The organism is Streptococcus sp. HF-100 (assembly GCF_015594635.1).
In the GTDB taxonomy this organism is placed as follows: Bacteria; Bacillota; Bacilli; order Lactobacillales; family Streptococcaceae; genus Streptococcus; species Streptococcus vaginalis.
This window is the reverse complement of record NZ_JADNQV010000003.1, coordinates 57,672-173,014: the sequence shown is the minus strand read 5'-3', so window position 1 is coordinate 173,014 and position 115,343 is coordinate 57,672. Positions and strand designations below refer to the sequence as shown.

Here is a 115,343-nt window from a genome sequence, read left to right as displayed (position 1 = left end):
CATTTCCTGTTGCTAATACGACAGCGTCAATTCCGTTGAAAATGCCTTTATTGTGGGTGCTGGCACGATAAGGGTCTTGCTTGGCAAATTGGCTTGCCAGCACGATTTTTTTAGCAATGTCAATGGCTTCTGATTTATTTCGACTGAGAAAACGAATATCAATTTCACAGGTGGCAGTTACCAAGGCTTCTGTTGCATAATTTGATAGAATTGCCATCAGGCTTTTACCGTCAGTCAACTTTTCTAATGGTGTTTTTAACGCTTCTAGCATGGTATTGAGAATATTGGCGCCCATAGCTTCTTGAGTGTCAACTGTTAGATAAACGACTAAAAATTCAGCTTCGTCATTTAGCCATTCTACACGTAAATCACGCGCACCACCTCCGCGGTTGACAATCGACGGGTGTGCTTGATTGGCCAGCTCTAGCAATTCTTGCTTGTGGTTTTGGATATTTTTTATAGCTACTTCGATATTTGCTACTTGATAGAGAGCAACTTGTCCAATCATTTGACGCCTGTGAATAGTCGTTTTGAAGCCCCCAGAGCGTTTAATAATTTTTGCTGCAAAGCTAGCAGCTGCAACGACAGAGGGCTCTTCTGTTACGAAAGGTACCTGATAAACTTCCTCGTCTACCACAACATCAGGAACGAAAGAGTAGGGCAGAGCAAATGTCGCCAGAACATTTTCGCTCATTTGGTCGGCTGTTGAGAGAGGGAGCATGTGATTATGTTCAAGGTTTGTTTGATTATCCTCGTTTAGTAAGTGATAGTCTTTTAAAATTTGCAAACGTTCTTGCAATGATTTTTTGGAAAAACCCGTCCAACTTATCTTCATATTATTTTTCCACCTTGATATATGTACGTTGGTGTTCTACGATTTCTGCTAAGGCAAAGTCTTGATTTTCATAGCCTGTGAAGTTAGCAGAGCCATTTTCATCTAGTTTTGCTTCTTCAAAAAATACCTTCTCATAATCTGGAATGCTTAAAGGCGTGCGCTTATTGAGTATTTCCATACGATTGGCTTTGAGTTGTTGGTTAAAACCTGCTACGAGTTGACCACTAAAGATTTCTGATACAGCTCCGCTTCCATAGCTAAAGAGCGCAATCCGATCGCCTGCTTTAAGAGTCGTGCTATTTTCAAGCAGGGAAAGGAGACCCAAAAAGAGGGAGCCTGTGTAGATATTCCCCACCTTTTGGCTGTAAAGAATGGATTGATCGAAATTCACTTGTAGTTGCTCTTGCTGCTCAATTGGCAAACTCTTATCCATAATCTTTTTCATACCTTTTAAAGCTAATTTAGGATAAGGCAAATGGAAGCAAACTGCTGCAAAATCTTTCAAAGAGACTTGATTGCGTCTTAGGTACTCCGCCCAAGTCGTTTTTAAGCTATCCAAATACTGCTGAGTGGAATACATGCCATTGACGAAGGGTGTTGTGGAATAATTCGGACGCCAGAAGTCCATGATGTCTCGTGTTTGAGCGACATTGTCCTCATTGAAGGCTAGAATTCGTGGATGACTAGTGATGAGCATAGCTATCGAACCGGCGCCTTGTGTTGGTTCGCCCGGTGTTCCAATCCCGTATTTGGCAATATCACTAGCGATGACCAAGACCTTTGAGTCTGGATGTTTTTCAACGTGTAGTTTTGCATAATCCAGTGCGGCAGTAGCACTATAGCATGCTTCTTTCATTTCAAAACTACGCGCAAATGGCTGAATTCCAAGCAAACCATGAATAAAAACAGCAGAAGCCTTGCTTTGGTCAATTCCAGATTCACTGGCCACAATCACCATGTCAATAGCCTGTTTATCTTCTTCGGTTAAAATAGATGCTGCTGCACTCGCTCCCATGGTTACAATATCTTCTGTGACTGGGGCGACACTGATTTCTTTTAGTAAAAGTCCCTTGCTTAGTTTTTCCGGGTCAATGTTACGCGCTTCTGCCAAATTTTCTAATTTTAATACGTAATTGGCTGTCGCAAAGCCAATTTTATCAATTCCAATGTTCATCATTACCTCTATATATTTTTCGGTTTGATATCAAACTTATTCTATTCTATTTTATCATAATTCAAGTGGAAACTGAGAAAAAAGCCATCTTAAGATAAGAAGGGCTTTAGACAGTTTAGTTGTTCTTGTTGAATTACGAAGAACGGTGTTTTTGCAGATAATGGTAGAGTCTGAGCACCACCGTGCCACTTGCCATTCCAATTGAAATGACCAAGGCTAAAATCACTACCAAGGTAGCATTAACCATAGCATGACTATAATCTCCAGTGACAAAAAAGGCGGTTGTACGATAGGAAAGGTAGCCCGGAACCAGAGGAGCCAAAATAGCCAAGATAAAGACGACCGCAGGCGTTTTGTAGAGAATGCTCAACACTTGACTAATGCAAGACCCGATAATGGCTGCGATGAATGTAGCAATGATGACATTTGTCGGACCTTTTAGCACATAATACAAAAGCCAGATAAACATTCCAAGAACTCCTCCTGGAATGAGCATGCTTTTTTGAACATTTAAAACGATTAAGAACATTACAATTGCAAGAAAACTTGCTGCAGCTTGTAGTAAGACAGTCAATGAATTCACCTTTTATTTCATTAGGACGAGAGCTACGGAAGTGCCAGCTCCGAGTGCCAAAGTGATCAACAGCGTTTCAAAGATTTTGCTCATTCCGGAGTTGAGATGATTGGTCATCAAATCACGCACGGCATTGGTCAGAGCAATACCGGGAACAAAAGGCATGACAGCACCAGCGATGATTAAGTCCGCACTGGAAGGAAAGCCAGAATAGCGCGCCCAGATCTGTGCCAGCAGACCAAAAATAAAAGCTCCTGCAAAAGCTGTGACAAAAGGAATGCGCACGTATTTATTGACCGAAAGAGAAAAGGCAAAGCCAAAGAAGGTCGCAAGAGCAGCGCCGAGCGCATCATAGAGATTGCCACCAAACATTATAGAGAAAAAAGGGGCACTAATAGTAGCAGCTAGCGTTAGCTGTTTATTTGTATAAGGCGCTTTTTTCTTTTTTAGCTGAGTTAATTTCTCAAAAGCATCTTCAAGACTGATGTCCCCGCTAACCAGTTCACGCGATACTTGATTGACATCGCACACTTTTTCGATATTGTAATTTGAATGAGTGATGCGTTTCATACGCGAAATATTGGTGTTTTCAATTGAAAAGAAAATGGCAACTGGCATTGCGAGTGCATTACAATCCATAATTCCTTGAGAATGAGCAATCCGAATCATGGTATCTTCAACCCGATAAATTTCAGAACCACTTTGAAGCAGAAGCGTACCTGCTAACATCAGGACATCAACAGTTAGATTAAATTTGTCTTCCCTTTCTACATCTCTTTTCTCCACCATTTTTACACCCTTTTCTTTTAACTAACAATACCTCTATTATAGCATAAAAAAGAAGAAAACCAGCTGGAATTTCCAACTGGTTTTTGAGAATAGAATTGAATTAGCTAAGGGCATCATCCATTGAAAGCACTTCGTGGAAGACACGTTGAGTCAATTCAGTTTTTTGTTCTTTAGTAAGGTATTTGGTATTGACACAGTAACCTGAGATACGAACGATAACATCTTCACCATTCATAATCTTATCATAGACATCTTTAAGATCCATAACGTTCAAGTTGACGTGTTGTCCTCCATTTTCAAAGTAACCGTCAAGAATTGTGACCAAGTTATCCACTTGTTCTTCACGAGTCTTACCAAGAGCACGAGGTGAAACTTGTGTAGTGAGAGAGATACCATCTGCTGCATAGCCAAAGTCAAGGCTGGCTAGTGAGTTGAGGTTTTGCAACCAACCACCACGAGCTTTGTTAGATGGGTTCGCACCTGGTGAGAAGAATTCCAATTTAGATAAGTTCACTGAACCATCTTCGTTGAGGTATACCCCTTTGTGGACCGGTGAGTTACCAGTTTGTTTAGAGTAGGCAACGTTAGAAGTGATTGTAAGAAGTGATACAGTTGCTTCAGCGTTCTTGTAGAGTTTGTGGCTGCGCAGACGAGTTGTGTAGGCTTCAATCAACCATTCGGCCAATTCGTTTGAGCGAGGATCGTCTTCACCCCAACGTGGATATTCGCCAGTAGTTTCGTAGTCGTAGATATAACCATTTTCGTCACGGATTGGTTTGACTGTCGCATACTTAATAGCTGACAATGTATCAACTGTATTGGCAAATCCACAGATACCAAATCCCATATTAGCACGTTGATGGGTTGGCAAGAAGGCCATTTGAACAGCTTCGTAGTTGTACTTGTCTGTCATGTAGTGAATGATGTTCAAAGCATCTACATAAGTGTCTGTCAACCAATCAAGTGATTTTTCAAAGTTTGCCTTAACAGTATCAAAGTCAAGGACTTCATCACGAATAGGTTCGATGTCAAATACTTTGTAATCTTTGTGAACATCATCGTAACCACCGTTCAAACCAGTCAAGAGAGCTTTAAGGACGTTTACACGAGCACCGAAGTATTGGATGTTGTGGCGCTGTTCTTCATTTTCTGGGTCAAGTGGTGACACACAGCAAGAGATACAGCTCATTTCGCCATAGCCGTCTTTTGCCATTGTCGTTACACCTTCGTATTGGATAGAAGAGTGTTTGTGGCTCATGTGCATGCAGTAATGACGGAATGAGTAAGGAAGTTTGTCAGTCCAGAGAACTGTCAAGTTTGGCTCTGGTGAGTTACCGATATTGTCAAGTGTATTCAAGAAACGGTAGTCCATTTTTGTCACACGGTGACGACCATCATTTCCCATACCTGCCATAGATGTTGTGATGAAGGTTGGGTCACCTGAGTAGAGTTGATCGTATGCTTTTGTACGAGCAAATTTTACAGTACGAAGTTTCAAGACGAAATCATCAACAAATTCTTGGATTTCTGATTCTGTGAAAGTACCACGGGCCAAGTCACGCTCTGCATAAATGTCAAGAACGATTGGAACACGTCCAAGTGAAGTAGCGGCACCATTTACGACACGGCAGACAGCCATGAAAGCGATATTCACCCATTGAATAGCTTCTTTTACGTTCATAGCAGGTCTACGAACATCAAGTCCGTAAAGGTCACCCAGGCGGACAACTTCTTTCAATGATTGGTATTGAAGGTTGACTTCTTCGCGAAGACGAATAGTTTCTTCATCAATGTCTGTCAAAGCATTCCAATCTTCGACTTTTTCTGCCATCAAGTAATCTGCACCGTAAAGAGCAAGACGTGCGTAAACACCAATGATACGTCCACGTGAATAAGCATCTGGCAAACCTGTTACAGTGTGTGCGTGACGTGCACGACGGATATTTGTTGTGTAGGCACGGAAAATACCGTCATTTACAGTTGTTACGTATTTTGTGAAGATTTCATGCATCTTAGGATCTGGTTCATATCCATGTTCCTTCAAAGCAGTTTCCGCCATACGGATACCACCTTTTGGCATGAAGTTTAATTTGAACAATTCATCATTTTGGATACCATAAATCAATTCATTATCTTTGTCAATATATCCAGCTGGAATATCAGCGATTGAAGTAGCACGTGTATCCATTGGGAAACGTGTTTCTTCATAATGTGCTTTTGTATCTTCGATAATTTTTTTAATGTGAAGAGAGCGTTCAGTTGGACCAGCTAAGAAACTTTCATCTCCGTCATAAGGAGTGTAGTTTGCCTGTACAAAACGAGATACGCTAGCTTTTTCGCGCCAATCTTCCCCTTTGAAGCCTTCCCAGGCTTTGTCAAAAATATCCTGTGCTTCGACAACAGTTTTAACAACCATGTTTTTTTCCTCTTGTATCTTTCTAGTAACACAAATCTGTTACATTTATAAAATAAGTATATCATATAGTAATCGTTTCCACAAATGGAATCTGGTCATAAAAGTACTTTCTTTTATAATACAGATTAAAAAATCAGCGTAAATTGTATTATATTTTTGAAAAAATCAGCATATTTTCAAATATTTTGGAAAAAATGATAAAAATTGTATAATGGAGGAAAGAAAAGAGTCAAGAAAGGAGCTGTATTGATGTTAATTTTTCCCTTAATCAATGATACGTCTCGGAAAATCATTCACATTGATATGGATGCCTTTTTTGCCTCCGTAGAAGAAAGAGACAATCCAGCACTAAAAGGCAAGTCGGTTATCATCGGAGCTGACCCTCGCTTGACAGGCGGACGAGGCGTTGTTTCGACTTGCAATTATGAGGCACGAAAGTTTGGTGTTCACTCAGCCATGAGCTCCAAAGAAGCTTATGAGCGTTGTCCACAGGCGATTTTCATTTCGGGAAATTATGAGAAATATCAGGCAGTCAGTCAGCAAATTCGAGCCATTTTTAAACGATATACAGATGTGATTGAGCCAATCAGTATTGATGAAGCCTATCTGGATGTGACCAAAAATAAGTTAGGTATGAAATCTGCTGTCAAGATAGCCAAGCTAATCCAGCATGAGATATGGACAGAGCTTCATTTGACCAGTTCTGCTGGTGTGTCCTACAATAAATTTTTGGCAAAAATAGCTAGTGACTATGAAAAACCTCACGGTTTGACGGTTATTTTGCCAGAAGAAGCAGAAGCCTTTCTCTCTCAAATGGATGTGGCAAAGTTTTACGGTGTTGGAAAAAAGACGGTGGAAAAGCTGCATGATATGGGCGTTTACACAGGAGCAGATTTATTAGAAATTCCTGAGATGACCTTGATTGACTTGTTTGGTCGATTTGGATTTGACCTTTACCGCAAGGCAAGAGGCATCAGCAATTCACCAGTAAAAGTCAACCGTATTCGTAAGTCTATCGGCAAGGAAAGAACTTATGGGAAATTGCTCCATAACGAAGACGACATAAAAAAGGAGCTGACCCTTTTATCACAAAAGGTAGCTCGTAGTTTAAAAAAGCATGGAAAATCTGGTAGGACGATTGTTCTGAAGATTCGCTATGCGGATTTTTCAACATTGACAAAAAGGCATAGCTTAGCGACAAGAACGCAAGATGCGGAGCAGATTGAGCGCATTGCACATGAGATTTATGATAGCTTGGACGAGCAGACAAAAGGTGTGCGTCTTTTAGGAGTGACAGTAACAGGATTTGGGATGTAAAAAAGTTTGGGATGGGGAGTTCCAAACTTTTTTGGCTCTATAATTTCTGTAGTGGGTAACACCACTGCAGAGATTATGGAGTTATTTTTCTACCATTTGTCAAGCAATTCAATGTTTTTCAGTCAAAGAATTGATGATTGATTTGATTTTAATAGTTTATCCTAGCCCTTTTTGGCTCTTTTGATTGGAAAAAGAGTACACAAAATCAACACCATACCTAGCGAAATTTTTTGTAAGGTGTTACAATGATAGAGCATAGACGGCTTTAATGATTTTGGGTTAAAGTGTAATCGTAAAGTTTGTTATGCGTAATGAGGTAATACATTGTCTGTATGAGGCGATGCATTGAGGCAATCGTATGAGGCTTAGTTGAAGTCGTCTGCGATTGTCTTTTTCGTTTCTCATAAAAGTCCGCAATATGATAGGGCTTGGTATGACTGACCGAAGCAATGTTGTGAATGGTCTTGAAGAGAATCTTTCTGGCATGAGGATTGCCCCGTTTGGTGATGTGTTCTTAAGCCAGAAAGTTTCCAGATTCGTAGTGTCTGAGATCAATTCCAATAAAGGCGTTGATTTGATTGGCAGACTGAAAACGGCGAATATCTCCTAATTCGCCTATGATAGAGGTGGCTGTTGTTTCAGCGATACCAGGGATGGAGAGGAGAATCTCGTACTCTGGTAGGGGCTGGGTCGATTTCACCATCTCATCCAGCACAGCTTGTCTACGTTCAGAAAGTCTAACCAATTCCTGAGCATAGTAACGAACCTCTTCGATCATTGGAGAGGTTTTCTTGGTAGCACAATAAGACTGTTTGGCTAACCCAATCAGTTTATCAACGAGATACTCCACTCGTTTATCAGAAATCCGCTTTGAAGTGGATTGGTGGATGATTTCAGCTAAGTCTTTCTCAGACAAGTCTAAGACGAAAGCTTTACTTGGGAATGCCCTCACCAGCTACCAGTATTGTTCACCTGTTGGCGCTGATAAAATAGACTCTATTTCTGGGAAGGTCACTTGCAGTACTTTGTGAAGGCGGTTCTTAGTACGAACGGTATCCTCTGTCAGATTTTGATAGAAGCGACTCAAATCTCGCAAGTCTTGATAAACCTCCTCTTGAACATGGGTTGGCTTACGATTGAGCACAAATTGAGATTGTGCTAGTTTTTCAGCGCCAATCTTATCCGTTTTACGAACTCGCAGGCTATCCAATTGCTTCTTAGCTTCCAGAGGATTGAGCCGTGTATAAGCATAGTTATTCTCCTCCAGAAATGCCTGAAGGCGCCGTGAATAGACCCCAGTCGCCTCAAAGATGATTTCAGGGTGTTGAACGGTTTTTAAATCGCTCAAGAGACGTGCAAATCCAATGGTATCGTTGGACATGGTGTAGCCATGAACTTTCTCCCCATTCACTAAAATCGCTACCTCTGAGCTTGCCTTGCTCACATCAATCCCGAAAACAACTCTCATGAAATTACCTCTTTGTCTTGAATGACTCCTTGTTTTAGTGATGTTATTTTCAATACTCGACGTTGAACGTCCCACATACTTTGATAACATTCTTCCTAAAACAGGTGTCTTGCCAGTTTTGTGTACGACGTCTAGCGTCAAAAAGACCCTCGACTTAACAAGACACCTCTACTTTAACATAAAGAAAAAGCAGTGAGTACTCTCTCCCGTCGGAGATTTCTTCACTACTAATCTTAGTATGTTTTGTTTTGTGAATATTGGTCATTTAGCATTTTAGTTGATTGTATTTTGTGATATAATGATTCAAATTATCAGTAAGGGAGGAGATTAGATGATAAAGAAAGTAGGAATTGTCAGTTTATCAAGCGGAATCATTGGAGAAAATTTCGTTAGGCATGAGGTTGAGCTGGGATTGAAGCGCTTGAAAGACTTGGGACTTGAAGTGATGTTTTCAGAGAACGCACAAAGAGGAATGGATTATCTGAAAGACCATCCTGAATCGAGAGCGCAAGATTTGATTCAAGTTTTTGAAGATCCTTCAATTGATATGATTTTATGTGCTATTGGTGGAGATGATACGTATCGATTGCTACCCTATTTGTTTGAAGATAACCAATTAAAAAAGGTTGTGAATCAGAAAGTATTTTTAGGCTTTTCAGACACTACTATGAATCACCTCATGCTCCATAAGTTGGGGGTCAAGACTTTTTATGGTCAGTCATTTCTTGCTGATGTTTGTGAGTTAGAGGAAGAAATGCTGCCTTATACGCTTTCATATTTTAAGGAACTGATTGGAACAGGGACTATCTCAGAAATCAGACCGAGCAATGTCTGGTATGATGAGAGGACGGATTTTAGTGAAAAAGCCTTAGGAACGAAACGGATTCGTCATGAAAATCAGGGATTTGAATTGCTGAAAGGAAAAGCAACATTTGAAGGGGAAATTTTAGGAGGATGTTTGGAGTCGCTTTATCAGATATTTGATAATACAAGACATGAGGATACGATTGAACTGTGTGCTCACTATCAGCTATTTCCCAGTCTTTCAGAGTGGGAAGGAAAAATTCTTTTGTTGGAAACCAGTGAGGAAAAACCAGAACCAATTTTATATCGAAAAATGCTAGAAGCCTTAAAGGCGACAGGGATTTTTTCTGTTTTAAATGGGATTCTTGTCGGAAAACCAATGGATGAAACTTATTATGGAGAATATAAACAAATCCTGCTTGATGTCATTGATACAGATATTCCTATTTTATATAACTTAAGTGTTGGACATGCTACCCCAAGAGCAATTGTTCCTTTTGGAGTGAAAGCTGAGGTGGATGCCAACGAGCAAGTCATTCGATTTTTGAATGAACTGAAATAACTTCAAAAGTGCAGGTTGAAGAATGACCTGCATTTTGCGTGTTGTTTACGAATTTAGTATAATAGGGGAAGCAAATGTAGAAAAGAGAAAAATATGCGAATTCGTGGTTTTGAGCTTGTTTCAAGCTTTAAAAATAAAAATTTACTGCCAAAGCGTGAGACGGCTCATGCGGCTGGTTATGACTTAAAAGTGGCAGAGCGTACAGTGATTGCGCCAAAAGAGATTAAGTTGGTGCCGACAGGTGTCAAGGCCTATATGCAGGCTGGTGAGGTGCTTTATCTTTATGATCGTTCCTCTAATCCACGTAAAAAAGGATTAGTTTTGATTAACTCTGTGGGCGTTATTGACGGGGATTACTATGGCAATTCGGGAAATGAAGGGCACATTTTTGCGCAAATGCAGAACATTACAGATCAAGAAGTGGTTTTAGAAGAAGAAGATCGTATCGTTCAAGCTGTCTTTGCACCATTTTTGCTTACTGATAATGATGAAGCAGACGGTGTACGGACAGGTGGTTTTGGAAGTACTGGGCATTAAGAAAGAGGAATCTATCATAGCCAAGAAAAAAACGACATTTGTTTGTCAAAATTGTGAATACCATTCGCCCAAGTATCTGGGGCGTTGTCCGAATTGTGGTGCTTGGTCTTCTTTTGTCGAAGAGGTTGAAGTTACAGAGGTTAAGAATGCGCGTGTTTCGCTGACGGGTGAAAAAAGTCGACCGATGAAGTTAGCGGAGGTGACTTCTATCAATGTCAACCGTACCAAGACAGATATGGATGAGTTTAACCGCGTCTTGGGTGGCGGCGTGGTGCCAGGAAGTTTAGTTCTAATCGGAGGAGATCCCGGTATTGGGAAATCTACCCTTTTATTGCAGGTTTCGACCCAACTATCTCACAAGGGAACGGTATTGTATGTCAGTGGGGAAGAGTCTGCTGAGCAGATTAAGTTGCGTGCGGAGCGATTAGGCGATATTGACAGTGAGTTTTATCTTTATGCCGAGACCAATATGCATCAGATTCGTGCTGAGATTGAAAAAATTAAGCCAGATTTCTTGATTATAGACTCTATTCAGACGATTATTTCGCCAGAAATTTCCAGCGTGCAAGGGTCGGTTTCACAAGTCCGAGAAGTGACAGCGGAGCTGATGCAGTTGGCAAAAACCAACAATATTGCCACCTTTATCGTGGGCCATATGACCAAGGAAGGAACGCTGGCTGGACCTAGAACCTTGGAACACATGGTGGATACGGTACTTTATTTTGAAGGTGAGCGACAGCATACTTTTCGTATTTTGCGGGCGGTCAAAAATCGTTTCGGTTCGACCAACGAAATCGGCATTTTTGAGATGCAGTCAGGTGGTCTGGTTGAAGTGCTCAATCCTAGTCAGGTTTTCTTAGAGGAGCGTTTAGATGGGGCAACAGGCTCTTCTATCGTGGTGACTATGGAGGGGACGCGTCCAATCCTTGCGGAAGTACAGGCTTTGGTGACACCGACCATGTTTGGCAATGCCAAGCGGACAACGACAGGATTGGATTTCAATCGTGCTAGTCTGATTATGGCTGTTTTGGAAAAGCGAGCAGGGTTATTATTGCAAAATCAAGATGCCTACCTCAAGTCAGCAGGCGGTGTCAAATTAGATGAGCCAGCTATTGACTTAGCTGTTGCCGTTGCAATTGCTTCGAGTTATAAAGATTTGCCAACGAATCCACAAGAATGTTTTATTGGTGAAATCGGTCTGACGGGCGAAATCCGCCGTGTCAATCGCATTGAGCAGCGTATCAATGAAGCTGCTAAGCTGGGCTTCACCAAAGTTTACGCTCCTAAAAACTCTCTGAACGGATTGAACATTCCCGAAACTATTGAAGTTATTGATGTAACAACGATTGGTGAAGTGTTGAAGAAGGTGTTTGGGTAAGTCAGTGTAACTGAGCAGTGAATTGATAGGTGAGACAGACGGTGGCTTCTACATTGCTAAGGAAATTCTGTAAATGATTGGAAGAATAATAAAGTTTCATCGTTTCTGTTATTTCTTTTCGACAACTATGTGGTATAATAGTAACGTTTGAAATAAAAACAGGTTTTTCCTGTTGAAAATATAAGATAAAAATTAGGAGACATACAATTGGCGAATCAAATTCGTGTGCGTTATGCACCAAGTCCAACGGGACTGTTACACATTGGGAATGCGCGGACTGCGCTCTTTAATTATCTTTACGCTCGTCACTACGGCGGAACTTTTATCATTCGGATTGAAGATACTGACCGTAAACGTCATGTGGAAGACGGGGAGCGTTCGCAGTTGGAAAATCTGCGTTGGTTAGGAATTGATTGGGATGAAAGCCCAGAAACGCATGAAAAATATCGCCAATCTGAACGCTTGGACATTTACCAAGGTTATATCAATGAGTTACTTGAAAAAGGCTTGGCTTACAAATCATATGTGACGGAGGAAGAGTTGGCAGCAGAGCGTGAGCGTCAGGAAGCTGCTGGAGAAACACCTCGTTACATCAATGAATATCTGGGAATGTCTGAAGATGAAAAAGCAGCTTATATCGCAGAGCGTGAAGCGGCAGGCATTATTCCAACAGTCCGTCTTGCAGTCAATGAATCTGGGATTTACAAGTGGAATGATCTTGTCAAAGGTGAGATTGAATTTGAAGGTGGCAACATCGGTGGTGACTGGGTTATCCAGAAAAAAGACGGCTATCCAACTTATAATTTTGCGGTTGTGGTGGATGACCATCTGATGAAAATTTCCCATGTTATTCGTGGAGATGACCACATTGCCAATACCCCTAAGCAGCTCATGGTGTACGAAGCGCTCGGTTGGGAAGCACCACAATTTGGTCACATGACCTTGATTATTAACTCCGAAACGGGTAAGAAATTGTCCAAACGTGATACAAACACCCTTCAATTTATAGAAGATTACCGTAAGAAAGGCTACCTGCCTGAAGCTGTTTTTAACTTTATTGCCCTCCTTGGCTGGAATCCTGGCGGTGAAAATGAAATCTTCTCTCGCGAAGAATTGATCCAACTCTTTGATGAACATCGTCTCAGCAAATCTCCAGCAGCTTTTGACCAAAAGAAATTAGACTGGATGAGCAATGAATACATTAAAAATGCGGATTTTGAAACCATTTTTGATATGGCGAAACCTTACTTGGAAGCGGCTGGTCGTTTGACTAACAAAGCTGAAAAGTTGGTTGAACTCTATAAGCCACAAATGAAATCTGTAGATGAAATTGTACCGCTCACAGACCTTTTCTTTGAAGATTTTCCAGAGCTAACGGCAGAAGAAAAAGAGTTTATGGCAGGCGAAACGGTACCAACGGTTTTGAAAGCCTTTAAAGAAAAATTGGAAGCTATGAGTGATGAAGACTTCAAGTCAGAAAATATCTTCCCGCAAATCAAGGCAGTACAAAAAGAAACGGGTATCAAGGGAAAGAACCTCTTTATGCCAATTCGTATTGCTGTTTCAGGCGAGATGCACGGTCCAGAATTACCAGACACTATCTACCTGCTTGGACGTGAAAAATCCATTGAGCACATCGAAAATATGTTGAAGAACATCCAATAAATTTAACGAAAGAAGCTGAGACCAAAGTGCCCAGCTTCCTTTGTTTTATATAGTTAGAATTATAAGACGCAGTGGTTGAGTGGACTCTAATACGTTGATAAATCAACTTTTACAGCCCTACTCAACCGTGCGGAGATGGGACAGAAATCAAGTTTCTACGAAACTACTGATTTCTGTCCCACCCTCTTTTGCTTTCATATTATGAAATGCTTGATTTTATGTTATAATAACCCTTAATACTAAATCAAAGTGAGGAATGCTTATGCCAGCTACTAAAATGACCGCACAGGAAATTATTCAGTTTATAGCGGATGCTAAGAAAAAGACAAATGTAAAAGTGACTTTTGAAGGAAAACTAGCGGGCGAAGTGCCGAATTCTGTTGTCAAATTGAGCAATGTTCTATTTGGTGACTGGGAAGAAATTAAACCTCTTTTGGTTAATCTAGAAGAGAATAAAACCTATGTGGTGGAGCAGGATGCCCGAAACTCTGCCGTGCCGCTGTTAGACAAGCGTGAGGTCAATGCTCGGATTGAGCCAGGCGCTATTATCCGCGACCAGGTGGAAATCGGTGATAATGCTGTGATTATGATGGGAGCTGTTATCAATATCGGAGCTGAAATTGGTGCTGGAACGATGATTGATATGGGAGCCGTTTTGGGTGGTCGAGCTATTGTTGGAAAAAACAGCCACGTGGGTGCTGGGACTGTTCTTGCCGGTGTCATTGAGCCTGCCAGCGCAGATCCTGTCCGAGTGGGGGACGATGTCTTGATAGGGGCCAATGCTGTCGTTATTGAAGGAGTGCAGATTGGCAATGGTTCTGTCGTCGCTGCAGGGGCTATTGTGACGAAAGATGTGCCAGAAAATGTTGTTGTAGCCGGTGTGCCTGCGCGTGTGATTAAGAAAATTGATGAACAAACCCAGCAGAAAACAGCATTGGAAGACGCTCTTCGGACGCTTTAAAGAGGGAAATGTATGATTGATTATCAAAAAATTCGCCGAGACTTGCATCAAATTCCGGAAATTGGGCTGGAAGAGTATAAGACTCATGCCTATCTGATGAGAATAATTGATGAGTTGACTGCTGGCTTGGATTTCGTTGAGATTCGGACCTGGCGTACGGGAATTTTAGTCTTTATCAAAGGGAGTACACCTACTAAGACGATTGGCTGGCGGACAGATATTGACGGTTTGCCGATTGTTGAGGAGACAGGGTTTGCCTTTGCTAGTCAACATGAGGGACGTATGCATGCCTGTGGGCATGATATGCACATGACAATCGCTCTGGGTTTGTTGGAGAAATTAACTACTGAGCAGCCTAAGAATAATCTACTTTTTCTTTTCCAGCCAGCTGAGGAAAATGAAGCTGGGGGTATGCTGATGTATGAAGATGGAGCCTTTGGCGATTGGTTGCCAGATGAATTTTATGGGCTTCATGTGCGACCTGACCTCAAGGTAGGAGATATTGCTACGAATACTAGTACACTTTTTGCAGGGACTTGTGAAGTTAAATTAACTTTTAAGGGCAAGGGTGGTCATGCTGCATTTCCACATAATGCTAATGACGCTTTGGTAGCAGCTAGCTATTTTATCACTCAGGTTCAGACTATTGTGAGTCGCAATGTAGATCCGATTGAAGGAGCTGTCGTCACCTTTGGTGAATTCCATGCTGGAACAACGAATAATGTGATTGCTGAAACTGCCTTTCTGCACGGAACCATTCGAACATTGACGCAGGAGATGAATTTGCTCACTCAAAAACGCCTGCGGGAAATCGCTGAAGGAGTAGCCCAGTCTTTTGGTGTAGAGCTTGATTTGGAGCTGAAACAAGGTGGTTATCTTCCTGTGGAAAACGATTCTGAACTGGCTGCTGAATGTATGAATTTTTTCCAAAAAGAGAATGGTGTGCACATGATTGATATTTTACCTGCAATGACCGGTGAGGACTTTGGTTATCTGCTCAGTAAAGTCAAGGGTGTGATGTTCTGGCTGGGGATTGATAGTCCTTATGCACTTCATCATCCTAAAATGGCGCCAGATGAAGCAGCCTTGCCTTTTGCTATTGAAAAATTTGGGAAGTTTTTAAGTTCAAAAGTTAATGAATGATGGGCTGGGAATGTTGATAATGTTTCTGATTGAGGAGAAGATAAATGAAGGCAGATTTGCGCAAAACTATAGTCAGAAAAATGAAAGAGCAGGAATTGATAGTAAAACAGCAGAGAGATGCTTTGCTCACTCAGTACTTGCTGGAATCTTCTACTTATCAACAAGCTAGAACAGTTGCGGTTTATTTATCTTTGCCACACGAGTTTGACACAAGTCTTTTCATCAGGCAGGCTCAAGCAGATGGCAAGCGGGTTTTGGTCCCTAAGACTTATCCCGAAGGGCGCATGACTTTTGTAGATTATAATCCAAATGACTTGGAATTGACTGTTTTTGGTATCTGGGAACCAAGAAGTGAACGAGCGGTGGAAAAATCTCATATTGATTTGATTCATGTTCCAGGTGTTGCTTTTAACAAAAAAGGCTATCGTATTGGCTATGGAGGTGGCTATTATGACCGCTATTTGGCTGATTTTAAAGGGATGACAGTAAGTACAATTTATCCTTACCAGTTAGTTGATTTTCAACCAGATGATTGTGATATTCCCGTTCAGGAGGTATTGATTTGTGAATAAAATTTATGATAAACGTTATCCAGTAACGAGCTTATTGTTGCTTATCACGACAGGAGTTTTCCTAGCAATGTTTCTGTTGCGTGGCTTTAATTATGCTAGTACCCAAACGATTTATGAATTTGGGGCAATGAATGGTCGAACGATTCAATATTTTCCAAGTCAGATTTGGCGCTTGGTATCGGCGATTTTTGTTCATATCGGCTTGGAGCATTTTGTGATGAATATGATTACGCTGTATTTTATCGGACGACAAGCTGAGGATATTTTTGGCTCGTGGAATTTTCTGTTTCTGTACTTGATGTCTGGTATTTTAGGAAATGTCTTTGTCTTTTTTTTCACTCCAAGTGCTGTGGCAGCAGGCGCCTCTACATCTTTGTTTGGGATTTTTGGTGCTATTATTACTTTGCGCTACGCGGTGCGAAATCCTTACATTCAGCAACTCGGCCAGTCATACTTAGTTCTTCTAGTTATGAATTTGGTATTGAGTTTGACACCGGGAATTAGTCTGGCAGGTCACTTAGGTGGTGCAGTCGGAGGCGCTCTCTGTGCTGTTATTTTCCCAGTCCGCGGGGAAAGAAGAGCTTATCAAGTGGGACAACGGTTATTGGCGTTGATTGCTTATATTGTTTTAGCTTTGGGAATGATTTGGTTAGCTTTTAATCGAGGCGTATAAAAAGAGGTTGAATAGACTGCTGTATCTCGCAGCAATCTGTTTTCACCTCTTTTTGCTTTATTTCTGTTGACCAACTAAAATCTTTGCAGCAATCGTGATGCCAGTTAATGGTGACCAATCTATTTTATCAATGTCAATATTAAAAAGAAGCGGTGTCATGTGAAGAAGTGCCGCTTTCTCGTTTTCTCTCAAGCTGAAAGTGGCTGCAACGTCATAAGAATTCGTAATGGTAAAGGCTTCTTCAAAATGCTCAATGATTTTGTGGTTGGAATAATTTGTGTTGGTTAATTGCTCGGCAACGATACCACGAATTTCTTGCAAGTGTTGGCTGCTAGGAATCACCTTAATGAGCAAGCCGTTTTTCTGCAAGACGCGCTGAAATTCTTGGTAATTGGCAGGAGAGAAGATGTCTAAAATCATATCCATGCTAGCATCTTGAATAGGGATGTGCGCCAGATCTCCAACAAACCAATTTACCGTCAGGCTGTGGTCGCTTTTGGCTGCTAGTTGAATAGACTCTTTTGACAAATCGAATGCATAGATATGTTTATCTGGTAATTGTGCTTGCAAATTTCGAGCATAATAGCCTTCTCCGCAACCAATGTCCAGCAGATTACCATGTTGTGGTAAAGATGATAAAATTTCTAGTAATTTCTTCAAAATTGGCTGGTAAAATCCTGCTTCGAGAATCAATTGTCGATTTTGAAAGTTGGATTTATCGTAGTCTTTTGATTGCTTCACCTGTGGAGCCAAGTTGACATAGCCAAACTTTGCCAAGTCGAAGGAATGCTTATTTTTGCATTTGAGACTATTTTCTGATAAAAACAAGGCTTGCTGACAAAAAGGGCAAGAAAAAAGCTTAGCCGTTTCAAAGCGTTTAAGTTTGGGTTTCATGCGTTTTCTCTTTCATCAATTTCTGTGTCTAGTGTAACATGTGAGAAATGCTTTGACAAGTAGATAAAGAAAGGAAATTTTAAAATGAACCACACTTTTAAAGCGGTTGGAGCTAAAGCAAGCACTATGGTAATATGCTTTTTGCTAGTGAGAATGAAAAGAAGCTGGAGCGAAAAGGCTCTAGCTTCAAAGTATATAGCGCAATAAACCAACGATGTAGTAGTTGATTGCTCTTTTTCCTATTTAGTAAGTCAAAACAAAATATTTTTTCTTACCACGACGAATAACGGTCAGTTCGTTTTCCAATTTGTCAGCGTCAGTTAATGTATAGTCAAGGTCTTGAATGCGATCGCCATTGACATAAATAGCGCCGTTTTGGACATCTTCACGCGCTTGGCGTTTAGAGTTGACAACGCCAGCCGTTACCAAAAGTTCTACGATATTGAGATTATCATCTGCGTTCACTTGATAATTTGGTACGCCGCGAAGTCCTTGTTTCAGCTCTTTGACAGAAAGATTTTTGATATTTCCGGCAAAAAGCTGCTCGGTGATATTGAGTGCTTCTTTGTAGGCTTTTTCACCGTGCACGAGTGTAACGACTTCTCGCGCTAAGATTTTTTGTGCCAAACGTTCATGTGGAGCTGCTTCAAATTGTTTCCCGATTTCTTCGATTTCATCAAGCGGAAGAAGAGTGAAAATTTTAAGGAAACGAACGGCATCAGCGTCCATGACATTCATCCAGAATTGGTACATTTCGTAAGGACTGGTCTTATCAGCATTGAGCCATACAGCGTTGCCTTCTGACTTACCAAATTTCTTACCGGTTGCGTCTGTGATAAGGGGCACTGTAATAACGTGAGCTGTTTTGTCTGCCTTCCGACGAAGCAATTCAGTACCAGCAGTCATATTGCCCCATTGGTCAGAACCACCGATTTGTAAAGTGACACCGTATTGGCGATTTAGCTCAAAAAAGTCATAGCCTTGCATGATTTGGTAAGCAAACTCGGTATAAGAAATCCCTGTTTCAATTCGTTTTTTTACGGATTCTTTACTCATCATGTAGTTGACGGTGAAATATTTTCCGACATCGCGCAGAAAGTCAATAAAGCTAATATCAGAGAACCAGTCGTAGTTGTTGACCATTTCAGCCTTGTTATCACCATTGTCAAAATCAAGAAAACGCGATACTTGCGCTTGAATGCTCCGTACCCAGCCCTCAACTGTGTCTTTTGTTTGTAAACTCCGCTCTGTATCTTTAAATGATGGATCGCCAATTAAGCCAGTTGCACCGCCGACGAGAGCGTAGGGTTTGTGACCTGCCAACTGTAAATGTTTCATGACAAGGATTGGTACAAGATGACCGAGGTGCAGGCTGTCAGCTGTTGGATCATAGCCAGAATAAAAACTAACATTTCCTTCCGCTAAGGCTTTGCGCAACGCTTCTTCGTCAGTTGTTTGAAAAACCAAACCACGTTCTTTTAGCTCATCAAAAATGTGCATGTCTGTCTCTCCTTTATAAAATTTCTAGTTATTGTAACATTGTATCACAAACAGCCATTAGAATGTAGTAAAATTGCAAAAATAATTTTAAAAAAACAATGATTCTAGCCAAGGATTGCCTTTCCTGTTGTCAGAAGTTTCATAAATTTGCTATAATAGGCAGAGAACGTTCAAGGAGAAAGAATGAGTAAACAAGTTTTTGAAAAGATCAAACGATTGTTTGAGAATTTTTTTCAAACAGATCGTCCTAGCAAAAATGAAAAAGAAAGCTGGACACTTTGGAGTGTTGGCGAGACTGTCCTTCGTACTCTGAAATTATTATCAAATGTCTTTTTTGTATTTGTTTTTTTAGGTTGCTTGTTTGGTGGAGGCATTGCATTAGGATATGGTGCACGAATCTTTGACAAGGTTGAAACTCCTAAAAAAGAAGAGCTCATCAAAAAAATTCAAGATATTTCAACTATTTCTGAATTAAAATATGCTGATGGCAGCTCCATTTCAGCCATTGATAGTGATTTGTTGCGAGTGCCAATTAAGAGTAAAGATATTTCTGACAATGTGAAAAAAGCAGTCATTGCGACAGAAGATGAGAATTTTCGGAAGCACAATGGGGTTGTCACAAAAGCTGTTTTGCGGGCGACGCTAGGCTCTGTTGCAGGGATTGGTTCCTCAAGTGGAGGTTCTACCTTAACTCAACAGTTAATCAAGCAACAAGTTGTTGGCGATGCTCCGACCTTTAGTCGTAAAGCATCAGAAATCATTGATGCGCTGGCTTTAGAACGCTACATGAGCAAAGACGATATTTTAACGACTTATTTGAATGTGGCACCGTTTGGGAGAAATAACAAAGGGCAAAATATTGCTGGTGTGGAAGAAGCTGCACAAGGAATTTTTGGAGTTCCTGCCAGCAAATTGACAATTCCTCAAGCAGCTTTTATTGCCGGTTTACCACAAAGTCCGATTGTTTACTCTCCTTATGCAGCTGACGGTAGCCTGAAAAGTGCTAAAGATATGACTTTTGGTCTCAATCGTGCGAAAAATGTTATTTACAATATGTACCGAACAGGTGCGATTAGTAAAAACGAGTACCAATTGTATAAAGATTATGATTTAAAACGAGACTTTTTACCAAGTGATACGACTTCGGCAAGAACACATGACTATCTATATTACGTTGCTATGAAAGAAGCTCAAAAAGCAATGTATGATTACTTAATCAAACGTGACAATGTTTCACAGCAAGAGTTGAAAAATGATGCAACAGTGAAAGCTTACAGAGAACTAGCTGCGAAAGAGTTGAGTGAAGGCGGCTACACTGTCACCACAACTATTAATAAGAATGTGCATAATGCAATGCAAAATGCAGTAGCTAATTTTGGTAGTGTCTTAGATGATGGAACAGGTGCAGTCGAAGCTGGAAATGTCCTCATGGATAATCGTACAGGAGCTATTTTGGGGTTTGTGGGAGGACGTGATTATGCTTCTAACCAGAACAACCATGCATTTGATACAGAGCGCTCACCAGGCTCAACCATTAAGCCGATTTTAGCCTATGGTATTGCTATAGACCAAGGGCTTATGGGAAGTGCCAGCATGCTGTCTAACTACCCTGCAAATTTCTCTAGCGGTGAGCCAATTATGCACGTAGATAGCCGTGGTACAGCCATGATGGATTTGCAGGAAGCTTTGAATACTTCTTGGAACATTCCAGCTTATTGGACTTATAAATTGCTTCGTGACAAAGGAGTTAATGTCCAAGGGTACATGGAGAAAATGGGCTATCAAATTGAAAATTATGATATTGAAAGTCTGCCAATGGGAGGAGGTATTGAAGTATCTGTCGCCCAACACACCAATGGTTTCCAAACTTTAGCCAATAATGGGGCATACCAAGAGCGCTATATGATTGAAAAGATTACGACAAAAAACGGGAAAGTTGTCTATGAACACAAAGCAAAACCTGTTCAGGTTTACTCTAAGGCAACGGCGACGATTATGCAAAGTCTTATGCGTGGGGTATTGAGTTCGGGTGCTACGACGACCTTCAAATCTCGTTTAACGCAGATTAATAGCGGTTTAGCTAGTGCTGATTGGATTGGTAAAACGGGTACGACTAACAGTAATGGTGACATGTGGCTCATGGTATCCACTCCTAAATTAACGTTAGGTGGTTGGATTGGTCATGACAATAATGCTTCAATGGCAGCTTTGACTGGTTACAACAACAATGCGCAGTATATGGCTCAACTAGTAAATGCAATTTATCAAGCCGACCCAAGTCTCTGGGGAGTTGGTGACAAGTTCAATCTAGATTCTAGTGTCATTAAGTCCAATGTTCTTAAAGCAACGGGTGAACGAGCTGGCGCAGTAACAGTCAATGGTCGCAGTATGAACCTGACCGGACAGACAGTTACTAGCTATTGGGCAAAAAACGGTGCTCCGATGACCACCTATAAATTTGGAATCGGTGGTACAGATAGTGATTATCAAAAAGCTTGGGCAGCACTTTTAGGCGGACGCTAAATAAAGGTAAATAAAAACACTTTCATAAGTAAAAAACTTGAAAAGCAGAGTTAAATAAGGTATAATATTACTAATAATTTGTCGTCTGCTTTATTTGAAATATTGTCCATATAAAGCTTACAGCAGTTAAATCATACTTTTAGAGTCAGATTTAGCTGCTCTTTTTGTGCCTATTTTTAGGATTTTTGTGGTTTGTTATCAAAACTTAAAGATTCTGAAAATTACTTACAAAGGACAAATGAAAATTGCTACTCTATCATGTAATAGAGAATGTAGAAAGAAGAAGGAGTAAAAAACTTGGCAGGACATGAAGTTCAATACGGGAAACACCGTACTCGTCGTAGTTTTTCAAGAATCAAGGAAGTTCTTGATTTACCAAATTTGATTGAAATCCAGACAGATTCATTCAAAGATTTTCTTGACCATGGTTTGAAAGAAGTATTTGAAGATGTACTTCCTATCTCAAACTTTACAGATACAATGGAGCTAGAGTTTGTTGGTTATGAAATTAAAGAATCTAAATACACTTTAGAAGAAGCACGTATCCATGATGCCAGCTATTCTGCACCTATTTTTGTGACTTTCCGTTTGATTAATAAAGAAACTGGTGAAATCAAGACCCAAGAAGTGTTCTTTGGCGATTTCCCAATCATGACAGAAATGGGAACGTTTATCATCAACGGTGGTGAGCGGATTATCGTATCACAGCTCGTTCGTTCTCCAGGTGTTTACTTCAACGATAAAGTAGACAAAAATGGTAAAGTTGGTTATGGTTCAACTGTCATTCCTAACCGTGGAGCTTGGTTAGAGCTGGAAACAGACTCAAAAGATATTGCTTATACTCGGATTGACCGTACTCGTAAGATTCCGTTTACGACACTTGTTCGTGCGCTTGGTTTTTCTGGCGATGATGAAATCTTTGACATTTTCGGCGACAGCGATCTCGTTCGCAACACGATTGAAAAGGATATTCATAAAAATCCAATGGATTCACGTACCGATGAAGCGCTTAAAGAAATCTATGAACGTCTTCGTCCAGGTGAGCCTAAAACAGCTGATAGTTCACGTAGTCTATTGGTCGCTCGTTTCTTTGATCCACATCGTTACGACTTGGCGGCAGTTGGTCGTTATAAAATCAATAAAAAATTAAACATTAAAACACGTTTGTTAAATCAAACGATTGCAGAACCTTTGGTAGATCCAGAAACAGGTGAAATCTTGGTTGAAGCTGGAACTGTTATGACACGTAGTGTCATTGATAGCATTGCAGAATACTTGGACGGTGATTTGAATAAAATTACTTATATTCCAAATGATGCAGCTGTATTGACGGATCCAGTCGTTCTTCAAAAATTCAAAGTGGTGGCGCCAACTGATCCAGATCGTGTGGTGACTATTATTGGTAATGCCAACCCAGGAGATCGAGTTCATACGATTACGCCAGCAGATATTTTGGCTGAGATGAATTACTTCTTGAACCTCGCTGAAGGACTTGGTCGTGTGGATGATATTGACCACTTGGGAAATCGTCGGATTCGTGCCGTTGGTGAATTGCTTGCTAACCAAGTACGTCTTGGATTGTCTCGTATGGAGCGTAATGTTCGCGAGCGCATGAGTGTGCAAGATAATGAAGTGTTGACACCGCAACAAATCATCAATATCCGCCCAGTCACAGCAGCTATCAAAGAATTCTTTGGTTCATCTCAATTGTCTCAATTTATGGACCAACATAATCCACTGTCTGAATTGTCTCACAAACGCCGTTTGTCAGCCTTGGGACCTGGTGGTTTGACTCGTGACCGTGCTGGATATGAAGTGCGTGACGTGCACTACACCCACTATGGACGTATGTGTCCAATTGAAACACCTGAAGGACCAAACATTGGTTTGATCAATAACTTGTCTTCTTATGGGCACTTGAATAAATATGGCTTTATCCAAACGCCGTATCGTAAAGTGGATCGTGAAACAGGTCTGGTCACCAATGAAATCGTTTGGCTGACAGCGGACGAAGAAGATGAATTTATCGTAGCGCAAGCAAATTCTAAATTAACAGAAGATGGTCGTTTTGCAGAAGCGATTGTCATGGGGCGTCACCAAGGGAACAACCAAGAATTTCCTTCAGATCAAGTGGATTTCATGGATGTATCACCTAAGCAGGTAGTTGCGGTTGCGACAGCATGTATTCCGTTCCTTGAAAATGACGACTCTAACCGTGCCCTCATGGGTGCCAACATGCAACGTCAAGCCGTACCGTTGATTGATCCGCATGCACCATATGTTGGTACTGGTATGGAATACCAAGCAGCTCATGACTCTGGTGCGGCGATTATTGCACAGCACGACGGTAAAGTTGTATATTCTGATGCAGCCAAAGTTGAAGTTCGTCGTGAAGATGGCTCACTTGATGTCTATCATATTACGAAATTCCGCCGTTCAAACTCTGGTACTTCTTACAACCAACGTACGCTGGTAAAAGTTGGCGATACAGTTGAAAAAGGTGACTTTATCGCAGACGGACCTTCTATGGAAAAAGGTGAAATGGCACTTGGACAAAATCCAATCGTTGCTTATATGACATGGGAAGGTTACAACTTTGAAGATGCCGTTATCATGAGTGAGCGTTTAGTGAAAGACGATGTTTACACATCTGTTCACTTGGAGGAATTTGAATCAGAAACACGTGATACAAAGCTTGGACCTGAAGAAATTACGCGCGAAATTCCAAACGTCGGTGAAGATGCTTTGAGAGACCTTGACGAAATGGGAATTATCCGCATTGGTGCTGAGGTAAAAGAAGGCGACATTCTTGTCGGTAAAGTAACGCCGAAAGGTGAAAAAGACTTATCTGCTGAAGAACGCCTGCTTCATGCAATTTTCGGTGATAAATCTCGTGAAGTACGTGATACTTCCCTTCGTGTACCACATGGTGGTGCAGGGGTTGTCCGTGATGTGAAAATCTTTACTCGTGCGAACGGTGATGAATTGCAATCTGGTGTCAACATGTTGGTGCGTGTTTACATTGCTCAAAAACGAAAGATCCGCGTTGGAGATAAGATGGCCGGACGCCACGGAAATAAAGGGGTTGTTTCCCGTATCGTTCCAGTTGAGGATATGCCGTATCTTCCAGACGGAACACCAGTTGATATCATGTTGAATCCTCTTGGGGTGCCGTCACGTATGAATATCGGACAAGTTATGGAACTGCACCTCGGTATGGCTGCTCGTAACCTTGGTATCCACATTGCAACGCCAGTCTTTGACGGGGCTAGCTCAGATGATCTTTGGGAAACCGTTCGTGAAGCAGGTATGGATAGCGATGCTAAGACAATCCTTTATGATGGACGTACTGGCGAACCGTTTGATAACCGTGTGTCCGTTGGTGTCATGTACATGATCAAACTCCACCACATGGTTGATGATAAGCTCCATGCCCGTTCTGTTGGTCCTTATTCAACCGTTACGCAACAACCTCTTGGTGGTAAAGCGCAGTTTGGTGGACAACGTTTTGGAGAAATGGAAGTTTGGGCTCTTGAAGCCTACGGTGCTTCTAACGTCCTTCAAGAAATCTTGACTTACAAGTCAGATGACATCAATGGTCGTTTGAGAGCTTATGAAGCCATTACCAAAGGTAAGCCAATTCCAAAACCAGGTGTTCCAGAATCCTTCCGTGTCCTTGTAAAAGAATTGCAATCACTTGGTCTTGACATGCGTGTCCTTGATGAAGACGACAATGAAGTCGAACTTCGTGACTTGGATGAAGGCATGGATGATGATGTGATTCATGTAGACGATCTTGAAAAAGCACGTGAAAAAGCAGCACAAGAAGCAAAAGCCGCTTTTGATGCTGAAGGGAAAGAATAAGAACTGATTCAATAGATAATAAAGAAAGGTAAGAAATAGTGGTTGATGTAAATCGTTTTCAAAGTATGCAAATCACCCTAGCTTCTCCTAGTAAAGTCCGCTCTTGGTCTTATGGAGAAGTGAAGAAACCTGAAACAATTAACTACCGCACACTAAAACCAGAACGCGAAGGGCTTTTTGATGAAGTCATCTTTGGTCCTACAAAAGACTGGGAATGTGCGTGTGGAAAATATAAACGGATTCGTTATAAAGGAATCATTTGTGACCGTTGTGGTGTTGAAGTAACTCGTACTAAAGTTCGTCGTGAACGTATGGGACATATTGAGTTGAAAGCACCTGTCTCTCATATTTGGTATTTTAAAGGAATCCCAAGCCGAATGGGCTTGACCTTGGATATGAGTCCTCGTGCTCTTGAAGAAGTCATCTATTTTGCAGCTTATGTGGTGATTGATCCAAAAGATACGCCACTTGAGCATAAATCCATTATGACAGAGCGGGAATATCGTGAACGCTTACGAGAATATGGTCAAGGTTCCTTTGTTGCAAAAATGGGTGCTGAAGCAATTCAAGATCTCTTGAAACAAGTAGATTTGGAAAAAGAAATTGCAGAGCTCAAAGATGAATTAAAAACGGCAACTGGACAAAAACGTGTCAAGGCTATTCGTCGTTTGGATGTTTTAGATGCCTTCCAAAAATCTGGTAACAAGCCAGAATGGATGGTCTTAAACATCTTGCCAGTTATTCCGCCAGACTTACGTCCAATGCTTCAGTTGGACGGTGGACGTTTTGCCTCTTCTGACCTGAACGACCTTTACCGTCGTGTTATCAATCGGAATAATCGTTTAGCACGTCTTTTGGAACTAAATGCTCCTGGAATCATCGTGCAAAATGAAAAGCGGATGTTGCAAGAAGCGGTTGATGCTCTGATTGACAATGGTCGTCGTGGTCGTCCTATTACTGGACCAGGAAGCCGCCCGCTCAAATCATTGAGTCACATGCTCAAAGGGAAACAAGGACGTTTCCGTCAAAACTTGCTGGGTAAACGGGTTGACTTCTCAGGACGTTCGGTTATTGCAGTTGGTCCGACACTCAAGATGTACCAATGTGGTGTGCCACGTGAAATGGCTATTGAACTCTTCAAACCATTTGTCATGCGTGAAATTGTCGCGCGTGATATTGTGCAAAATGTCAAAGCTGCTAAGCGCTTGGTAGAACGGAATGATGAACGCATCTGGGATATTTTAGAAGATGTGATTAAAGAACACCCAGTGCTCCTTAACCGCGCACCGACGCTTCACAGATTAGGAATTCAAGCATTTGAGCCAGTCTTGATTGACGGGAAGGCTCTTCGTTTGCACCCACTTGTGTGTGAGGCTTATAATGCCGACTTTGACGGAGACCAAATGGCTATCCACGTGCCCTTGTCAGAAGAAGCTCAAGCAGAAGCACGGATTCTCATGCTGGCAGCCGAACACATCCTCAATCCAAAAGACGGTAAGCCAGTAGTAACCCCTTCACAGGATATGGTCTTGGGGAACTACTACCTGACTATGGAAGAAGCTGGTCGTGAAGGAGAAGGAATGGTCTTTAAAGACCGTGATGAAGCTGTAATGGCTCTCCGTAATGGCTATGTTCACTTACATACGCGTGTTGGGATTGCGACGGATAGTTTAAACAAACCATGGACAGAAAATCAAAAACACAAGATCCTCTTGACAACAGTGGGTAAGATTCTTTTCAATGATATCATGCCAGATGAATTGCCATATTTGCAAGAGCCAAATGCTTCAAACATGGCAGAAGGTGTGCCAGCTAAGTATTTCTTAGAATCTGGTCAAGATGTCAAAGAAGCTATCAGTAAGCTAGAATTAAATGTACCATTCAAGAAGAAAAATCTTGGAAATATCATTGCTGAAATCTTCAAACGTTTCCGTACAACTGAAACATCTGCTTTCCTTGACCGTCTGAAGGATCTCGGCTATCATCATTCAACGTTAGCAGGCTTGACAGTAGGGATTGCTGATATTCCGGTCGTTGAAGATAAGGCAGAAATTATCGAAGAGTCTCACAAACGTGTGGAACAAATCACCAAACAATTCCGCCGTGGTATGATTACAGACGATGAACGCTACAATGCAGTTACTGCTGAATGGCGTGCAGCTCGTGAAAAATTGGAAAAACGTTTGGTTGCCAACCAAGATTCTAAGAACCCAATCGTTATGATGATGGACTCTGGAGCCCGTGGTAACATTTCTAACTTCTCACAACTTGCTGGTATGCGTGGTTTGATGGCCGCTCCTAATGGCCGCATCATGGAATTGCCTATTCTATCTAACTTCCGTGAAGGTTTGTCTGTTTTGGAAATGTTCTTCTCTACTCACGGTGCTCGTAAAGGGATGACTGATACAGCCCTTAAAACAGCTGACTCAGGTTATCTGACTCGCCGTTTGGTTGATGTGGCGCAAGATGTGATTATCCGTGAAGACGACTGTGGAACCGATCGTGGTCTTGTTATCCGCTCAATTACTGATGGTAAAGAAATGATTGAGCCATTAGAAGAACGCTTGATTGGTCGTTATACGAAGAAATCTGTTAAACATCCTGAAACAGGCGAAGTCATCGTTGGTCCAGACGTATTGATTACAGAAGATATGGCGCATGAGATTGTTAGCGCTGGTGTCGAAGAAGTCACTATTCGCTCTGTCTTTACATGTAATACACGTCATGGAGTTTGCCGTCGTTGTTACGGTATCAACTTGGCAACGGGTGATGCGGTTGAAGTCGGTGAGGCAGTCGGAACGATTGCTGCCCAATCTATCGGTGAACCTGGTACACAGCTTACAATGCGTACTTTCCACACGGGTGGTGTTGCCTCTAATACCGATATCACACAAGGTCTTCCTCGTGTCCAAGAAATCTTTGAAGCCCGCAATCCGAAAGGGGAAGCAGTTATTACTGAAGTTAAAGGCGAAGTGACTGCAATTGAAGAAGATGCTTCTACTCGGACTAAGAAAGTCTTTGTTAAGGGTGCAACTGGTGAAGGAGAATACGTTGTACCATTTACAGCTCGCATGAAAGTGGCTGTAGGAGATAAAATCTCTCGTGGTGCTGCTTTGACAGAAGGGTCTATTCAGCCTAAGCACTTGCTGGCTGTTCGTGATGTCTTGTCTGTTGAAACTTACTTGCTTGCTGAAGTACAAAAGGTTTACCGTAGCCAAGGGGTAGAAATCGGTGACAAACACATTGAGGTAATGGTTCGCCAGATGATTCGCAAAGTGCGTGTCATGGATCCAGGAGATACAGACCTTCTCATGGGTACACTCATGGATATCACAGACTTTACCGATGCTAACCGTGATGTGGTTATCTCTGGAGGAGTTCCTGCGACTGCTCGCCCAGTCCTCATGGGAATTACTAAAGCATCTCTTGAAACAAATAGTTTCTTGTCAGCTGCTTCCTTCCAAGAAACCACTCGTGTCCTCACAGACGCGGCTATCCGTGGTAAGAAAGACCACTTGCTTGGTCTCAAGGAAAATGTTATCATTGGTAAAATCATCCCAGCTGGTACAGGTATGGCTCGTTACCGTAACCTTGAACCGCAAGCTGTCAATGAAGTCGAAATTATCGAAGATACAACCGTAACAGAACCTGTGGAAGAAACTACTCCAGTAGAATAATAAAGAGTCGAGCCTTCTCGGCTCTTTCGTATTTAGATTTCATATTTTAGTCAAATTATTTTGTGAAAACTTTCTTTATATCAAGAAAACTTTTAGAAAATATGATATAATAGTTTCGTATAAAATAGAAAAAGGAGTTTTTGTAACATGGCAAAACTTACTGTTAAAGACGTTGAATTGAAAGGCAAAAAAGTCCTTGTTCGCGTTGATTTCAATGTGCCGCTTAAAGACGGAGTTATCACAAACGACAACCGTATCTCAGCTGCTCTTCCAACAATCAAGTATATCCTTGAACATGGTGGACGTGCTATTCTTTTCTCTCACCTTGGACGTGTGAAAGAAGAAGCTGATAAAGAAGGAAAATCTCTTGCACCAGTTGCGGCTGATTTAGCTAAAAAATTAGGTCAAGATGTTGCTTTCCTTCCAGGAGTAACTCGTGGAGCAGAGCTTGAAGCAGCTATCAATGCCCTTAAAGACGGTGAAGTTCTTCTTGTTGAAAACACTCGTTTTGAAGATGTTGACGGCAAGAAAGAATCTAAAAACGATCCAGAACTTGGTAAATATTGGGCAAGCCTTGGAGACGGTATCTTTGTAAATGATGCATTTGGTACAGCTCACCGTGCTCATGCATCTAACGTAGGTATCTCAGCAAACGTTGAGAAAGCAGTTGCAGGTTTTCTTCTTGAAAACGAAATTGCTTATATCAAAGAAGCTGTTGAAAATCCAGTTCGTCCATTCCTAGCAATCCTAGGTGGTTCTAAAGTATCAGATAAGATTGGTGTTATCGAAAATCTTCTTGAAAAAGCTGATAAAGTGCTTATCGGTGGTGGTATGACTTATACTTTCTACAAAGCACAAGGTATCGAAATCGGTAACTCACTTGTAGAAGAAGATAAATTAGACATTGCAAAAGCTCTCCTTGAAAAGTCAAACGGTAAACTCATTTTGCCAGTTGACTCTAAAGAAGCAAATGCTTTTGCGGACTACACTGAAGTGAAAGATACTGACGGTGAAGCGGTAGACCCTGGTTTCCTTGGACTTGATATCGGTCCTAAATCAATCGCTAAGTTTGACCAAGAATTGACTGGTGCGAAAACAGTTGTTTGGAATGGTCCAATGGGTGTCTTTGAAAACCCTGACTTCCAAGCTGGTACAATCGGTGTGATGGACGCTATTGTGAAACAACCAGGCGTTAAATCAATCATTGGCGGCGGTGACTCAGCTGCTGCAGCTATCAACCTTGGTCGTGCAGACAAGTTTTCATGGATTTCTACAGGTGGAGGCGCAAGCATGGAGCTTCTTGAAGGTAAAGAGTTGCCAGGACTTGCAGCACTTACTGAAAAATAATTTTAACAGAAGGCGGTTTTTCCGCCTTTTTTATATTATGTGACTTTAGTCTGTCTCGCTCCGTAGGTGCGAGACAAATAACCCACCCGCTATGCGTGTGCGTATTGAATGTTATACAAAAAATCTCCAAACGCGATACAATAAAGGTGTTCAAGCCTATTGTAAAGCGAAAGGAGCAAAAGCTGGCACAAAAGGCACATAGTTTATCACATACAAAGTGGCTATGTAAATATCACCTTGTGTTCACCCCTAAGTATAGACGAAAAATCATCTATAATCAATATCGAAGTAGTTTAGGCGAGCTATTCCAACGATTATGCAGTTATAAAGGTGTCGAAATCATTGAGGGACATCTCATGCCGGATCATGTTCATATGTTGGTTAGTATTCCCCAAAAAATCAGTGTTTCAAGTTTCATGGGTTACTTAAAAGGTAAGAGCGCACTCATGATGTTTGATAAACACGCCAATCTCAAATACAAATTTGGGAATCGGCATTTTTGGGCAGAGGGGTATTATGTGAGTACAATTGGACTCAATGAAGCTACCATTAAGAAATATATACAAAAACAGGAAAAACATGATATAGCTCTCGATAAATTGAGTGTGAAAAAGTATGAAGATCCCTTTAGGGATAATGGCAAGTAATACGAATGCCTCTTTAAGAGGCTAGTGACGAGTCAAAAGCAGTGAGGCTTGAACAAAGTGAAAGCCAGCGTCTTTAGGCGCTGGCTGGTGATGTGGGCTTATAGCCCTTGTTCAAACCACCCGTTTGACGGGTGGTTATGATTTATGTAAATTAACTAGCTCGTTTCTGTATTTCAATTTGCTGTATTCACAATTTTCATGAAGTAAAAGAATTGAAAAAATGTGCTACATACTTGTAAATGTTTTAAAAAGTTGCTAAAATATAATAAGTGTCGAATTTAAAGTAATTTGAACAATCTAATAATTTGAAAAAAGGAAGAAAAATGCAAAAGAGAGAAGTATTTGGTTTTCGTAAAAGTAAAATTAGCAAAACGCTTTGCGGTGCTGTTCTAGGGACCGTAGCAGCAGTCTCTATGGCAGGACAACATGTTTTTGCTGATGAAACGACAACAACGACAAGCAAAGTAGACACCACAGCTGTTGCTGGTACCCAAACGGGCAATCCAGCGACCAATTTGCCAGAGGCTCAAGGGAGTGCGAGTAAGGAAGCTGAACAAAGTCAAAACCAAGCTGGAGAGACAAATGGTTCAATACCAGTTGAAGTACCTAAAACTGATCTTGATCAAGCAGCAAAAGATGCTAAGTCTGCTGGTGTCAATGTTGTCCAAGATGCCGATGTTAATAAAGGAACTGTTAAAACAGCTGAAGAAGCAGTCCAAAAAGAAACTGAAATTAAAGAAGATTACACAAAACAGGCTGAGGATATTAAGAAGACAACAGATCAATATAAATCGGATGTAGCTGCTCATGAGGCAGAAGTTGCTAAAATCAAAGCTAAAAATCAGGCAACTAAAGAACAGTATGAAAAAGATATGGCAGCTCATAAAGCCGAGGTTGAACGCATTAATGCTGCAAATGCTGCCAGTAAAACAGCTTATGAAGCTAAATTGGCTCAATATCAAGCAGATTTAGCAGCCGTTCAAAAAACCAATGCTGCCAATCAAGCAGCCTATCAAAAAGCCCTTTCTGCTTATCAGGCTGAACTGAAACGTGTTCAGGAAGCTAATGCAGCCGCCAAAGCCGTTTATGATACTGCTGTAGCAGCAAATAATGCTAAAAATACAGAAATTGCCGCTGCCAATGAAGAAATTAGAAAACGCAATGCAACGGCCAAAGCTGAATATGAGACTAAGTTAGCTCAATATCAAGCTGAACTAAAGCGTGTTCAGGAAGCTAATGCCGCAAACGAAGCAGCCTATCAAGCTAAATTGACCGCCTATCAAACAGAGCTTGCTCGCGTTCAAAAAGCCAATGCGGATGCTAAAGCGACCTATGAAGCAGCTGTAGCAGCAAATAATGCCAAAAATGCGGCACTCACAGCTGAAAATACTGCAATTAAGCAACGCAATGAGAATGCTAAGGCGACTTATGAAGCTGCACTCAAGCAATATGAGGCCGATTTGGCAGCGGTGAAAAAAGCTAATGCTGCAAACGAAGCAGCCTATCAAGCTAAATTGACCGCCTATCAAACAGAGCTCGCTCGCGTTCAAAAAGCCAATGCGGATGCTAAAGCGGCCTATGAAGCAGCTGTAGCAGCAAATAATGCCGCAAATGCAGCGCTCACAGCTGAAAATACTGCAATTAAGAAGCGCAATGCGGATGCTAAAGCTGATTACGAAGCAAAACTTGCTAAGTATCAAGCAGATCTTGCCAAATATCAAAAAGATTTAGCAGACTATCCAGTTAAGTTAAAGGCATACGAAGATGAACAAGCTTCTATTAAAGCTGCACTGGCAGAGCTTGAAAAACATAAAAATGAAGACGGAAACTTAACAGAACCATCTGCTCAAAATTTGGTCTATGATCTTGAGCCAAATGCGAACTTATCTTTGACAACAGATGGGAAGTTCCTTAAGGCTTCTGCTGTGGATGATGCTTTTAGCAAAAGCACTTCAAAAGCAAAATATGACCAAAAAATTCTTCAATTAGATGATCTAGATATCACTAACTTAGAACAATCTAATGATGTTGCTTCTTCTATGGAGCTTTATGGGAATTTTGGTGATAAAGCTGGCTGGTCAACAACAGTAAGCAATAACTCACAGGTTAAATGGGGATCGGTACTTTTAGAGCGCGGTCAAAGCGCAACAGCTACATACACTAATCTGCAGAATTCTTATTACAATGGTAAAAAGATTTCTAAAATTGTCTATAAGTATACAGTGGATCCTAAGTCCAAGTTTCAAGGTCAAAAGGTTTGGTTAGGTATTTTTACCGATCCAACTTTAGGTGTTTTTGCTTCCGCTTATACAGGTCAAGTTGAAAAAAACACTTCTATTTTTATTAAAAATGAATTCACTTTCTATGACGAAGATGGAAAACCAATTAATTTTGATAATGCCCTTCTCTCAGTAGCTTCTCTTAACCGTGAACATAACTCTATTGAGATGGCTAAAGATTATAGTGGTAAATTTGTCAAAATCTCTGGTTCATCTATTGGTGAAAAGAATGGTATGATTTATGCTACAGATACTCTTAACTTTAAACAGGGTGAAGGCGGCTCTCGCTGGACTATGTATAAAAATAGTCAAGCTGGTTCAGGATGGGATAGTTCAGATGCGCTGAATTCTTGGTATGGAGCAGGGGCTATTAAAATGTCTGGTCCGAATAACCATGTTACTGTAGGAGCAACTTCTGCAACAAATGTGATGCCAGTTTCTGACATGCCTGTTGTTCCTGGTAAGGACAATACTGATGGCAAAAAACCAAATATTTGGTATTCTTTAAATGGTAAAATCCGTGCGGTTAATGTTCCTAAAGTTACCAAGGAAAAACCCACACCGCCGGTTAAACCAACGGCTCCAACTAAACCAACTTATGAAACAGAAAAGCCATTAAAACCGGCACCAGTAGCTCCAAATTATGAAAAGGAGCCAACGCCGCCGACAAGGACACCGGATCAAGCAGAGCCAAATAAACCCACACCGCCGACCTATGAAACAGAAAAGCCGTTGGAGCCAGCACCTGTTGAGCCAAACTATGAAGCAGAGCCAACGCCGCCGACAAGGACACCGGATCAAGCAGAGCCAAATAAACCCACACCGCCGACCTATGAAACAGAAAAGCCGTTGGAGCCAGCACCTGTTGAGCCAAACTATGAAGCAGAGCCAACGCCGCCGACACCAACACCAGATCAACCAGAACCAAACAAACCTGTTGAGCCAACTTATGAGGTTATTCCAACACCGCCGACTGATCCTGTTTATAAGAAGACGCCTCCGGCTCCGGCTGTACCGACTGTTCACTACCATTACTTTAAGTTAGCCGTACAGCCACAAGTCAATAAAGAAATCAAAAATAATAATGATGTAGATATTGATAAAACCTTAGTGGCGAAACAATCGACTGTTAAATTCCAATTGAAGACGGCTGATCTACCTGCTGGACGGGATAAGACGACTTCCTTTGTTTTGGTCGATCCATTACCCTCTGGCTATCAATTGAATCTTGAGGCAACGAAAGTAGCTAGTGCTGGCTTCGATGTTAGCTATGATTCAGCAACGAATACAGTAACCTTTAAAGCAACTGCACAAACTTTAGCTGCTTTTAATGCGGATCTGACCAAGTCAGTAGCAACGGTTTATCCGACCGTAGTGGGACAAGTCCTTAATGATGGTGCAACTTATAAGAATAACTTCACGCTGACAGTCAATGACGCTTATGGTATTAAGTCCAATATCGTTCGGGTGACAACACCGGGTAAACCAAATGATCCGGATAATCCAAGTAACAACTACATCAAACCAAGCAAGGTAAACAAGAACAAAGACGGTGTGGTGATTGATGGGAAGACTGTTCTTGCAGGATCAACCAACTATTATGAGCTGACTTGGGATTTGGATCAATACAAAGGAGATAAATCGTCAGCGGATACCATTCAAAAAGGGTTCTATTATGTTGATGATTATCCAGAAGAAGCACTGGATTTACGTCAGGATTTAGTGACGATGAAAGATGCTAATGGAAATCCTGTAACAGGTGTCAGCGTCGCTCATTATAAGAGTGTGGAGACTGCACCTCAAGCAGTTAAAGATATGCTTACCAAAGCCCGTATTCATCCTAAAGGTGCTTTCCAAGTCTTTACGGCAGATGATCCACAAGCGTTTTATGATACTTATGTTAAAACGGGCATCAATTTGACGCTTGTCTCTCCGATGGTGGTAAAAGCACAAATGGGTCAAACAGGTGGCAGCTATGAAAACCGAGCCTACCAAATTGACTTTGGCAATGGTTATGAATCCAATATTGTCACGAATAATGTTCCTAAAATTGATCCTAAAAAGGATGTCACTTTAACATTGGATCCCGCAGACACCAACAATGTGGATGGTCAAACACTTCCGTTAAATACAGTCTTTAATTACCGTTTAATCGGAGGTATCATTCCTTCTAATCATTCAGAAGAGCTCTTTGAATATAGTTTCTCTGATGATTATGATCAAACAGGCGATCAATATACTGGTCAGTATAAGGTCTTTGCCAAGGTTGATATGACTCTTAAAGATGGAACAGTTATCAAATCAGGTGATGATTTAACGAAGTATACGGAAGCAGAAGTTGATTCAGTTAAAGGGATCATTACGATTAAATTCAAGGAAGATTTCTTGCGTTCTGTTTCAGTTGATTCAGCCTTCCAAGCCGAAAGCTATGTCCAAATGAAACGGATTGCAGTTGGTACTTTTGAAAATACCTATGTAAATACAGTTAATGGTGTGACTTACGCATCTAATACAGTTCGTACAACGACACCAAAACCGAAAACTCCAACCCCATCAACCCCATCAACTCCAGCTAAACCGAAGCAGGCACTTCATGCTTTAGCTGTTCCAAGCCTTCCAAGAACAGGAACGAGTGTGAGCTATATGCCTTACTTGGGAGTAGCTGCATTGTTAAGTGTTTTAGGCTTAGGACAGTTAAAACGAAAAACAAAGGAGAATGACTAAGTTTTGGTCGGATTGACTTGAAATTTTCCGTTAATTTATGACTATTTTGATAAGGCTAAAAGATAGATTTTAAGTTTCTGTCTTTTAACCTTATTTTTTTGTAATTATTTTAAAATATAGGATTAAAATCTATGCAATAATTAGATAGTAATATAGAGTAGGAAATAGAAAAAGGAGAACGTTATGAAAGTCAGTCAATTATCTAAGCATCCCCATTTAGGCAAGTTCACAGTTGGGCTATCAGCAGCTGTTCTATTGTTGATGGTGAGTTAAAATACAACTAAAGCAGATACCTATACAGTTCAATATGGTGATTCATTTTATACTATTGCGACAAAATTTGGAATGAGTCCCTATGATTTAGCGGCAAAAAATGGAAAAACAATTTACGATACTATCCTTCCTGAAGATACGTTACAAGTAAATGGCCCAACGGCTACTACTGTTAATCAGACAAATGTAGTAGCACAACCAACTGCTACAAATGCAGGTCCAAGTTCTGATACAGAGGATGTGGTACTAAATACGCCTACAGCAACAGGAAACTCTTATCCAGTTGGTCAATGCACTTGGGGTGTAAAAATATTGGCACCTTGGGCTAGTAATTGGTGGGGAAATGCAAAAGATTGGGCTGCCAATGCTGATACTCAGGCTTTCGTATAGGAACAACTCCTCAAGTTGGAGCCATTGCTGTTTGGGATGGCGGTCAATTTGGACATGTAGCCTATGTAACAGCTGTGGCAAATAATCGCGCAATTCAAGTGCTGGAGTCAAATTACAAAGGTCAAAAACAAGTTAACAATTACCGTGGTTGGTTTGACCCTACAACATTTTATGGAAAGGTAACGTATATTTACCCTTATTGATAAACTTTTCCTATACATAGAAATCATTAAATAATGAAAGTGGACTAGTTAGTTGTTCCACTTTTTTTATTGGAAAAAGATAATTCCATAAGAAAGTTCATTATCTTTTCTCTAAAATATGTTAGAATAAAGGTAAAAGGAAATGCATGAATGGGTTATTTTAAGAAGTATAAGTTTGATAAGTCGAAATTTAAATTAGGAATGCGAACCTTTAAAACGGGGGTCGCGGTTTTTATTGTTCTTCTTATCTTTGGGCTTTTTGGTTGGAAAGGATTGCAGATCGGTGCTCTGACAGCTGTTTTCAGTTTGCGTGAAGATTTTGATAAGAGCGTCCATTTTGGAACCTCTCGTATTTTAGGAAATAGCATTGGTGGTTTGTATGCCTTGCTCTTCTTTCTCATCAATAACCTGTTTCATGAGCAGTTTTGGGTGACCTTACTGGTCGTTCCTATTTGTACGATGTTAACGATTATGACAAATGTTGCTATGAACAACAAAGCGGGAGTGATTGGTGGTGTCTCTGCCATGCTGATTATTACTTTATCTATTCCAACAGGAGAGACAGTTTTGTATGTATTTGCACGTGTCTTTGAGACTTTCATGGGGGTTTTCGTTGCCATGCTGGTCAATTCTGATGTGGATCGCTTGCGGAAAGTATTGAAATTAAAAAACGAAGAATAATGTTAGAAAATATAACATGGGTTCTTGACATAGAAATTTTTTCAGATTATAATAGAGCATGAGAAAGGAATTTGCAATGAAGGAAAAAGAATTTCGTCGCAATATGGCTGTTTTTCCCATTGGTAGCGTTATGAAATTGACGGATTTGACAGCACGTCAGATTCGTTATTATGAAGATCAAGAATTGATCAAGCCTGATCGAAATGAAGGAAATCGCCGCATGTATTCATTAAATGATATGGATCGCTTGTTGGAGATTAAAGATTACATTTCAGAAGGTTACAATATTGCTGCGATTAAGCGAAAATATGCCGAGCGCGAAGCGAAATACAAGAAGCCGGTGAGTGAGAAAGACGTTCGTCGAGCCCTTCATAAAGACATTTTACAACAAGGTCGCTTTGCTTCTTCCCTTCCACCATTTGGTCGTATGCATTGACCAATATCAATTTTTTAAATTTCATAAGGAGATACTCATGCCAATTACAGTAGCTGACATTCGTCGCGAAGTGAAAGAAAAAAATGTTACCTTTATCCGTTTGATGTTTTCGGATGTTTTAGGAACGATGAAAAACGTTGAAATTCCAGCGACTGATGAACAGCTGAATAAAGTTTTATCCAACAAAGTGATGTTCGATGGTTCTTCTATCGAAGGTTTTGTGCGTATCAATGAGTCAGATATGTACCTTTATCCTGACTTGGATACATGGACGGTTTTCCCTTGGGGAGACGAAAACGGAAGTGTCGCAGGACTGATTTGCGATGTCTATACGACGGAAGGAACGCCTTTTAAAGGGGATCCGCGTGGAAATTTGAAACGCGCTTTACGTCACATGGAAGAATTAGGATTCGAATCCTTTAATTTAGGTCCTGAGCCAGAATTTTTCTTATTTAAACTTGATGAGAATGGTGATCCAACTCTTGAGGTAAATGATAAGGGTGGCTATTTTGACCTTGCTCCGACTGACCTGGCTGACAATACTCGCCGTGAAATCGTTAATGTCCTTACAACAATGGGATTTGAAGTAGAAGCCAGTCACCATGAGGTAGCTATCGGTCAGCACGAAATTGACTTTAAATACGATGAAGTTCTCCGTGCCTGTGATAAGATTCAGTTGTTTAAGCTGGTTGTTAAGACAATTGCCCGCAAGCATGGTTTGTACGCTACTTTTATGGCAAAACCAAAATTTGGTATTGCTGGTTCAGGTATGCACTGTAACATGTCGCTCTTTAATCAAGACGGTCAGAATGCTTTCTTTGATCCAGAAGATCCAAATGGCATGCAATTATCAAAAACTGCCTATTATTTCCTTGGTGGTCTGATTAAACATGCTTACAATTATACAGCTATCATGAATCCGACTGTCAATTCTTACAAACGTTTGGTTCCTGGCTATGAAGCTCCTGTGTATATTGCTTGGGCAGGACGGAACCGTTCTCCGCTTGTTCGTGTGCCAGCTTCACGCGGTATGGGAACACGTTTGGAATTGCGCTCTGTTGACCCAATGGCTAATCCTTATATTGCTATGGCTGTTCTTCTTGAAGTTGGACTTCATGGGATTGAAAATAAAATTGAAGCACCTGCTCCGATTGAAGAAAATATCTATGTCATGACAGCAGAAGAGCGCAAAGAAGCGGGTATTACAGACCTTCCTTCTACTCTACATAATGCGGTGAAAGCACTGACAGAAGATGAAGTTGTAAAAGCTGCACTTGGGAACCATATTTATACAAGTTTTGTAGAAGCAAAACGCATCGAATGGGCAAGCTATGCCACTTTTGTTTCCCAATGGGAAGTAGACAACTATCTTGATTTGTATTAATAAATTGGGAGCGAGGCTTAGAAAAAGTCTCGTTTTCTTATCTGATGAATGAAAAAGTACTAATCAAAATAATGCCACTTTTTCTACATTTTTGAGCAAATGGCGAAAAACTTGTATAATAGAGCATATCTGTTTAAAAAATTTAGCATTTCCGATATAATAAACAGAACAAAGGGAGGTGAAGCAGGTGTATTGTGTGATTGAAATGTATGGCAAAGATGAGCCGTGGTGGTTTTTCGACGGCTGGGAAGCTAATATCGTATCAGTACAGCATTTTGATAACTATTATGCTGCTTTAAAATATTATAAACGCCAATGGCTGAAGTTGGTAGCTGCTTTTCCTTTCTATAAAAGTCGAAGTGATTTAATGTCCATTTTTTGGGATACAGAAGATTTGCGCTGGTGTGAAGAATGTAGTGATTCTGTCCAGCAATACCATTCTCTCGCTTTATTGGAAAATGATGGTGTCATTCCTAAAGAGAAATGGAGACCGGGCTATAATAAACAAAATAGTGAAGAAGAACATCGTGCCTGCTCTCTAACATTTAAATAATTTGCAAAATGGTGATTTTTTCACCATTTTTTATTTTCTTCTGCGAATAGTATAAAGTGAGGAGGAGATATGGTTCAAAACATTGCACAGGATATTATTTGCCGAGCTAAAAAAGAGCAGGCTCAGGACATTTATTTTGTTCCAAGGGAAAATATGTATGAGCTATACATGCGAATTGGCGATGAACGGCGCTTTATCCAACAGTATGCATTTGAAAAGATGGCAGCAGTAATTAGTCATTTCAAGTTTACCGCTGGGATGAATGTCGGCGAAAAACGTAGAAGCCAGCTAGGATCTTGTGATTATCAATATGGTGATAAGAAAACGTCATTACGACTGTCAACAGTGGGGGATTATCGCGGATATGAAAGTCTAGTGATTCGTCTATTGCATGATGAAGAAGCAGAGTTGAAGTTTTGGTATACTCAGATTCCAGAGCTGAAAGAACGTTTCAAACAGCGAGGACTTTACCTTTTTTCAGGACCGGTAGGAAGTGGTAAAACTACTCTCATGCACCAGTTGGCTCAAGAGCGTTTTGCCGATCAGCAAATCATGTCCATTGAAGACCCTGTTGAAATCAAGCAGTCTGGCATGTTACAGCTGCAACTGAACGAAGCGATTGGTTTAACTTATGAAAGTTTGATTAAACTTTCTCTTCGGCATCGACCAGATTTATTGATTATCGGAGAGATTCGTGATGCGGAGACAGCACGGGCAGTTGTTCGAGCTAGCTTGACAGGAGTGACTGTCTTTTCAACCATTCATGCAAAAAGCGTACGAGGTGTTTATGAACGGTTGCTAGAATTGGGAGTGACAGAAGCAGAGCTGAAAATTGTTTTGCAAGGAATTTGCTACCAACGGTTAATTGCAAAAGGAGGAATAGTGGATTTTGTCAGTGAAAGGTATCAAGAACACGAGCCAATCGATTGGAATAGGCAGATTGATCAGCTTCATGCAGCAGGACATATCAATCTTGAACAAGCAGAATCGGAAAAAATTATCCACGGTTAAGCAGAAAAAGGTCGTAGAGTTGCTGAATAATCTTTTTTCTAGCGGCTTTCATTTAGCAGAAATTATCGACTTTTTGAAGCGAAGTTCCTTGTTAGAAGAAGTCTATGTGGACAGGATGAAAGAGGGTTTAGCAACAGGAAAACCTTTTTCAGAAATTATGGCTAGTTTAGGATTTTCAGATAATGTGGTAACACAACTTTCGCTGGCAGAATTACACGGAAATCTCTCACTCAGTCTGAGTAAGATTGAGGAATACTTGGAAAATGTCTCAAAAATTAAGAAAAAGTTGGTTGAAGTGGCGACTTATCCCTTTATTTTGTTTGTTTTTTTGATATTCATTATGCTGGGATTACGTAATTATTTACTCCCGCAACTCGATCGTCAAAATGTAGCAACGCAGATTATCAGTAATTTGCCGCAACTTTTTCTGGGTTCATTAGGGGTAGTCTTTGTTTTGTTAGCGATAGGTTTTTATTGGTTTCAAAAAAGCTCAAAAATAACAACATTTGGTTTGTTGGCTCGACTTCCTTTTTTTGGCACTTTTATTCAAACCTATTTGACAGCTTATTATGCGAGAGAATGGGGAAATATGATTGGTCAAGGTTTAGAACTCAGTCATATTTTTCAGATGATGCAAGGGCAACGCTCTGCTATGTTTCAAGAAATTGGAAAAGATTTAGAAGTTGCGCTGCAAAATGGCCAGGAATTTTCACAAGTAGTGAAATATTATCCATTTTTTAAAAAGGAATTAGGCTTGATAATTGAATACGGTGAAGTGAAATCCAAATTGGGACGTGAATTAGAAGTTTATGCTCAAAAAACATGGGAGACATTTTTTAAACGTGTTCATCAGGCGATGAATGTTATTCAGCCACTAGTGTTTGTCTTTGTGGCCTTGATGATTGTATTATTATATGCAGCCATGTTGCTGCCAATTTATCAAAATATGGAGGTTCAATTATGAAAAAAATAAAAAGTTTGAAGGTTAAAGCTTTTACTTTAGTAGAAATGAAAGATAGTAAAATTGTTAAATTTTCCATTTGATAACAATGTCCTCAGACGTTACACGAACCTTGGTAATTAAGGCTCTGACTATTACTTTTTGCTGTTCGTAGTCCATGCTGAGAATATCTTCAGTATCCAATGTCTCTCTCATACTTTCTTTTCGCTCTTGCCGCTTTAATACAGGGTCATTTTCTAGCTCAGCCTCTAGCATTGCTCTCATAAGTGTAAATTCAGCAGACCTTTTTTGTAGTTCCTCTAGCGTGATACGGTCGTCTATATAGAGGTCATTCAATCTACTTAATTTTTTAGTTAGCTCATCTATTTGCTTTTGGTAGTTGTCACGATCTATGTTTGTTTCCTCATTGTCAGAAAACAACTCATCAAGGTAGCTAGTGTCATTTTGCAATTTGCTGAGTTGGTGGAGCACGTTTTCCTCGACGTCTGCTTTTTCATAAAAACGTGAGTCACATTTTTTGTTATCGTTGTAGATTGTCACGCCTTTTGTTGTCCTAGGAAACCTATTTTTACACTGATAGCGGATGTTACGGCTACCGTCTTTACGTTTAGTTCCTAGTGTAATTTGTAGTGGTGCTCCACAGTAGCCACATTGAGCTATACCTGACAACATATATTTGGCTCGAAAAGGTCTAGGGTTGTTCGAGAACTCAGCAGCAGCTATCTGCCTTATTTTGAGCTCTTCCTGAGTTTTGTTATAAATTTCCTCGGAGATAATAGGCTCGTGGTTGCCAGGGTAGATTCGCCCTTTGTACTGATTGTAGCCACAGTAGACAGGATTTGCTAGTATACCTCTAATAATTCTATAGTGCCAAGCAGGTTCTTTAGGATATTTTTCATTGATTCTGTCTCTTAATTTTGTGATTGACATCCCTTCAAGATATGAGTTAAAGATGTATCTTATAACGATTGCCTCAAACTCATTGATAGTCATCGTCCCTGTCTTTTTATGATAATCATATCCGTAGGAGGTTCTAGCCCACATCATGGACTTACCAGACTTAGCACGACCGATTTTTCCAAGCATTAAGCGTTCTTTAATTTGTTCTCTTTCTAATTGAGCAAACACACTCAAAATCCCAATCATTGCCTTTCCAAATGGTGTAGAAGTATCAAAGTTCTCTAGTAGGCTGACAAAGTCTATTTTATTTTCTAAAAAGATGTCCTCAATCAAGTACAAGGTATCTTTTTGACTACGGCTTAGCCTATCTAGCTTATAAACCAACACGGTGTCAAAGAGCTGTTTTTTAGCGTCTTTGATAAGCTGTTCCAGTGCAGGGCGGTGAATGTTTGAGCCGGTAAAGCCACCGTCTGTATAGATATTGTAGACGCTCCAGTCTTTAATTTTGCAATAACTAGAGAGTTTGTCTTTTTGCTCATCGATTGAATATCCTTCCTCAACTTGGTTTGTTGTCGACACTCTAACGTATATTGCCACCTTATTTGTTGTAATCATTGTTTTTGTACCTCTTTTCTGGTAAAATAGGTACAAGAAAAGACTTCATGAGAGAATAACTCCATGAAAATATTTTCTTGCATTCTTGCCCTACACTCTGAGTCGCCAAACTTTGAGAGTGTAGGGTTTTTTGTTTATTAAATAATCTTTTCAAACACCATAGTAGCTTGAATGCGATCGCCACCACCTAATCCTTTGCTACCACCGTTAGCAGTTGAAATGGTATGAAGACGATAGCCTTTAGCCACTTGCTTGTTAATGACATCTTCTAGTTCGGTTAGATTTCCTGAACCAGTGCCAAAGAATTTTTCCTTTAGTGTAACTTGGAGAACTACGTAATTCAACCCTTTTATTCCAGAAGCGTTCGAGAATGAACCTTCTTGCTTCATATTGTCAAACAATCCCATATTATTTCCTTTTCTTTCTTGTTCATTATTTACAACATTATTCAAAACTGTTTTTACGGAGCGCTCTTCAATTTCAGCTGCCAATTTGGGATTATTTTTGGACTGAAGATACTCTCCGATATTTTTTGATTTTATAAACCCTTTAACTCCCATTTTTATTTTTCCTTTCTAATCTTCCCTATAAAAATTAACCACTTCACCAATAATCCGAAAATCGCTGTCGGCGTCTATTGGTATGTCATCATAATCGCTATTGAAACTGTGCAGAAACGCCCCGTCTTCGTTGATGATTAACTGCTTAATATAAGCGTCTCCGTAGTACTCAAATACTCCAATATCGCCATCTGACAAGTCTACGGATAGTCTGATAAAAACATAATCTCCTGAATGATATTCGGGTTCCATAGAGTCACCATAAATGGGGATTACAAAGTCTGCTTTAACATCAATAGGGAGCTGAACTTGTTCAACTTTTACATCATTTAGATATTGCCCAGTGCCTGCAGAGGCAGGTTGGTCGTAGTAGTCGTATGAATATAATTTAGGGAGTTGAGCAATATCACTTTGTTTTTTATTTTTTTCTTGTTTTTGCTCGTCTAACTGCGTTTTAGCTGTGTCTAGTACAATTACCCTGCGGGGTTCTTCAAGCTTCTCTACAGTCTCAGAAATAGCTCTGGCAGTGTCTGAGACTGGTGGAGATATAGTAGAGATTGACAAAGCTTTGTCGAATAATTGCTGAGGCTCTACATCTAGAGCTTTCGCATATTTTCTAATATCTGTTTCATCTAATTGTCTATTTCCATTCTCATGATTGGAAATAGTGTTCTGCTTGAAACCTGTTAACTCAGCCAATTGATTTTGCGTCATTTTTTTGGACTTTCGTATTTCTTTTATAGAATTACCCAAAATATTCATATCGCGACTCCTTCCTTTTTTTGTTTCTACATATAATATACCACAACGAGATAAAAAAATAAATAAAAAAATCTCAAAAAGTGATAAAAAAACGTTGACAAATATCTCAATATGAGATATAATATAATCAAGGTCAAAGAAATGACCAATTAAAAACAGGAGGTATATAGATGAGCGATTTGGACTCATGGCTTGCAAGAACAAGCGTAGCCGTTGGGCTGGCAGTAGCCATCTCAAAAGAAGCCCGCTCTTGGTACGTAGTACACAAAGAGCAAAATAAAAAAGCGAAAAACGCCCGAAAATACCCAACACGGAAACGTTAATCGCTAGCTAGTCAGAGAGGGCGTAAGCCTTCTCTAAGGACTAGTATAAACCAAAAAGGAGGAAAATGCAATGTTTAAATTGGTCTTTGCAGTTGTTGTCACAGCGCTAATCGTTCTCTATGCTGGAGATAAACGGAAAAAGTAGAAACGAGGTGAGGTACATGAAGCAGGAAGTATCAAGAGAAGAATTCCTAGAATCGTTGATTGAGATTTATGAACATATTGTTTCAGAACAGGCAAAATTAAATAGGCAGCTTATTGATTATTTAAAACAGCAAAAAGAGTCTATTGTGGTAACAATAGACTCTAAAGAATTAGCTAATCAGCTGAATTCTGTTGACCAAAAGAATATTTCCCAAGTGAAACACCAAGAATCTGGTCAATAAACAAACAGACAAAAGGCATTTTGAATTTTTGATGAGATGTTGTAATGAGAGTTACATCTACCAAAAAAATAGCTCTTGGATTATTTTCGTCAGGAATTGACTTTCGGATTTTTTTGAAATTTTCAAAAAAAGGCTCTAGATATTCATACTCTTTATCTTTTTCTCCAGAATAGAAATTTCCAAAGTAGTTACCGACTGGTGTTACAACGACTAATTCATGGTTGGTTAGTTTTGCAGTAGCATCCATGAAACTTAACATATCATATTTATAAAGATTATCAGACATGAGTTTTATCTCCTTTCATTTAGATTTGAATAAAAGAGTGTAAAGGTTTTATTCATAAAATGATTATATCAAAATATAAAACAAAACGCAATATATAGTAATAACAATATATCGAAATACAATATATTGTGGAGAAAGAGGGATAAACATGTGGAAAAAATTAAAGCATTTGTTAGTTGAAAAAGGAATGACTCAAAAGCAATTGGCAGAAAAAGCGAATATCAGCCCGAATACGATTCAGAACATAAGAAACGAGAGGATTTCTTTTAAAAACATGCAAAAAATAGCTAACGCATTAGATGTCAGCTTAGATGAATTTAGATAAGGATGTGAAGAGTGTGACGAAAAAACAGCGTTTAAAAAAGCAATTTTTAGAACCAAAAAAGCGACTACGTGCTGAGCGGTTAAAGCGCGAATATACAGAAACGTATATGGCAGATTTAATCGGTTTAAAAAATCGTAAAGGTTATTCTGAAAAAGAAGACGGATTGCAGCCATTTAAGGATTATGAAATGGCTATAATTTCTCGAAAATTTGGCATTTCTGAAGCAGAATTATTTTTTTAAAGCGAAATATCTCATTTTGAGATTGTATAAATTTAAAGAAAGCAAAAGCCCCTCAGGAGCAGCAACTCCATTGAGGGACTAAGTAAAAATACTTATGAGGTAATTATATCATGGTTAAAGAAGTAAAGAAATGGGAGCCACGCATAGTAAACATTATGGCAGATGGTTCTCAAGTTGATGACCTAACAGGCTATGTTATCCCAGCGGGTCATGCCTACTACAACATTATCAGAGGCTTTTACAAACACAATCTACGGAGGGAATAACATGCAAAATTACGAACAAATGCGCTTGATAATGAACTGGGAGCGCGATAATTGGAAGCTAGGTAACTGCTACAAGAATGCGCTGGCTAAAAAATCAATCAGTGCAGTGCGAAATGAACTGGCTGAGCTGAAAAAATCAGCTAAAGGAGTATCGTTTTCGGTCGCACCAAAAGGCGGGAAACGGATTGGCGGTGACAAAATTGTGACTTTTAAGAAAGGATGAAAAGATGAGTCTTAAAAATCTCAAAGAACTAACTTTTTTTCAAACTGTAGTTATCATTTTGCTAATTGCTGCAGGAGTGCAGGTTGTTGATAAGCAGAACCAGCAAATTAAGGAGTTGCAAGAACAGGTCCAGAACAATCTTGACAGCATTAGAGTGCAGTCAAGCACGAATCAACGTCAAGATGTGATGATTAACAAGTTTAATCAGATGTACTACGAATACCAGCATAAAAAAATAACAGGGAGAGATGATTTCCCGGGAGGATAGAAAATGAAAATTGAGATGATGTTAGGAATAGCTCTGTTAATCAGCATTGGTATTTTAATAACGAGCATAACAATCAATGCAGCGATTATCAACCGTTTGAGAGAAAAAAATCGTTATTATCGCAGCGCGAAGTATCGTCACAAAATGTTTGAACAAGAATTGATTTTGCGTAATAAAATTGAAAAATGAGGTGACAAAGTAAATGACTAAGAATAAACTTTCAGACCTAAACGACCATCTCTTCATGACCTTGGAGCGATTAGGTGACGAAGATCTAAGTAACGAAGAACTTGAAAAATAAATCGAGCGTAGCAAAGCTATTTCTACTGTAGCAGGTAAAATCATAGATAATGCGCGTCTGGTCCTAGATGCGCAAAAAACTGCCGCTGAATATAACGGAAAGCGAACCGTAAATTTGGAGTTGCTTAATGGCTAAATTACTCACAACTGAACAGCATAACTATCTTGTTGCTATTCAAAAAGGGAAGACGGCTAAGGAAATTGTTAGGCTAATGAATACTAAGTTTGGCTTGTCATTGATTGCTAAGCAAATTAAAACATACAGACAAAACCATGGTTTGCATTCAGGATTAACGGGACGCTTTCCAAAAGGGCACGTTCCGTATAATAAGGGCAAGAAATTACCTGGTATGCGAAATAGCGGCCAATTTCAGAAAGGACATTCTCCGAAGAATTGGACGCCTGTTGGATCAATCAGATATACAACCGACGGCTACCCAAAAATCAAGGTTGCTGAACCAAATGTTTGGGAATCGCTCCACAGAAAGACTTGGGCTGACCACCATGGACCAATTCCTAAAGGTCATTCAGTAGTCTTCTTGGATGGCGACAAGACAAATTATGATATTTCAAATCTGGCTTGCTTATCCCGAAACGAGATTGCTAGAATGAATCAAAATCACTTGTTTTCGTCCGATGCTGAATTGACTAAAACAGGAATCGGACTCACAAAACTAACAAACAAAATCAGAGAGGTAGAAAAACAATGAGTACATTGTACGAATTAACCGGTCAATATCTAGCTATTTATGAAATGGATATTGACGACGAAACCAAGCAAGATACACTAGCCAGTATGGATTGGGAAGATGACTTTGTCAATAAGGCGGAGGGTTATGCTAAGGTTATCAAAAACCTAGAAGCTGACTTGCCTGGATTAGACGAAGAAATCAAGCGTCTACAAAATCGCAAAAGTGCATTAAAAAACAAAATTGATACCTTAAAAACAAACTTACAAACGGCTATGGAAGTGACAGGAAATGAACGTATCAAAACAAGTTTATTTTCAATCGCAGTCCAGAACTCCAGAGCGAGCGTTATTGTGGACGAAGAAAAGTTACCTAAAAAATACCTCGTCAAAAAAGTTACCGTATCGCCTGACAAAAAAAGCTTATACGAGTTGCTAAACGAAGGTAAGAAAATCAAGGGTGCAGCTTTGCAAGAAAATAGAAGTTTGAGGATTCGATAATGGGATTAGTAAATAAAACAAGGATTACGGATAATCTAGCGGTTATTATTGGCAATCAGCATATTGACGTGATCGCAACGGAAGACTTCCCGTTTGATGTGCAAATCCGCTTTATCAAGACAGATGATGCCCAGCTTGATGATGGTTCAGGCAAGAAAGTGTTTACTCCTGAATATCAAATGGCATTTGCGGCTGCATATAAGGGCAAGAGTGCATTTTTTAGCAACACAGAAGATATTAAATCTTTTACGAAGCAGCTAAAAGAAATCAAGGAATTGTTTGAATTTGCAACGCTGAACAAGCAAACTTGGTTTGATACCGCTTCGTTTGACGGCGTGCTGTCGCAAAAGGTAGGCTCGCTATGAGGATCTTGTCAATTGATCCAAGCTCTAATCGAATTGAAACCAGTACGACAGGAATTGTCTTGTTAGATAATGCAAAACTAGTCGACTATTGGGTAGTGCCGTTTGGCGCTAAGAATTTCAAACGATGGTTTGATGAGACTGGAAAACTGGTCGATTTTGACCAGGTTGTTGTCGAAAAATACGAAGCTAGGGACAATGATTATTCAAGAGATAACTCTGTCTTAGAGACTATAGCTGCTATTGAATTGTGTTATCCGAATTTAATTCTGCAACGCAATGCAGGTTATCAATCGGATATTCCAAACGAATTATTAAAAGCTTTAAACTTGTGGAAGTTTGAAAAGAGTCACCACAATGACGTAAGGGCCGCAGCAAGACTAGGCTTATTCTATGCTATGAGAAATGACATTGAGGAGGTGATTAAGGACATTGGCAGAATTGCAACTAAGGAAATGGCAAGCTGAAGCTGTCAGACGAAGTGATAAAATCACAAACGGCATTTTCCTTGAGGCGTTGGGAGGCAGGGGCAAAACTATTTGTGCTTTAGCGATTGCCAAACACAAGAAAGCCAAGAAAGTGATTATCACGAATAACCGATTGGCAATCCTGAATGGCTGGGTAGAATCTATCGAAAAAATAGGATTGAAAGATATTGAATTTGACATTGTGACAGATCGAACGCTGCAGAATCGAGTTAAAAAAGGTGAGAAGCTTGATTGCGATGTGCTTATCATTGACGAGTGGCAGAACATGTCGAGTGATGCCAACTATAAGATGTACAAAAAAATCAAGCGCAGTTATACAATCGGACTATCGGCCACACCTATCAGAAAAAAGGGTCAGAATTTCTATCCTTTGGAAAAAACGGTATTTGGCTGGGCTACGCCAAATAATAAATTTGATTGGCAAAAAGCTCACGGAGAAATGGAATACGACCGTTTTTCCTACTCAAAAGAGAAGTGGAAGGACTTCCGAAGCTATGAGCGGTATGTCTCTAATCTACCAAATTTCTTCCGCTGGGAAGAGATTGAGGAGATTGAAGAAGCAGAAGAAAACAATGGCTTTGAGGTCATCTTTGAGCCTGTCTGGTGCTTGACTGCTAATCCGGAAGAATTGGAACAGTTTAGAAAGCTGAACATTGTCGGAAAAGATGGCAAGTACGCCATGGCCAAACAGACATTTGGCCGAAAGACTTTTGAACGATATTTAATCCAGACAGGTTTTGAGGTTGACTTTCCAAAATTGAAAGCAGTTAATGCAGACACTCCAATGCTACTGCAATTGGATCTTCTGCTGGCTAGTAAGACAGAAATGTTGATAGTCAGCAAATCCAAGCAGATTGTAGAGGTTATTCGAGAACGTCATCCAGAAATTGGTATTTGGACAGGAGATAGGAAGGACTCTCTTGAACAGACAAACGTTGTAGCTACGAGCCAGGTGTTGGGTGTGGGTGTGGATGGTCTACAACATAAATTTAAGACTATTGTAATTTTAGATCCTGTCAGTCCGTCTGACGGAGATTATGACGATTATCGCCAGCTTTTATGGCGAGTAACAGGCAGCCGTCAACAGCATGATGTGCGTGTCATTGAATTTTATTTCTAAGGAGAAACGAATGCGAATTAAAAAAATTATCAGTCAATACCGAAGAGATTTCACAGCAGAATATGAGTGTGAACATTGTGGCTTCATGAAAATTGATAGCGGATATGATGACGCAAACTATCATAATAACGTGGTCCCAAATATGGAATGCGAGAAATGTGGAAAGAAAGCAGAATCTAACTACAGACCTCTTGCTCCAAAATACCCAGAAGGTTATCAAATTTAAGGAGAATCAAAATGAAAATGAATCAAGAATTTATTGTATTGCGTAGAAAAGAAACAGGGTCTTTCTTAAAATTGTTTAAGGATCGCGGAACATTAGCCTACCAAGCAGATTACACGGATAATCTTGCCAACGCTTTGTTCATGTCTCTCGAAAAATACGAAGAAGACAAAATGCAATTCAAAAGCATGGCTAAAATGTTTGGTTGTGAAGTTGTCAAAGTTAAAGCTGAGTATGAATTAACTTATCCAAACGGTAGCGAAGTTCGAGAGATTGAAAAGCAGCCTGATAAGCTTACTCGTGATTTTTTGAGAGGGTTGTTTGACTAAAAGGAGTTAACATGGGAAAAATATTTGGAGTATTGCAGTCAATCCAAAGTGAGTTGGTTGCTCCAAAGGGTCAATATAACTCTTTCGGAAAATACAATTATCGAAGTGCAGAGGATATCCTAGAAGCTCTAAAACCGATTTTAAAAAAGCATAAGGCGGCAATCACTATGAGTGATGATATCGTCTATATCGAGGGGCGCCATTATGTTGAGGCTTCTGTCACACTCTACGCTGAAGGTGAGGCTATCGGATCTAAAGCATTAGCGCGTGAAGAAGAAACAAAAAAAAAGATGGACGGCAGCCAAATAACAGGTACAGCATCCAGCTATGCGCGTAAGTACGCTTTGAATGGTTTATTTGCTATTGATGACAACAAGGATCCTGACACAGATGAATACGCTGAACAGACAGATCAAAAATCTACAAACAAAGCGGCAAGTAAGTCAGCGGCTAAATCAAATGAAAGTGCTAAAAAGCCAACTAATGATAAGAAATTCATCACAGGCGCTCAGGCTAAGAAGTTGCGTGAGGATATCAAATATATTGCAGAATCAACTAATGCACCAGTTATTACCATTGGAAAATGGTTCGTTGGTCTGATGGGAGTTGAGAAAATTGAACAGATACCAGTTGGTCAGTTGAAGACCGCTCAACAGTTGATTGAAGAAACGAAAAAAGTGAAAGGAATTGAATAAATGATAAATAACGTTGTACTTGTGGGTCGGATGACCCGAGATGCCGAACTTCGCTATACGCCGCAAAATCAAGCGGTCGCAACTTTTACTCTTGCTGTTAATCGCAACTTTAAAAATCAAAGTGGCGAGAGAGAAGCAGACTTTATTAATGTTGTAATTTGGCGCCAACAGGCAGAAAATCTTGCAAATTGGGCTAAAAAAGGAGCTCTTATCGGAATTACCGGTCGTATTCAGACGCGTAACTACGAAAATCAGCAAGGTCAACGTGTCTATGTGACAGAAGTCGTAGCGGAAAACTTCCAAATTTTGGAAAGTCGCAATCAACAAAATAACAATAGCAATCCGATGGATATATCGGATGATGATCTGCCATTCTAACGGGAGGTACTAGATGGGAATGAAAGAACATGCCTTAGCTTATCAGAAAAAGGGATTTTCGGTTATTCCTATTAGTCCAACTAGCAAGAAACCGATGATTGCTTTTGCAGATAAGCCGGCCATGACTGCGCAGGAAATAGAGGATTTTTGGTCGCAGTATCCTGATGCTAATATTGCAGTTCGGACAGATAAGTTTTTTGTCATCGACATTGATTTACACGGTAAACATAATGGCTTTGAATCTTTAAAGAATTGGGAACATCTGAACTTGATAACGCCAACGCTGCAAGCTCGAACTGCTAGCGGGGGTAAACACATCTTCTATTTCAAACATCCGGATGTTTCCATGAGCCAAATGATTGGCTTTCTACCTGGTGTTGATGTCAAAGCTCATCCTAATAACTATGTATTAGTCGCTCCATCGAAAACAAAAAAAGGGAAATATGAGTGGGACGTTGATAAATCAAAAGAGGGCGGCACGATGGTCACGGCCAGCAGGGCGCTGGTCATGGCTATCAAATCGGAATACTTAAAAAAGAACAAGGTCAATGATCTGGATCAGTTACGCTATCAAAATTATTCAAACAGAAAACGCAATAGAACAACAGAGCTATTTGAAATGATTGCGATTGGATTTGGTGGTGAGGGAACCAGAAACGATACCTTGGCCAAATTCACGGGCGGTTTGCTGTCTAGGCATGTAGAAGCAGAGTTTGTTCTGCAGTTGGCTCAGATAGCAAACAATAACAGTCTGGATCCGCTACCTGATAAAGAACTTGAGCGGACGGTGATGAGTATGATTAATAAAGACATGAGGAGGTGAGTATCATTGGTGAGATTTTAAAAATGTCCATGGCTCAATTTAAGCGGACGAAGAAAAAGATTGTCAATGACCAGGGCGAGAAAGAAGAAATTGATGTAATCGTCTCAGACAGTCCGCGAAATGTGCTGCTAGCTCTCAAGAGTGACACGCGCCTCAATGACTTTTTAAGGCATAATTCCTTTTCTCAAGAACACGAGATTGTGGCCGACATCAAGCTTGATAATGTCGAACTTCCAAAAGGTGAATTACCTGGGAATTTTGAAGCGGTGCTTAGTGTTTATCTTGAGAATCATTTTGGGGTTGTCTTTAAACGTCAAGCCTTATCAGACGGGATTGCAACATTCTTTGCAGAAAAATCCTATAATCCAGTTTCTGAATACATGGAACGTGCTTATCAGCAGTGGGACCACAAGGAGCGATTGAACCAGGTTTTTCAAACTTGGCTAGGTGCAGAAGACGATATTAATGTTTCAAGGATCGCAACGATGTTCTTTGTCGGCGCGGTGGCCAAAGTTTTCACTCCTGGCGTTAAATTTGACTACGTACTAGACTTGGTCGGTGGCCAAGGAACAGGAAAGACAACTTTTCTGCAAAAGATAGGAATGGACTGGTACACAGATTCTGTTAAAGATTTCTTTGATAAGGATAATTATGAGATTATGCTTAAGTCCTTAATCGTTAATGACGACGAGATGATTGCATCAAGAAAGACCACCTTTGCAGAATTAAAGGCCTTTGTCACGAAAACGGATTTGCGTTTTCGGAAAGCATACGGCCGGAGATCGGAGAAATTTCCTAAGAACTTCGTGATTGCTAGGACCAGCAACGAGGTTGAATATCTAAGGGACAAAACCGGTGAACGTCGATTCCTGCCAGTATTGGTTCATGCAGATAATCAATTTATGCGGCCATTTGATATGACGGAAGAAGATGTTCTTCAACTTTGGGGCGAGGCTGTGGCTCTATACAAAAAAGGCTTTAGTCTGACTTTCGATGAAGAGGTTGAGCAGGAGCTGAAAGCCTATAAAGAGCAGTTTGCTTACAAGGACGAGGAAGAAGAGCAAATCTATGAATATCTGGATATGTTGGTTCCGTCCAACTGGTCGGATATGTCTATGGTGCAGCGGCATCAATTTACCTACTCTTATTTCAATAATCAAATCTATCGTGATGAGGTCGGTAATCCAGTACACGGAGTGGTGCTGCAGGAAGCAGTCTCTACTAGGGACATTTTAAAGAATGTCTTTGATGTAGATACGGCACGAGGAAGTAAGTTGGCCAAGAAAATCAAGTTGATGATGGATAATGATGGTGATTGGGAATATGCGAATCGTCGTTTAAGTGGTAAAACACAACGTGGATATTTTCGTAAAAATATGCAATAAAGTAAATGTTGCATCTCTTGCTTGTAATGTTGCAAAATAGGGCTACTGCAACATTACGCAACATTACCGCAACATTATTAATGTTGCACCCATTGAGGTCAAGTGTATCAAGGCTTAAGGTGGAGTTTTTTACGAATTTCAAAAAAATGAAATGTTGCACCCTCTAGCCCTTGATATAACTGGTCTTATAGATGATTAAATAGTTAATGCAACATTAATATTAAATAAAAAGAGTATATAAAAATAAGAATAGCTACAAAGCCTATTATAGAGCCATTCTTGTTTTATATAAAATAAAAGTTTTGAAAGTAAATGTTGCAGTGTCACGCTATGATTTTATGCAAAAAATATGAATAAAAGGAATTTAAGATGAATAAAAGAGAATTGATTGGACAATATAGTGCTTTATTAAATGTCGGTGTTACTAAAATCGAAACTGAAATTGTTATTGATGATCTGAAACTATTAGATGACCCGCTTGAGAGCATGCAGAAGAAACAACGGTATGTAGTCACAGATGGCAAACATTTATATTTTCAAAAATTTCAAGAAGACGTGGAAATTGTCATACTTGCTGACGAAATGCCGGGGATTATGAATTATGTCAAGAAATTTGATACCAAGGAAGAAGCGCAGAAAGTTGCTGATGTACTTGGCTGGGAAGTAGAGGAAGTACAGGAATGAAACCTAAACGTAGACCTTATAGCGGGAAAATAAAGATTGTCAGAAAAGAAATGCCTAGATTTATAAAATTTGGCAGCATAGCTTTAAAACGTGAATTGATTAAACATATCTCAACCATTAAAGCTGTTGATTCAAGACGAACAATGATCTTCCTGAAAATACCAAGATTGTTTTCGTATGAGGAAAAAAACGTTACTCTTCCGATTGAATATAGTGAAGTCGTAGAAATTTTAAATCAGTATTAAAAAAAGTCAGCGCCTGGCTGACTCCTTGTAACAACTATACTTATATTATATCACAAAGGAGTTAAAAGTGAAGGCAAAGGCTATTTTAAAAGATTTGAGAAACCTAGATTTATACATTGCAAGCTTGATTAGACGTAGAGATAAAATCGAAGCCTCACTTTTATCTAGTACAAGATTCTCTGCAGATAAAGTGTCCGGAGGTATCAAGCGCAAGCAGGATGATATCTATGTTGAGTTGCTGACTGCTAAGGAAGAGCTTGAGCAGAATACAGCCGAAGCAATCAGAAAACAGAGAGAACTGCAGGGATTAATTGATTCCCTGGAGAATACGGATAGTCAAGCGATACTAAGCTTGGTCTACATCGATAAGATGACACGTTGGCAGGTTATGGATGAGTTGAATTGCAGTGAGAGTACCTATTTTCGATTGCTGCGCGTGGCTACTGGAGAACTTGATGCCGTGATAGTAAATGACAGTAAAAAACAGTAATGACAGTGATTGACAGCGCATGACAGTTTCAACGTGCTATTATAGTATTATCAAGAATTGAGGGTGAGGTGCTATTAAGTACCCTGCCCTTTTATTTTTAAAGAGGAGTTCTTATGGTAAATCTAAGAGCTGATAAGAGCGGACCGCATAGAGTTGCGTTTGAGAAGAATAAAAAGCGACTGCTGAAGTCAAGCACACACTGTGGAATCTGTGGTCAATTAGTTAACAAGAAGTTAAAGTATCCTGACCCGATGAGTCCTGTGATAGACCATATCATCCCGATAGCAAAAGGTGGTCATCCATCAGCTATAGAGAATCTACAGTTGGCGCATTGGCAATGCAATCGGCAGAAGTCAGATAAACTGTATGCAAACCAAACCGAAGCTAGCGTAGGGAAAACGATTGGAAATCGCAATCTTCCACAAACGCAAGACTGGTCGAAGTACAGAGGGGGGTAACCCCCTACCCTTGGAAGGCGCCGCCCTTCACGCCGTCACTGTACATTTTTTCTCGCGCCAAAATCGAAAGGAGAAACAAATTTGAGTTTAAGAGGTATGGGATATCTTAGAAAAAAGCTGGTTAATTATAAATCAAGAGTGGATATGAGATATAAGCAATATGCAATGAAGTATCATGATACATCTATCGGAATTACGATTCCTCCTGCTGTCCGTATGAATTATAGGGCTGTTCTTGGGTGGACCGCTAAAGGTGTTGATAGTCTTGCGGACAGATTGGTTTTTCGAGAGTTTACAAATGATGATTTTGAAGTGAATGAAATTTTTAGACAAAATAATCCTGATGTTTTCTTTGATAGCGTGGTTTTGTCAGCTTTGATTGGTTCTTGTTGTTTTGTTTATATTTCTAAGGGTGAAGAAGATACGCCTCGATTACAAGTTATTGAGGCAAGTAATGCGACTGGTATTTTAGATCCTATTACGGGATTGTTGACGGAAGGTTATGCGGTGTTACAGCGGGATGAATATGGCAATCCACTTCTTGAAGCATATTTCACGCCAGATATAACTTGGTATTATCCCAAAGAAGGAAAGCCTTATAGTATTCACAATCCTGCGGGTGTTCCTCTTTTAGTGCCGGTCATTCACCGACCGGATGCAGTAAGAACGTTTGGACGTAGTCGTATTACAAGGGCAGGTATGTATTATCAGAAATATGCCAAGAGAACACTTGAACGTGCAGATGTTACGGCTGAGTTTTATTCGTATCCTCAAAAATATGTTTTAGGATTAAGTCAAGATGCTGAACCAATGGATAACTGGAAAGCCACTATCACAAGCATGTTGACATTTACTAAAGATGATGATGGTGAAAAACCAGTTGTAGGACAGTTTACGACTTCAAGCATGACACCATTTACGGAACAACTCAGAACGGCAGCTGCTGGATTTGCTGGTGAAATGGGATTGACACTGGATGACCTTGGTTTTGTGTCCGATAATCCGTCGTCTGTTGAAGCTATTAAGGCCAGTCATGAAAATCTTCGGTTAGCTGGTCGTAAGGCGCAGCGCAGTCTTGGTTCTGGTTTGTTGAATGTAGCTTATGTGGCTGTTTGTTTGAGAGATGAGTTTCTTTATTTACGTAGTGAGTTTGTAAATACGATTGTTAAATGGGAGCCACTATTTGAAGCGGATGCAAATACTTTAACTTTGATTGGAGATGGTGCTATTAAATTAAACCAAGCAATTCCTGGTTATATTGACGGTGAAACAATTCGGGATTTGACGGGGATCAAAGGAACCGATAATATCGCTCCTGCTCTTTTACAAGAGAAAGAGGAAATAGATGAGTAAGGATGTTCTTCCGGAATTGCTCCAAGCTGTGCAGAGTGACTTTGAAAGCTCTTATGGTAAGAACGAGGTAGTAAGAAAAGCTTTTGAGGCTTTGAAGGCTAAAAAAGCGACCTACTTAACGGTCAATGATTTCGCGATTGAAATCGGGGAAATTCTTTCTAAGGCTCTAAAAAGCTCTGTAAGCGCCGATAAACTACCAAACGGTAAAATGTATTACAATATTGCAAAAAGGCTCTTAGAGGAGACGCTAGGACGAAATTATGAGCTTGTGAGTCAATATGCTAGTGATGTTCAAGGACAATTGAACAAAAAAGCAAATATCCATCTTAAAACTCAAGTACCTGGACTAAATCAAGATAGGATTGATGGTATTGTCAATCGGATTTCATCTGAACAAGCTTTTGACGATGTTCAATGGATTCTGCAAGAGCCGATTGTTAATTTTACGCAGTCTATTGTAGACGACTTTATTGAGAAAAATGCGGAATTTCATCGTAGTGTAGGGTTGGAACCGACTATTGAGCGCCGCTCTACTGGGCACTGTTGCGACTGGTGCCAGTCTTTGGTAGGGTTCTATCTGTATGGGAAGGAACCTGCTAATTTTTACCGTCGTCATCAACGTTGTCGTTGTACAATTGACTACGATCCAAAAAACGGAAAGAAACAAAATTCTTGGTCAAAGAAATGGCATCGGTCTCCGAGATCTAAACGTGAAGATTTGAAACAACAGAGACTAGATGTCAAGGATAATTTTAGGGCTGATGATAAACGTGAATTCAAACGTGTCAAAGCTGCTCTTGGTCGTGAAAATGGTCCAATTTCATTAGCGAAATTTCAGGAAATGAAGTATAATGATAGTGAAAAATATGAGCATTTGATGGACAAGGTATTCATCAAAGAGAAGTTTCAGTCTGGTGTGTGGTTGGACAAGGTTAATCCTGAAAAGCAGGCAAGGCATGTTCAGTCAACTGTGCTGAAAGGTAAGAGCTATTTCTATGATGATGTTGACGTTCAAGCTTTGTATGATAAATACAAGATGTCTGGGCGTTTGAGAAAAAATCGAGATGGTTCACGAACTTTCAAGGAAAATATCGATTTACCTGCTGGACGACATTTAGGAATTGATATTTATACTGGGAAAGAAATTAATGGTATGACAATTCATTACAGTAAGACGGGCGTTCACATTGTCCCAATCTATTACAAGGAGAAATAATCATGAATTTATTGCAATACAATAATCAAAGGGTACTTTTAGTGGATATAGATGGAAAATCTTGGTCTGGCATGGCTCATTACTGTGATGCAGATACTAATGAAACTGAAGAGGATGTTTTAACTGTCAAGGTTGGTTCTGATTACATTGAATTTCTTGAGTCTGATATCCAGTCGGTAAAAATCAATTAACAAGGCACTTAATTTTATTAGGTGCTTTTCTTATGCTTAAAGAAAGGAGAAGCTATGTTAGAAAAAGCAAAACAATTGGCATCACAAGAATTTTCACGTTTGTCAGATCGTGAAATTAAAGCAGAGGAATGCTTTGTTGTCTGGTTTAGTAAAACCTTGCAAAATTGGAAAGCCCTTGTAAGCACTAATGCGATCTCGTCAAGCGATAAGTGTGGTGATTATGCAGAAGTTACCCACAATGGCGATAAGGAAGAAACTTATGTAGATGTGTACGCTAAAGTTTCCAATCGCGTTATCAAAGATTAGGAGGTGATCCAATATCTCCCAGCGATAGGGTTATCATGCAATGACGATTGAAAGGAAAGGTTATGGCTAGGACTAAGAAAAAGCTTGGCAATCAGAATCCTACCCAATCGGTAATTATTCCATATACTAAGAAGAAATCATTAGCTAAAGAGGCTATTGAGATTTATGAGCGAACCGGACTTTCTAGCTATCCGTGGCAACAAAATTTATTACAGTCTATTATGGCTGTTGATAAGAATGGGCTGTGGGTACATCAGAAGTTCGGTTATTCTATTCCTCGACGGAATGGTAAGAGTGAAATTCTTTATATTCTTGAATTGTGGGGACTTGAACGTGGGTTGAACATGCTTCATACTGCCCATAGAATTAGTACGTCTCATTCTTCATTTGAAAAAGTGAAGCGATATTTGGAAAAAATGGGTTATGTGGACGGCGAGGATTTTAATTCTATTCGTGCTAAAGGTCAGGAACGTATTGAACTTTATAAAACTGGTGGAGTCGTCCAATTCCGTACTAGGACGTCAAATGGCGGTCTTGGTGAAGGTTTTGACTTGCTTATCATTGATGAAGCGCAGGAGTATACAACGGAACAAGAATCAGCACTTAAGTACACGGTGACTGATAGTGATAATCCGATGACTATCATGTGTGGTACTCCTCCGACACCAGTTTCAAGCGGTACGGTATTTACGAAATATCGCGATGCTTGTCTGTTTGGGAAAGGGAAATACTCTGGCTGGGCTGAATGGTCCGTGGATGAAGAAAAAGAGATTGATGACGTTGATGCTTGGTACAATTCCAATCCCTCAATGGGTTTCCACTTAAATGAGAGGAAAATTGAAGCTGAACTTGGTGAGGATAAACTGGATCACAACGTTCAGCGGTTGGGATTCTGGCCAACATATAATCAAAAATCTGCTATTTCTGAAACGGAATGGAATGCACTCAAAGTTGATAAAATGCCGAAGCTATCAGGACGTTTATTTATTGGTATTAAGTACGGTCAAGATGGTACGAATGTATCTATGAGTATTGCTGTACGGACTACAGATAAACGAATTTTTATTGAGACAATAGATTGTCAATCTGTAAGAAATGGTAATCATTGGTTAGTTGCTTTTCTGAAAAAAGCGGATGTGGCACAAATTGTAGTTGATGGCGCCAGTGGACAAAAAGTTTTAGATGATGAGTTGAAAGATTATAAGATTAAGAATGTAATCTTACCAACTGTCAGAGAAATCATCACTGCTAACTCTCTGTGGGAACAAGGGATTTATCAGAATACTATCTGTCACAATGGGCAACCATCACTTAGTAGAGTTGCGACAAATTGCGATAAGCGAAACATTGGTTCAAATGGTGGTTTTGGCTATCGGTCTCATTTTAATGATATGGATATTAGTCTTATGGATAGTGCTTTGCTTGCGCACTGGGCTTGTGCGACTACTAAGCCTAAGAAAAAGCAAAAAATTAGTTATTAAGAGAGCTGCTGTAGAGCGGCTTTTTTAGTGCTCAAAAATTACCGAACTGCCGGGAAAGCAGGAGAAAGGAGACAGTGATATGTCTGAATTTAAAACAATTGAAACACAAGATGAGTTAGACCGTATTATCGGTGAGCGTTTGGCACGCCAAAAAGAGAAGTACGGTGATTATGATGAGCTTAAGCAAAAAGCTGCAGATTATGAAAAACTTGAAACTCGTGTGACGGAATTGGAAACAGAAAACGGTGCGTTAAAATCAGCTGCTGAAACAAGTAAGGCTAGCGCTGCAGATTACGACAAGCAAATTGAAGGCTTGAAGAAGCAAGTAGCTGGTTATAAGACGGCAAGCTTACGAACTCGCATTGCTTTGAAAAATGGCTTGCCAATTGACCTTGCTGATCGATTGGTTGGTGATAATGAGGAAGCAATCAAAGCAGATGCAGAGCGTCTAGCAGGCTTTATGGAACGAACTGAACCAATAGCACCGATGAAATCAAATGAACCTACTCTTCCAACAGATGAAGATGATAAGCGAGCAATTTATCGTGATATGGTTCAGAACTTAACTATTGAAAACTGAAAGGAAAATAAAATATGGCAACAGAATTATCAAAGGGAACATTATTTGATCCGCAACTAGTAACTGAAGTAATTAGCAAAGTAAAAGGACACTCGTCGCTTGCAAAATTATCACCACAAAAACCAATTCCGTTTAATGGTCAAAAAGAATTTACGTTTGATTTTGATTCAGATATTGATATTGTGGCTGAAAACGGAAAGAAAACTCATGGTGGTGTTTCTCTTGAACCAGTCACAATCGTACCTTTGAAAGTTGAATACGGTTCTCGTGTGTCTGATGAATTTTTGTACGCTTCAGAAGAAGCGAAAATTGATATGCTTAGTGACTTTGTAGACGGATTTGCTAAAAAATTAGCTCGTGGTCTTGACATCATGGCTTTCCATGGTATTAACCCACGCACAAAACAAGAATCATCTATTATTGGAAATAACTGTTTTGATAAAAAAGTTACTCAAACAGTTGAATTTACTGCTGCTGACCCTGATGCAAATATGGAGGATGCTGTTGGTTTAATTGACGGAGCAGAACGTGATATTACAGGGGCAGTACTAGACCCAATTTTCACAACAGCACTTTCTAAAGTTAAAAATGCACAAGGTGGTAAATTGTATCCAGATTTGGCTTGGGGTAGTGTGCCAGACACTATTAACGGTTTGAAAGTTGATAAAAACCGGACGACTTCTTATAGTCAAACCGATCCTAAAAATACGGCTATCGTTGGTGATTTTGAAACGATGTTTAAGTGGGGTTATGCTAAACAAGTTCCAATGGAAATCATTCAATATGGTGATCCAGACAACAGTGGACGTGACCTCAAAGGATACAACCAAGTATACATCCGTTGTGAAGCATATATTGGTTGGAGCATCATGGATGCTGCGAGCTTTGCTCGTATTATTAAAACTGGAGGGTAATTATGGAGTACATCAATAAAAAAACAGGTGCCGTTATTGAAACAAACGGCACTATTTCCGGTGGAGATTGGGTGCCAAGTAATGAATATAATCCAGTTGAAAACTTAACTAATGCTGCTCTTATGCAGATTTTAGATGAAAACGGCGTTGAATACAACAAGAAGGCTAAAAAGGCAGAATTGGTAGAATTGGTTGAGAAGCTTAGCACTTCTGAAGTTACTAAATAACTTTTTGAAAGGTGGTGCACGGTGGAAGACTTTGCAACAGTAGATGAGCTGCAGAAATTGTGGCGCAATTTAAAGCCTGATGAACAGGAGCGAGCCAAAGCACTGTTGAAAATTGTCTCTGCTTCTCTGAGAGTGGAAGCCAGAAAGGTTGATAAAGATTTGGATAAGCTGGTTGAAGCGGATTCAGATTATGCCAACGTTGTGAAATCTGTAACGGTTGACGTAGTCGCTCGAACTTTGATGACGGCTACAGACCAAGAGCCAATGACTCAAATTTCTGAGAGTGCTCTAGGCTATTCTTGGAGTGGGTCTTATTTGGTTCCTGGAGGTGGTCTATTTATCAAAGATAGCGAATTGAGGCGACTGGGGTTAAAAAAACAAAGATATGGGGTGATAAATTTCTATGAGTAACATAAAAGGTATCACTATCATTTTGATTGATAAGGTAAAAACGAGTACCGATCCATTCGGTGCTCCTGTTTTTGAAAATAAAGAAATTAAAGTAGAAAATGTCTTAGTTAGTCCTACACAATCAGAGGATATTGTTAATCAACTGAACTTAACCGGAAAAAAAGCTGTTTATACTCTTGGAATTCCAAAAGATGATATACACGAGTGGGAAGACAAAGAGGTTCACTTTTTTGGTAAAAAGTGGCGTGTATTTGGTCCTATCATTGAGGGAATCGAGGAGTTGATTCCGCTTGAGTGGAATAAGAAAGTGATGGTAGAACATTATGAGTAATATAAAATTTAAGCTTAATCGTGCAGGAGTGGCAGAGTTGATGAAATCATCTGCTATGCAGACAGTTTTGACAAAACATGCAAGCAATATCAAGAATCGCTGCGGTGATGGCTACGAGCAGGACATTCATATTGGACGCAATCGTGCAAATGCAATGGTGAGTGCTAAAACTCGCAAAGCTAAGAAAGATAATCTCAAAAACAATACACTTTTAAAGGCGGTGCGTTAAATGATTGAAGTTATCATCAAGAAATACTTTGACGGTCATTTAACTGTGCCGTCTTTTTTTGAACATCAGGCGAAAATGACTGATAAATATGTCGTGATAGAAAAGACGGGTAGTAGCAAGAGAAATCAGTTGAAGTCGTCAACTTTTGCTTTTCAGAGTTACGCTAAGTCTATGCACGATGCTGCGCTATTAAACGAAGAAGTCAAAGATGTTGTTGAAGGCTTGATAGAGCTAGATGATATTAGTGGTGTCTCGTTAAATAGCGATTATAACTATACTGATACCGAAACGAAATCTTACCGGTATCAAGCAGTATTTGATATTAACCATTATTAAAATCGAAAAGGAGAATAAGATGTCAAATTCATCACATGTAACAACCGCAAAACCTAAAGTCGGTGGGGCAATTTACTCTGCGCCATTAGGTACTGAACTTCCAACAGATGCAACTACAGCTCTTAATACAGCGTTTAAATCATTGGGTTACATCTCAGAGGACGGACTTACTAACACGAATAGCCCAGAATCGGAAGACATTAAGGCGTGGGGCGGCGATGTGGTCAACTCTTCTCAAACTGAGAAAAAGGATACATTTGGTTTCACACTAATCGAAGCGCTAAACTTGGCAGTGCTTAAAGAAATTTATGGAGACACTAACGTAACGGGAGAACTAGCGACAGGTATCACTGTTAAAGCAAATTCTACTGAATTAAAAGAACATTGTCTTGTTGTGGAGGTTATCCTTAAAGGTGGTGTACTCAAACGGATTGTTATTCCACAAGGAAAAGTAACCGAAATCGGAGAAGTAGCCTATAAAGACGGTGAAACGGTAGGTTATGAGACAACTGTTACTGCGTTTCCTGATAAAGAAGGGAACACGCACTATGAATATATTAAAGGAGCTTAATAGATGTCAAAATCAATTAAAGGTACGACTACATCAGGTTTTTCGTTTGAAATTTCAAGTGAACGTTTAAGCAACTATGAACTAGTAGAAGCAATCGCAGAAGTGGATACGAATCCTCTTATGTTGCCTAAATTGCTAAAACTTTTACTAGGCGATCAAGCAGATGCTTTGAAAGAGCATGTGCGTGATGAAAAAGGTCTTGTGCCAATGGACAAAATGGGAGAAGCTATTAAAGAAATCTTTGAAGCTCAAAACAAGGTAAAAAAATTGCCCTCCTCGCCAAAATGATACAAGCAGATGAAGACGCATTGATTTGCGACCTTGCTGAGGTGTATAACATATACGATTATAGACGGTTGCCTGCTTATCAGGTGGCTGTTTTTTCTTATGGCCTCAGAGAAGATTCTCGTATTAAGTTAGTGATGTCTGGACAAAGAGTGTCATTTGATACTCTTCTACAAGCCAGCATTGTAGACAGGCTCTCTTTGCTTACATGGTTTAAAACGAAAGATGGGCAAAAAGGGAACAATAGACCTGTTTCTATTACAGAGAAATTAACCGCAGTAGAAAAAGAAAGCAATGAAATGGTCTTTATTTCTGGCGAGGAATTTGAAAAAGCGAGAGCAAAAATTTTAGACAAGACTGGAGGTGAGAACTAGTGGCAACAGAATTAGGACAAGCTTATGTGCAGATTATGCCATCTGCTAAAGGTATCAGTGGAGCGATTCAAAACGCTATTTCACCGGAAGCTAGTGCAGCAGGTAAAAGCGCTGGGTCAACCCTTGGATCTACTCTTGTAAAGGCCGTAACGGGTGTTATTGCCGCAGCTGGCATCGGTAAGGCTTTTACTTCCGCCTTATCAGAAGGGGCAGCTCTTCAACAATCGCTTGGAGGAATCGAAACTCTCTTCAAGGGTTCGGCTGATAAGGTCAAAGCCTATGCAAATGAGGCTTATCGCACTACCGGACTGTCCGCTAATGCTTACATGGAAAATGTAACTGGCTTCTCTGCTAGTCTCTTGCAGTCTTTGGGTGGAGATACCGAAAAAGCTGCAGATGTGGCTAATATGGCCATGGTTGATATGTCTGATAATGCCAACAAAATGGGTACATCTATGGATCGTATTCAAGATGCCTATCAAGGATTTGCTAAGCAAAACTATACCATGTTAGACAATCTCAAGTTGGGGTATGGTGGTACGAAAACCGAGATGGAGCGGCTGCTTGCAGACGCTGAAAAATTGACGGGTGTCAAATATGACATCAACAACTTATCCGATGTTTATCAAGCTATTCATGCTATCCAAGGGAAGCTAGATATTACGGGGACGACTGCTAAAGAGGCAGCATCTACTTTCAGTGGATCATTTGCCGCCATGAAAGCTGCTGCTCAAAATGTTATGGGTAAATTATCCTTAGGCGAAAGCATCGGCCCCTCTCTAAGAGCTTTGTATGACACAACAAAGGTCTTCTTTTTTAACAACTTTATCCCGATGATTGGAAATATCCTAAAAGGAATACCTCAAATTATTGGTTTTGCTTTAGAAGAAGCTTTAGGAGCGATTTTTGGAGATAGTATAGCTCAAGCGGTGATGGAAGAAGTTTATGACTTAGCTGTGAAAATAGGTGGAGTTTTTAGTACGTTTTACGACATGATTTTTGGGTCAATGGGGAAAAAGAAAAATATTGACTTTTTAAAAATGATTGGCTTTGATGAAACGACAGCGACACAAATTGTCAATATTGCTGAGAACATCCGTGTAACCTTTGAAAATATCGGAGCGACTGTCGGTAATATAACTGGTATTGTCGGAAGTTTTGTCGGAGATTTATTAGGTATTGCTGGTAGCGAAAAAAGCGTAAATAGTGTTGGTGCAGCGTTTGAATCTGTAACAGGATTTATTCGTGCAGCATCGGAAAAAATTAAAGAATTTACTAGCTTTTTAAAAAATAGCCCTGTGGCTTTAGATGCACTAAAAGCCGCAGTCGTTGGAATAACAACGGCTTTGACAGCTTACAAGGTTGTTACTAGCGTTATTAAAGGAATTGAAGCAGCAAGAAATGGTATTTTAGCAATACAAAATGCTTATACACTTGTTCAATTTGTACGCACAGGAGCATTAACTTCAGCAACAGCTGCGAATGCCGCAGCAACCATGGGAGCTAGTGGAGCTTTTAAAATATTTAATGCTGTCTTATCCGCAAATCCAATTGGACTTGTGGTAACAGCTATTGCAGCGCTTGTAGCTGGATTAGTTTGGTTCTTCACTCAAACTAAAACTGGACGCAAAATTTGGGCAGCTTTTGTTGAGTGGATAAAGCAAGCTTGGCAAGGAATTGCTGACTTTTTTGTTGGTCTTTGGTCTGGTATTACGCAAGGAGCCAGTAACGTATGGAACGGTGTAACGGCTATTTGGAACGCTGCTGTTGAAACTATCAAGAATACTTGGAATGGCATTGTTGACTTCTTTACAAATTTGTGGAATGGTATTCAAACTGCTGCAATCACAGCATGGACAGTTGTCACACAAACAATCATGGCAATCGTCCAGCCTTTCGTTGACGGCTTTATGAATATTTGGAATGGTATGAAAGACGGCCTTACTCAAATGTGGGAAGGTGTAAAAATGGTCTTTCAAGGTGCTTGGGAATTTATCAAGTCAATTGTTCTGGGTGCAGTCTTAGTGATCATTGATTTAGTGACTGGAAACTTTACTCAATTACAAGCAGATTTAGGGCTTATATGGGACGGTATTAAAAATGCTGTTAGTCTTGTTTGGGAAGGTATTAAAACCTATTTTATAGGCGTAGTAACTGCCATTATTGGCTATGGTATAGCTATGTTTGAAAACTTGTCAAATGCTCTGTCTGCTATTTGGGAATTTATCAAGAGTGCAACTTCTTCTGCTTGGACGTGGATTAAAACTACGGTTACAAACTTAATCAACAGTTTAGTCCAGGGAGCACAAAACACATGGAATAATTTCATGAACTTCTTATCTAGCCTGTGGAATACAATTACATCTACAGCAGTTGGAGCTTGGAATGGTTTAAAAGCGTCTATCCAAGGTATCATCAATGGGATTGTCCAAGGTGCACAAAATGCTTGGAATAGCATGGTTCAAAGTGTCTCTAACTTGGTTTCTCAAGTAACGGGTATTTTTAACGGATTGCGAAATATCAATCTGTGGGATGCTGGTAGAGCTATTTTAGACGGCTTTCTCGGCGGTTTAAAATCGGCTTGGCAAGGTGTAACGGATTTTGTTGGCGGAATAGCTGGTTGGATTCGTGACCACAAAGGACCTATTGAGTATGATAAACGTCTCTTGATTCCAGCTGGTAAAGCTATCATGAATGGTTTGAACGAAGGACTTAAAAATCAATTCAAGAGTGTTCAATCGACGGTCAGTGGCATGGCTGGTGATATTTATGATAGCTTTGGAACAGTAACATTTGATACTAACTTTTCTGACATTGATAAGGCAAGCGCTCAACTAACTTTATCAAATAATCGACTGGATTCTCAATTAAATACAGATTCTAGTCAAGATTATGATTACAAAGACGTAATGGATATTCTAGCTAAATTGGCTAATCGACCTACTGTAGTATCGGTTCAAGCCGACAAGCAAGAAATTGCTAAAATCTACGCTGAACCAGTTGCAGAAGAACAGGCAAAACGACAAGCAATTCTAAATGCTGTCGATGGATTGGGGTGGTAAATTGGTAAAAGTAACTTTTAATGGTGTAGAGCTAACAAAATGGATTACTGTTTTGGACGGCTTTACGCTTCTTGACGGCGCAGACTATGAACCGATATTCCGAGATTACGAAACAATAGACGGTTCTGAATATGTTTACTCTCGCAAGAAAAGCAAAAAGATTCCTGTACCTTTTTATGTCAAGTACGAGTCTATGGACAACCACGATGACCTGCAGAAAGTTCTCAACGTAAATGAACCTAAAGAATTGACATTTAGTATTACACCTGATCGTGTATTTTATGCCATTCCAACAGGCAACTTAGACTTTAAAGAAATCAAATTAAATGGCAAAGGTACTATTACTTTTGTTATTTCGGACGGTCTAGCCCATGCTAAGAATCCGAAGTATTTTGAGTTTAAAAAGAACGCGCAAGGTGTGCTAGAAGCTGAAATTGATAATCAGGGTAGCGCAGAAATACCAGTCAACTACCGAATCAAGCTCAAACATGAATCGGGTTATGTTGGCATTGTCAGCCAATATGGAGCTATGCAATTCGGAAAGATTGAAGAAACGGATCTGGTAGAAGAAAAGAAAAATGTCCTCTTGGCCGCAAACGGCAAAGGGGACTTTAACAACTGGACAGACGGCTCTATTTTTCACGAAAATCAAAATAAGAGGGTGGTTACAAAAATGTCTGCTGATTCCAACTTAGGTGGCCGTTTGGGAGTTTTACCAGCTAACTTTACAAATACGGTCAATGGGGCGTATTTTGGAGCGGTTAAAGAATTGGAATTATCTGATCAGGCGAAAGACTGGTACATCTGGGCTCGTGCTTGGTTTGAGACTGGCTATGTTAGTCAGACGGGGGCATGGTGTTTGTCAGTCGTAGATAGTGATAATCACTTTATCGCTGGAATGGCGATTGAAAAAAGTGAGCGGGCACGAAATAAGGCACTCGTTCTTTTTCTCATGGGTGATGGTGCTGGCGGTAGTCGGGTTGTCAAATCTATCGAGTTCTCGCCGACCCTTTGGGTAAAGGATAACCCATATAGCTTAGAGGGTAAAGACCAAAACCGAAACATGTTTGACTTACGCAAACAAGGGGATAAAGTCACCTACTTTTGGTATGGCGGATATCATTCTTTTATCGAATCAAGAATCAAGGATAAGCAAGCTGCTAAGGTGCAGTTTTTTGTCGGTCAATATAAAGGTGGCAACTCAACTATCAATCAGTTAGTTACGCACCATTATTTGAATGACTTCTCCTTTTACAAATTGAACGTGCCGTTTTGGCGCGATGTCCCCAATCGTTATCCAACGGGGGCAGAACTGTTTATTGACGCAACAGGAGAAGTAAACCCAGAAGAAAAGGGGCGCTTGTATGTCAATAACTTGTTAGCGCCTGATGACGAAATATTGGGAACGGACTACTTTAAAGTGCCACCCGGCAAAACAAAAGTACAGTTGCTTGTGTCGAGCTTTGCGGAAGTAGAAAGTGCACAAGCAGAAATTGAGGAGGCATGGATTTGAGTAAAAGAAATGTACGGATTGCCATTCGTGATACAACCGACAGCCATAATGTCGGTTTTTTTGATAATAAGAGTGGTATCAAATATAACTCCGCCAATCTAACGCAGTTTTTAAAAGGCGCTTGTAGTGTCCTTGTGCTGACTTATCACTCAAAGAAAATGGTTGCTCAAAGCGGACAAAAGCTAGCTTTTCGGTTTAAGGACAAGGATTTTTGGCTGAACATTAACAGCGTCAAAAAGACGGGCTATAAGATTGAGCTAACGGCTTATTCATTGAGCTTGGAAGCCAACAAAGAAAAGCGTGGCCCGCATAAGCCAGCCAACGCAATGACCATTAAGCAGTACATCGATTATTACGATCCTGAACACTCATTCGAGATTGGAATCAACGAAGTAGCTGATAAGTCAATCAAGTTAGAATGGAGCGGGACAGACACGATTCTAGCTCGGCTCTATTCGGTTGCTAATAGCTTTGGCGCAGAGCTGGAATTTGTCACAGAGCTAAACAATGACTACTCGCTGAAACGTCATGTGGTTAATATTTACCGCGAGGGAAATCTTGGAAAAGACAAGACGGGTATGCCAGTTCGTGTGGGTGAAAAGCTGAAAGTCATCAATTACTCGGACAACATGGATGACTTTTATACCGGGATTCGTCGTACTGGTAAAGACGGTCTGACGATTGCTGGGCTAAATAAAAAAATCTATGACGACAAAGGGAACTTACTCTTTTACAGTAGCGGTGATACACTCTACGCACCGCAGGCAAGAGATAAATACCCGTCTATCGCTCGAAAGACGAATGACGGGTATATCGTCAACGAAGATAGCGAGACTGAACACGCAAGCAAAGAAGCGCTGTTTGGTTATATGCTGTCTGAACTCAAAAAGCACTGTGAGTTGAAAGTGGATTACGAAGTGGAAGGTGCGGTTGACGGTAACATCGGTGACAGAAAGACACTGATTGACGGACGGCACTTTGACCCTCCGCTTTACGTACAAGCACGCATTAGCGAACAGACAGAAGCTCTACTAGAGACAAGCGATGTCAAGACCACCTTATCAAACTACGTTCGCAAGTCGAGCCAGATTGCCAATGAGTTATTGCAACGAGTTGAGCAGTTGACGCTTGAAGCAACGCCCTACACGATTAAATTGGCGACCAATAACGGGATTGTTTTTAAGAACAATCAAGGACAATCAACAATCTATCCGAGCTTAAAGAGAGGGCAGAAGCCGGTTGAGTGTACGTGGAAATGGTTAGTTGATAATCAAGGATTTGGCACGTCTCCAACTTTTGAGGTTAAGGCGACTGGCATGTCCAGCAAATTAGTGTTGACCGCTATTGCTTTAGTTGATAATAAGGAGGTTGCTAGAGAGCAAGTTACTTTTACCAACGTCAATGATGGTGCGAAAGGTTCTGACGGAAAATCTATCACGGTCGCTAAAGCTGAAAAGCAAGCGGACGGGGTTAAGGTGACATTCTCTGACGAAAAGAGCATTGTTGTACCGAAGGGCGACAAAGGCGATAAAGGTGACCCGGCAGACCCAGCTCCTCTCAATGCTCTAGAACAAGAGATGAAACAGACCAAGCAAGGGTTAAACGATGTTAAGGCAGACCTGCTCAAAGAAAAGGCGGAAAGCTCCGCTAATATTGAGCAGGTAAAAAAAGAAGTCGGTGCTATCAGCTCCCAACAAACCGCTTACGAGAAATCCAATGAACAAAACCTCGCTCGGATAACCCAGCAAATGGGCGACAAAGCCAGCAAAACAGAGGTCAAACAGACTGCAGACGGGATTCGAGAGGAGATAAGCCAAATTAGTGTTGGCGGGCGTAATTTGTTGAGAGGTTCGAAAGGAGAGTTTAAACCCGACAATAAGCCAACGGACTTTGATAATCAAACCTTGTATGTGCAATCAACCTCCATTGATTTGGTCAAAGGAGAGCAATATCTAATATCTGCTAAAACTGATGGAGCCTTTAGTAATAACCATAGTAATACAGAAAGCGATAATGTTGTCCTCTGGTTGATGGATAAAACTGTTACAAATTATCAAATTGTGTCCGATAGCAATACAGGGACGACAGGAACAGTCTTTACTTGGAATAAACCGACAGGTACTTATCATTTGCGAGTGAATACTTATCATAAAGACGCTCGAAAAAAAGTTTGGGAAGTCAAAGTCGAGCAAGGCACTATAAAGACTGATTGGAGCCCAGCGCCAGAAGATATTGACGAACAAATCACTGTCGCTAAGACCGCGTTTGAAAGAACTGCAGAAGGTCTGAAAACAGATATGGTAGCCGTCAAGTCCTATGTGGCGAATGACGGTAAGCGCAAGGAGGAGCTAGAAAAATATAGCAGAGAAGAGACAGCTAAGCAGATTGCAGCGGAACGAATTAAAACAGCTGAAAAATACGTGGGCAAAAGCCAGTATACCGAAGACGTTAAAGGCGTAAATCGACGTTTTGAGGAGTTGCGGACAGGAACTAGTAACTTACTCTTAAATACAGAGTTTAAGACGCTTGCAGACGTTAATAATATAAATGGTGCTACGTTAAAACTCAATCAAAATGACTATAACAGTCATAACTCAATTGAGGTCACTGTGACTGGTCAAAACAAAGACGTATGGAAGGGTATTACCTTAAATGCGCTAACGCTTGCATTTAAGAAAGGCGACACAATCGCTGTCAGAATGCCAATTTACATTTTTTCTGACGTTTCTATAAATGCAGGCTTAATGCTTGTATTAAAAAACCACTCTAGAAATATAGTTTATGTTTTTAAAGACTTGGGAGACTTACCTCGAAACAAATGGCACATCGTTGAATTTCTGCACACATTTGACAATGACGCCAATTTTGAAGGCGCGGATTTTTTTTATTTATATACAACGCAAAACGGACACTACAAGATAGCAGAGCCATTGCTCACATTATCAAATATAATCCCGTCAAGCTGGGCGCCAGCAGTCGAGGATAGCAAGAATTATACCGACACCAAGCTCGCCGAGTACAAGCAAGGCGTGGACGGACAACTTGCGGCAGTTAAGCAAGAGGTTGGCAGTAAAGTCTCACAGACTACGTTTGACCAACGAGCAAACCAAATCACGCAGTCAGTACAAGAGTTAAGCAATAACACCGTCAAGAAGAACCAACTCAAAATTGACGAGAATGGCTTGGTTTCAAGTTCTGAAAAAACAGTCAACGGTCAGGTGCTAGCCAGCATGATTTCTCAGAATCCCGAATGGGTGGAAATCATTGCTAAATTACTTAGAATTAAAGCCGACATGATTGTCAATGGTGCAATCACAGCTGACAAGCTGAATGTTAAAGAGTTGAGTGCTTTAGCTTCTAATTTGGGTAAGGTTAAAGCTGGTGAAATTATCAACGAATACCGAACTGCTGGAACTTATGGAGAGATTAAGATTGGTGAGAATATCAAAATCACTAATCATAATACTGCAGGAGCTCGCTCGCACATCCCAAAAGAAGAAATCATGATGCTCCCAAACGGCTTCCTGATGAACGCTTATGATGCAGCAGACCGATTGACTTATACAATGCGTATTTCTCCTGAAGTGATAGAATTTCAAAAGATTAACAACACCCAAGCACAAGGTGGAACAGGTTCGTGGAGTTTGGGTTATTCCAACTCTTACTCATTACTCAGTATTGATACCGTCTTACAAAAGACGAGGTTACAAGCAACTTCTAGCTTGATGTGGGGAATTGGTGCGACATTTGTTCGCATTGGCAATCTTGTGACAATTTCTGTGACGCGGGTTATCAAGAACATTGCAGATGTAGCCGAAAATGCACGAGCGCGAGAAAGAATTCCTGATGGTTTCAAGCCAATCTCGCAAGTACACTTGACGTTAACTGGTAATTTTAATACGACAATTGATGCAACTTGTATTGTGCACTTAGAACCTGACGGGACGATTAACTACACTAATAACAGGTCAGGCAACCGTGTCTGGACAGGAACGGTTACATATACGACTGTTGACGACTTCCCGATTGTCGGAAATGTACCAAATGGAAAATTGATTTAAAAATAAAAGGAGAATAATCATGACATTAGAAATCACTAAAACAATTAAGTTGGTAGGAAATATCAAAATTGACAATACTGTCGTTAAGACAATCACAGCAGACATTGATAGTCAAGGTGTCTCTACCATCAATGAATGGATTGGCAATACAGAATTGTATGCAAGTAATCGTCGCGAAATGCGCAAGCAAGAAGCTGAGTTTCAAAATAAAATCTACGAAGTAGAGGACGCTATTATTCAAGAGTTAGAATCTGGAAAAAAAGAGAAATAGGAGCGATAGAATGTGGATTTACTAGCATTTGTAGATAAGTTGACACCAGTTTTAGTCGTCATTATTCCCAGCTATTTTAGTTTCCGTGGAACTCAAAATAGCAAAGAAACAGATAAAAAGATACAAGTTTTATCTGAGGAAATCGGCGACTTAAAAGAAGCAGTGGTCGGTGTGCAGAATATCGGAGACAAAAACAACCAAGATTTGAGTCTCATTCAAAAGGGACTTCAACGTCTGCAGCGTTTTCGATTGCAGGAAAATTTAAAAAAAGCACTAAGACGGGGCTGGACAACCCAGCACGAGCTTGAAGAGCTCACCCGTCTTTTTGAGAGTTACGTTGAGCTTGGCGGCAATGGAGCTATCAAGATACTATTCGAGAAATTCTCAGATTTGGAAATTAGAGAGGAAAAATAATATGCAACAAATTCAAGAAATCATAGTCGGCGGATCACTGAGCATCTGTACAATTTTAGCAGGAATCATTGTTCATGCAGTTAAAAGTTGGCTTGTTACAAAAGGCGGGACAAATGCGGTTAAAATCGTTGAAATTTTAGCTAAAAACGCAGTTAATGCGGTTGAGCAAATCAACAAAGAGACAGGTCTTAAAGGCGAGGACAAGTTAAACCAAGCTAAAAAGTATATCGTGCAAGAACTCGAAAAATACAATGTTTATATGTCTGATAAAGATTTAGACTTATTTGTAGAAGCAGCAGTTAAGCAAATGAATGATAATTGGAAAGGAAAATAATATGGCAACAACACAAGATGTTTTAAACTTTGCAATAAATTTGGCTAATCAAGGTATTGGTGTTGACCAAGACGGATCATTTGGCACACAATGCGTAGATTTACCTAACGCCATCTCTAGTCAGATTTTTGGTAAAACTCTTTGGGGCAATGCCATTGACCTCTTAAACAGTGCCGCATCTCTTGGCTATGAAGTGGAATATAATGAGGTAGGCAATGTCAATAGCAAGCCACGAGCAAGTGCCGTATTTGTTATGGACACAACTTATATTTACGGTCATGAGTATGGTCATACTGGAGTTGTCATTGAAGATAGTGACGGTTACACCATGCGGACGATTGAACAAAATATCGATGGAAACGCCGACAGCCTATATATTGGCGGGCCTGCTCGATATAACACCCGTAATTTTGATGGTGTCGTGGGTTGGTTCTACTTCCCAACGGATGACACAGGCTATCAACCTACTCCATCAACTCCTAGCGGAGATGGTTCAATCCACGAAGAGACTGGGACATTTACTGTCGAAGTGTCAGCACTCAATGTACGCGCAAGTGCTGGATTGTCCGCTGAAATCGTGGCAGTTTACACGGCAGGACAAGAAATCAATTATGATGGCTGGTGTGACAAAGACGGCTATATTTGGGTCACATACATCGGCGGCTCTGGCAATCGTCGCTATGTCGCTGTTGGGCAATCAGAGAATGGGGAACGTGTGACGGGTTTTGGTCTTTTTAGGTAATAAACAACCATTTTTGTGAGATTATTAAAATAGCAGACAGTATCTTCACTAAGAGTGAGGATACTTTTTTATTTTTTAGTATATTTTTTTGTTGTTTTTTAAAATATAAAAGTTTATAATATAAAATGAATAAAAAAATATATTAAGGATGAAGAGATGGTTCTACGAGGAATAAAAAAATTACCTGTTTTGTTGGATGATAGGCAAGCATTAATGCTTTATAAAAGGTTAGCTAATGTCAATAGAGTATTAGGGAAGCTTGATGCGGTATTAGAATCTTCCATCGTTAATACTTCTATTTTAAGTTTGTTATCTTATAATGAATCTGTACAGTCGACTCGGATTGAAGGGACGCAAGTTACTTTTCATGAAATTATGGAAAATGTCAAAAATGGTGCGAAAAATTGGCAGCAAAAAGAAGTACTAAATTATAAGCAAGCAATTGATTTGGGAGTTGATAAACTAAAAAAAGGAGAAGTAATCTCGACACGTTTCCTGAAGGAGTTACATAAAATTTTGATGTCGGACGAAGCTAGGGGGACTACTTCTAATGGGGGTGAATTTAGAAAAATTCAAAACTTTATTGGCCCTGATAAGAACATAGAAAACGCCTCTTATATCCCGATTGAGGCGAATAAAATTGGAGATTATATGACTAATCTTGAATTTTTTATCAACGGAGAATTTCATTCTAGCCTAGCAATTGATGATAGTAAGGAATTCATTACATATAATAGCGATACCTTGCTCCGTATTGCAGTTGCGCATGCTCAGTTTGAATCCATTCATCCTTTTTTGGATGGCAACGGTCGTTTGGGACGTATTTTAATTGCTTTGATGTCTGTTCAAGAAGGATTGTTGAACTATCCGATTTTTTTTGTGAGTGAGGAATTGGAAAAAGAGAGGATTCGATATTATAATGCATTGAATGCGACTAGAGGTGATGAACCTGATTGGCTTCCGTGGCTTACCCTTTTCTTGAATGCTAGTGAACAGATGGCGAAAAACATTTTAAAAAAAATATACAATGCAGATGAGCACGCTAGAAAAGGTTTGGCTATTTGTCAAACAGAAACACAAAAGAAGATCTGGTTGAGCACTTTCCATTCTCCGATTGCGACAGCTTCTCATTTATCTGAGATGACTGGATATCATTCTGCCACAGTTAAGAAAGCACTAGATTTTTTAGTAAGTAAGTCTTTGCTAGATAAAGACAATACTGTAAAAAGAAATATCCCTTATTACAATTATGATTTGATTCGCGTCATTCAAAATAATTGATTTTTCCCCACTAGCATAGCTGGTGGGGCTTTTTTGCTTGATTTTCGCTTGAAAGTATTTTGTTGACATCAACAAAATTGATAGTATCAAGGGTTTGGACGGTGGACTTGCGCTTGATTTTCATTTTTAAATCATATAATAGTATCTTTTTTCTTGTGTTTTTAATCTTTATGTCGTATAATAGTATTACATGAGTTTCAACCAATCTTTTAAATAACTTGGTGAAGATAGGTTGACACCTTGCCAAGGTTGCATGCGTGAATCTCGTCTCGTTTGATATGGGATACTGTATCAGGATAAGAGATCATCAATTAGGTGACTGAGAGATGTTGCGATATGAGAGAGTAGCAAGAGTGCATGCAACGTGGAGATTATACGTACCTAGACCAACATCAAACGGTGGCGGCGATAATAGACGCTCTCAGTGAGAGAATAATCTAGCGAGGCCTTGCGTAGCAGCAAGAACTGACCTAGAATAGCTAAAATAAGCCGTTATGCGCTACAGTAGGCTATCAGCTTATGATGACACTAAAGATGTGTACAAGTAGCCCAAATGCGCAGATAAAATCAGACCAATATGCTAAATTGATTATCTGAATGTCGGGTGAAAGTTGGAGGTAACCAGTCCTGCCTAGCCATCAAAACGCTAAAGAAGTTAGTGGGTAGCTCCTGCTGGCTCAGACTTTAGTCGGCTATCGGTTAATAAGTTGCGTATGTTTGAAGCAGAGCGAAGGTTCGTTTAGAAGATTGATTGAAATTCATGATTGCTCGGATAAAACCGAGCTTTTTATTTTATTTAAAGCTTAAAAATCTCCTCAAAAGTTTATTACATATAATTATTTTTTCATTTCTTATCAGCAATTACGAATAGAAAAGGTGGAGGTAAAAAAATGAAAATTTTAAAAATTGAATTAGTACAAGTTGAACATACAGAACTGGGTTTTGAGCATTGGGTGGATGTCACTTATCAAGCTCCGATTTTAAGGGATAGTTACACAGTCAAATTGCTGCTTTTAATGGACCTTGAAATCAAAGACAAAGAGGTAGTTGATTATCTGGTAACAGAATTTAGATACCGTGATTTGGTTAGGCACTCGGTGTTAATGTATGATATAGAAAACCAAGAATTTTAGTGTCTTTGATTGAAATGTTAGTCGTGCTTCTTATCATCAGTGTTTTGATGCTCTTGTTCGTGCCGAATTTGACCAAGCAAAAAGAAGCTGTAACGGAAAAAGGAAATGCAGCGGTGGTAAAAGTTGTGGAAAGCCAGGCGGAGCTATTTGAGGTCAATCACACCAATGAAAAAGCGACACTCTCAAAATTAGTCAACGATGGCACGATTACAGACAAGCAGGCAGCGTCCTATAAGGCTTACTATGCAAAACATACAAAAGAAGCTCGTTCTGTTGCGGATTAAGGGATTTACGCTTTTGGAAAGTTTGCTGACATTATTTATAACGAGTTTCTTATTGCTTGCGGTGTCGGGCTCTGTTCGTTCTTCTTTTGAACAGGTGGAAGAGCAGATTTTCTTTCTGGAGTTTGAGCATTTTTATCGGGAAAGTCAGAAGTTGAGTAGCTCGGCTCAAAGTCAGATGGACATGAGTTTTTCTCGCGAGAGGATTTCCAATGGTTATACTCAGCTAGCGGTTCCTCGTTCGATTCAAGCTCCAGATGAGTTGACACTTCATTTTGATAAGGCTGGTGGCAATTCATCGCTCGGAAAGATTGTCTTTCAGACGAAAAAGCAGACAATTACGTATCAATTATATCTAGGAAATGGGAAATTTAAGAAAACAACACGTTAAAGGAACGATTTTATTAGAGGCGCTGCTGGCTTTGGCTGTTTTTGCGACAATTGTGACCCTGTTGTTGGGACAAATTCACCAGTCTCGAAAAGCAGAAAATGACTTGCTTAGAGAAGAAGAAGTTTTAAGGGTAGCTAAAATGGCTTTGCAAACAAAGCAAAGTCATCTGACAGTGAATGGTATTAAAGTGCGTGTTGAAACAAGTCAACAAGGTATTCAGATTTATCATGGAAGGGAACTAATTCTTGATGTTCAAGGCGAATAAATTGAAAGCTTTTACCCTTTTAGAGGCTCTGGTTGCCCTCTTTGTCATTAGTGGAAGTGTGTTGCTGTTTCAATCTATGACGCGCCTTCTAGCTTCTGAAGTCCAAGCTCGTCAACACAGTGAACAACGAGAATGGCTTTTGTTTGCAGATCAACTAGAAGCAGAGTTGGCTCGTTCTTCATTTGAAAAGGTGGAGAACAATCGTTTATATATGAAACAGGACGGCAAGGTGATTGCATTTGGAAAGTCAAGTGGACAGGATTTCAGAAAAACTAATGCGAATGGGAAAGGTTACCAGCCGATGGTTTATGATGTGGAAAAAGCAGAAATCTCACAGAAAAATGAGCTGATTCATATCAGAATGACATTTAAGCGAGGATTGGAAAGGGAGTTCGTCTATTGTGTGGAAACAAAGAGTTAAAGCAGGTATTATGCTCTATGCCCTTTTTATAACAGCTGTCTTTAGCTTGCTTTTGCAATTTTACCTTCATCGGCAAACTGCTAATCACAGGAATTTTGCTTTGAACAAAGAAGGAACACAGGCTTATACAATGGCTCTTCTAGCAAATAAAAATTCTAAGCAAAGAGAATTTGATAAAGGGCATGTCCAAGACCAAAAGAGTGAGAAAGAACTCATCCTGACCGTAACAATGAAGACTGGTCGCCGTTATCAATTTTCTTTTCCGCTTGAGAAGACCGGCCAAAACAATGACAAACTAGACAAATAAGCGAGAATAGAACTGTATGTAAGTAACTGAGGATTCGCTCGCAAAAAGAGCTGAATTTTGGTATGATAGGGAGCGGAGGATACTATGAATTTTGAAAAAATTGAACAGACCTATATGCTCTTGTTAGAAAATGTCCAAGAAATCCAAAATGATCTTTTAACGAGCTTTTATGATGCTTTGATAGAGCAAAATGGCAGCTATCTGGACGGGGATATTGAACTAGATAGTGTTCGGCAGAACAATGAAAAACTGAAAGCGTTGAAATTAAGTAAAGAGGAATGGCGCCGAGCCTACCAATTTTTGCTGATGAAAGCAGCTCAAACAGAGCCTTTGCAAGCCAATCATCAATTTACTCCAGATTCTATCGGGTTTATCTTAACTTTTCTCATTGACCAATTGAGTAAAAAAGAACACATTGATATTTTGGAAATTGGTAGCGGAATGGGGAATTTAGCAGAGACGATTCTCAATAATACACAAAAAAATATGGATTATCTAGGACTGGAATTGGACGATCTGCTAATTGATATATCAGCCAGTATCGCAGATGTGATGGACGCAAAAGCTAGTTTTGTGCAAGGTGATGCAGTACGCCCGCAAGTATTGAAAGAAAGCGATGTGATTATCAGTGATTTACCAGTTGGCTTTTATCCTGATGATAGCATTGCGGCGCGCTATGAAGTGGCTAGTAGACAGGAGCATACTTATGCTCATCATTTGTTAATGGAACAATCGCTCAAGTATCTCAAATCGGATGGTTATGCTATTTTCCTTGCACCGAATGATTTATTGACTAGTTCGCAAAGTGATTTATTGAAGAAATGGCTACAAAAGCATGCACAAATAGTTGCAATGATTGCGTTACCAGAGTCTCTTTTTGGAAATGCAGCATACGCTAAAACAATTTTTGTACTGAAAAAGCAAGATGAACAAGCTGTCCAACCATTTGTTTATGCTTTATCTGATTTGCAGAATCAAGCGGATTTATTGACATTTAGCGAAAAGTTTCAAAATTGGAGCCAAGAAAGTGAAATTTAAACAAGTTTTTGATATAATAAATGAAAACGCTTAAAAGAGGTAATTTATGTCAAAAACAATTTCAATCAATGCTGGAAGTTCAAGTCTAAAATGGCAATTATACGAAATGCCAGCTGAAAAGGTTATTGCCAAAGGGCTGATTGAACGGATTGGTCTCAAGGACTCCATTTCAACAGTAAAATTTGATGGTCGTGCAGAAAAGCAAATTTTAGATATTGATGATCATACGCAAGCTGTAAAAATTTTGTTAGATGACTTGATGCGCTTTGGTATTATCAAATCCTATGAAGAAATCACAGGTGTCGGTCATCGTGTTGTTGCAGGTGGTGAATACTTTAAAGAATCTGCACTTGTTGATAGCGAAGAAGTGATTCAAAAAGTAGAAGAATTAGCGCTTCTTGCACCACTTCATAACAAAGCAAATGCAGCAGGAATTCGTGCCTTTAAAGAATTGTTGCCAGACATTATAAGTGTCGTTGTGTTTGATACATCTTTCCATACAACAATGCCAGAAAAAGCCTATCGTTATCCATTACCGACTAAGTACTATACGGAGAACAAGGTTCGCAAATATGGCGCTCATGGTACAAGTCATCAGTATGTTGCCAAGGAAGCCGCCAAAACGCTTGGTAAGCCACTTGAAGAGTTGAAGCTAATTACTTGTCATATTGGGAATGGCGCTTCTATTACAGCGGTTGATAAAGGAATTTCTGTAGACACTTCAATGGGCTTTACTCCGCTAGGTGGCGTGATGATGGGAACTCGCACAGGGGATATTGACCCGGCTATCATTCCTTATTTGATAGAGCATACAGAAGATTTTAATACACCAGAAGACATCAATTATATTTTAAACAAACAGTCTGGGCTTCTAGGAGTATCTGAAACATCAAGTGATATGCGCGACATTATTGCAGGAATGCATGAAGGCAATCATAATTGTAAACTGGCTTTTGACATTTTTGTTGATCGCATTCAAAAACATATCGGTCAATATTTTGCTGTTTTAAATGGTGCGGATGCGATTATTTTCACAGCTGGCATCGGAGAAAATTCTGATGAGGTGCGCGAAGCTGTTATTTCAGGTCTATCTTGGTTTGGTTGTGATATTTTACCGGAAAAAAATGTACGTGGAGCTGAAGGGATCATCTCAAGTGATGCTGCTAAGGTGAAAGTGCTTGTCATTCCTACAGATGAAGAATTAGTTATTGCACGTGATGTTGAGCGATTCAAAAACCAAAAATAAAACTTGGAATTTACAAGTCATAATATTTAAGAAGAGAAGCTGAGACAGACAGCCATGAGTGCGCAGCAATCATGGCTGTCTGTCTCACTCTCTTTCATTTTTAGTTTGAAAAAAGATTGTTGAAGTGATTACCTAATGCTCCTAGAACATAAAATGTGAATAAAAATGTCTGAATCAACCGTACAGGTAGGAGAATGAGCTGTTTAAAAGTCTTTTGATTTCCTCTATACTTTCTTTTTGAACTATACCAATTTTCTTGTTGACAAATTCACAATAAAATTATATACTGATTTCGCTTGTTTTGGATAGCTGTGATTAGACTATACCAATTTATAAAACGAAGGAGGAGATAGCAGACTTCTGAAAGTTGTTTGCTATAAATAATAGTATGTGTGGAATCGTTGGAGTTGTTGGAAATCGAAATGCAACAGATATTTTAATGCAAGGTCTAGAAAAATTAGAATACCGGGGTTATGATTCGGCTGGGATTTTTGTGACCAATGGGAAAACATCTAGTTTGGTGAAATCAGTTGGTCGCATAGCTGATCTTCGTGCAAAAATCGGAATTGACGTGGCTGGAACTGCTGGTATTGGGCATACACGCTGGGCAACGCATGGAAAGCCAAGCGAAAGCAATGCGCATCCACATACTTCTCAAACTGGACGCTTTGTTTTGGTGCATAATGGTGTGATTGAAAATTACCTAGACATCAAGAACACTTATCTTGCTAGACATGATTTGAAAGGTCAAACGGATACAGAAATTGCGGTTCACTTGATTGGAAAATTCGTTGAGGAAGAGAATTTATCAGTTCTTGAAGCATTCAAAAAAGCTCTTCATATTATTGAAGGCTCTTATGCCTTTGCTTTGATGGATGCAAAAGATGCAGATACAGTTTATGTTGCCAAAAATAAATCCCCTCTTTTGGTTGGCTTAGGAGAAGGCTACAATATGGTCTGCTCGGATGCTATGGCAATGATCCGTGAAACAAGTGAATTTATGGAAATTCACGACAAAGAATTGGTTATTGTGACAAAAGACGGTGTCCAAGTGCAAGATTATGATGGCAATCCTGTTGAGCGTGAAAGTTACACAGCAGAGCTTGATTTGTCTGACATTGGTAAAGGCACTTATCCTTACTACATGTTGAAGGAAATTGATGAGCAGCCAACTGTGATGCGCAAACTCATTCAAGCTTACACCGATGAAAATGATCAAGTTTCAGTAGATCCAGCCATTATCAAAGCTGTTCAAGAAGCGGACCGTTTGTATATTCTTGCGGCTGGGACATCTTACCATGCTGGTTTTGCGACCAAGCGCATGCTAGAAGAATTGACAGAGACGCCGGTTGAATTGGGGATTTCTTCTGAATGGGGCTACAGATGGCCATTGCTTAGCAAGAAACCAATGTTTATCTTGATCAGCCAATCTGGCGAAACAGCCGACAGCCGTCAGGTTTTGGTCAAAGCCAATGCTATGGGGATTCCAAGTTTGACGGTGACCAATGTACCGGGTTCAACTTTGTCTCGTGAAGCAACTCACACGATGTTGCTTCATGCAGGACCAGAGATTGCGGTTGCTTCTACAAAAGCTTACACAGCACAAATTGCGACTCTAGCATTCCTTGCGAAAGCAGTTGGAGATGCCAATGGCAATGAAAAAGCGAAGCAGTTTGATTTAGTGCATGAATTATCCATTGTAGCGCAAGCGATTGAGGCGACGCTATCTGAAAAAGATAGCATTGACGAAAAAGTGCGTGATCTGCTTGCTACAACACGCAATGCTTTCTATATTGGTCGAGGGCAAGACTATTATGTTGCCATGGAAGCCAGCTTGAAATTAAAAGAAATTTCCTATATCCAGTGTGAAGGATTTGCTGCGGGAGAGTTAAAACATGGAACGATTTCCTTGATTGAAGACGGTACGCCAGTAATCGCCTTAATTTCGTCCGATGAGCAATTGGCCAGTCATACTCGTGGGAATGTATCAGAAGTGGTGGCGCGTGGTGCAAATGTCTTGACCGTTGTAGAAGAAAATGTAGCAAAAGAAGGAGACGATATTGTTTTAATGTCTGTTCATCCATATTTATCACCAATTTCTATGGTCGTGCCAACACAGTTGATTGCCTATTTTGCAACATTGCATCGTGGACTTGACGTAGATAAACCACGGAATTTAGCTAAGTCTGTTACCGTAGAATAAAAAGAAAGGATCATCAAGTAAAGTGCTTGGTGATTTTTTAGTTCCATTGAGATAAAGGGGAAGTTTAATTTTTAAAAATTATGTAAAATATAAAGATTTAAACTAGAAAGACTAATATTAAAGCAATTTTAAAAAAGAAAAACGCAAAAATTATGTAAATTTTTTCCAAAAATCTATTGACTTTTTTATTTTCATAGTATATAATTACATTTGTAAACGGAAAGGAATAAAATCCGTTACACTCGTCCAAACAAGATGAAATTCCTAGTTGTGTTCAGTTAAAAGGATTTCATCTCTATTTTGGAAGAGGTTTAAAATTATGTAAACTATTGACTGCCTTTTATAAATATAAATCCAAAAGATAGAGTTGCTCACTTTGTCTTATATTTTAAGCAGTTGCAAAAATTATGTAAAATAACAAGTGAGGTACAGATATGAACAACAACTACAACAATTTTGATAACATGGATGATCTTTTCAACCAATTGATGGGAAGGATGGGCGGTTTTAATAGTGAAAATCGGCGTTATCTCATCAATGGACGTGAAGTAACACCAGAAGAATTTGCACAATATCGTGCAACAGGTAAATTACCGAAGCAAGTAGCGGAAGGTCAGACATCACAAATGCAAGGACAAGCAGGTGCTCCAAAGCAAGATGGTATTTTAGCGAAATTGGGTCGCAATTTGACAGAAGAAGCGCGCCAAGATATGCTGGATCCCGTTATTGGACGCAATAAGGAAATTCAAGAAACAGCAGAAATTCTGTCTCGTAGGACGAAAAACAATCCAGTGCTAGTCGGAGATGCTGGGGTTGGTAAGACCGCAGTTGTCGAAGGTTTGGCACAAGCGATTGTCAATGGCGATGTCCCTGCTGCTATTAAAAATAAGGAAATTATTTCTGTAGATATTTCTGGCTTAGAAGCAGGTACACAGTATCGCGGTAGTTTTGAAGAAAACATTCAAAATCTGGTGTCTGAAGTGAAAGAAGCGGGCAATGTCATTCTCTTCTTTGATGAAATTCATCAAATCCTCGGTGCTGGAAGCACAGGTGGAGACAGCGGATCTAAAGGTTTGGCAGACATTTTGAAACCAGCTCTTTCTCGTGGGGATTTAACGGTGATTGGTGCGACGACACAAGATGAATACCGCAATACCATTTTGAAAAATGCAGCTCTAGCTCGTCGCTTCAATGAAGTAAAAGTCAATGCTCCGTCTGCAGAAGATACTTATAAGATTTTGCAAGGGATTCGTGATTTGTACGAAAAACACCACAATGTCATCTTGCCAGATGAAGTGTTAAAAGCGGCTGTGGATTATTCGATTCAATACATTCCGCAACGCAGTTTACCAGATAAAGCGATTGACCTAGTGGATGTGACAGCGGCTCACTTGGCAGCTCAACACCCCGTTACAGATGTACATGCAGTAGAACATGAGATCGCAGAACAAAAGGCCAAACAAGAAGCTGCGGTTGAAAAAGAAGATTTTGAAACAGCTTTGAATGCTAAGACACGCATTGAAGAGTTGGAAAAGAAGATTGAAAATCATACGGAAGATATGAAAGTGACAGCAACTGTCAATGATGTGGCAGAGTCTGTAGAACGCATGACGGGTATTCCTGTTTCCCAAATGGGCAGCAGCGATATTGAGCGCTTGAAAGAGATGAATGCGCGCCTGAAAACAAAAGTCATTGGACAAAATGAAGCAGTTGAAGCGGTGGCGCGTGCTATTCGGAGAAATCGTGCAGGTTTTGATGAAGGCAATCGTCCGATTGGTAGCTTCCTCTTTGTCGGACCAACTGGTGTCGGAAAAACAGAGCTAGCTAAGCAATTAGCGCTTGATATGTTTGGTACAAAAGACGCGATTATCCGTTTGGATATGTCTGAATACTCTGACCGTACAGCTGTGTCGAAGTTGATTGGTACAACAGCTGGCTATGTGGGTTACGACGACAATAGCAATACGTTGACAGAACGTGTTCGTCGCAATCCATACTCGATCATTTTGCTGGACGAAATCGAAAAAGCTGATTCGCAAGTCATCACGCTGTTACTGCAAGTCTTGGATGATGGACGTTTGACAGACGGTCAAGGAAATACTGTCAACTTTAAGAATACAGTTATTATTGCTACTTCTAACGCAGGATTTGGCTATGAAAGCTTTACTGGTGATGAGGAAAAGGATATGAAAATTATGGATCGGTTGAAACCATACTTCCGTCCAGAATTCTTGAACCGGTTCAATGCGGTTATTGAATTCTCACACCTTGGTAAGGAAGACTTGGCTGAAATTGTAGAATTGATGCTGGATGAAGTCAACCAAACGCTTGCTAAGAAAGACATCACTCTGACGGTAACAGATGCCGCAAAAGCTTATCTAGCAGAAGAAGGTTACGATGAAGTCATGGGTGTTCGTCCGCTTCGCCGTGTGATTGAACAACAAATCCGTGACAAAGTAACAGACTATCATCTGGATCATCTGGATGTGAAACATCTTTTGGCAGATCTTAAAGATGGTGAATTAGTCATTGAGGAAGCAGCAGATAGTCAAGTTGAAAAATAAATTTCATTATTCAAACGCTGAGAAATTTCTCGGCGTTTTTGGCTCCCATATTTTTCACAGTCCAAGAGTGAACAGTTGCTTGTGTAATTCTTGGTCTTTTTGTTACCGCTTACATGGTTTATAATAGGCTTATAAAGAACAAATAAAATAGAAAAAGGAGAGTTAAAATGAACATCATTTTAAACATTCTGAACTGGTTCTCGCAAAACATTTTGCAGAATCCAGCCTTCTTTGTAGGTCTCTTGGTTCTAATTGGCTATGCTCTGTTGAAAAAGCCAGCGCATGATGTCTATGCCGGTTTCATCAAAGCGACAGTTGGTTATATGCTGTTGAACGTTGGTGCTGGAGGTTTGGTAACAACTTTCCGTCCGATTTTGGCGGCTTTGAACTTTAAGTTTAAGATTGGTGCGGCGGTTATTGACCCATACTTTGGACTAACAGCGGCAAATACAAAGATTGCAGAAGAATTTCCAAACTTTGTCGGAGCAGCAACAACAGCACTTTTGATTGGTTTTGGTGTCAATATCCTGCTCGTTGCTCTTCGGAAAATTACGAAAGTGCGGACGCTGTTCATTACAGGTCATATCATGGTGCAACAAGCAGCAACCGTTTCATTGATGGTTCTTCTCCTTGTTCCTCAATTGCGTAATAGCTGGGGCGTGCTGGCAATCGGTGTCATCTGTGGACTTTACTGGGCAGTCAGCTCCAATATGACAGTAGAAGCAACACAGCGTTTAACTGGTGGCGGTGGTTTTGCGATTGGTCACCAACAACAATTTGCGATTTGGTTTGTGGATAAAGTTGCAGACAAATTTGGCAAGAAAGAAGAAAATCTTGACAATTTGAAGTTGCCAAAATTCTTGTCTATTTTCCATGATACAGTGGTTGCTTCGGCGACGTTGATGTTGGTTTTCTTTGGAGCTATTCTCTTAATCTTGGGTCCAGATATCATGTCAAATGCAAAAGTCATTACATCAGGTACAGTTTACAACCCTGCTAAGCAAGATTTTTACATGTATATCATTCAAACAGCCTTTACTTTCTCCGTTTATCTCTTTGTCTTGATGCAAGGTGTACGGATGTTCGTAGCAGAATTGACCAATGCCTTCCAAGGTATCTCTAACAAATTGCTTCCTGGTTCATTCCCAGCTGTGGACGTTGCAGCTTCTTACGGTTTTGGTTCACCAAATGCGGTGCTTTCAGGATTTGCTTTCGGTTTGATTGGACAATTGATTACCATTATGCTCTTGATTGTCTTTAAGAATCCAATTCTGATTATCACCGGTTTCGTTCCAGTATTCTTTGACAATGCAGCGATTGCAGTTTATGCGGATAAACGTGGTGGCTGGAAAGCAGCGGTTATCCTGTCCTTTATCTCAGGGGTGCTACAAGTAGCGCTTGGTGCTCTCTGTGTGGCGCTTCTCGGTCTTGCTTCTTACGGCGGTTACCATGGAAATATTGACTTTGAATTCCCATGGCTTGGATTTGGCTATCTTTTCAAATATCTTGGCATTGTAGGTTACATTCTTGTTTGTGTATTCTTGCTGATTATTCCACAACTACAATTTGCCAAAGCAAAAGACAAGGAAGCCTACTATCGTGGTGATGTTCAAGCAGAAGAATAAAAATAGATTTAAATATTGGAGGAAAATAATATGGTTAAGGTATTAACAGCGTGCGGAAATGGCATGGGCTCATCTATGGTGATTAAGATGAAAGTAGAAAATGCTCTGCGAAAATTAGGACAAACAGATTTTACCGTCAATTCTTGCAGTGTTGGAGAAGCAAAAAGCCTTGCTTCTGGTTATGATATCGTCATTGCCTCTCTTCATTTGATTCATGAATTAGACGGACGGACAAATGGCAAATTGATCGGTCTGGATAATCTGATGGACGACAAAGAAATCACTGAAAAACTATCACAAGTACTGGAATGATGCGGCTAGAGGTTTGTCTCAGCCTCGTCGCTTAAGAAATTGATATAGAGGCTTTGGACGTTTGTCCAAGCCTCATTCGCTTAAAAGGATAGGTGAAACTGAAAACATAGGGAAGTTCAAGTCTATTGTGCTTTTAAAGAAGCAGAAGATTTCTCTTTGCCAATCCGTTTTGAGTTTCCATTTTCTACGAAAGGAAGAAGCCATGAATTTAAAGCAAGCATTGATTGAAAACAAATCCATTCGTTTAGGGCTTTCTGCTTCGACTTGGCAAGAAGCGGTCAAACTTTCTGTTGACCCTTTGATTGAAAGCGGAGCTGTTAAGCCTGAATATTATGATGCAATCATCAAATCCACAGAAGGATATGGTCCTTATTATATTTTGATGCCGGGTATGGCGATGCCACATGCTCGTCCAGAAGCTGGTGTACAAAAAGATGCCTTCTCTTTGGTGACTTTGAAAGAGCCTGTAACTTTCTCAGACGGGAAAGGCGTGAGTGTCTTGTTAGCTCTTGCAGCAACGAGTTCAAAAATTCATACGAGTGTTGCCATTCCGCAGATTATTGCCCTCTTTGAATTGGAAAATTCTATTGACCGTTTGCTGGCATGTCAAACAGAAGCAGAAGTTTTAGCCTTAATTGATGAATCAAAAGATAGTCCTTATTTAGAAGGATTGGATTTAGATAGTTAGTAAATGGTTGTGTTTCAATCCATTAGAAAAGAATAGAAAGAGAGAAAATTATGTCAAAACGTCTTCCAAATTTACAAGTTGCACTAGATCATTCAGACTTGCAAGGAGCCATTAAAGCGGCTGTGTCGGTCGGGCATGAAGTGGATGTCATTGAAGCAGGAACGGTTTGTCTCTTGCAAGTCGGCAGTGAGCTGGTAGAAGTGCTGCGTAGTTTATTTCCTGATAAAATCATCGTTGCTGACACTAAATGTGCTGACGCTGGCGGTACGGTTGCTAAAAACAATGCCGTTCGCGGAGCGGACTGGATGACCTGCATTTGCTGTGCAACGATTCCAACTATGAAAGCCGCTCTAAAAGCGATTCAAGAAGAACGTGGCGAGCGCGGTGAGATTCAAATTGAACTTTACGGAGACTGGACTTATGAGCAAGCTCAGACTTGGCTTGATGCTGGCATTTCACAGGCTATTTATCACCAATCACGCGATGCACTTCTTGCTGGTGAAACTTGGGGTGAAAAAGATCTCAATAAAGTTAAGAAATTGATTGAAATGGGCTTCCGTGTGTCTGTGACGGGTGGTTTGAATGTGGACACGCTCAAACTTTTTGAAGGAGTGGATGTCTTTACCTTTATTGCTGGACGCGGCATTACAGAAGCTGAAAATCCAGCAGCAGCTGCGCGTGCTTTCAAAGACGAAATCAAACGAATCTGGGGGTAAGTCATGGCACGTCCGATTGGAATTTATGAAAAGGCGACGCCGAAGCATTTTTCTTGGCGGGAACGGTTAGAATTTGCTAAGGAAATGGGATTTGACTTTGTGGAAATGTCGGTTGATGAAAGTGATGCTCGGCTGGCACGTCTCACTTGGTCCAAAGAAGAACGTCTAGAACTTATCAAAGCCATCTATGATACAGGTGTGCGGATTCCAAGCATTTGCTTTAGCGGTCATCGGCGCTATCCTTTGGGCTCAAATGATCCTGAGCTAGAAGCAAAATCGCTTGAAACGATGAAACAATGTATTGAGTTAGCGCAAGATTTGGGTGTGCGAGTCATTCAATTAGCGGGATATGATGTTTATTATGAAGAAAAATCCCCAGTCACGCGTGCTCGTTTCTTAAAAAATCTGCGACGAGCATGTGATTGGGCTGAGCAGGCGCAAGTCATGTTGGCTATTGAGATTATGGATGACCCATTTATCAACAGCATTGAAAAATATTTGGCTGTGGCAAAAGAAATCAATTCGCCTTATCTCTTTGTCTATCCAGATACGGGCAATGTTTCTGCTTGGCATAATGACCTCTGGAGTGAATTTTATCTTGGTCATCAGGCAATTGCTGCGTTGCACTTAAAAGATACCTATGCCGTGACAGAGCATTCTAAAGGGCAATTTCGCGATGTACCTTTTGGTAAAGGTTGTGTCAATTGGGAAGAAATGTTTGCCGTTTTGAAGAAAACCAATTACCAAGGACCGTTTTTGATTGAAATGTGGTCTGAAAATTGTGAAACGGTGGAAGAAACCAAAGCTGCTATCAAAGAAGCGCAAGATTTCCTTTATCCACTCATTGAGAAAGCGGGGTTATGAAATGTTAGTACCAGAATTACGAGAACGTGTCTATAAAGCCAATATGGAACTTCCAGAGCATGGTTTGGTGAAATTTACCTGGGGCAATGTCTCGGCGATTGACCGCGAGAAAGGTTTGATTGCCATCAAACCTTCTGGTGTGGCGTATGAAAATCTATCTCCAGAAAATATGGTTGTGACAGATTTGGATGGCAATATTGTCGAAGGTGATCTCAATCCGTCATCAGATTTGCCGACGCATGTCGAGTTGTATAAAGCGTTTCCAGAAGTTGGTGGCATTGTTCATACGCACTCGACAGAAGGCGTGGCTTGGGCGCAGGCAGGACGTGATATTCCTTGCTATGGTACGACGCACGCTGACACTTTCTACGGGGCGATTCCTTGCGCTCGTGCTCTGACAACTGAAGAAATCAATGGCGAGTACGAAAAAGAAACTGGGAAAGTTATTATTGAAGAATTTGCCAAGCGTGGCTTAGATCCGCTCGCAGTAGCAGGTGTAACCGTCCGCAACCACGGACCATTTGCTTGGGGCAAGGACGAAAAGTCTGCTGTTTATAATGCAGTTGTTCTGGAAGAAGCCGCTCGTATGGCACGCTACACAGAAGCTATCAATCCAGAAGTGGCAGAAGTGCCGCAAGATCTCAAAGACAAGCATTACCTGCGAAAACACGGAAAGAATGCTTACTACGGACAGAAAAAATAATTATGAAAAATCAAGGAGGAGGACGACTACCATGATTGAGAGCAGTCATGATGCCGGTTCCTCGCCTTGCTTTTCTCATTTTGCTATGAAAAAGCGCTAAAAATGACCAAAATAACGAATAAATTCTTTCGATTTCATGTGAATGATGTGTGAAAAGATGTTATAATGGTTTGCAATCCCTTTCAAGGAGTAAATGATGATATTATTGGACCAAACAAGTTGTGACTTACTAAGATACCTCATTCAGTTGGAAGAGCCAGAAACGATTATGACTATTTCACGGGCGATGAATCAATCGCGGAGGAAAATTTATTATCATTTAGAAAAAATCAATGATGCCTTAGCGGAGGCTGGTGAAGTGATTAGCAGTAGTCCGAGAGTAGGGATTGTCTTAACTGCACAGCAAAAGGAATTATGCCAATCCTTGCTGGAAGGAGTCGATTCTTATAGTTATGTCATGAGCATGACCGAGCGCATGCAGTTGACTGTTCTGTATATTTGTGTTGCAAACAAGCGTGTCACCATTGAAAAACTGATGGAATTGACCGAGGTGTCTCGGAATACCGTTCTCAATGATTTGAATGAAATCCGCAATCAGTTAGCTTCAGAGCAGTATCAAGTCAACCTTACATCCACAAAAGCGCAAGGATATCTTTTGAAATGTCATCCACTCAATAAAATCCAATATGTACATTCTCTCTTGTATCACATTTTTGCAGAGGGAAATCATAGTTTTGTTACGATTTTAACAAAGAAGATAAGGAATTTTGTTGGTGATGAGATTCTTCTGTCGGATGATTTACAAGACTTTCTTAACCAAAGGGTACAAGATGTAGAGCAAGACTTAGGTAAGAAAATCAATCGCCATGAAATCAAATTTATGTTGCAAGTCTTACCATATCTTCTGTTGAGCTGTCGCAATATGGCTTTGAATGAGGAAGAACAGGAAGATTTGAAGCGTGAGTTTACCTTGATTCGCAAGCGGATTGAATATCAAGCGGCTAAACATTTGAATAACAATTTAGGGGCGACATTTGGCTTGAAACTAAATGATATTGAGATTTCACTCTTAACTGTTCTTTTGCTTTCTTACCGGAAAGATCGGGATATTCATGCAACCAGTCAAGATTTTGTCCAATTAAAAGAAGCGATTGATGAGTTTATCTGGCGTTTTGAAGTTAGTTCGCACTTTGAAATTGAAAATAAAGAAGATTTGTTGCGAAATCTCTTGACACATTGCAAGGCTCTATTATTTCGTAAAACTTACGGCATTTTGTCTAAAAATCCGCTGACGAGACAAATCAAGGAAAAATATGCGGAGTTGTTTGCAGTCACCAAGTCTTGCTCTGTGATTTTGGAGGAAGCATGGCTCATTTCACTAACCGATGATGAAGTTGCTTACCTTGCCTTACACATGGGTGGATTTTTAAAGCACAATCATGCTGAAAAACAAGATGCCAAACGAATTTATTTAGTGTGTGATGAGGGAGTCGCTGTGCAGAAATTGCTACTCAAACAGTGCTTGTATCATTTGCCAAATGAAAATTTAGGCGCTGTTTTTACGACAGAGCAATTCAAAAGCGTCGAAGATATTTTAGATGTGGATTTATTGATTACGACAAATGACGGGTTGGAAACTACTCTGCCAACGATACAAGTTCAGCCCATTTTGGATTACGAGGATGTATTGAATATTACTTCTTTTGTGAAAGATCAAGCTCTTTCTACTAAAGGCGTGCGATTTAGTCAAGATTTAGAACGACTTTTGTCACAATACCTCAAGGATTCAACTCGTACACAAGAGCTGAAAAATAAAATTCAAAAACTTGTCAACGAAGAATTATTATCAACTTCAACGGAAGAATGAAAGAATAAGATGACTGGCTAGGGATAAAATTCCCTGCTTTTTTAGTTGTGAAAAATAGTCCAATCTTGAACACAGACATGTGCTTTATTTGGTCTTTTTTAATCTATTGAAGGGAGCTATACTAAGAATGTAGAATAAAATATCTTGAGGAGGAATGAACATGCCCAATGTAAAAGAAATCACAAGAGAATCTTGGATTTTATCCACTTTCCCAGAATGGGGAACCTGGCTCAATGAAGAAATTGAAGAAGAAGTTGTGCCAGAAGGCAACTTTGCTATGTGGTGGCTAGGCAACTGTGGTGTCTGGATTAAGACACCTGGCGGTGCAAATGTTGTCATGGATCTCTGGTCCAACCGCGGAAAATCAACCAAAAAGGTCAAAGACATGGTGCGTGGTCACCAAATGGCGAATATGGCAGGCGTCCGTAAATTGCAACCAAATCTCCGTGTGCAACCAATGGTGATTGACCCATTTGCAATTAACAAACTGGACTATTACCTTGTTTCTCATTTCCACAGCGACCATATTGACATCAATACTGCTGCAGCTATCGTCAACAATCCGAAATTGAACCATGTGAAATTTGTTGGTCCTTACGAATGTGGTGAAATTTGGAAAAAATGGGGCGTTCCAGAAGAACGCATTATGATTATCAAACCGGGTGAAAGCTTTGAGTTTAAAGATATAAAGGTTACAGCTGTGGAATCCTTTGACCGAACCTGCTTAGTGACACTTCCAGTTGACGGTGCGGATGCTCGAGACGGTGAGCTGAAAGGGCTTACTGTAACTGACGAAGAAATGGCGCGTAAGGCAGTCAACTACGTCTTTGAAACGCCGGGCGGTACGATTTATCATGGCGCAGATTCTCACTTCTCAAACTATTTTGCCAAACATGGAAAAGATTTCAATATTGATGTAGCGATTAACAACTACGGTGACAACCCAATCGGTATTCAAGACAAGATGACTTCGATTGATTTGCTTCGTATGGCTGAAAATCTGCGTGCCAAAGTCATTATTCCAGTTCACTACGACATCTGGTCTAATTTCATGGCTTCAACAGATGAGATTCTTGCCCTCTGGAAAATGCGCAAAGAGCGCTTGCAATATCAATTCCATCCATTCATTTGGGAAGTCGGCGGTAAATACACTTATCCGCAAGACAAAGACAGAATTGAATACCACCATCCACGTGGTTTTGATGATTGCTTCGAGCACGATTCAAATATTCAATTTAAGGCTTTACTATAAAAAATTAAGTGGGAATTATCCGTATACATTGCGATATGCGGATAATTTTCATATAATGATAGTGTAGAATAATTGCTACTGAAAGGGTAGTATTATAAAAGGAGAATTCAATGTCAAATTTATCTGTCAATGCCATTCGTTTTTTGGGAATTGATGCTATTGAAAAATCAAAATCTGGGCATCCAGGTGTTGTCATGGGCGCAGCACCGATGGCTTATGACTTGTTTACCAAGCAAATGCGTGTGAATCCAGAAGTACCAAATTGGGTCAATCGCGATCGTTTTGTTTTATCAGCTGGTCACGGCTCTATGTTACTCTATGCCCTTCTCCATTTGTCTGGTTTTCAAGATGTCACAATGGAAGAACTCAAGAACTTCCGTCAATGGGGTTCTAAAACGCCTGGTCATCCAGAATTTGGACATACAGCTGGCGTAGATGCGACAACTGGACCCCTCGGTCAAGGAATTTCGATGGCAACTGGTTTTGCGCAAGCAGAACGTTTCCTAGCTGCTAAGTATAACCGTGAAGGCTATACGATCTTTGACCACTATACCTATGTCATCTGTGGTGACGGGGACTTAATGGAAGGTGTGTCTGCTGAAGCGGCTTCTTATGCTGGACTGCAAAAGCTAGATAAACTCATCGTTCTCTATGATTCAAACGACATCAATTTGGACGGAGAAACGAAAGATTCCTTTACAGAAAGTGTTCGTGACCGTTACAATGCTTACGGTTGGCACACAGCTTTGGTTAAAGACGGAACAGACTTGGAAGCGATCAATGCAGCGATTGAAGCCGCAAAAGTTTCTGGCAAACCTTCCTTGATTGAAGTCAAAACGGTCATTGGCTATGGCTCGCCAAATAAACAGGGAACCAATGCTGTTCATGGAGCTCCTCTTGGTGCAGAAGAAGCAGCCGCTACTCGCAAAGCTCTTGCTTGGGATTACGCACCATTTGAAATTCCAGAAGAAGTCTACGAAGATTATCGGGTTAATGTTGCAGAACGCGGCAAAGCTGCTTATGATGCTTGGGCAAAACTCGTTGAAGAATACAAACAAGCCTATCCTGATTTAGCTAATGAAGTTGCTGCCATTATTGCGGGACAAGACCCAGTTGAGATTCAGCCAGAAGATTTCCCAGTAAAAGAAACAGGTCTTTCACAAGCTACTCGTAATTCTAGCCAAGATGCTTTGAATGCTGCCGCAAAAGTTCTCCCAACTTTCCTTGGTGGCTCTGCTGACCTCGCTCATTCTAATATGACTTACATCAAAGAAGACGGCTTGCAAGACGATGTCCACCGCCTTAACCGTAATATTCAATTCGGTGTGCGTGAATTTGCTATGGGGACTATTTTGAATGGTATGGCACTTCACGGAGGACTTCGTGTTTATGGCGGTACGTTCTTCGTCTTCTCAGACTATGTTAAAGCGGCTGTTCGCTTGTCAGCTCTGCAAGGTTTGCCTGTGACCTATGTCTTTACACATGACTCAATCGCAGTTGGTGAAGACGGTCCAACTCATGAGCCGATTGAGCATTTAGCAGGACTTCGTGCCATTCCAAACCTCAATGTTTTGCGTCCAGCAGATGCGCGTGAAACACAGGCTGCTTGGTACTTGGCACTCAAGAGTCAATCAACTCCAACAGCTTTGGTTCTCACGCGTCAAAACTTGACTGTTGAAGCTGGAACTGACTTTGACAAGGTAGCGAAAGGCGCCTATGTTGTGTATGAGACAACAGATGGTTTTGATACAATCCTTCTTGCATCTGGTTCTGAAGTCAACTTAGCTGTTGCAGCTGCAAAAGAATTGGAAGCGCAAGGAGAAAAGATTCGCGTTGTCAGCGTACCGTCAACAGACATCTTTGATGCACAAGATGCTGCTTACAAAGAAGAAATTTTACCAAATGCAGTTCGTCGCCGTGTTGCTATCGAAATGGCTGCAACCCAGTCTTGGTACAAATATGTCGGACTTGACGGAGCTGTTATCGGTATTGACAAATTCGGTGCTTCTGCCCCAGCTGCTAAGGTAATGGAAGAATATGGCTTCACCGTTGCTCATGTCTTAGAAGTTGTGAAAAATTTGAAATAGTAACTTTCAAAAAGAACCGAGGCTTGCTTCGGTTTTTCTAACTAGAAATGCTATAATGAAAATAGGAAATTTTAGCTCGGAGGTGTGAAGATGACAAAGGAAAGTATGATTTATCAGCTGTTGGATGAATTGAAAATTTCTTATGATCGTCTGGATCATGAACCAATTTCTTCCGTTATTGAGGCGGTTGAAAAGGGAATTGTCCTACCGGGGCAACAGGTCAAAAATCTCTTTTTGAAAAATAAAAAGGGGCGTCAATTTTATTTGGTCATTTTGCGGGACGAAAAAACGGCAGATATCAAGCATTTGGCAGAAATCCTTGATGAAAAACGATTATCATTTGCCAATGATAAGGAGCTGGAGGAGCTTTTACAGGTAGAACCAGGTGCGGTTACACCTTTTGGGTTGCTTTTTGATAAGGAAAAGAAAGTCCAGCTGATTGTGGACGAGGAGGTTGATCCGAACTTGACCGTGGGTTTTCATCCTTTTGTCAATACAACAACGCTCAATATCGCTTATGCTGACTTTTTACGTTTTTTGGAAAAAGCAGAGCATACTGTCAAAAGAATTCGCTGCTAATCAGGCTTAAGGAGGAATCCTTTTAGAAATTTCAGCCCTTCCTTGTAAATTCTCTAGGAATCTGCTATAGTAGATAATATATGAAATCTAAAGGAGACTAAAATGGGTAACGGTTTTTCAATTTTAATTATGTTGGTTGTGATGATGGGCTTGATGTTCTTCATGCAACGTTCTCAAAAGAAACAAGCAGACAAACGGATGGAAAGCTTGAACAAACTACAAAAAGGATATGAAGTTATCACAATTGGTGGCTTGTATGGTACGGTTGATGAAGTTGATACTGAAAAGAAAACAGTTGTTCTTGATGTAGACGGTGTTTACTTGACATTTGAATTAACAGCTATCAAGACTGTATTACCTCTCACAGAGGGAATCACAGCAGTTGCTGGTGCAGACGGAAGTGTTGATATGTCAGAAGATACAGCTATTGAAGAAGAATAGTAGTGTTTTAAGCTAGAAAAAGGGATTGGAGTTTCTCCAGTTCTTTTTATTTTTGTTTGAAAGGTTTCTTTTACAACTTATAAGAATAATTCTTTTACTACTTTGACGTTGTCAATTAGCTATTTTGATGCCAAAGCTAACTAAGTAACAAATATTTCCTTAGCAGAATAGGAATTTAAAAAAGATAAAGTATTTAATTTTTATCGTAAAATAATGTGAAAAAGAAGTTGGAGCCAAAAATTTCTATGTTTCGGCTTCTTTTTTATCTGAAATTTAGCATAAATCCCATTTTTAGAGGATTTATGATATAATGAAATGTAAAACTTTATTAGGAAAACAAGCAGATGTTTAGTTTTAAGAAAAAAGAAAAAATTGAAGTTCCACTACAAATACCGAGACATATCGGTATTATTATGGACGGGAATGGTCGTTGGGCTAAAAAGAGAATGCAGCCGCGCGTTTTCGGACACAAGTCTGGAATGGAAGCTTTGCAAAACGTTACCATTGCAGCTAAAGAGTTGGGTGTCCAAGTATTGACGGTTTACGCTTTCTCCACAGAAAATTGGTCGCGTCCTGAAAAAGAAGTCAGCTTTATCATGAACTTGCCGGTTGAATTTTACGACCGTTATGTGCCTGAGTTGCATAGAAATAACGTAAAAATTCAAATGATTGGGGATACGGAGCGGCTGCCTAAGGGAACGTATGATGCGCTTTGCAAAGCAGAAGAATTAACGCGGCTCAACACAGGCTTGATTCTGAATTTTGCCTTGAATTATGGTGGTCGTGCTGAGATTGTTCAGGCGGTTAAAATGATTGCTCAAGATGTGTTAGATGCCAAGTTCAGTCCAGGCGAGATTGATGAAGAGATAATTGCCAATTATCTACAAACCAGCAATCTACCTCGATTATTGCGCGATCCGGATTTGGTCATTCGAACGAGCGGAGAATTGCGTTTGAGTAATTTCTTACCTTGGCAAAGTGCATATAGTGAGCTGTATTTTACAGACATTTTATGGCCGGATTTTGATGAGAAAGCTTTGAAAGCAGCTATTGAAGAATATAGTAAACGAAATCGTCGATTTGGCGGCGTGTAGGAGAATTTATGGATAAGGATTTACAAAGACGTGTTATTTTTGGCGGAGTGGCACTTGCTATCTTCATTCCAGTTTTGATGATAGGAGGCGCTCTTCTGCAAATTGGAATGGGGCTTCTAGCCATGTTGGGTGTTCATGAATTGCTGCAAATGAAAGGGCTGAGAAGTACCACACTAGAAGGTGTCTTAGCCATGTTAGCAGGTTTTGTGCTGACGATTCCACTCGAAAACTATTTGAAATTTTTGCCGGTAGACGGAAATGTTGTGGCCTATAGTTTAGTTGTTTTTCTTCTATTAGGCTCAACTGTTCTAGGGAAAAATTACAGTTTTGAAGATGCGGCTTATCCAATCGCTGCGAGTTTTTACGTGGGAATTGGCTTCAATGCTTTGCTAGATGCACGGGTGGCTGGTTTTGACAAAGTGCTCTTAGCCTTGTTTATCGTCTGGGCAACGGATAGCGGAGCTTACTTGGTCGGACGGAGATATGGCGTACGTCGCTTAGCTCCGCGAGTTTCACCAAATAAAACTGTTGAGGGCAGCCTAGGAGGCATTGCTTCAGCAGTCCTTGTAACATTTATTTTTATGTTGTTTGATAGAAACGTTGCCGCACCTCATCATATGTTTGTCATGCTTCTTTTCACAGTATTCTTTAGTATTGCAGGTCAGTTTGGTGACTTGGTAGAAAGTGCAATTAAGCGCCATTTTGGAGTCAAAGATTCTGGTAAATTTATACCCGGACATGGTGGTGTGTTAGATCGTTTTGACAGCATGCTATTTGTCTTTCCCTTGATGCATTTCTTTGGATTGTTCTAATGAGAATGGTGAAATGAAGTGGACAGACTAATGTGATTGTTTTGTAATCACTCACAGAAAAATGAAATCTGAGAAGATGACATAAAAAATCAATATTTCGCAAGAAATTGATTTTGTCATTTTACTTTGTGCAGTTGACTAGGGTTTGGTCGTCATGCCTTGCGTAGCAAGGGATTAGAACTGCCACTCAACAGTGATTGATTGGCACTAAAGTATCTAATCAATTGTGCATAGAAACTCTAAATTGACTAAAGTCAACAGAGTTTCTCATTACTGCGTTTTGTTGTAAAAATAATTATTGTAAGAGTCTGGGAAACGTTCCTTCCAGCCTCTTTGTGAATGAACTTTATAAGGAAATCTTAAGCCGAGTGAAGTAATCTTGATTTGCTGGGTACAATTCAGTAAGATGATCATGTCAGAAAGTAGAAAGGTTGGTGTAATGCAGTCTGGTATTATAGGAATTATCACCTTTATCATTGTTTTTGGAATTATTGTAGTTGTTCATGAGTTTGGACATTTCTATTTTGCGAAAAAATCGGGCATTTTGGTGCGGGAGTTTGCTATTGGAATGGGCCCGAAAATTTTTGCTCATATCGGAAAAGACGGCACGGCCTATACTATTCGGATGTTACCGCTGGGTGGCTATGTTCGTATGGCTGGTTGGGGTGAAGATTCGACCGAGATTAAAACCGGAACACCTGCTAGTTTGACTTTAAATGAGGCAGGCAAGGTCGTCCGAATCAACCTTTCGGGCAAGAAAATTGATCAAACTGCTCTGCCGATGAATGTGACGGGCTTTGATTTAGAAAACAAGCTTGAAATCACTGGTTTGGTACTAGATGAACAAAAGACCTATGCGGTTGACCATGATGCAACAATCGTAGAAGAAGACGGCACAGAGGTTCGGATTGCTCCGCTTGATGTGCAGTATCAAAATGCTAGTTTAGGCGGGCGCCTCATTACCAACTTTGCAGGACCGATGAACAATTTCATTTTGGGGATTGTAGCTTTTCTGTTGTTGATTTTCATGCAGGGTGGCGTTGCCAATCCCAATACAAATCACATTCGTGTCTTACAGGACGGTGCCTTGGCACAAGCTGGTGTAAAAAATAACGACCAGATTTTAAAAGTTGGTCAAGCCGAAATTAAGAATTGGTCGGATTTGACCCAAGCTGTTCAGTCTGAGACGAAAAACAGTAAAGGGCAATCAGAACTAAATGTGACGGTTAAAAGCGGAAATAAAGTTCGAGAGCTGACAGTTAAGCCTAAAAAAGAGCAAGGAAGATATCTATTAGGAGTGATGCCGGGCTTGAAATCAGATTTTCCGTCTATGATCGCGGGTGGGTTTAGCATGGCTTGGAACGCTAGTTTCCGCATCTTTGACGCTTTAAAAAATTTAATTTTCCACCCAGACATCAATAAACTAGGCGGTCCTGTGGCGATTTACAAAGCCAGCAGTGACGCTGCTAAAGGCGGTCTTGAAAGTGTTATCGCTTTATTAGCTATGCTATCTCTAAATATTGGTATTTTTAATCTCATTCCTATCCCAGCGCTTGACGGTGGAAAGATTGTGCTCAATCTTCTTGAAGCCATTCGGCGCAAGCCATTAAAACAGGAAACAGAAACCTATGTCACTTTAGCAGGTGTCGCCATTATGGTGGTGTTGCTGATTGCGGTGACTTGGAATGATATTATGAGAACCTTCTTTTAAAAGGTGAATTCTAAATAATAAATAAAAGGAAGAATTTATGAAACAAAGTAAAATGTTAATCCCAACACTACGTGAAATGCCTAGTGATGCACAAGTCATCAGTCATGCACTTATGCTGCGTGCGGGCTATGTCCGCCAAATTTCAGCAGGTGTTTACTCTTACTTACCATTGGCTAATCGCGTGATTGAAAAAGTAAAAAAAATCATGCGAGAAGAATTTGAAAAAATCGGTGCGGTCGAAATGTTAGCTCCAGCCCTCCTTAGTGCCGACCTTTGGCGTGAATCAGGTCGTTATGATACCTACGGTGAAGATCTCTATAAGTTAAAAAATCGCGAAGGTTCAGATTTTATCTTGGGGCCCACTCATGAAGAAACATTCACCGCAATTGTACGGGATTCTGTAAAATCTTATAAGCAATTACCGCTCAATCTTTATCAGATTCAGGCTAAATACCGTGATGAAAAGCGTCCTCGAAATGGCTTATTGCGGACACGTGAGTTTATCATGAAAGACGGTTATAGCTTCCATGCTAATTATGATAGCCTAGATGTGACTTACGATGAGTATAAGACGGCCTACGAGAATATTTTTACACGAAGTGAGGTTGATTTCAAAGGGATTATCGGTGACGGTGGTGCTATGGGTGGGAAAGATAGCCAAGAATTTATGGCCATTACACCTGACCGTACCGATCTTACGCGCTGGGTTGTCTTGGATAAGTCAGTCACTAGCTTTGATGAAATTCCGACAGACGTTCAAGAAGCAATCAAAGAAGAATTGACAGGCTGGTTAGTGTCTGGTGAGGATACTGTTGTTTATTCAAGTGAGTCAGGATATGCTGCAAACCTTGAAATGGCAACAAATGAATACAAACCAAGCAATCGTGTTGTGGCCGAAGACGAATTAACTCGTGTAGAGACTCCGGATTGCAAGTCGATTGATGAAGTTGCTGCCTTTCTTCATATGGATGAAAGCCAGACAATCAAAACGTTGGTTTATATTGCTGATGAAAAACCGATTGTGGCTCTGCTTGTTGGAAATGATCAACTGAATGAAGTGAAGTTGAAAAATTATTTGGGTGCTGATTTCTTTGAACCGGCAAGCGAAGAAGAAGTTCGTGAACTGTTTGGTGCAAACTTTGGTTCTCTTGGACCCGTTCATCTTCCAGAAAATGTTCAAATCATCGCAGATCGCAAGGTGGAGGACGTTCGCAATGCAGTTGTTGGTGCGAATGAAGATGGTTATCATTTGACAGGTGTCAATCCAGGGCGAGACTTCACAGCAGAATATGTAGATATTCGCGAGGTGCGTGAAGGAGAAGTTTCACCAGACGGACAAGGCGTTTTGAAATTTGCACGCGGCATTGAAATTGGACATATCTTTAAATTAGGAACTCGTTATTCAGAAAGCATGAATGCGACTGTTTTAGATGAAAATGGTCGTGCAGTTCCTGTCGTAATGGGCTGCTATGGTATTGGTGTCAGTCGCCTCTTATCAGCTGTTATGGAGCAACACGCTCGTCTCTTTGTCAATAAGACACCAAAGGGAGACTATCGCTATGCTTGGGGAATCAATTTTCCAAAAGAATTGGCACCGTTTGATGTGCATCTAATCCCTGTAAATGTCAAAGACGAGGAAGCTCTTGCATTGACAGAACAACTAGAAGCGGAGCTGCTCAAAGCTGGCTACGAGGTCTTGACAGATGATCGTAATGAACGTGCTGGTGTGAAATTCAGCGATAGTGACTTGATTGGCCTACCAATCCGTGTGACGATCGGGAAAAAAGCTGCTGACCGCATCGTTGAAGTCAAAATTAAAGCGACAGGTGATACCATTGAAGTGCATGTTGACAATCTTCTTGAAACACTTGCAATCTTAACGAAGAAAAATGAATAAATAGGTCTAAAACAAGAGCTAAATTATCATTCAAAAAACAGGAAAAATCTTAATTGGAGACAATCCGAAAGAGATTTTGCCTGTTTTTTTTGAGTTGATACTTTGCGTCGACTTGTTGGCGTGGGACAAAGAAGGACTGTTGAGGGAAATGTGTTTTACTTTGCTTTCATTTTTTACTATTTGAAGATAAAAAATAACTTTTTAGGGCATCTTCTGAGGAAACCTTTGAAATATTTTATACTAAAAAGGTAGAAAAAGGAGTTGAAATGAGAAAGATAAAAAATATTCTTCAAATGAGTTTGCTAATCGTTCTGACACAGATTGCCTTGGTATTGCTGACGACGCCATTGTCCAAATCATTGACCTTTCAGCAGTCAAGTTTTGTATTTTTGTTCATTCTATTTTCTTGTGGCTTGCTTTATTTTCGCTATTTTTCCAGAGAATTAACAGATTTTAAATCAGAGATCTTAACGGCTCGTTACTGGCCTCTCCTGCGATTATCCTATCTCATGATGGTATTTATCAATGCGATAGGAGTTTATCTGATGATTTTAGAAGGGACGGCTGCTGTTTCAGAAAGTCAACAATTATTTATGAGCCTCTTCATCCACTCCTCTCTTTTTTTGCTGGGTGTTGATGTGATAGCTCTGGTGCCTGAAGTACGGTCATTTATTATTCATCTTTTTGTTTCAAAAGATCAAGCAAGAATGAGTTTTGTGATAGGGAGTTTGTTTTTTATCCTTTTACGAAATCCAGCTGATATCAGTTGTTTTATCGTTTATACAGGCTTAGGATTTCTGTTTTCGCTCTTTATTCCCAAGCCACTTCCTCGTTTGGAGTTCTCCATTTTCAGTCATTTGGTGCGCAATAGCTTTTCTCTTCTTTTCTTGCTCATTTTTTGGTAAATTCCTTTTGTAGAAATCTCACTTCTATGATAAAATGAGAGCATTATAGATTGGATGAGAAGGACAATGATACAAAAGGAAGAACAGTTAGAATGGTTGCACCAACACCAAACAAAAGAGCCGCATTTAGGCTTAGAACGAGTGAGACGACTATTAGCATTGCGAGGTAATCCGCATTTACAAATCTCGGTCATTCACATTGCAGGTACCAATGGAAAAGGATCAACGATTGCGCATTTACGTCAGCTATTGCAAGCAAAGAGGTTGTGTATTGGAACGTTTACATCGCCTTATCTTCTTAACTATAATGAGCAAATTGCAATCAATGGTTTGCTTATTTCAGACGAAGACTTTTGTTCTTTGTTGCAATCTTATCAAAGGTTATTAAAAGAGCAGGCAGATGATACGATATTGCAGGAAATAACAGAGTTTGAGATTATCACAGCATTGGCTTATGATTATTTCTGCCAGCAAGAGGTAGATGTGGTCATAATGGAAGTAGGTCTGGGTGGTTTATTGGACAGTACTAATGTGTGTCGACCGGATTTGACAGCTATTACGACAATCGGACTAGATCACATGGCTATTTTAGGTACCACACTGGCAGACATTGCAGTGCAAAAGGCAGGTATTATCAAAGAGAGGGTGCCAGTGGTGACAGGCAAGATTTCTTCAGAAGCACTGGCAGTTATTCACACTATTGCTCAGCAACGTCAGGCTTCTCATGTCTGCTATGGGAAAGATTATCAAGTGGAGTCTGTGCAAAGCTTGGCAGAAGGAGAAAAATTTCGTTTTTCAAATGCATTTCGGCAGAAAGAAGACTATCAAAGTGTTCTTTTGGGCGTTCATCAAGTTGAGAATGCAGGACTTGCACTTGAATTATGCGATCAATATTGCTACTTGAAAGGTTTACCATTGTTGAGTGAAAATGAGGTGCGACGAGCATTGAAACAAACGTATTGGCCTGCTCGCTTGGAGAAAATTACAAATGCACCGTTGATTTTGCTAGATGGTGCGCACAATCCTCATGCAATGAAAGCTCTGATAGCTTCCCTAGAAAGCTATTTCCCAGATTATCAAAAGCACATTTTATTTTCTTGTATTCAGACCAAGGCCTTGGATGAAATGGTTGCTTTGTTAAAAACTGTTTCCAAATCTCAGTTATTTCTCACTACATTTGAGGATTCACGGAGTTTTTCAACAGAAGAAATGCAAGGTTTGGCAAAGCGAGAAAAGTTAGCATATGTAGAGTGGTTGCCTTATTTGGAGCAATACAAAAAAGTCAAGCATGGAGAGAGAGAGCTGCTGCTCATCACAGGCTCTCTCTATTTCCTTGCAAATGTGAGAAAATATCTAATAAGCGATTAGGTAAAAGGAGGTTTTCTAAATAGTTAAAATGTGATAGAATGAAAGAGCAATTCATTTGCACAGAGTAAGTGGTCTGCGTTAAGTGTGTATGGATGGGATGTTGCCATACAACGAAACATTTGTGCGGTAGACCATTGCATCCGCTGTCATTTTGACGGCTCCCGAAAGAAAAGGAGCGAATATGAGAAAAAACTCGCCTAAGTTGTCGGTGCAACTTTTGGTTGCCCTTGCTATGATTGTAGCTCTCTGCTTTGTCTTAGAGAAGTTTTCAATCTTTGTCATCCCTCGTTTGTTGAAGCTGAGCCCAGCTTTCATTGGTTATACTCTTATGGGAAGTGTCGCTGGTCCGATTTTATCTGGTCTGGTTTCTGCCGTATATGATATGCTTTCCTTTTTCTTTTTGAGTCAGGGGCAACCATTCATTATCTGGTTTACATTGATTGAAGCCTTGCAAGGTATTCTCTATGGTTATTTCTTTTATGGCAAAGAATTACGATTTGAACGGAAGAAAGACTGGCTTTGGGTGACACTAGCAACTGTCGCTGTTATGGGAGTGGGGACCTTTACCTTAACGCCCTTAGCTCTCCATTTACAATATGGAGTACCCTTTGTTGCACTATACGCTACTCGGGCATGGTCTGTTTTTGAAATTCCTTTACGAGTATTTGTGACAATGCTCATTGTCCCACAGTTGCAACGAATCCCCGAATTACGTAAGTTAATGGGATTAAACAATAAGTGAAAAAACGAGAGCAGAAAAAGGCTGAGACATCACTGTCTACAGCCTTTTCAAATATGCATTTTTTAATAGTTTTTTATCAAATCAACGGTTGAACGATCCAATTTCTTAACAAGAGCTTGTAAGAAAGCTTGAGCTTGTAGAAAGTCGTCCATTGCGTAGAGTGTTTGATGAGAATGAATGTAACGTGCACAAACACCAATAGTTGTAGAAGGCACACCACCGTTTTTGAGATGAGCAGCGCCTGCATCGGTTCCGCCTTTGCCACAGTAGTATTGATACTTGATGCCTGCTTCTTCTGCCGTTGTTAGAAGGAAATCTTTCATATTTGGCAACATGAGGTGACCTGGGTCAAAGAAACGAATTAGAGTCCCTTCTCCGATAGCTCCTTGATCTCCGTAAATGTCGCCAGCAGGCGAACAGTCTACTGCCAAGAAAACTTCTGGGTCAAACTTAGTCGTTGAAACATGGGCTCCACGCAATCCGACTTCTTCTTGGACATTGGCTCCAACATAAAGTTCGTTGTTAAGCTTTTGTCCAGCCAGAGCTTGAACCAGTTCACTCACCATGAGGACACCGTAACGATTGTCCCAAGCTTTTGAGATAACGTTTTTCCCATTAGCTGTGAGAATAGCAGAGCTGTCTGGTACAATCGTATCGCCTGGACGAATGCCGTAGCTTTCAGCTTCTGCTTTATCAGCAAATCCACCGTCAAAGACAATATCTTCAATTCTTGGCAGAGTCGGTCCACCTGTTCCACGTGTCAAATGTGGCGGAACGGAGCCTGAAATCACAGGAATTTCATCTCCTGTACGAGTAAACAATTTAAATCGTTGGCTGCTAACGACGAGTGGATTCCAACCGCCGATTTGCACTACACGAAATGTTCCGTCGGGTTTGATTTCACTCACCATGAAGCCAACTTCATCCATGTGGGCAGCTACTAAGACACGCGGTGCATCAACAGTTTCTGAATATTTCACTCCAAAAATGCCTCCTAAGCCGTCAGTTATGACTTCGTCTACATGAGGAGTGATTTTTTTACGCAAATAATTGCGAACAGGCGCTTCATGCCCTGAAATAGCAGCAATTTCTGTTACTTCTTTGATTTTTGAAAATAATTCTGACATCATTAACCTTCTTTCTGTTCTTATTTTAGCATTTTCTATCATAGTTGGGTAGCATTCAAATATAAAAAACAGTAGTGTTTCGATTTGTCCCAATTTATCTTTTGTGTTAAAATATTGTCATGAAAGCTAAAAAGATTCTATTAACAACGGCTGCACTTGCGGGAGTAGGGCTTGCAGCTTATGCTACTAAAAAAACGTTGGACGAGCGAAAAGAAGCTGAGCGGCGTGAGCAATTAGTTGCGGAAATTCGGAAAAGTTTGTCTGAGCTAGGCGATATTGCCACACTATATGTGCAGTTATACAAGTCAGATGAGCATCGATTGGTTGGTGGTGTGGTGTATGAAGATGATCGGCACATCACATTTGTATATGAAAATGGCGAATTGACCTATGAGGAAGAACAATGATTATTCCAGCAAATATAGAAGAATTGGCATCATTTGTGAAACGCGAAGGAAAGATTGTGTTCTTTTTCACAGCCGAGTGGTGTGGAGATTGTCGTTTTATTAAACCTTTTTTGCCTGAGATTGAAGCAGAAAATCCTGATTTTACCTTTGTTGAGGTCAATCGTGACGATTATATGGAAGTTGCCAAAAAGTGGGATGTGTATGGGATTCCTAGCCTAGTAGTCCTAGAAAATGGACAAGAAATTGGTCGTTTTGTTAATCGCGAGCGAAAAACGAAGACGCAAATCAATGAATTTTTAGCCCAGTTAAACTGAACATATAGGAGAAATAATGATTTTTACATATAATAAAGAGCACGTTGGAGACGTGCTGATGGTGATTGTTGCAGACGGTCAAGGAGTTAAGTTAGCTGCTGAACGCAAGGGAAACGTAGCGCGTATTTATCGTTTGGACAATGGAGAAACAGTTGCTTGGAATATTTTTCAGGTTTCTAATCTTTTTAATATTACCGAACGTGGGCAAGTTTTTCTGACAGATGAAGAAATTTCAATTCTGAATCAAGAATTGAGCCAAGCAGGTTTTGAACCAGAATTGGTCAATGACCTTGAGCCGAAATTTGTAGTTGGTGAAATTGTGGAAATGGTAGCTCATCCAGATAGTGACCACCTTAATATTTGTCAAGTAAAAGTAGCAGCAGATAAAGTGGTTCAAATCGTAGCAGGTGCGCCTAATGCTAAAGTAGGTCTCAAGACGATTGTGGCGCTTCCGGGTGCTATGATGCCAAAGGGAAACTTGATTTTTCCTAGTGAGCTGCGTGGAGAAAAGAGTTTTGGTATGATGTGTAGTCCTCGCGAATTGCAATTGCCCAATGCTCCGCAAAAACGTGGGATTATTGAATTAGTAAGCTCTGAAGTAGTAGGAACAGCCTTTGATCCAGCTAAGCATTGGCAAGGGTAAGCAATAAATTAGTTTTTAATCGTGAATTTTCACGATTTTTTCTTTTCTCTTACGAATAAATAGTTAGGAGGAAAATAAAATGTATAATAAAGTAATTTTAATCGGTCGTTTGGTGAATACACCAGAGTTAAACAAAACAGCTAATGATAAATCTGTGGCGCGTGCAACACTTGCTGTCAATCGTCGCTACAAAGGACAAAATGGTGAACGAGAAGCGGACTTTGTAAATGTCGTTGTCTGGGGTAAGTTAGCCGAAACTTTGGCAAGTTATGCAAGTAAAGGCAGCCTGATTTCGCTAGACGGTGAACTTCGCACTCGCCGCTATGAGAAGGACAATGTTACCCACTATGTCACAGAAGTACTTTGCAATGGCTTCCAGCTATTAGAAAGTCGTGCACAGCGAGCTCTTCGTGAAAATAATGCAGGTGCAGACTTGGCAGATTTGCTTCTGGAAGAAGAGGAATTGCCATTTTAATAAAGATAAGCTAGGCTGGATAAAATTCAGTTTAGCTATTTTTAGTTGGTGAAAAATAATCAACATTTTATACTTTTAACAAGGTACGAATAACATGCGCAAGATAGAAGTCAACAGTCTGAGAAGGTGTTGTATTTGATTTCAACTTGAGTTTAAAAATAAGGAAGTTAGGGGGATTTTTCAAGTTTTCACACTTCTTTTTCTTGGCGAGGTTTTGCTTTTTTGTATAAATATAAGATATCATAATAAAAATTTTTTTGTTATATTATAAGTATTTATCAGCTATAGATTTTAAAATTTGAGAATTTTAACCAAAAATTAACCAAGCAAGTTATATTTTTAGTCAATATTTATAAAATAAAGTATATCAGGATATTCCTGGTATATTTTGTTTTGTATTTATGGATGAATTCGTTCAACAAATGTATTAAAATGTTGCATAATATGATGAGAAGCTTTTTCTGTATAAGTGGTTGCATAAAATGATAAAAATTTGATTTGTATGACTATTTGTGTTACAATAGATATACAAGGAAGAGATGAGGTGAATATTATGTCAACAATTGCTGTTCGTGTAGATGATAAATTAAAAGCAGAAGCAGCTGAATTATTTGATTCATTGGGAATCGATATGAGTACAGCAGTTAAGATGTTTCTTATTCAATCTGTTCAGACTAGGAGTATTCCTTTTGCGGTGAAGCAAAATATAAGTGATGAAGAATTTCAAGAAATGATTGATAAAAAGATTCCTAGTGTAAAGGTAAGTGCTACTGATAAGGAAAGTTTAGCAGCATTTTTCGGTGATGAAGATTTTTCAGAATATGAGGGTGTATTTAATGACTGATATTGAGGTTTATTCGGTTTTGGTAACACGGATAGAATATCGTGATAAGACAGGATCGAAAATTCGTCCAGCAGTAGTTGTGAAAATCGGTGATGAGATAATACGTACTTTTCGTATTACAAGTAAATATGAAACGAAATCTGATTACATTAAGTCACAATATTTAGAAATTATTGATTGGTTCAAAGCTGGGTTGAAAAAACCATCTTGGATTGATATGGTTCAGTTATACGATATTGAAAAAGATGGTTTTCAAATTAAGGTGATTGGTAGATTGAGTGATCGTGACATTAGTCGCTTAAAAGAATATATAAGAAATAAAGAGCTTTAATGTTTTTATAGAAAGGGAATAGAGATATGAAAAAGAAAGTATTGTTATTGGTGACAATGATTGCAGCAGCAATCTTCCTAGTATCTTGTTCATCTACTCAACAAGCCAGCTTAGATGGTGAATATTATACTACATCTAAATTTAGTAAAGATGGTTTAAGTAAGTCTCCTTGGATTGTCATTAAGGACAAGACTTTGACTTATTATTTTGGTGGAAAAGATAAACCAAGTGGGACATTGAAATATTCTATTGATACAGAAAAGAAAACTTTGACAGGAGAAGGCAAAACTTTAGCTTATTCATATGATAAAGAGAGTGGAGTTCTTTCTGCTGGGATTATGAGTGGAGATGAACAATTTATAAAGAAAGATTCTAAAAGATATAAGGAATTGAAAAAAACAGAAAAGGACTGATAATGTCCTTTTTTTATTTCGGCTGTAAAAACTATCTGTTTAGAGAATTGTTTTAATGTTATTAAAAATCCATGTTATAGTTGTAGTATGAAAGAAGAAATGATTTTTGATATAAAAGCGATTGCGAACGAATTACATTATCATGTATCAGATAATGAATTGAAATGGCGTATTTTTCAATTGCGAGTGCGATTGGATAAATTAGAAGAAACAGTTAATAGAAAGGGAAAAGGGGCTATCAACTAGTCCCTTTGTTTTGTATGTCATAGTGTTTGAGTTTGGCTTTACGCCGACTGTCTATTTCAGATAGTGCTTGGGTATTCCAAGTGTACCAAATGGCTAGACCTTTATCATAGTAAGCAGATATTCTGAAATGTGGAAATTGCTTTTTAAGAGTTTGTTGGAAATCGGGATCTATCAAAGAAGTAATTTCTTGATTAGTGATAAAGTCTGTTTCAGTAGTTAATTTTTTAAAGTAGTCAATGTCTTCTATTTGAACAGCTTCGTATTCTTTAATGATTTTCTCTTTAAAGGCTTGAATGAGTTGTATTAGAATATCAGATTTTCTGGTTTTATATTGGAAAACAACTTCTTTAGCTTGTTCTATGGAGAAATGTCCTTGGTAGTGTAAAAAGTCCTCTAAACGGATTTCTAGAGCTTGTGGAGAGACTTTTAATTCTTTACTAAGGTCTTGAAAGGATTGGTGCTGATAGACAATTTTGGATAAAAGAATAATGTCAGGCATAAGAATAAAAGAAGAAAAGTAGTTGGCTTCTTTTTCTTGCCAGTCTTGGTTTTGTGCATTTTCCGCAAAGACTGTTCCAGAATGTTGTAAGACTAAGTGTCCTAATTCGTGGCATTTGGTAAAGTTTTGTCTGTTTGGGCTGCTTTCTGATTCGTAAGAGAAAGAGATTCCTAAGTTATCAATTAAGGTCAATCCTAAAATTGCCTCGTCTGAAAAATGATGAGGCAATGTTTTAATCTTGTATTGAGTAGTAATGTGGTTGAAATAGTTTTCAAAAGTGTAATGGATTTTGGAGATATTGTAAAGTTTAATGAAATGATAAATTTCTTTCTTAGCAATATCCCAGACTTTGAAATAAACGTCTCTCACTGCTCTTCTTCCTCAAATGCTTTTCTTCTAATCTCCATAAATTCTAAGAGTTCTTTTTTGAAAATCTCTTTTTGTTCAGGGGTCATATTTTTTGAGGTTTTTCGAAATAGAATTTCAACATTTGAGAGGTCATCTTCAGGGTGTTCAGAATTGGTATTGTCTAGAAGATAATCTATAGAGGTGTCTAAGATATTAGCTAGTGTAGTTAGATTTTCTCTTGCAGGTTTTTTTACACCATTTTCCCATTGTGCGTATGCTGCTTGTGAAATATTGAGTTTATCGGCTAGTTCTTTTTGAGTTAAACCAGCTTCCTTTCGTAGAGCTTTTAGGCGTTTTGTAAACATATTTTGAGCCTTTCAAAAAAATTTTAATTTTTTTAAAAAAAGTATTGACATTTTAATAACTTCAAGTTATAATATAACCATAGCTTATTAAAGAGGAATAATAACCATTATAACAAACAGATGGAGGAAGAATAGATGGAAGAAACGGGAGATAAATTAAATCGAGCAGTCATATTAAATTTTACAAATGCTGTTTTAGGTATTGCTGATCAGTTTGAAAGTGTACAAACTGATTTAGAAGAGAATGGGTTATATAGTTTAATTCCTACTGAATATAGAGAAGAATATTTTGATTTGGTGGAAGATTTTAGACGTTCTTCTCTGGTTTTAATAGATAAAATAATTGAAAACAGTTTATTAGATGCCACACCTTGTCAGGAGTGTTCATATAGTGAGGTTGAAATTTAATCATCAGATTTTCTTTTTGGGAGATAATTCAATACCCATTTTCCATTTGAGTTTTTTCTGGAAGAAGTTGTCCTTCTGTTTTTCTCCTTCTTCCTTTTCGGGAGACTTCTATTTGAATTCTTTTGTGGTTTATATTTCCCACTTTTCTTAAACTCAATTTCTTTTTCACGAAAGATAGATTCTCTTTCCATTTGTCTGTTAGTTGAGTTTATTTTTCGTTTTGATCCCATGCTTTTCTCCTTATGACTAGATATATTAAATAGTATTTGATGTATCTATTGATGAAGAGAAAGAAGTATCTTTATCAAAACATAAAGAATAGGATTTATTTCTTGAATATTTTATTATAAAGCGTTAATACAAATGAACAATGTAAATGATAAACGCGATAAGAAATATTTTAAAAAGTATTCATTTAATAATGTCCGTTCCTAGAATTCTTTATTAGAACATTGAAAATTAAATAAAAAGTACGTCTGCAATCCGAAAATCCAGACTGTAAACGCACCAAAAAAAATACCAATTTCATTATATCTTAAAATAAGATTTTTGTCAAAAGACTTTAAGATATAGGTTGTGTTGAAGTGTGAGATGTATAGGTTTGTGGGGATGTATAAATTCACTAGAACTTAATTTTGGTTGTTGTTATTAAATCCAAGCGAGGATAGCAATGATGATTAGGATAATAGAGACAAGTGGGTAGGTTAAAAACATTTGAAAATAGTACGAGAGTACAAATCGAATTATTTTAAAAATGAGTTTTGTAATTCCTTTAATAATGTCTTTCATGTCTAGTTCTCCTTGAAATTATGTGTATAATGAAGAATAAAAATCATCCAAGGGGTGTTTCCATCTGCCCGAGGATTGATTTGTTATTCAGTTACTTTTTAAATTTTCTTTATTGTATCATAAATATTTTAAGAAGTCAAAATTAGGTTCTAGCGAGTTTATACATTAGGTATTGGGGTTTATGCTAGTTATCCTGTGTAGAGCAAAAAACTAGAGGTGCTGGCTGAGAACAGTTGGAAGAGCGATCGAGGGCAATGTCGGAGAGAGACGATAACCTTTTATACGGGACAGGCGCTAGGTAAGGTATAACTCTTGCTGAAAAATGGTATGCGAAGATACGAGCATGCACTAGATAGGATAGTTACCTATTTAGTAGAGCAGAAAGAAAAAGGCTAGGAGTTCCCAGCCTTGAAATTAGATTATCCAACTAATTATGATAATAATTGTTGAAATTTTTCTGTTCTATTAAGTAGGTAATGTTGATGAGACGATTTGTTTATGGCAAGTCGTCTTTTTTTATTATGTGAAATGAGGTGAGAGATGAATAATAAGCATTTTAATGAAAAAGATTATAAAGATGTGATTGGTTGTAAATATGGAGAGTTAATGATTTTATCTTATACTTCTCCATTAAAAACCTATGATTCTATGCGATTGTGTAAATGTAGATGTTCTTGTGGAAAAGTTGTAGTACGTCGTTTATCGCACGTTATAGGTGGAGAAATAAAATCTTGTGGTCATTTGAGAGTAGAGAATGGAAAATTACATAAGGCTAATCTTAATCAAGAAAAAGCTTATGAAACTAGAACGAGTAAAGATGTTCCTTTATCTACTAATAAGACAACAGGAATTAGAAATATTTCTTGGAGTGATAGAGAACAATGTTATGTTATTTCCATGAAGCGACATGGAAAATATTTTAGAACTCGAGCAAAAACATTGAAAGAAGCAATAAATGAAAAAGAGAGAATGATTGCTGAGGTGGAAGAGTATTTTCAAGAGAAAATTTATAAAAAGGGGGTGAATGATAGTTGGTAAGGGCTATAGTTATGGGTGTAAGTTTGATTGTTTTTGCACCCGTTTTGTTATTGATGTTGATTTTTAAGATGTTAGGTTTTTTGTTGCGTTTTTAAGAAAGGAAGAATCCTTTTGAATTGCTGTGTTGTTTGTGAGCATGAAAGGAGATTCCAGAATGGATATAGAGGATAAATTGCATAGAAAAAATACTAAGTTAGCTAAAGAAGAGGAGGATAAGAAAAAGGAAGAATCGGATAGATTCATGAAGTATTTAGATATAATTTGTGTATATGTATTTTTTGATTCCTATTATTGTAATATTGTGGGCATGGCTTTCAGGGAGTATAAAATGAATTTTTATGAGACATTAAAAAGGATGTTTATTGGTAAGGGAGAGTCTTCATTTCTTCTAGGCAATCATCATTATATTGAATTTATTATACATGTGTATGATAAGAAAAATATGAGTAATTACGGTGACTTTGAATTTTGTTTATATGGTTTATCTGCAGATAGATTTGTTGAGCTATTAAAGAAATCAGGAGTAAGTGTGAAATATCCTAATGGGAATAAAGCTTATGAT

General features: G+C 39.7%; 121 protein-coding genes, 2 pseudogenes and 1 riboswitch (2 of these 124 cut by a window edge). Of the genes and pseudogenes, 106 read left to right on the top strand and 17 right to left on the bottom strand.

Going from position 1 to position 115,343, the window contains the following annotated elements:
• The 5 genes from IYQ23_RS04590 to pflB form a co-directional block, all read right to left on the bottom strand.
• Window positions 1-835, bottom strand: partial view of a hydroxymethylglutaryl-CoA reductase, degradative gene (locus IYQ23_RS04590; protein WP_195674228.1) — the 5' portion only. Its footprint begins 446 nt before the window's first position; the window shows 835 of its 1,281 coding nt (coding positions 1-835); the start codon lies at window positions 833-835; its stop codon lies off the left edge, out of view.
• A 1-nt stretch (window position 836) separates the two neighbouring features.
• A complete protein-coding gene (locus tag IYQ23_RS04585; RefSeq protein ID WP_195674227.1) occupies window positions 837-2,009 on the bottom strand; it encodes a hydroxymethylglutaryl-CoA synthase in 1,173 nt (390 codons plus the stop codon).
• A 133-nt stretch (window positions 2,010-2,142) separates the two neighbouring features.
• Window positions 2,143-2,592 carry a threonine/serine exporter family protein gene (locus IYQ23_RS04580; RefSeq protein WP_117645269.1) on the bottom strand — a complete coding sequence of 150 codons (450 nt, stop codon included), beginning with the start codon at window positions 2,590-2,592 and terminating at the stop codon, window positions 2,143-2,145.
• Between the two features lie 3 nt (window positions 2,593-2,595).
• On the bottom strand, window positions 2,596-3,372 hold the full coding sequence (locus IYQ23_RS04575) for a threonine/serine exporter family protein (RefSeq protein ID WP_106101158.1): 777 nt from the start codon (window positions 3,370-3,372) through the stop codon (window positions 2,596-2,598).
• A gap of 100 nt (window positions 3,373-3,472) precedes the next feature.
• A complete protein-coding gene (pflB, locus tag IYQ23_RS04570; protein WP_003027063.1) occupies window positions 3,473-5,788 on the bottom strand; it encodes a formate C-acetyltransferase in 2,316 nt (771 codons plus the stop codon).
• 249 nt (window positions 5,789-6,037) lie between these two features.
• On the opposite strand from pflB, the gene dinB reads away from it, so the two are divergent.
• Complete coding sequence (dinB, locus tag IYQ23_RS04565; protein ID WP_003032972.1) at window positions 6,038-7,105, top strand: DNA polymerase IV; 1,068 nt, start codon at window positions 6,038-6,040, stop codon at window positions 7,103-7,105.
• Between the two features lie 265 nt (window positions 7,106-7,370).
• Here dinB and IYQ23_RS04560 read toward each other — a convergent pair.
• Window positions 7,371-8,573, bottom strand: a pseudogene (locus tag IYQ23_RS04560) (IS110 family transposase).
• 331 nt (window positions 8,574-8,904) lie between these two features.
• On the opposite strand from IYQ23_RS04560, the gene IYQ23_RS04555 reads away from it, so the two are divergent.
• The 8 genes from IYQ23_RS04555 (at window position 8,905) to IYQ23_RS04520 (ending at window position 16,868) form a co-directional block, all read left to right on the top strand.
• Window positions 8,905-9,939 (top strand): S66 family peptidase, encoded by a 1,035-nt coding sequence (locus IYQ23_RS04555; protein ID WP_195674226.1) that lies wholly within the window; start codon window positions 8,905-8,907, stop codon window positions 9,937-9,939.
• Window positions 9,940-10,032: 93 nt separating this feature from the next.
• Window positions 10,033-10,476 (top strand): dUTP diphosphatase, encoded by a 444-nt coding sequence (locus IYQ23_RS04550; RefSeq protein ID WP_049507000.1) that lies wholly within the window; start codon window positions 10,033-10,035, stop codon window positions 10,474-10,476.
• On the top strand, window positions 10,457-11,854 hold the full coding sequence (radA, locus tag IYQ23_RS04545; protein ID WP_126468029.1) for a DNA repair protein RadA: 1,398 nt from the start codon (window positions 10,457-10,459) through the stop codon (window positions 11,852-11,854). Before IYQ23_RS04550 ends, radA begins: the two co-directional genes overlap by 20 nt.
• 207 nt (window positions 11,855-12,061) lie before the next feature.
• The gene (gltX, locus tag IYQ23_RS04540; RefSeq protein WP_022525987.1) at window positions 12,062-13,519 is read left to right on the top strand and encodes a glutamate--tRNA ligase; all 1,458 of its coding nucleotides are present in this window, start codon (window positions 12,062-12,064) and stop codon (window positions 13,517-13,519) included.
• 262 nt (window positions 13,520-13,781) lie between these two features.
• Complete coding sequence (gene dapD, locus IYQ23_RS04535) at window positions 13,782-14,480, top strand: 2,3,4,5-tetrahydropyridine-2,6-dicarboxylate N-acetyltransferase (protein ID WP_195674225.1); 699 nt, start codon at window positions 13,782-13,784, stop codon at window positions 14,478-14,480.
• A gap of 12 nt (window positions 14,481-14,492) precedes the next feature.
• A complete protein-coding gene (locus IYQ23_RS04530; protein ID WP_195674224.1) occupies window positions 14,493-15,623 on the top strand; it encodes an N-acetyldiaminopimelate deacetylase in 1,131 nt (376 codons plus the stop codon).
• Window positions 15,624-15,667: 44 nt separating this feature from the next.
• Window positions 15,668-16,195 carry a 5-formyltetrahydrofolate cyclo-ligase gene (locus IYQ23_RS04525; protein WP_003032207.1) on the top strand — a complete coding sequence of 176 codons (528 nt, stop codon included), beginning with the start codon at window positions 15,668-15,670 and terminating at the stop codon, window positions 16,193-16,195.
• Window positions 16,188-16,868, top strand: a complete 681-nt coding sequence (locus tag IYQ23_RS04520) for a rhomboid family intramembrane serine protease (RefSeq protein ID WP_003027031.1) — start codon at window positions 16,188-16,190, stop codon at window positions 16,866-16,868. Before IYQ23_RS04525 ends, IYQ23_RS04520 begins: the two co-directional genes overlap by 8 nt.
• A gap of 57 nt (window positions 16,869-16,925) precedes the next feature.
• Here the strand turns inward: IYQ23_RS04520 and IYQ23_RS04515 are convergent, their stop codons facing one another.
• Window positions 16,926-17,762 (bottom strand): putative RNA methyltransferase, encoded by an 837-nt coding sequence (locus IYQ23_RS04515; protein ID WP_003033459.1) that lies wholly within the window; start codon window positions 17,760-17,762, stop codon window positions 16,926-16,928.
• A 243-nt stretch (window positions 17,763-18,005) separates the two neighbouring features.
• Window positions 18,006-19,262, bottom strand: coding sequence for a tyrosine--tRNA ligase (gene tyrS, locus IYQ23_RS04510; protein ID WP_195674223.1), 1,257 nt, complete (start codon window positions 19,260-19,262; stop codon window positions 18,006-18,008).
• 183 nt (window positions 19,263-19,445) lie between these two features.
• Here tyrS and pbp1b point away from each other — a divergent pair, with 183 nt between their 5' ends.
• The 13 genes and pseudogenes from pbp1b (at window position 19,446) to comGB (ending at window position 42,218) form a co-directional block, all read left to right on the top strand.
• A complete protein-coding gene (gene pbp1b / locus IYQ23_RS04505) occupies window positions 19,446-21,785 on the top strand; it encodes a penicillin-binding protein PBP1B (RefSeq protein ID WP_195674222.1) in 2,340 nt (779 codons plus the stop codon).
• Between the two features lie 297 nt (window positions 21,786-22,082).
• The gene (gene rpoB, locus IYQ23_RS04500) at window positions 22,083-25,649 is read left to right on the top strand and encodes a DNA-directed RNA polymerase subunit beta (protein WP_106101063.1); all 3,567 of its coding nucleotides are present in this window, start codon (window positions 22,083-22,085) and stop codon (window positions 25,647-25,649) included.
• 38 nt (window positions 25,650-25,687) lie between these two features.
• A complete protein-coding gene (rpoC, locus tag IYQ23_RS04495; RefSeq protein WP_195674221.1) occupies window positions 25,688-29,326 on the top strand; it encodes a DNA-directed RNA polymerase subunit beta' in 3,639 nt (1,212 codons plus the stop codon).
• Between the two features lie 147 nt (window positions 29,327-29,473).
• Window positions 29,474-30,673 (top strand): phosphoglycerate kinase, encoded by a 1,200-nt coding sequence (locus tag IYQ23_RS04490; RefSeq protein ID WP_195674220.1) that lies wholly within the window; start codon window positions 29,474-29,476, stop codon window positions 30,671-30,673.
• Between the two features lie 182 nt (window positions 30,674-30,855).
• Window positions 30,856-31,320 (top strand): IS200/IS605 family transposase, encoded by a 465-nt coding sequence (gene tnpA, locus IYQ23_RS04485; RefSeq protein WP_195674249.1) that lies wholly within the window; start codon window positions 30,856-30,858, stop codon window positions 31,318-31,320.
• 323 nt (window positions 31,321-31,643) lie between these two features.
• Entirely contained in the window at window positions 31,644-36,323 is a 4,680-nt protein-coding gene (locus tag IYQ23_RS04480; protein ID WP_195674219.1) for an antigen I/II family LPXTG-anchored adhesin, read from the top strand.
• A gap of 183 nt (window positions 36,324-36,506) precedes the next feature.
• Window positions 36,507-37,189: pseudogene (locus IYQ23_RS09685) on the top strand (COG3942 and LysM peptidoglycan-binding domain-containing protein).
• A 150-nt stretch (window positions 37,190-37,339) separates the two neighbouring features.
• Window positions 37,340-37,870: an FUSC family protein gene (locus tag IYQ23_RS04470; RefSeq protein ID WP_003032280.1), complete on the top strand. Its 531-nt coding sequence runs from the start codon at window positions 37,340-37,342 to the stop codon at window positions 37,868-37,870.
• Window positions 37,871-37,946: 76 nt separating this feature from the next.
• The gene (locus IYQ23_RS04465) at window positions 37,947-38,306 is read left to right on the top strand and encodes a MerR family transcriptional regulator (protein ID WP_003028467.1); all 360 of its coding nucleotides are present in this window, start codon (window positions 37,947-37,949) and stop codon (window positions 38,304-38,306) included.
• Window positions 38,307-38,343: 37 nt separating this feature from the next.
• Window positions 38,344-39,690, top strand: a complete 1,347-nt coding sequence (gene glnA / locus IYQ23_RS04460; RefSeq protein WP_195674218.1) for a type I glutamate--ammonia ligase — start codon at window positions 38,344-38,346, stop codon at window positions 39,688-39,690.
• Between the two features lie 187 nt (window positions 39,691-39,877).
• Window positions 39,878-40,243 carry a DUF1033 family protein gene (locus tag IYQ23_RS04455; RefSeq protein ID WP_195674217.1) on the top strand — a complete coding sequence of 122 codons (366 nt, stop codon included), beginning with the start codon at window positions 39,878-39,880 and terminating at the stop codon, window positions 40,241-40,243.
• Window positions 40,244-40,312: 69 nt separating this feature from the next.
• Window positions 40,313-41,254 (top strand): competence type IV pilus ATPase ComGA, encoded by a 942-nt coding sequence (gene comGA, locus IYQ23_RS04450; protein ID WP_195674216.1) that lies wholly within the window; start codon window positions 40,313-40,315, stop codon window positions 41,252-41,254.
• A complete protein-coding gene (gene comGB / locus IYQ23_RS04445; protein WP_267490120.1) occupies window positions 41,196-42,218 on the top strand; it encodes a competence type IV pilus assembly protein ComGB in 1,023 nt (340 codons plus the stop codon). Before comGA ends, comGB begins: the two co-directional genes overlap by 59 nt.
• 63 nt (window positions 42,219-42,281) lie before the next feature.
• Here the strand turns inward: comGB and IYQ23_RS04440 are convergent, their stop codons facing one another.
• The 3 genes from IYQ23_RS04440 to IYQ23_RS04430 all read right to left on the bottom strand — a co-directional run bounded on the left by IYQ23_RS04440 (window position 42,282) and on the right by IYQ23_RS04430 (window position 45,052).
• Window positions 42,282-43,730, bottom strand: coding sequence for a recombinase family protein (locus IYQ23_RS04440; protein WP_195674214.1), 1,449 nt, complete (start codon window positions 43,728-43,730; stop codon window positions 42,282-42,284).
• A gap of 137 nt (window positions 43,731-43,867) precedes the next feature.
• On the bottom strand, window positions 43,868-44,137 hold the full coding sequence (locus IYQ23_RS04435; RefSeq protein WP_195674248.1) for a DUF4177 domain-containing protein: 270 nt from the start codon (window positions 44,135-44,137) through the stop codon (window positions 43,868-43,870).
• Window positions 44,138-44,305: 168 nt separating this feature from the next.
• Entirely contained in the window at window positions 44,306-45,052 is a 747-nt protein-coding gene (locus IYQ23_RS04430; RefSeq protein ID WP_195674213.1) for a LexA family transcriptional regulator, read from the bottom strand.
• A 170-nt stretch (window positions 45,053-45,222) separates the two neighbouring features.
• Between IYQ23_RS04430 and IYQ23_RS04425 the strand changes: the two genes are divergently transcribed.
• A complete protein-coding gene (locus tag IYQ23_RS04425; RefSeq protein WP_195674212.1) occupies window positions 45,223-45,375 on the top strand; it encodes a hypothetical protein in 153 nt (50 codons plus the stop codon).
• A gap of 318 nt (window positions 45,376-45,693) precedes the next feature.
• Here IYQ23_RS04425 and IYQ23_RS04420 read toward each other — a convergent pair whose 3' ends face one another.
• Window positions 45,694-46,047, bottom strand: coding sequence for a hypothetical protein (locus tag IYQ23_RS04420; RefSeq protein WP_195674211.1), 354 nt, complete (start codon window positions 46,045-46,047; stop codon window positions 45,694-45,696).
• Window positions 46,048-46,195: 148 nt separating this feature from the next.
• Between IYQ23_RS04420 and IYQ23_RS04415 the strand changes: the two genes are divergently transcribed.
• From IYQ23_RS04415 to IYQ23_RS04060, 72 genes are all read left to right on the top strand, one after another.
• Window positions 46,196-46,372 carry a helix-turn-helix domain-containing protein gene (locus IYQ23_RS04415; RefSeq protein ID WP_195674210.1) on the top strand — a complete coding sequence of 59 codons (177 nt, stop codon included), beginning with the start codon at window positions 46,196-46,198 and terminating at the stop codon, window positions 46,370-46,372.
• Window positions 46,359-46,613, top strand: coding sequence for an XRE family transcriptional regulator (locus IYQ23_RS04410; protein ID WP_229311933.1), 255 nt, complete (start codon window positions 46,359-46,361; stop codon window positions 46,611-46,613). Before IYQ23_RS04415 ends, IYQ23_RS04410 begins: the two co-directional genes overlap by 14 nt.
• A gap of 110 nt (window positions 46,614-46,723) precedes the next feature.
• Complete coding sequence (locus tag IYQ23_RS04405) at window positions 46,724-46,879, top strand: BOW99_gp33 family protein (RefSeq protein WP_195674209.1); 156 nt, start codon at window positions 46,724-46,726, stop codon at window positions 46,877-46,879.
• 1 nt (window position 46,880) lies between these two features.
• Entirely contained in the window at window positions 46,881-47,102 is a 222-nt protein-coding gene (locus IYQ23_RS04400) for a hypothetical protein (protein ID WP_195674208.1), read from the top strand.
• Between the two features lie 4 nt (window positions 47,103-47,106).
• Entirely contained in the window at window positions 47,107-47,370 is a 264-nt protein-coding gene (locus IYQ23_RS04395; protein WP_195674207.1) for a hypothetical protein, read from the top strand.
• Window positions 47,371-47,373: 3 nt separating this feature from the next.
• On the top strand, window positions 47,374-47,559 hold the full coding sequence (locus IYQ23_RS04390) for a hypothetical protein (protein ID WP_049476238.1): 186 nt from the start codon (window positions 47,374-47,376) through the stop codon (window positions 47,557-47,559).
• Window positions 47,560-47,798: 239 nt separating this feature from the next.
• Window positions 47,799-48,380: an HNH endonuclease signature motif containing protein gene (locus IYQ23_RS04385; RefSeq protein WP_195674206.1), complete on the top strand. Its 582-nt coding sequence runs from the start codon at window positions 47,799-47,801 to the stop codon at window positions 48,378-48,380.
• Window positions 48,377-48,859 (top strand): siphovirus Gp157 family protein, encoded by a 483-nt coding sequence (locus IYQ23_RS04380; RefSeq protein WP_195674205.1) that lies wholly within the window; start codon window positions 48,377-48,379, stop codon window positions 48,857-48,859. Before IYQ23_RS04385 ends, IYQ23_RS04380 begins: the two co-directional genes overlap by 4 nt.
• Complete coding sequence (locus IYQ23_RS04375; RefSeq protein WP_195674204.1) at window positions 48,859-49,224, top strand: hypothetical protein; 366 nt, start codon at window positions 48,859-48,861, stop codon at window positions 49,222-49,224. The genes IYQ23_RS04380 and IYQ23_RS04375 overlap by 1 nt, the downstream gene beginning before the upstream one ends.
• Window positions 49,221-49,688 carry a hypothetical protein gene (locus tag IYQ23_RS04370; RefSeq protein WP_195674203.1) on the top strand — a complete coding sequence of 156 codons (468 nt, stop codon included), beginning with the start codon at window positions 49,221-49,223 and terminating at the stop codon, window positions 49,686-49,688. Before IYQ23_RS04375 ends, IYQ23_RS04370 begins: the two co-directional genes overlap by 4 nt.
• On the top strand, window positions 49,654-50,829 hold the full coding sequence (locus tag IYQ23_RS04365; RefSeq protein ID WP_195674202.1) for a DEAD/DEAH box helicase family protein: 1,176 nt from the start codon (window positions 49,654-49,656) through the stop codon (window positions 50,827-50,829). Before IYQ23_RS04370 ends, IYQ23_RS04365 begins: the two co-directional genes overlap by 35 nt.
• Before the next feature lie 10 nt (window positions 50,830-50,839).
• The gene (locus IYQ23_RS04360; protein ID WP_195674201.1) at window positions 50,840-51,055 is read left to right on the top strand and encodes a hypothetical protein; all 216 of its coding nucleotides are present in this window, start codon (window positions 50,840-50,842) and stop codon (window positions 51,053-51,055) included.
• A gap of 11 nt (window positions 51,056-51,066) precedes the next feature.
• Entirely contained in the window at window positions 51,067-51,381 is a 315-nt protein-coding gene (locus IYQ23_RS09540) for a hypothetical protein (RefSeq protein ID WP_229311932.1), read from the top strand.
• Between the two features lie 11 nt (window positions 51,382-51,392).
• Window positions 51,393-52,076, top strand: coding sequence for an ERF family protein (locus IYQ23_RS04350; RefSeq protein WP_195674200.1), 684 nt, complete (start codon window positions 51,393-51,395; stop codon window positions 52,074-52,076).
• A complete protein-coding gene (gene ssb / locus IYQ23_RS04345; RefSeq protein ID WP_195674199.1) occupies window positions 52,077-52,454 on the top strand; it encodes a single-stranded DNA-binding protein in 378 nt (125 codons plus the stop codon).
• Between the two features lie 13 nt (window positions 52,455-52,467).
• A complete protein-coding gene (locus IYQ23_RS04340) occupies window positions 52,468-53,277 on the top strand; it encodes a bifunctional DNA primase/polymerase (protein WP_195674198.1) in 810 nt (269 codons plus the stop codon).
• The gene (locus IYQ23_RS04335) at window positions 53,274-54,662 is read left to right on the top strand and encodes a virulence-associated E family protein (RefSeq protein ID WP_324253112.1); all 1,389 of its coding nucleotides are present in this window, start codon (window positions 53,274-53,276) and stop codon (window positions 54,660-54,662) included. Before IYQ23_RS04340 ends, IYQ23_RS04335 begins: the two co-directional genes overlap by 4 nt.
• Window positions 54,663-55,031: 369 nt before the next feature.
• The gene (locus tag IYQ23_RS09535; protein ID WP_229311931.1) at window positions 55,032-55,346 is read left to right on the top strand and encodes a hypothetical protein; all 315 of its coding nucleotides are present in this window, start codon (window positions 55,032-55,034) and stop codon (window positions 55,344-55,346) included.
• Window positions 55,343-55,591, top strand: coding sequence for a hypothetical protein (locus IYQ23_RS04325; RefSeq protein ID WP_195674197.1), 249 nt, complete (start codon window positions 55,343-55,345; stop codon window positions 55,589-55,591). The genes IYQ23_RS09535 and IYQ23_RS04325 overlap by 4 nt, the downstream gene beginning before the upstream one ends.
• Before the next feature lie 67 nt (window positions 55,592-55,658).
• Complete coding sequence (locus tag IYQ23_RS04320; RefSeq protein ID WP_195674196.1) at window positions 55,659-56,081, top strand: DUF1492 domain-containing protein; 423 nt, start codon at window positions 55,659-55,661, stop codon at window positions 56,079-56,081.
• A 113-nt stretch (window positions 56,082-56,194) separates the two neighbouring features.
• Complete coding sequence (locus tag IYQ23_RS04315) at window positions 56,195-56,539, top strand: HNH endonuclease (RefSeq protein ID WP_195674195.1); 345 nt, start codon at window positions 56,195-56,197, stop codon at window positions 56,537-56,539.
• An 81-nt stretch (window positions 56,540-56,620) separates the two neighbouring features.
• Complete coding sequence (locus tag IYQ23_RS04310) at window positions 56,621-57,892, top strand: phage portal protein (RefSeq protein ID WP_195674194.1); 1,272 nt, start codon at window positions 56,621-56,623, stop codon at window positions 57,890-57,892.
• Complete coding sequence (locus IYQ23_RS04305) at window positions 57,885-59,108, top strand: polymorphic toxin type 50 domain-containing protein (RefSeq protein WP_195674193.1); 1,224 nt, start codon at window positions 57,885-57,887, stop codon at window positions 59,106-59,108. Before IYQ23_RS04310 ends, IYQ23_RS04305 begins: the two co-directional genes overlap by 8 nt.
• A 2-nt stretch (window positions 59,109-59,110) precedes the next feature.
• Complete coding sequence (locus tag IYQ23_RS04300; RefSeq protein WP_049512345.1) at window positions 59,111-59,299, top strand: hypothetical protein; 189 nt, start codon at window positions 59,111-59,113, stop codon at window positions 59,297-59,299.
• A 54-nt stretch (window positions 59,300-59,353) separates the two neighbouring features.
• A complete protein-coding gene (locus tag IYQ23_RS04295) occupies window positions 59,354-59,605 on the top strand; it encodes a DUF6275 family protein (RefSeq protein ID WP_195674192.1) in 252 nt (83 codons plus the stop codon).
• A 62-nt stretch (window positions 59,606-59,667) separates the two neighbouring features.
• Window positions 59,668-61,086: a terminase gene (locus tag IYQ23_RS04290; RefSeq protein WP_195674191.1), complete on the top strand. Its 1,419-nt coding sequence runs from the start codon at window positions 59,668-59,670 to the stop codon at window positions 61,084-61,086.
• A gap of 79 nt (window positions 61,087-61,165) precedes the next feature.
• Entirely contained in the window at window positions 61,166-61,666 is a 501-nt protein-coding gene (locus tag IYQ23_RS04285) for a capsid assembly scaffolding protein Gp46 family protein (RefSeq protein WP_195674190.1), read from the top strand.
• Window positions 61,667-61,680: 14 nt separating this feature from the next.
• A complete protein-coding gene (locus IYQ23_RS04280) occupies window positions 61,681-62,580 on the top strand; it encodes a phage major capsid protein (protein WP_192208596.1) in 900 nt (299 codons plus the stop codon).
• A 2-nt stretch (window positions 62,581-62,582) separates the two neighbouring features.
• Entirely contained in the window at window positions 62,583-62,807 is a 225-nt protein-coding gene (locus IYQ23_RS04275; RefSeq protein WP_229311930.1) for a HeH/LEM domain-containing protein, read from the top strand.
• A 21-nt stretch (window positions 62,808-62,828) separates the two neighbouring features.
• Window positions 62,829-63,218, top strand: a complete 390-nt coding sequence (locus IYQ23_RS04270; RefSeq protein ID WP_195674189.1) for a phage Gp19/Gp15/Gp42 family protein — start codon at window positions 62,829-62,831, stop codon at window positions 63,216-63,218.
• Window positions 63,211-63,549 (top strand): hypothetical protein, encoded by a 339-nt coding sequence (locus tag IYQ23_RS04265; protein WP_195674188.1) that lies wholly within the window; start codon window positions 63,211-63,213, stop codon window positions 63,547-63,549. The genes IYQ23_RS04270 and IYQ23_RS04265 overlap by 8 nt, the downstream gene beginning before the upstream one ends.
• Window positions 63,542-63,778: a hypothetical protein gene (locus IYQ23_RS04260; RefSeq protein ID WP_070811634.1), complete on the top strand. Its 237-nt coding sequence runs from the start codon at window positions 63,542-63,544 to the stop codon at window positions 63,776-63,778. The genes IYQ23_RS04265 and IYQ23_RS04260 overlap by 8 nt, the downstream gene beginning before the upstream one ends.
• Window positions 63,779-64,114, top strand: a complete 336-nt coding sequence (locus IYQ23_RS04255) for a hypothetical protein (protein WP_195674187.1) — start codon at window positions 63,779-63,781, stop codon at window positions 64,112-64,114.
• A gap of 19 nt (window positions 64,115-64,133) precedes the next feature.
• A complete protein-coding gene (locus IYQ23_RS04250; RefSeq protein ID WP_195674186.1) occupies window positions 64,134-64,685 on the top strand; it encodes a phage tail protein in 552 nt (183 codons plus the stop codon).
• Window positions 64,686-64,688: 3 nt separating this feature from the next.
• Complete coding sequence (locus tag IYQ23_RS04245) at window positions 64,689-64,973, top strand: hypothetical protein (RefSeq protein ID WP_195674185.1); 285 nt, start codon at window positions 64,689-64,691, stop codon at window positions 64,971-64,973.
• On the top strand, window positions 64,970-65,344 hold the full coding sequence (locus IYQ23_RS04240) for a DUF5361 domain-containing protein (protein ID WP_195674184.1): 375 nt from the start codon (window positions 64,970-64,972) through the stop codon (window positions 65,342-65,344). Before IYQ23_RS04245 ends, IYQ23_RS04240 begins: the two co-directional genes overlap by 4 nt.
• Entirely contained in the window at window positions 65,344-68,406 is a 3,063-nt protein-coding gene (locus IYQ23_RS04235; protein ID WP_195674183.1) for a phage tail protein, read from the top strand. The genes IYQ23_RS04240 and IYQ23_RS04235 overlap by 1 nt, the downstream gene beginning before the upstream one ends.
• A complete protein-coding gene (locus tag IYQ23_RS04230; RefSeq protein ID WP_324253110.1) occupies window positions 68,381-69,919 on the top strand; it encodes a distal tail protein Dit in 1,539 nt (512 codons plus the stop codon). Before IYQ23_RS04235 ends, IYQ23_RS04230 begins: the two co-directional genes overlap by 26 nt.
• On the top strand, window positions 69,916-73,980 hold the full coding sequence (locus tag IYQ23_RS04225) for a hypothetical protein (protein WP_229311929.1): 4,065 nt from the start codon (window positions 69,916-69,918) through the stop codon (window positions 73,978-73,980). Before IYQ23_RS04230 ends, IYQ23_RS04225 begins: the two co-directional genes overlap by 4 nt.
• 19 nt (window positions 73,981-73,999) lie before the next feature.
• Complete coding sequence (locus tag IYQ23_RS04220; protein ID WP_195674181.1) at window positions 74,000-74,251, top strand: hypothetical protein; 252 nt, start codon at window positions 74,000-74,002, stop codon at window positions 74,249-74,251.
• A 12-nt stretch (window positions 74,252-74,263) separates the two neighbouring features.
• Complete coding sequence (locus IYQ23_RS04215; RefSeq protein ID WP_195674180.1) at window positions 74,264-74,665, top strand: hypothetical protein; 402 nt, start codon at window positions 74,264-74,266, stop codon at window positions 74,663-74,665.
• Window position 74,666: 1 nt separating this feature from the next.
• Entirely contained in the window at window positions 74,667-74,999 is a 333-nt protein-coding gene (locus tag IYQ23_RS04210) for a phage holin (RefSeq protein ID WP_195674179.1), read from the top strand.
• A 1-nt stretch (window position 75,000) separates the two neighbouring features.
• The gene (locus IYQ23_RS04205) at window positions 75,001-75,741 is read left to right on the top strand and encodes a CHAP domain-containing protein (protein ID WP_195674178.1); all 741 of its coding nucleotides are present in this window, start codon (window positions 75,001-75,003) and stop codon (window positions 75,739-75,741) included.
• A 156-nt stretch (window positions 75,742-75,897) separates the two neighbouring features.
• Complete coding sequence (locus IYQ23_RS04200) at window positions 75,898-77,022, top strand: Fic family protein (RefSeq protein WP_195674177.1); 1,125 nt, start codon at window positions 75,898-75,900, stop codon at window positions 77,020-77,022.
• Between the two features lie 890 nt (window positions 77,023-77,912).
• Entirely contained in the window at window positions 77,913-78,155 is a 243-nt protein-coding gene (locus IYQ23_RS04195) for a DUF7720 family protein (RefSeq protein ID WP_195674176.1), read from the top strand.
• Between the two features lie 14 nt (window positions 78,156-78,169).
• On the top strand, window positions 78,170-78,439 hold the full coding sequence (gene comGC, locus IYQ23_RS04190) for a competence type IV pilus major pilin ComGC (protein ID WP_195674242.1): 270 nt from the start codon (window positions 78,170-78,172) through the stop codon (window positions 78,437-78,439).
• Window positions 78,399-78,827, top strand: coding sequence for a competence type IV pilus minor pilin ComGD (gene comGD, locus IYQ23_RS04185; RefSeq protein ID WP_195674175.1), 429 nt, complete (start codon window positions 78,399-78,401; stop codon window positions 78,825-78,827). Before comGC ends, comGD begins: the two co-directional genes overlap by 41 nt.
• Window positions 78,799-79,092, top strand: coding sequence for a competence type IV pilus minor pilin ComGE (gene comGE, locus IYQ23_RS04180; RefSeq protein WP_195674174.1), 294 nt, complete (start codon window positions 78,799-78,801; stop codon window positions 79,090-79,092). Before comGD ends, comGE begins: the two co-directional genes overlap by 29 nt.
• Window positions 79,076-79,513: a competence type IV pilus minor pilin ComGF gene (gene comGF, locus IYQ23_RS04175; protein WP_195674241.1), complete on the top strand. Its 438-nt coding sequence runs from the start codon at window positions 79,076-79,078 to the stop codon at window positions 79,511-79,513. Before comGE ends, comGF begins: the two co-directional genes overlap by 17 nt.
• Complete coding sequence (comGG, locus tag IYQ23_RS04170; RefSeq protein WP_275655842.1) at window positions 79,494-79,820, top strand: competence type IV pilus minor pilin ComGG; 327 nt, start codon at window positions 79,494-79,496, stop codon at window positions 79,818-79,820. Before comGF ends, comGG begins: the two co-directional genes overlap by 20 nt.
• 84 nt (window positions 79,821-79,904) lie before the next feature.
• Window positions 79,905-80,858, top strand: a complete 954-nt coding sequence (locus IYQ23_RS04165) for a class I SAM-dependent methyltransferase (protein WP_195674173.1) — start codon at window positions 79,905-79,907, stop codon at window positions 80,856-80,858.
• Between the two features lie 46 nt (window positions 80,859-80,904).
• Window positions 80,905-82,104, top strand: coding sequence for an acetate kinase (locus IYQ23_RS04160; RefSeq protein ID WP_022525968.1), 1,200 nt, complete (start codon window positions 80,905-80,907; stop codon window positions 82,102-82,104).
• A 388-nt stretch (window positions 82,105-82,492) separates the two neighbouring features.
• Window positions 82,493-84,307 carry a glutamine--fructose-6-phosphate transaminase (isomerizing) gene (glmS, locus tag IYQ23_RS04155; protein WP_195674172.1) on the top strand — a complete coding sequence of 605 codons (1,815 nt, stop codon included), beginning with the start codon at window positions 82,493-82,495 and terminating at the stop codon, window positions 84,305-84,307.
• A gap of 434 nt (window positions 84,308-84,741) precedes the next feature.
• Complete coding sequence (locus IYQ23_RS04150) at window positions 84,742-86,871, top strand: AAA family ATPase (protein ID WP_195674171.1); 2,130 nt, start codon at window positions 84,742-84,744, stop codon at window positions 86,869-86,871.
• A gap of 167 nt (window positions 86,872-87,038) precedes the next feature.
• A complete protein-coding gene (locus tag IYQ23_RS04145; protein WP_195674170.1) occupies window positions 87,039-88,496 on the top strand; it encodes a PTS ascorbate transporter subunit IIC in 1,458 nt (485 codons plus the stop codon).
• 30 nt (window positions 88,497-88,526) lie between these two features.
• Complete coding sequence (locus tag IYQ23_RS04140; RefSeq protein ID WP_003032305.1) at window positions 88,527-88,808, top strand: PTS sugar transporter subunit IIB; 282 nt, start codon at window positions 88,527-88,529, stop codon at window positions 88,806-88,808.
• Between the two features lie 202 nt (window positions 88,809-89,010).
• Window positions 89,011-89,496 (top strand): PTS sugar transporter subunit IIA, encoded by a 486-nt coding sequence (locus IYQ23_RS04135; RefSeq protein WP_022525964.1) that lies wholly within the window; start codon window positions 89,011-89,013, stop codon window positions 89,494-89,496.
• 50 nt (window positions 89,497-89,546) lie between these two features.
• Window positions 89,547-90,212: a 3-keto-L-gulonate-6-phosphate decarboxylase UlaD gene (locus IYQ23_RS04130; protein ID WP_049513200.1), complete on the top strand. Its 666-nt coding sequence runs from the start codon at window positions 89,547-89,549 to the stop codon at window positions 90,210-90,212.
• Window positions 90,213-90,215: 3 nt separating this feature from the next.
• On the top strand, window positions 90,216-91,076 hold the full coding sequence (locus IYQ23_RS04125; RefSeq protein ID WP_195674169.1) for an L-ribulose-5-phosphate 3-epimerase: 861 nt from the start codon (window positions 90,216-90,218) through the stop codon (window positions 91,074-91,076).
• Window position 91,077: 1 nt separating this feature from the next.
• A complete protein-coding gene (locus IYQ23_RS04120; RefSeq protein WP_195674168.1) occupies window positions 91,078-91,779 on the top strand; it encodes an L-ribulose-5-phosphate 4-epimerase in 702 nt (233 codons plus the stop codon).
• Window positions 91,780-91,975: 196 nt separating this feature from the next.
• On the top strand, window positions 91,976-93,646 hold the full coding sequence (locus IYQ23_RS04115; RefSeq protein WP_195674240.1) for a BglG family transcription antiterminator: 1,671 nt from the start codon (window positions 91,976-91,978) through the stop codon (window positions 93,644-93,646).
• 160 nt (window positions 93,647-93,806) lie between these two features.
• Window positions 93,807-94,898, top strand: a complete 1,092-nt coding sequence (gene ulaG / locus IYQ23_RS04110; protein WP_195674167.1) for an L-ascorbate 6-phosphate lactonase — start codon at window positions 93,807-93,809, stop codon at window positions 94,896-94,898.
• Window positions 94,899-95,008: 110 nt separating this feature from the next.
• Window positions 95,009-96,985, top strand: coding sequence for a transketolase (gene tkt, locus IYQ23_RS04105; protein WP_195674166.1), 1,977 nt, complete (start codon window positions 95,009-95,011; stop codon window positions 96,983-96,985).
• Window positions 96,986-97,075: 90 nt separating this feature from the next.
• Window positions 97,076-97,564, top strand: a complete 489-nt coding sequence (locus IYQ23_RS04100; RefSeq protein WP_037619092.1) for a prolyl-tRNA synthetase associated domain-containing protein — start codon at window positions 97,076-97,078, stop codon at window positions 97,562-97,564.
• 102 nt (window positions 97,565-97,666) lie between these two features.
• Window positions 97,667-98,005 (top strand): preprotein translocase subunit YajC, encoded by a 339-nt coding sequence (gene yajC / locus IYQ23_RS04095; RefSeq protein WP_003026971.1) that lies wholly within the window; start codon window positions 97,667-97,669, stop codon window positions 98,003-98,005.
• A 344-nt stretch (window positions 98,006-98,349) separates the two neighbouring features.
• Window positions 98,350-99,099 (top strand): isoprenyl transferase, encoded by a 750-nt coding sequence (locus IYQ23_RS04090; RefSeq protein ID WP_195674165.1) that lies wholly within the window; start codon window positions 98,350-98,352, stop codon window positions 99,097-99,099.
• 8 nt (window positions 99,100-99,107) lie between these two features.
• The gene (locus IYQ23_RS04085; RefSeq protein ID WP_003035312.1) at window positions 99,108-99,911 is read left to right on the top strand and encodes a phosphatidate cytidylyltransferase; all 804 of its coding nucleotides are present in this window, start codon (window positions 99,108-99,110) and stop codon (window positions 99,909-99,911) included.
• Between the two features lie 439 nt (window positions 99,912-100,350).
• Entirely contained in the window at window positions 100,351-101,622 is a 1,272-nt protein-coding gene (locus IYQ23_RS04080; RefSeq protein WP_022526850.1) for a M50 family metallopeptidase, read from the top strand.
• Between the two features lie 37 nt (window positions 101,623-101,659).
• Window positions 101,660-103,519, top strand: a complete 1,860-nt coding sequence (locus tag IYQ23_RS04075) for a proline--tRNA ligase (protein WP_195674164.1) — start codon at window positions 101,660-101,662, stop codon at window positions 103,517-103,519.
• A 266-nt stretch (window positions 103,520-103,785) separates the two neighbouring features.
• The gene (locus tag IYQ23_RS04070) at window positions 103,786-104,424 is read left to right on the top strand and encodes a CPBP family intramembrane metalloprotease (RefSeq protein ID WP_117645207.1); all 639 of its coding nucleotides are present in this window, start codon (window positions 103,786-103,788) and stop codon (window positions 104,422-104,424) included.
• Between the two features lie 66 nt (window positions 104,425-104,490).
• Window positions 104,491-105,792, top strand: coding sequence for a bifunctional folylpolyglutamate synthase/dihydrofolate synthase (locus IYQ23_RS04065; protein WP_195674163.1), 1,302 nt, complete (start codon window positions 104,491-104,493; stop codon window positions 105,790-105,792).
• 58 nt (window positions 105,793-105,850) lie between these two features.
• A riboswitch (THF riboswitch) is annotated at window positions 105,851-105,940 on the top strand.
• 33 nt (window positions 105,941-105,973) lie between these two features.
• Complete coding sequence (locus IYQ23_RS04060; protein WP_126466451.1) at window positions 105,974-106,534, top strand: folate family ECF transporter S component; 561 nt, start codon at window positions 105,974-105,976, stop codon at window positions 106,532-106,534.
• Between the two features lie 62 nt (window positions 106,535-106,596).
• Here the strand turns inward: IYQ23_RS04060 and pepA are convergent, their stop codons facing one another.
• Window positions 106,597-107,661, bottom strand: a complete 1,065-nt coding sequence (gene pepA / locus IYQ23_RS04055; RefSeq protein WP_195674162.1) for a glutamyl aminopeptidase — start codon at window positions 107,659-107,661, stop codon at window positions 106,597-106,599.
• A gap of 119 nt (window positions 107,662-107,780) precedes the next feature.
• Between pepA and IYQ23_RS04050 the strand changes: the two genes are divergently transcribed.
• The 8 genes from IYQ23_RS04050 (at window position 107,781) to IYQ23_RS04015 (ending at window position 111,334) form a co-directional block, all read left to right on the top strand.
• Window positions 107,781-108,068 (top strand): DUF4651 domain-containing protein, encoded by a 288-nt coding sequence (locus IYQ23_RS04050; RefSeq protein WP_126466452.1) that lies wholly within the window; start codon window positions 107,781-107,783, stop codon window positions 108,066-108,068.
• Window positions 108,065-108,382 carry a thioredoxin family protein gene (locus IYQ23_RS04045; protein WP_106383916.1) on the top strand — a complete coding sequence of 106 codons (318 nt, stop codon included), beginning with the start codon at window positions 108,065-108,067 and terminating at the stop codon, window positions 108,380-108,382. The genes IYQ23_RS04050 and IYQ23_RS04045 overlap by 4 nt, the downstream gene beginning before the upstream one ends.
• Before the next feature lie 16 nt (window positions 108,383-108,398).
• On the top strand, window positions 108,399-109,025 hold the full coding sequence (gene ytpR / locus IYQ23_RS04040; protein WP_195674161.1) for a YtpR family tRNA-binding protein: 627 nt from the start codon (window positions 108,399-108,401) through the stop codon (window positions 109,023-109,025).
• A 79-nt stretch (window positions 109,026-109,104) separates the two neighbouring features.
• The gene (locus IYQ23_RS04035; RefSeq protein ID WP_022526842.1) at window positions 109,105-109,500 is read left to right on the top strand and encodes a single-stranded DNA-binding protein; all 396 of its coding nucleotides are present in this window, start codon (window positions 109,105-109,107) and stop codon (window positions 109,498-109,500) included.
• A gap of 553 nt (window positions 109,501-110,053) precedes the next feature.
• Window positions 110,054-110,344: a type II toxin-antitoxin system RelB/DinJ family antitoxin gene (locus IYQ23_RS04030; RefSeq protein ID WP_195674160.1), complete on the top strand. Its 291-nt coding sequence runs from the start codon at window positions 110,054-110,056 to the stop codon at window positions 110,342-110,344.
• Window positions 110,337-110,675 carry a type II toxin-antitoxin system PemK/MazF family toxin gene (locus IYQ23_RS04025; protein ID WP_041784017.1) on the top strand — a complete coding sequence of 113 codons (339 nt, stop codon included), beginning with the start codon at window positions 110,337-110,339 and terminating at the stop codon, window positions 110,673-110,675. The genes IYQ23_RS04030 and IYQ23_RS04025 overlap by 8 nt, the downstream gene beginning before the upstream one ends.
• Window positions 110,676-110,701: 26 nt before the next feature.
• Window positions 110,702-111,088 (top strand): hypothetical protein, encoded by a 387-nt coding sequence (locus tag IYQ23_RS04020; RefSeq protein ID WP_195674159.1) that lies wholly within the window; start codon window positions 110,702-110,704, stop codon window positions 111,086-111,088.
• A gap of 99 nt (window positions 111,089-111,187) precedes the next feature.
• Window positions 111,188-111,334, top strand: coding sequence for a hypothetical protein (locus IYQ23_RS04015; RefSeq protein ID WP_195674158.1), 147 nt, complete (start codon window positions 111,188-111,190; stop codon window positions 111,332-111,334).
• Here the strand turns inward: IYQ23_RS04015 and IYQ23_RS04010 are convergent.
• Together IYQ23_RS04010 and IYQ23_RS04005 are read right to left on the bottom strand one after the other, a co-directional pair.
• Complete coding sequence (locus tag IYQ23_RS04010; RefSeq protein ID WP_195674157.1) at window positions 111,327-112,202, bottom strand: ImmA/IrrE family metallo-endopeptidase; 876 nt, start codon at window positions 112,200-112,202, stop codon at window positions 111,327-111,329. The genes IYQ23_RS04015 and IYQ23_RS04010 overlap by 8 nt on opposite strands.
• On the bottom strand, window positions 112,199-112,546 hold the full coding sequence (locus tag IYQ23_RS04005) for a helix-turn-helix domain-containing protein (RefSeq protein ID WP_195674156.1): 348 nt from the start codon (window positions 112,544-112,546) through the stop codon (window positions 112,199-112,201). The genes IYQ23_RS04010 and IYQ23_RS04005 overlap by 4 nt, the downstream gene beginning before the upstream one ends.
• Before the next feature lie 135 nt (window positions 112,547-112,681).
• Between IYQ23_RS04005 and IYQ23_RS04000 the strand changes: the two genes are divergently transcribed.
• Window positions 112,682-112,954, top strand: coding sequence for a hypothetical protein (locus tag IYQ23_RS04000; RefSeq protein WP_195674155.1), 273 nt, complete (start codon window positions 112,682-112,684; stop codon window positions 112,952-112,954).
• Here IYQ23_RS04000 and IYQ23_RS03995 read toward each other — a convergent pair.
• Both IYQ23_RS03995 and IYQ23_RS03990 read right to left on the bottom strand, forming a co-directional pair.
• Entirely contained in the window at window positions 112,951-113,184 is a 234-nt protein-coding gene (locus IYQ23_RS03995) for a hypothetical protein (protein ID WP_195674154.1), read from the bottom strand. The two genes, IYQ23_RS04000 and IYQ23_RS03995, sit on opposite strands and share 4 nt — an antisense overlap.
• 418 nt (window positions 113,185-113,602) lie before the next feature.
• Entirely contained in the window at window positions 113,603-113,743 is a 141-nt protein-coding gene (locus IYQ23_RS03990; protein ID WP_003074155.1) for a hypothetical protein, read from the bottom strand.
• A 540-nt stretch (window positions 113,744-114,283) separates the two neighbouring features.
• Between IYQ23_RS03990 and IYQ23_RS03985 the strand changes: the two genes are divergently transcribed.
• Window positions 114,284-114,781 carry a hypothetical protein gene (locus IYQ23_RS03985; protein ID WP_195674153.1) on the top strand — a complete coding sequence of 166 codons (498 nt, stop codon included), beginning with the start codon at window positions 114,284-114,286 and terminating at the stop codon, window positions 114,779-114,781.
• Between the two features lie 154 nt (window positions 114,782-114,935).
• Window positions 114,936-115,343 carry the 5' portion of a hypothetical protein gene (locus IYQ23_RS03980; RefSeq protein WP_195674152.1) on the top strand. Its footprint extends 183 nt past the window's final position, so only the first 408 of its 591 coding nucleotides appear in the window; it begins with the start codon at window positions 114,936-114,938; its stop codon lies beyond the right edge, outside the window.

Coding starts and splice junctions, on each gene's coding strand:
- IYQ23_RS04480 (WP_195674219.1), top strand. CDS start 31,644: ATGCAAAAGAGAGAAGTATTTGGTTTTCGTAAAAGTAAAATTAGCAAA.
- pbp1b (WP_195674222.1), top strand. CDS start 19,446: ATGAGTAAACAAGTTTTTGAAAAGATCAAACGATTGTTTGAGAATTTT.
- IYQ23_RS09540 (WP_229311932.1), top strand. CDS start 51,067: ATGAAAATGAATCAAGAATTTATTGTATTGCGTAGAAAAGAAACAGGG.
- IYQ23_RS04285 (WP_195674190.1), top strand. CDS start 61,166: ATGTCTGAATTTAAAACAATTGAAACACAAGATGAGTTAGACCGTATT.
- IYQ23_RS04490 (WP_195674220.1), top strand. CDS start 29,474: ATGGCAAAACTTACTGTTAAAGACGTTGAATTGAAAGGCAAAAAAGTC.
- pflB (WP_003027063.1), bottom strand. CDS start 5,788: ATGGTTGTTAAAACTGTTGTCGAAGCACAGGATATTTTTGACAAAGCC.
- IYQ23_RS04550 (WP_049507000.1), top strand. CDS start 10,033: ATGCGAATTCGTGGTTTTGAGCTTGTTTCAAGCTTTAAAAATAAAAAT.
- IYQ23_RS04430 (WP_195674213.1), bottom strand. CDS start 45,052: ATGAATATTTTGGGTAATTCTATAAAAGAAATACGAAAGTCCAAAAAA.
- IYQ23_RS04220 (WP_195674181.1), top strand. CDS start 74,000: ATGACATTAGAAATCACTAAAACAATTAAGTTGGTAGGAAATATCAAA.
- IYQ23_RS04275 (WP_229311930.1), top strand. CDS start 62,583: ATGGAGTACATCAATAAAAAAACAGGTGCCGTTATTGAAACAAACGGC.
- IYQ23_RS04265 (WP_195674188.1), top strand. CDS start 63,211: ATGAGTAACATAAAAGGTATCACTATCATTTTGATTGATAAGGTAAAA.
- IYQ23_RS04435 (WP_195674248.1), bottom strand. CDS start 44,137: ATGGGATTGTTTGACAATATGAAGCAAGAAGGTTCATTCTCGAACGCT.
- IYQ23_RS04325 (WP_195674197.1), top strand. CDS start 55,343: ATGAAACCTAAACGTAGACCTTATAGCGGGAAAATAAAGATTGTCAGA.
- comGC (WP_195674242.1), top strand. CDS start 78,170: ATGTTAGTCGTGCTTCTTATCATCAGTGTTTTGATGCTCTTGTTCGTG.
- IYQ23_RS04255 (WP_195674187.1), top strand. CDS start 63,779: ATGATTGAAGTTATCATCAAGAAATACTTTGACGGTCATTTAACTGTG.
- IYQ23_RS04380 (WP_195674205.1), top strand. CDS start 48,377: ATGAGTACATTGTACGAATTAACCGGTCAATATCTAGCTATTTATGAA.
- IYQ23_RS04300 (WP_049512345.1), top strand. CDS start 59,111: ATGAATTTATTGCAATACAATAATCAAAGGGTACTTTTAGTGGATATA.
- IYQ23_RS04585 (WP_195674227.1), bottom strand. CDS start 2,009: ATGAACATTGGAATTGATAAAATTGGCTTTGCGACAGCCAATTACGTA.
- IYQ23_RS04080 (WP_022526850.1), top strand. CDS start 100,351: ATGCAGTCTGGTATTATAGGAATTATCACCTTTATCATTGTTTTTGGA.
- IYQ23_RS04045 (WP_106383916.1), top strand. CDS start 108,065: ATGATTATTCCAGCAAATATAGAAGAATTGGCATCATTTGTGAAACGC.
- IYQ23_RS04205 (WP_195674178.1), top strand. CDS start 75,001: ATGGCAACAACACAAGATGTTTTAAACTTTGCAATAAATTTGGCTAAT.
- IYQ23_RS04030 (WP_195674160.1), top strand. CDS start 110,054: ATGTCAACAATTGCTGTTCGTGTAGATGATAAATTAAAAGCAGAAGCA.
- dapD (WP_195674225.1), top strand. CDS start 13,782: ATGCCAGCTACTAAAATGACCGCACAGGAAATTATTCAGTTTATAGCG.
- IYQ23_RS04425 (WP_195674212.1), top strand. CDS start 45,223: ATGAGCGATTTGGACTCATGGCTTGCAAGAACAAGCGTAGCCGTTGGG.
- IYQ23_RS04245 (WP_195674185.1), top strand. CDS start 64,689: ATGTCAAAATCAATTAAAGGTACGACTACATCAGGTTTTTCGTTTGAA.
- IYQ23_RS04015 (WP_195674158.1), top strand. CDS start 111,188: ATGATTTTTGATATAAAAGCGATTGCGAACGAATTACATTATCATGTA.
- IYQ23_RS04405 (WP_195674209.1), top strand. CDS start 46,724: ATGGTTAAAGAAGTAAAGAAATGGGAGCCACGCATAGTAAACATTATG.
- IYQ23_RS04555 (WP_195674226.1), top strand. CDS start 8,905: ATGATAAAGAAAGTAGGAATTGTCAGTTTATCAAGCGGAATCATTGGA.
- IYQ23_RS04395 (WP_195674207.1), top strand. CDS start 47,107: ATGAGTCTTAAAAATCTCAAAGAACTAACTTTTTTTCAAACTGTAGTT.
- dinB (WP_003032972.1), top strand. CDS start 6,038: ATGTTAATTTTTCCCTTAATCAATGATACGTCTCGGAAAATCATTCAC.
- glnA (WP_195674218.1), top strand. CDS start 38,344: ATGCCAATTACAGTAGCTGACATTCGTCGCGAAGTGAAAGAAAAAAAT.
- IYQ23_RS03995 (WP_195674154.1), bottom strand. CDS start 113,184: ATGGGATCAAAACGAAAAATAAACTCAACTAACAGACAAATGGAAAGA.
- IYQ23_RS04090 (WP_195674165.1), top strand. CDS start 98,350: ATGTTTAGTTTTAAGAAAAAAGAAAAAATTGAAGTTCCACTACAAATA.
- IYQ23_RS04350 (WP_195674200.1), top strand. CDS start 51,393: ATGGGAAAAATATTTGGAGTATTGCAGTCAATCCAAAGTGAGTTGGTT.
- IYQ23_RS04050 (WP_126466452.1), top strand. CDS start 107,781: ATGAAAGCTAAAAAGATTCTATTAACAACGGCTGCACTTGCGGGAGTA.
- IYQ23_RS04305 (WP_195674193.1), top strand. CDS start 57,885: ATGAGTAAGGATGTTCTTCCGGAATTGCTCCAAGCTGTGCAGAGTGAC.
- IYQ23_RS04120 (WP_195674168.1), top strand. CDS start 91,078: ATGTTAGTACCAGAATTACGAGAACGTGTCTATAAAGCCAATATGGAA.
- IYQ23_RS04000 (WP_195674155.1), top strand. CDS start 112,682: ATGGAAGAAACGGGAGATAAATTAAATCGAGCAGTCATATTAAATTTT.
- IYQ23_RS03985 (WP_195674153.1), top strand. CDS start 114,284: ATGAATAATAAGCATTTTAATGAAAAAGATTATAAAGATGTGATTGGT.
- IYQ23_RS04400 (WP_195674208.1), top strand. CDS start 46,881: ATGCAAAATTACGAACAAATGCGCTTGATAATGAACTGGGAGCGCGAT.
- tyrS (WP_195674223.1), bottom strand. CDS start 19,262: ATGCACATTTTTGATGAGCTAAAAGAACGTGGTTTGGTTTTTCAAACA.
- IYQ23_RS04140 (WP_003032305.1), top strand. CDS start 88,527: ATGGTTAAGGTATTAACAGCGTGCGGAAATGGCATGGGCTCATCTATG.
- tkt (WP_195674166.1), top strand. CDS start 95,009: ATGTCAAATTTATCTGTCAATGCCATTCGTTTTTTGGGAATTGATGCT.
- IYQ23_RS04340 (WP_195674198.1), top strand. CDS start 52,468: ATGGGAATGAAAGAACATGCCTTAGCTTATCAGAAAAAGGGATTTTCG.
- IYQ23_RS09535 (WP_229311931.1), top strand. CDS start 55,032: ATGAATAAAAGAGAATTGATTGGACAATATAGTGCTTTATTAAATGTC.
- ytpR (WP_195674161.1), top strand. CDS start 108,399: ATGATTTTTACATATAATAAAGAGCACGTTGGAGACGTGCTGATGGTG.
- IYQ23_RS04035 (WP_022526842.1), top strand. CDS start 109,105: ATGTATAATAAAGTAATTTTAATCGGTCGTTTGGTGAATACACCAGAG.
- IYQ23_RS04150 (WP_195674171.1), top strand. CDS start 84,742: ATGAACAACAACTACAACAATTTTGATAACATGGATGATCTTTTCAAC.
- IYQ23_RS04260 (WP_070811634.1), top strand. CDS start 63,542: ATGAGTAATATAAAATTTAAGCTTAATCGTGCAGGAGTGGCAGAGTTG.
- comGB (WP_267490120.1), top strand. CDS start 41,196: ATGCAGCAGGACATATCAATCTTGAACAAGCAGAATCGGAAAAAATTA.
- IYQ23_RS04410 (WP_229311933.1), top strand. CDS start 46,359: ATGAATTTAGATAAGGATGTGAAGAGTGTGACGAAAAAACAGCGTTTA.
- IYQ23_RS04020 (WP_195674159.1), top strand. CDS start 110,702: ATGAAAAAGAAAGTATTGTTATTGGTGACAATGATTGCAGCAGCAATC.
- yajC (WP_003026971.1), top strand. CDS start 97,667: ATGGGTAACGGTTTTTCAATTTTAATTATGTTGGTTGTGATGATGGGC.
- IYQ23_RS04160 (WP_022525968.1), top strand. CDS start 80,905: ATGTCAAAAACAATTTCAATCAATGCTGGAAGTTCAAGTCTAAAATGG.
- IYQ23_RS04280 (WP_192208596.1), top strand. CDS start 61,681: ATGGCAACAGAATTATCAAAGGGAACATTATTTGATCCGCAACTAGTA.
- comGA (WP_195674216.1), top strand. CDS start 40,313: ATGGTTCAAAACATTGCACAGGATATTATTTGCCGAGCTAAAAAAGAG.
- IYQ23_RS04440 (WP_195674214.1), bottom strand. CDS start 43,730: ATGATTACAACAAATAAGGTGGCAATATACGTTAGAGTGTCGACAACA.
- IYQ23_RS04415 (WP_195674210.1), top strand. CDS start 46,196: ATGTGGAAAAAATTAAAGCATTTGTTAGTTGAAAAAGGAATGACTCAA.
- ulaG (WP_195674167.1), top strand. CDS start 93,807: ATGCCCAATGTAAAAGAAATCACAAGAGAATCTTGGATTTTATCCACT.
- IYQ23_RS04025 (WP_041784017.1), top strand. CDS start 110,337: ATGACTGATATTGAGGTTTATTCGGTTTTGGTAACACGGATAGAATAT.
- IYQ23_RS04240 (WP_195674184.1), top strand. CDS start 64,970: ATGATACAAGCAGATGAAGACGCATTGATTTGCGACCTTGCTGAGGTG.
- IYQ23_RS04360 (WP_195674201.1), top strand. CDS start 50,840: ATGCGAATTAAAAAAATTATCAGTCAATACCGAAGAGATTTCACAGCA.
- IYQ23_RS03990 (WP_003074155.1), bottom strand. CDS start 113,743: ATGAAAGACATTATTAAAGGAATTACAAAACTCATTTTTAAAATAATT.
- IYQ23_RS04135 (WP_022525964.1), top strand. CDS start 89,011: ATGAATTTAAAGCAAGCATTGATTGAAAACAAATCCATTCGTTTAGGG.
- IYQ23_RS04200 (WP_195674177.1), top strand. CDS start 75,898: ATGGTTCTACGAGGAATAAAAAAATTACCTGTTTTGTTGGATGATAGG.
- IYQ23_RS04290 (WP_195674191.1), top strand. CDS start 59,668: ATGGCTAGGACTAAGAAAAAGCTTGGCAATCAGAATCCTACCCAATCG.
- IYQ23_RS04210 (WP_195674179.1), top strand. CDS start 74,667: ATGCAACAAATTCAAGAAATCATAGTCGGCGGATCACTGAGCATCTGT.
- IYQ23_RS04065 (WP_195674163.1), top strand. CDS start 104,491: ATGATACAAAAGGAAGAACAGTTAGAATGGTTGCACCAACACCAAACA.
- IYQ23_RS04575 (WP_106101158.1), bottom strand. CDS start 3,372: ATGGTGGAGAAAAGAGATGTAGAAAGGGAAGACAAATTTAATCTAACT.
- comGE (WP_195674174.1), top strand. CDS start 78,799: ATGGGAAATTTAAGAAAACAACACGTTAAAGGAACGATTTTATTAGAG.
- IYQ23_RS04005 (WP_195674156.1), bottom strand. CDS start 112,546: ATGTTTACAAAACGCCTAAAAGCTCTACGAAAGGAAGCTGGTTTAACT.
- ssb (WP_195674199.1), top strand. CDS start 52,077: ATGATAAATAACGTTGTACTTGTGGGTCGGATGACCCGAGATGCCGAA.
- IYQ23_RS04125 (WP_195674169.1), top strand. CDS start 90,216: ATGGCACGTCCGATTGGAATTTATGAAAAGGCGACGCCGAAGCATTTT.
- IYQ23_RS04315 (WP_195674195.1), top strand. CDS start 56,195: ATGGTAAATCTAAGAGCTGATAAGAGCGGACCGCATAGAGTTGCGTTT.
- IYQ23_RS04390 (WP_049476238.1), top strand. CDS start 47,374: ATGAAAATTGAGATGATGTTAGGAATAGCTCTGTTAATCAGCATTGGT.
- IYQ23_RS04085 (WP_003035312.1), top strand. CDS start 99,108: ATGGATAAGGATTTACAAAGACGTGTTATTTTTGGCGGAGTGGCACTT.
- IYQ23_RS04470 (WP_003032280.1), top strand. CDS start 37,340: ATGGGTTATTTTAAGAAGTATAAGTTTGATAAGTCGAAATTTAAATTA.
- IYQ23_RS04060 (WP_126466451.1), top strand. CDS start 105,974: ATGAGAAAAAACTCGCCTAAGTTGTCGGTGCAACTTTTGGTTGCCCTT.
- pepA (WP_195674162.1), bottom strand. CDS start 107,661: ATGTCAGAATTATTTTCAAAAATCAAAGAAGTAACAGAAATTGCTGCT.
- comGD (WP_195674175.1), top strand. CDS start 78,399: ATGCAAAACATACAAAAGAAGCTCGTTCTGTTGCGGATTAAGGGATTT.
- IYQ23_RS04100 (WP_037619092.1), top strand. CDS start 97,076: ATGACAAAGGAAAGTATGATTTATCAGCTGTTGGATGAATTGAAAATT.
- IYQ23_RS04075 (WP_195674164.1), top strand. CDS start 101,660: ATGAAACAAAGTAAAATGTTAATCCCAACACTACGTGAAATGCCTAGT.
- IYQ23_RS04130 (WP_049513200.1), top strand. CDS start 89,547: ATGTCAAAACGTCTTCCAAATTTACAAGTTGCACTAGATCATTCAGAC.
- IYQ23_RS04370 (WP_195674203.1), top strand. CDS start 49,221: ATGAGGATCTTGTCAATTGATCCAAGCTCTAATCGAATTGAAACCAGT.
- IYQ23_RS04145 (WP_195674170.1), top strand. CDS start 87,039: ATGAACATCATTTTAAACATTCTGAACTGGTTCTCGCAAAACATTTTG.
- IYQ23_RS04195 (WP_195674176.1), top strand. CDS start 77,913: ATGAAAATTTTAAAAATTGAATTAGTACAAGTTGAACATACAGAACTG.
- IYQ23_RS04465 (WP_003028467.1), top strand. CDS start 37,947: ATGAAGGAAAAAGAATTTCGTCGCAATATGGCTGTTTTTCCCATTGGT.
- IYQ23_RS04385 (WP_195674206.1), top strand. CDS start 47,799: ATGGCTAAATTACTCACAACTGAACAGCATAACTATCTTGTTGCTATT.
- glmS (WP_195674172.1), top strand. CDS start 82,493: ATGTGTGGAATCGTTGGAGTTGTTGGAAATCGAAATGCAACAGATATT.
- IYQ23_RS04165 (WP_195674173.1), top strand. CDS start 79,905: ATGAATTTTGAAAAAATTGAACAGACCTATATGCTCTTGTTAGAAAAT.
- IYQ23_RS04525 (WP_003032207.1), top strand. CDS start 15,668: ATGAAGGCAGATTTGCGCAAAACTATAGTCAGAAAAATGAAAGAGCAG.
- IYQ23_RS04250 (WP_195674186.1), top strand. CDS start 64,134: ATGTCAAATTCATCACATGTAACAACCGCAAAACCTAAAGTCGGTGGG.
- IYQ23_RS04375 (WP_195674204.1), top strand. CDS start 48,859: ATGGGATTAGTAAATAAAACAAGGATTACGGATAATCTAGCGGTTATT.
- IYQ23_RS04420 (WP_195674211.1), bottom strand. CDS start 46,047: ATGTCTGATAATCTTTATAAATATGATATGTTAAGTTTCATGGATGCT.
- IYQ23_RS04115 (WP_195674240.1), top strand. CDS start 91,976: ATGATATTATTGGACCAAACAAGTTGTGACTTACTAAGATACCTCATT.
- IYQ23_RS04230 (WP_324253110.1), top strand. CDS start 68,381: ATGCTGTCGATGGATTGGGGTGGTAAATTGGTAAAAGTAACTTTTAAT.
- IYQ23_RS04295 (WP_195674192.1), top strand. CDS start 59,354: ATGTTAGAAAAAGCAAAACAATTGGCATCACAAGAATTTTCACGTTTG.
- comGF (WP_195674241.1), top strand. CDS start 79,076: ATGTTCAAGGCGAATAAATTGAAAGCTTTTACCCTTTTAGAGGCTCTG.
- IYQ23_RS04070 (WP_117645207.1), top strand. CDS start 103,786: ATGAGAAAGATAAAAAATATTCTTCAAATGAGTTTGCTAATCGTTCTG.
- IYQ23_RS04515 (WP_003033459.1), bottom strand. CDS start 17,762: ATGAAACCCAAACTTAAACGCTTTGAAACGGCTAAGCTTTTTTCTTGC.
- IYQ23_RS04530 (WP_195674224.1), top strand. CDS start 14,493: ATGATTGATTATCAAAAAATTCGCCGAGACTTGCATCAAATTCCGGAA.